Annotated in this window: 93 protein-coding genes and 2 pseudogenes (1 of these 95 running past the window's edge); 68 read left to right on the plus strand and 27 right to left on the minus strand. The window is 63.2% G+C overall.

The window, feature by feature from the left end:
• Positions 1–197, minus strand: the start of a protein-coding gene (locus tag ACZBJS_RS12380) for a PaaI family thioesterase (RefSeq protein ID WP_057016414.1). 229 nt of this gene lie to the left of the window's left edge; only the first 197 of its 426 coding nucleotides appear in the window; the start codon lies at positions 195–197; the stop codon falls past the left edge of the window.
• A gap of 92 nt (positions 198–289) precedes the next feature.
• On the opposite strand from ACZBJS_RS12380, the gene ACZBJS_RS12385 reads away from it, so the two are divergent.
• Entirely contained in the window at positions 290–919 is a 630-nt protein-coding gene (locus ACZBJS_RS12385; protein WP_076825220.1) for an NUDIX hydrolase, read from the plus strand.
• A gap of 11 nt (positions 920–930) precedes the next feature.
• Here ACZBJS_RS12385 and ACZBJS_RS12390 read toward each other — a convergent pair whose 3' ends face one another.
• Positions 931–1,146: a hypothetical protein gene (locus tag ACZBJS_RS12390; protein ID WP_253588169.1), complete on the minus strand. Its 216-nt coding sequence runs from the start codon at positions 1,144–1,146 to the stop codon at positions 931–933.
• A 149-nt stretch (positions 1,147–1,295) separates the two neighbouring features.
• On the opposite strand from ACZBJS_RS12390, the gene ACZBJS_RS12395 reads away from it, so the two are divergent.
• Positions 1,296–2,492 (plus strand): hypothetical protein, encoded by a 1,197-nt coding sequence (locus tag ACZBJS_RS12395; RefSeq protein ID WP_463438739.1) that lies wholly within the window; start codon positions 1,296–1,298, stop codon positions 2,490–2,492.
• Between the two features lie 117 nt (positions 2,493–2,609).
• Here the strand turns inward: ACZBJS_RS12395 and ACZBJS_RS12400 are convergent, their stop codons facing one another.
• Positions 2,610–2,909 carry a hypothetical protein gene (locus ACZBJS_RS12400; RefSeq protein WP_016845604.1) on the minus strand — a complete coding sequence of 100 codons (300 nt, stop codon included), beginning with the start codon at positions 2,907–2,909 and terminating at the stop codon, positions 2,610–2,612.
• A 203-nt stretch (positions 2,910–3,112) separates the two neighbouring features.
• On the opposite strand from ACZBJS_RS12400, the gene ACZBJS_RS12405 reads away from it, so the two are divergent.
• Both ACZBJS_RS12405 and ACZBJS_RS12410 read left to right on the plus strand, forming a co-directional pair.
• A complete protein-coding gene (locus tag ACZBJS_RS12405) occupies positions 3,113–3,592 on the plus strand; it encodes a hypothetical protein (protein WP_225645168.1) in 480 nt (159 codons plus the stop codon).
• A 19-nt stretch (positions 3,593–3,611) separates the two neighbouring features.
• Entirely contained in the window at positions 3,612–4,508 is an 897-nt protein-coding gene (locus ACZBJS_RS12410; protein WP_463438740.1) for an HpcH/HpaI aldolase/citrate lyase family protein, read from the plus strand.
• Between the two features lie 20 nt (positions 4,509–4,528).
• On the opposite strand, the gene ACZBJS_RS12415 is transcribed toward ACZBJS_RS12410, so the two are convergent.
• Positions 4,529–5,743 (minus strand): EAL domain-containing response regulator, encoded by a 1,215-nt coding sequence (locus ACZBJS_RS12415; RefSeq protein WP_463438741.1) that lies wholly within the window; start codon positions 5,741–5,743, stop codon positions 4,529–4,531.
• Positions 5,744–6,277: 534 nt separating this feature from the next.
• Positions 6,278–6,595 (minus strand): hypothetical protein, encoded by a 318-nt coding sequence (locus ACZBJS_RS12420; protein ID WP_456793627.1) that lies wholly within the window; start codon positions 6,593–6,595, stop codon positions 6,278–6,280.
• Here ACZBJS_RS12420 and ACZBJS_RS12425 point away from each other — a divergent pair.
• The 4 genes from ACZBJS_RS12425 (at position 6,594) to ACZBJS_RS12440 (ending at position 11,130) form a co-directional block, all read left to right on the plus strand.
• A complete protein-coding gene (locus ACZBJS_RS12425; RefSeq protein WP_018269641.1) occupies positions 6,594–7,541 on the plus strand; it encodes a TAXI family TRAP transporter solute-binding subunit in 948 nt (315 codons plus the stop codon). The two genes, ACZBJS_RS12420 and ACZBJS_RS12425, sit on opposite strands and share 2 nt — an antisense overlap.
• Before the next feature lie 187 nt (positions 7,542–7,728).
• A complete protein-coding gene (locus tag ACZBJS_RS12430; protein ID WP_463438742.1) occupies positions 7,729–9,837 on the plus strand; it encodes a TRAP transporter permease in 2,109 nt (702 codons plus the stop codon).
• On the plus strand, positions 9,798–10,211 hold the full coding sequence (locus ACZBJS_RS12435; protein WP_316395931.1) for a DUF1850 domain-containing protein: 414 nt from the start codon (positions 9,798–9,800) through the stop codon (positions 10,209–10,211). The genes ACZBJS_RS12430 and ACZBJS_RS12435 overlap by 40 nt, the downstream gene beginning before the upstream one ends.
• A 112-nt stretch (positions 10,212–10,323) precedes the next feature.
• Positions 10,324–11,130: an SDR family NAD(P)-dependent oxidoreductase gene (locus ACZBJS_RS12440; protein ID WP_316395930.1), complete on the plus strand. Its 807-nt coding sequence runs from the start codon at positions 10,324–10,326 to the stop codon at positions 11,128–11,130.
• 220 nt (positions 11,131–11,350) lie between these two features.
• Here the strand turns inward: ACZBJS_RS12440 and ACZBJS_RS12445 are convergent, their stop codons facing one another.
• Positions 11,351–12,895, minus strand: a complete 1,545-nt coding sequence (locus ACZBJS_RS12445; RefSeq protein ID WP_316395929.1) for a cation:proton antiporter — start codon at positions 12,893–12,895, stop codon at positions 11,351–11,353.
• 135 nt (positions 12,896–13,030) lie between these two features.
• On the opposite strand from ACZBJS_RS12445, the gene ACZBJS_RS12450 reads away from it, so the two are divergent.
• From ACZBJS_RS12450 to ACZBJS_RS12460, 3 genes are all read left to right on the plus strand, one after another.
• On the plus strand, positions 13,031–13,801 hold the full coding sequence (locus ACZBJS_RS12450) for a tetratricopeptide repeat protein (protein WP_463438743.1): 771 nt from the start codon (positions 13,031–13,033) through the stop codon (positions 13,799–13,801).
• A 198-nt stretch (positions 13,802–13,999) separates the two neighbouring features.
• Positions 14,000–15,907 (plus strand): propionyl-CoA synthetase, encoded by a 1,908-nt coding sequence (locus tag ACZBJS_RS12455; protein WP_316395927.1) that lies wholly within the window; start codon positions 14,000–14,002, stop codon positions 15,905–15,907.
• Positions 15,908–16,216: 309 nt separating this feature from the next.
• A complete protein-coding gene (locus tag ACZBJS_RS12460; protein WP_463438744.1) occupies positions 16,217–16,489 on the plus strand; it encodes a hypothetical protein in 273 nt (90 codons plus the stop codon).
• 109 nt (positions 16,490–16,598) lie between these two features.
• On the opposite strand, the gene ACZBJS_RS12465 is transcribed toward ACZBJS_RS12460, so the two are convergent.
• Positions 16,599–17,297, minus strand: coding sequence for a DUF1013 domain-containing protein (locus ACZBJS_RS12465; protein ID WP_057016405.1), 699 nt, complete (start codon positions 17,295–17,297; stop codon positions 16,599–16,601).
• Between the two features lie 229 nt (positions 17,298–17,526).
• Between ACZBJS_RS12465 and ispH the strand changes: the two genes are divergently transcribed.
• Genes ispH through rnhA form a run of 3 tightly spaced genes read left to right on the plus strand, consistent with a single transcriptional unit; the run spans position 17,527 to position 19,936 of the window.
• A complete protein-coding gene (gene ispH, locus ACZBJS_RS12470; protein ID WP_057016404.1) occupies positions 17,527–18,501 on the plus strand; it encodes a 4-hydroxy-3-methylbut-2-enyl diphosphate reductase in 975 nt (324 codons plus the stop codon).
• A gap of 5 nt (positions 18,502–18,506) precedes the next feature.
• On the plus strand, positions 18,507–19,487 hold the full coding sequence (locus ACZBJS_RS12475) for a homoserine kinase (RefSeq protein WP_057016403.1): 981 nt from the start codon (positions 18,507–18,509) through the stop codon (positions 19,485–19,487).
• Positions 19,484–19,936, plus strand: a complete 453-nt coding sequence (rnhA, locus tag ACZBJS_RS12480) for a ribonuclease HI (RefSeq protein WP_456853473.1) — start codon at positions 19,484–19,486, stop codon at positions 19,934–19,936. The genes ACZBJS_RS12475 and rnhA overlap by 4 nt, the downstream gene beginning before the upstream one ends.
• Positions 19,937–20,212: 276 nt before the next feature.
• Here rnhA and ACZBJS_RS12485 read toward each other — a convergent pair whose 3' ends face one another.
• From ACZBJS_RS12485 to ACZBJS_RS12510, 6 genes are all read right to left on the minus strand, one after another.
• Positions 20,213–20,698 carry a peroxiredoxin gene (locus tag ACZBJS_RS12485; protein WP_018269652.1) on the minus strand — a complete coding sequence of 162 codons (486 nt, stop codon included), beginning with the start codon at positions 20,696–20,698 and terminating at the stop codon, positions 20,213–20,215.
• 210 nt (positions 20,699–20,908) lie between these two features.
• Positions 20,909–21,466, minus strand: a complete 558-nt coding sequence (locus ACZBJS_RS12490; protein ID WP_463438745.1) for a DUF924 family protein — start codon at positions 21,464–21,466, stop codon at positions 20,909–20,911.
• A gap of 22 nt (positions 21,467–21,488) precedes the next feature.
• Positions 21,489–23,171 carry a long-chain fatty acid--CoA ligase gene (locus tag ACZBJS_RS12495; protein WP_463438746.1) on the minus strand — a complete coding sequence of 561 codons (1,683 nt, stop codon included), beginning with the start codon at positions 23,169–23,171 and terminating at the stop codon, positions 21,489–21,491.
• A 176-nt stretch (positions 23,172–23,347) separates the two neighbouring features.
• Entirely contained in the window at positions 23,348–24,799 is a 1,452-nt protein-coding gene (locus tag ACZBJS_RS12500) for a D-alanyl-D-alanine carboxypeptidase family protein (protein ID WP_420888204.1), read from the minus strand.
• 203 nt (positions 24,800–25,002) lie between these two features.
• Entirely contained in the window at positions 25,003–26,781 is a 1,779-nt protein-coding gene (locus tag ACZBJS_RS12505) for a glucan ABC transporter ATP-binding protein/ permease (RefSeq protein ID WP_463438747.1), read from the minus strand.
• Between the two features lie 204 nt (positions 26,782–26,985).
• Positions 26,986–28,041, minus strand: coding sequence for an ABC transporter substrate-binding protein (locus ACZBJS_RS12510; protein ID WP_057016434.1), 1,056 nt, complete (start codon positions 28,039–28,041; stop codon positions 26,986–26,988).
• Positions 28,042–28,306: 265 nt separating this feature from the next.
• Between ACZBJS_RS12510 and ACZBJS_RS12515 the strand changes: the two genes are divergently transcribed.
• The 6 genes from ACZBJS_RS12515 (at position 28,307) to ACZBJS_RS12540 (ending at position 34,654) form a co-directional block, all read left to right on the plus strand.
• Complete coding sequence (locus tag ACZBJS_RS12515) at positions 28,307–28,741, plus strand: hypothetical protein (RefSeq protein WP_229190265.1); 435 nt, start codon at positions 28,307–28,309, stop codon at positions 28,739–28,741.
• 118 nt (positions 28,742–28,859) lie between these two features.
• Positions 28,860–29,255 carry a phosphoribosyl-ATP diphosphatase gene (hisE, locus tag ACZBJS_RS12520; protein WP_028342591.1) on the plus strand — a complete coding sequence of 132 codons (396 nt, stop codon included), beginning with the start codon at positions 28,860–28,862 and terminating at the stop codon, positions 29,253–29,255.
• Positions 29,256–29,324: 69 nt separating this feature from the next.
• On the plus strand, positions 29,325–29,906 hold the full coding sequence (locus ACZBJS_RS12525; RefSeq protein WP_253604602.1) for a YqaA family protein: 582 nt from the start codon (positions 29,325–29,327) through the stop codon (positions 29,904–29,906).
• 377 nt (positions 29,907–30,283) lie between these two features.
• Positions 30,284–31,255 (plus strand): NAD(P)H-dependent flavin oxidoreductase, encoded by a 972-nt coding sequence (locus ACZBJS_RS12530; protein WP_057016396.1) that lies wholly within the window; start codon positions 30,284–30,286, stop codon positions 31,253–31,255.
• A gap of 124 nt (positions 31,256–31,379) precedes the next feature.
• Positions 31,380–32,153: a thioesterase family protein gene (locus tag ACZBJS_RS12535; protein ID WP_463438748.1), complete on the plus strand. Its 774-nt coding sequence runs from the start codon at positions 31,380–31,382 to the stop codon at positions 32,151–32,153.
• A 374-nt stretch (positions 32,154–32,527) separates the two neighbouring features.
• Positions 32,528–34,654 carry an ATP-binding protein gene (locus tag ACZBJS_RS12540; protein ID WP_463438749.1) on the plus strand — a complete coding sequence of 709 codons (2,127 nt, stop codon included), beginning with the start codon at positions 32,528–32,530 and terminating at the stop codon, positions 34,652–34,654.
• A gap of 290 nt (positions 34,655–34,944) precedes the next feature.
• Here ACZBJS_RS12540 and ACZBJS_RS12545 read toward each other — a convergent pair whose 3' ends face one another.
• On the minus strand, positions 34,945–36,507 hold the full coding sequence (locus tag ACZBJS_RS12545) for an AMP-binding protein (protein ID WP_057016394.1): 1,563 nt from the start codon (positions 36,505–36,507) through the stop codon (positions 34,945–34,947).
• 66 nt (positions 36,508–36,573) lie between these two features.
• On the opposite strand from ACZBJS_RS12545, the gene ACZBJS_RS12550 reads away from it, so the two are divergent.
• The 3 genes from ACZBJS_RS12550 to ACZBJS_RS12560 all read left to right on the plus strand — a co-directional run bounded on the left by ACZBJS_RS12550 (position 36,574) and on the right by ACZBJS_RS12560 (position 38,823).
• Complete coding sequence (locus ACZBJS_RS12550; RefSeq protein WP_463438750.1) at positions 36,574–37,569, plus strand: NAD(P)H-dependent flavin oxidoreductase; 996 nt, start codon at positions 36,574–36,576, stop codon at positions 37,567–37,569.
• A 177-nt stretch (positions 37,570–37,746) separates the two neighbouring features.
• Positions 37,747–37,989 carry a hypothetical protein gene (locus ACZBJS_RS12555; RefSeq protein WP_076825188.1) on the plus strand — a complete coding sequence of 81 codons (243 nt, stop codon included), beginning with the start codon at positions 37,747–37,749 and terminating at the stop codon, positions 37,987–37,989.
• A gap of 108 nt (positions 37,990–38,097) precedes the next feature.
• Positions 38,098–38,823, plus strand: a complete 726-nt coding sequence (locus ACZBJS_RS12560; RefSeq protein WP_463438751.1) for a hypothetical protein — start codon at positions 38,098–38,100, stop codon at positions 38,821–38,823.
• 40 nt (positions 38,824–38,863) lie between these two features.
• Here ACZBJS_RS12560 and ACZBJS_RS12565 read toward each other — a convergent pair whose 3' ends face one another.
• Positions 38,864–39,094 carry a hypothetical protein gene (locus tag ACZBJS_RS12565; protein WP_456783405.1) on the minus strand — a complete coding sequence of 77 codons (231 nt, stop codon included), beginning with the start codon at positions 39,092–39,094 and terminating at the stop codon, positions 38,864–38,866.
• Here ACZBJS_RS12565 and ACZBJS_RS12570 point away from each other — a divergent pair.
• A pseudogene (locus tag ACZBJS_RS12570) lies at positions 39,088–39,435 on the plus strand (TetR/AcrR family transcriptional regulator); the annotation flags it as partial. The gene ACZBJS_RS12565 and the pseudogene ACZBJS_RS12570 sit on opposite strands and share 7 nt — an antisense overlap.
• A 3-nt stretch (positions 39,436–39,438) precedes the next feature.
• On the opposite strand, the gene ACZBJS_RS12575 reads toward ACZBJS_RS12570, so the two are convergent.
• The 4 genes from ACZBJS_RS12575 to ACZBJS_RS12590 all read right to left on the minus strand — a co-directional run bounded on the left by ACZBJS_RS12575 (position 39,439) and on the right by ACZBJS_RS12590 (position 42,717).
• Entirely contained in the window at positions 39,439–39,693 is a 255-nt protein-coding gene (locus ACZBJS_RS12575; protein ID WP_141340215.1) for a hypothetical protein, read from the minus strand.
• A gap of 164 nt (positions 39,694–39,857) precedes the next feature.
• Positions 39,858–40,109, minus strand: coding sequence for a C40 family peptidase (locus tag ACZBJS_RS12580; protein ID WP_057016389.1), 252 nt, complete (start codon positions 40,107–40,109; stop codon positions 39,858–39,860).
• 642 nt (positions 40,110–40,751) lie between these two features.
• On the minus strand, positions 40,752–41,621 hold the full coding sequence (locus ACZBJS_RS12585) for a VOC family protein (RefSeq protein WP_463438752.1): 870 nt from the start codon (positions 41,619–41,621) through the stop codon (positions 40,752–40,754).
• A gap of 715 nt (positions 41,622–42,336) precedes the next feature.
• Positions 42,337–42,717: a hypothetical protein gene (locus ACZBJS_RS12590; protein WP_244558677.1), complete on the minus strand. Its 381-nt coding sequence runs from the start codon at positions 42,715–42,717 to the stop codon at positions 42,337–42,339.
• Here ACZBJS_RS12590 and ACZBJS_RS12595 point away from each other — a divergent pair.
• A complete protein-coding gene (locus ACZBJS_RS12595; RefSeq protein WP_229190277.1) occupies positions 42,631–44,826 on the plus strand; it encodes a TOMM precursor leader peptide-binding protein in 2,196 nt (731 codons plus the stop codon). The genes ACZBJS_RS12590 and ACZBJS_RS12595 overlap by 87 nt on opposite strands.
• Before the next feature lie 92 nt (positions 44,827–44,918).
• Positions 44,919–46,295 (plus strand): SagB/ThcOx family dehydrogenase, encoded by a 1,377-nt coding sequence (locus ACZBJS_RS12600; RefSeq protein ID WP_463438776.1) that lies wholly within the window; start codon positions 44,919–44,921, stop codon positions 46,293–46,295.
• Between the two features lie 259 nt (positions 46,296–46,554).
• Here the strand turns inward: ACZBJS_RS12600 and ACZBJS_RS12605 are convergent, their stop codons facing one another.
• Both ACZBJS_RS12605 and ACZBJS_RS12610 read right to left on the minus strand, forming a co-directional pair.
• Positions 46,555–46,764 (minus strand): hypothetical protein, encoded by a 210-nt coding sequence (locus ACZBJS_RS12605; RefSeq protein ID WP_463438753.1) that lies wholly within the window; start codon positions 46,762–46,764, stop codon positions 46,555–46,557.
• A gap of 171 nt (positions 46,765–46,935) precedes the next feature.
• Entirely contained in the window at positions 46,936–48,552 is a 1,617-nt protein-coding gene (locus tag ACZBJS_RS12610; protein ID WP_463438754.1) for an AMP-binding protein, read from the minus strand.
• A gap of 190 nt (positions 48,553–48,742) precedes the next feature.
• Between ACZBJS_RS12610 and ACZBJS_RS12615 the strand changes: the two genes are divergently transcribed.
• From ACZBJS_RS12615 to ACZBJS_RS12635, 5 genes are all read left to right on the plus strand, one after another.
• Complete coding sequence (locus tag ACZBJS_RS12615) at positions 48,743–49,336, plus strand: GNAT family N-acetyltransferase (protein WP_168857377.1); 594 nt, start codon at positions 48,743–48,745, stop codon at positions 49,334–49,336.
• A gap of 243 nt (positions 49,337–49,579) precedes the next feature.
• Complete coding sequence (locus ACZBJS_RS12620) at positions 49,580–50,929, plus strand: DUF3100 domain-containing protein (protein ID WP_463438755.1); 1,350 nt, start codon at positions 49,580–49,582, stop codon at positions 50,927–50,929.
• Between the two features lie 23 nt (positions 50,930–50,952).
• On the plus strand, positions 50,953–52,122 hold the full coding sequence (locus ACZBJS_RS12625; RefSeq protein ID WP_463438756.1) for a M20 aminoacylase family protein: 1,170 nt from the start codon (positions 50,953–50,955) through the stop codon (positions 52,120–52,122).
• Entirely contained in the window at positions 52,119–53,519 is a 1,401-nt protein-coding gene (locus ACZBJS_RS12630) for an L-serine ammonia-lyase (RefSeq protein ID WP_057016430.1), read from the plus strand. Before ACZBJS_RS12625 ends, ACZBJS_RS12630 begins: the two co-directional genes overlap by 4 nt.
• A 164-nt stretch (positions 53,520–53,683) precedes the next feature.
• The gene (locus tag ACZBJS_RS12635; protein WP_463438757.1) at positions 53,684–54,757 is read left to right on the plus strand and encodes an AraC family transcriptional regulator; all 1,074 of its coding nucleotides are present in this window, start codon (positions 53,684–53,686) and stop codon (positions 54,755–54,757) included.
• A gap of 337 nt (positions 54,758–55,094) precedes the next feature.
• Here ACZBJS_RS12635 and ACZBJS_RS12640 read toward each other — a convergent pair whose 3' ends face one another.
• The 3 genes from ACZBJS_RS12640 to ACZBJS_RS12650 form a co-directional block, all read right to left on the minus strand.
• A complete protein-coding gene (locus ACZBJS_RS12640) occupies positions 55,095–56,294 on the minus strand; it encodes a CaiB/BaiF CoA transferase family protein (protein ID WP_057016381.1) in 1,200 nt (399 codons plus the stop codon).
• Between the two features lie 119 nt (positions 56,295–56,413).
• The gene (locus ACZBJS_RS12645; RefSeq protein WP_253625016.1) at positions 56,414–57,388 is read right to left on the minus strand and encodes a 3-hydroxyacyl-CoA dehydrogenase NAD-binding domain-containing protein; all 975 of its coding nucleotides are present in this window, start codon (positions 57,386–57,388) and stop codon (positions 56,414–56,416) included.
• A gap of 21 nt (positions 57,389–57,409) precedes the next feature.
• Complete coding sequence (locus tag ACZBJS_RS12650; protein ID WP_050400709.1) at positions 57,410–58,168, minus strand: acetoacetate decarboxylase; 759 nt, start codon at positions 58,166–58,168, stop codon at positions 57,410–57,412.
• 306 nt (positions 58,169–58,474) lie between these two features.
• On the opposite strand from ACZBJS_RS12650, the gene ACZBJS_RS12655 reads away from it, so the two are divergent.
• The 12 genes from ACZBJS_RS12655 to ACZBJS_RS12710 all read left to right on the plus strand — a co-directional run bounded on the left by ACZBJS_RS12655 (position 58,475) and on the right by ACZBJS_RS12710 (position 70,646).
• Entirely contained in the window at positions 58,475–59,497 is a 1,023-nt protein-coding gene (locus ACZBJS_RS12655; protein WP_463438758.1) for an AraC family transcriptional regulator, read from the plus strand.
• A 307-nt stretch (positions 59,498–59,804) separates the two neighbouring features.
• Positions 59,805–60,887 (plus strand): AraC family transcriptional regulator, encoded by a 1,083-nt coding sequence (locus ACZBJS_RS12660; RefSeq protein WP_229189855.1) that lies wholly within the window; start codon positions 59,805–59,807, stop codon positions 60,885–60,887.
• Positions 60,888–61,069: 182 nt separating this feature from the next.
• On the plus strand, positions 61,070–61,879 hold the full coding sequence (locus ACZBJS_RS12665; RefSeq protein ID WP_057016379.1) for an esterase/lipase family protein: 810 nt from the start codon (positions 61,070–61,072) through the stop codon (positions 61,877–61,879).
• A 60-nt stretch (positions 61,880–61,939) separates the two neighbouring features.
• Positions 61,940–62,380 carry a phasin family protein gene (gene phaP, locus ACZBJS_RS12670; RefSeq protein WP_229189854.1) on the plus strand — a complete coding sequence of 147 codons (441 nt, stop codon included), beginning with the start codon at positions 61,940–61,942 and terminating at the stop codon, positions 62,378–62,380.
• Between the two features lie 38 nt (positions 62,381–62,418).
• On the plus strand, positions 62,419–63,186 hold the full coding sequence (locus tag ACZBJS_RS12675) for an SDR family oxidoreductase (RefSeq protein ID WP_057016377.1): 768 nt from the start codon (positions 62,419–62,421) through the stop codon (positions 63,184–63,186).
• A gap of 29 nt (positions 63,187–63,215) precedes the next feature.
• Positions 63,216–64,925, plus strand: a complete 1,710-nt coding sequence (locus tag ACZBJS_RS12680) for a long-chain-fatty-acid--CoA ligase (RefSeq protein ID WP_463438759.1) — start codon at positions 63,216–63,218, stop codon at positions 64,923–64,925.
• Between the two features lie 129 nt (positions 64,926–65,054).
• Positions 65,055–66,602 (plus strand): WS/DGAT/MGAT family O-acyltransferase, encoded by a 1,548-nt coding sequence (locus ACZBJS_RS12685; RefSeq protein ID WP_083714891.1) that lies wholly within the window; start codon positions 65,055–65,057, stop codon positions 66,600–66,602.
• Between the two features lie 98 nt (positions 66,603–66,700).
• Complete coding sequence (locus ACZBJS_RS12690) at positions 66,701–68,035, plus strand: MFS transporter (protein ID WP_057016375.1); 1,335 nt, start codon at positions 66,701–66,703, stop codon at positions 68,033–68,035.
• Positions 68,036–68,129: 94 nt separating this feature from the next.
• The gene (locus ACZBJS_RS12695; protein WP_463438760.1) at positions 68,130–68,726 is read left to right on the plus strand and encodes an adenylate kinase; all 597 of its coding nucleotides are present in this window, start codon (positions 68,130–68,132) and stop codon (positions 68,724–68,726) included.
• Positions 68,726–69,013 (plus strand): hypothetical protein, encoded by a 288-nt coding sequence (locus tag ACZBJS_RS12700; RefSeq protein ID WP_463438761.1) that lies wholly within the window; start codon positions 68,726–68,728, stop codon positions 69,011–69,013. The genes ACZBJS_RS12695 and ACZBJS_RS12700 overlap by 1 nt, the downstream gene beginning before the upstream one ends.
• A complete protein-coding gene (locus tag ACZBJS_RS12705) occupies positions 69,004–69,801 on the plus strand; it encodes an SDR family NAD(P)-dependent oxidoreductase (RefSeq protein WP_463438762.1) in 798 nt (265 codons plus the stop codon). Before ACZBJS_RS12700 ends, ACZBJS_RS12705 begins: the two co-directional genes overlap by 10 nt.
• Before the next feature lie 68 nt (positions 69,802–69,869).
• Positions 69,870–70,646, plus strand: coding sequence for an esterase/lipase family protein (locus tag ACZBJS_RS12710; RefSeq protein WP_463438763.1), 777 nt, complete (start codon positions 69,870–69,872; stop codon positions 70,644–70,646).
• Positions 70,647–70,672: 26 nt separating this feature from the next.
• Here ACZBJS_RS12710 and ACZBJS_RS12715 read toward each other — a convergent pair whose 3' ends face one another.
• On the minus strand, positions 70,673–71,593 hold the full coding sequence (locus tag ACZBJS_RS12715) for a LysR family transcriptional regulator (protein ID WP_076825241.1): 921 nt from the start codon (positions 71,591–71,593) through the stop codon (positions 70,673–70,675).
• Positions 71,594–71,597: 4 nt separating this feature from the next.
• Here ACZBJS_RS12715 and ACZBJS_RS12720 point away from each other — a divergent pair, with 4 nt between their 5' ends.
• The 13 genes and pseudogenes from ACZBJS_RS12720 to grpE all read left to right on the plus strand — a co-directional run bounded on the left by ACZBJS_RS12720 (position 71,598) and on the right by grpE (position 83,641).
• Positions 71,598–71,786, plus strand: a complete 189-nt coding sequence (locus ACZBJS_RS12720) for a hypothetical protein (protein ID WP_156436135.1) — start codon at positions 71,598–71,600, stop codon at positions 71,784–71,786.
• A 476-nt stretch (positions 71,787–72,262) separates the two neighbouring features.
• Entirely contained in the window at positions 72,263–72,724 is a 462-nt protein-coding gene (locus ACZBJS_RS12725; RefSeq protein ID WP_168857350.1) for a GNAT family N-acetyltransferase, read from the plus strand.
• Between the two features lie 341 nt (positions 72,725–73,065).
• Entirely contained in the window at positions 73,066–73,275 is a 210-nt protein-coding gene (locus ACZBJS_RS12730) for a hypothetical protein (RefSeq protein ID WP_410469738.1), read from the plus strand.
• A 276-nt stretch (positions 73,276–73,551) separates the two neighbouring features.
• A complete protein-coding gene (locus tag ACZBJS_RS12735) occupies positions 73,552–74,448 on the plus strand; it encodes a bestrophin family protein (protein ID WP_057016369.1) in 897 nt (298 codons plus the stop codon).
• Between the two features lie 746 nt (positions 74,449–75,194).
• The gene (locus ACZBJS_RS12740) at positions 75,195–75,401 is read left to right on the plus strand and encodes a CsbD family protein (RefSeq protein WP_172648750.1); all 207 of its coding nucleotides are present in this window, start codon (positions 75,195–75,197) and stop codon (positions 75,399–75,401) included.
• Positions 75,402–75,619: 218 nt separating this feature from the next.
• On the plus strand, positions 75,620–75,829 hold the full coding sequence (locus tag ACZBJS_RS12745) for a hypothetical protein (RefSeq protein WP_168857351.1): 210 nt from the start codon (positions 75,620–75,622) through the stop codon (positions 75,827–75,829).
• Between the two features lie 98 nt (positions 75,830–75,927).
• Positions 75,928–78,195: an FdhF/YdeP family oxidoreductase gene (locus tag ACZBJS_RS12750; protein ID WP_463438764.1), complete on the plus strand. Its 2,268-nt coding sequence runs from the start codon at positions 75,928–75,930 to the stop codon at positions 78,193–78,195.
• A gap of 79 nt (positions 78,196–78,274) precedes the next feature.
• Positions 78,275–79,650, plus strand: a pseudogene (locus ACZBJS_RS12755) (cytochrome ubiquinol oxidase subunit I).
• A 4-nt stretch (positions 79,651–79,654) separates the two neighbouring features.
• Positions 79,655–80,659, plus strand: coding sequence for a cytochrome d ubiquinol oxidase subunit II (gene cydB, locus ACZBJS_RS12760; protein ID WP_463438765.1), 1,005 nt, complete (start codon positions 79,655–79,657; stop codon positions 80,657–80,659).
• On the plus strand, positions 80,659–80,772 hold the full coding sequence (locus tag ACZBJS_RS12765; RefSeq protein WP_057016363.1) for a DUF2474 family protein: 114 nt from the start codon (positions 80,659–80,661) through the stop codon (positions 80,770–80,772). The genes cydB and ACZBJS_RS12765 overlap by 1 nt, the downstream gene beginning before the upstream one ends.
• A 94-nt stretch (positions 80,773–80,866) precedes the next feature.
• Positions 80,867–82,192, plus strand: a complete 1,326-nt coding sequence (locus tag ACZBJS_RS12770; RefSeq protein ID WP_463438766.1) for a mechanosensitive ion channel family protein — start codon at positions 80,867–80,869, stop codon at positions 82,190–82,192.
• Positions 82,193–82,328: 136 nt separating this feature from the next.
• Positions 82,329–82,907, plus strand: a complete 579-nt coding sequence (locus ACZBJS_RS12775) for an HdeD family acid-resistance protein (protein WP_463438767.1) — start codon at positions 82,329–82,331, stop codon at positions 82,905–82,907.
• A gap of 83 nt (positions 82,908–82,990) precedes the next feature.
• The gene (gene grpE / locus ACZBJS_RS12780) at positions 82,991–83,641 is read left to right on the plus strand and encodes a nucleotide exchange factor GrpE (RefSeq protein ID WP_463438768.1); all 651 of its coding nucleotides are present in this window, start codon (positions 82,991–82,993) and stop codon (positions 83,639–83,641) included.
• 69 nt (positions 83,642–83,710) lie between these two features.
• Here the strand turns inward: grpE and ACZBJS_RS12785 are convergent, their stop codons facing one another.
• Entirely contained in the window at positions 83,711–83,977 is a 267-nt protein-coding gene (locus ACZBJS_RS12785; protein ID WP_463438769.1) for an Hsp20/alpha crystallin family protein, read from the minus strand.
• Positions 83,978–84,589: 612 nt separating this feature from the next.
• On the opposite strand from ACZBJS_RS12785, the gene ACZBJS_RS12790 reads away from it, so the two are divergent.
• On the plus strand, positions 84,590–85,519 hold the full coding sequence (locus ACZBJS_RS12790) for a DUF5996 family protein (protein ID WP_463438770.1): 930 nt from the start codon (positions 84,590–84,592) through the stop codon (positions 85,517–85,519).
• A gap of 60 nt (positions 85,520–85,579) precedes the next feature.
• Here the strand turns inward: ACZBJS_RS12790 and fdhD are convergent, their stop codons facing one another.
• Positions 85,580–86,383: a formate dehydrogenase accessory sulfurtransferase FdhD gene (gene fdhD, locus ACZBJS_RS12795; protein ID WP_463438771.1), complete on the minus strand. Its 804-nt coding sequence runs from the start codon at positions 86,381–86,383 to the stop codon at positions 85,580–85,582.
• Between the two features lie 390 nt (positions 86,384–86,773).
• Between fdhD and dnaK the strand changes: the two genes are divergently transcribed.
• The 11 genes from dnaK (at position 86,774) to ACZBJS_RS12850 (ending at position 97,069) form a co-directional block, all read left to right on the plus strand.
• Positions 86,774–88,672 (plus strand): molecular chaperone DnaK, encoded by a 1,899-nt coding sequence (gene dnaK, locus ACZBJS_RS12800; RefSeq protein WP_463438772.1) that lies wholly within the window; start codon positions 86,774–86,776, stop codon positions 88,670–88,672.
• Between the two features lie 171 nt (positions 88,673–88,843).
• Positions 88,844–89,332 (plus strand): DUF992 domain-containing protein, encoded by a 489-nt coding sequence (locus ACZBJS_RS12805; protein ID WP_168857361.1) that lies wholly within the window; start codon positions 88,844–88,846, stop codon positions 89,330–89,332.
• Positions 89,333–89,503: 171 nt separating this feature from the next.
• Entirely contained in the window at positions 89,504–90,643 is a 1,140-nt protein-coding gene (locus tag ACZBJS_RS12810; RefSeq protein WP_463438773.1) for a YXWGXW repeat-containing protein, read from the plus strand.
• Positions 90,644–90,722: 79 nt separating this feature from the next.
• Positions 90,723–90,905 (plus strand): hypothetical protein, encoded by a 183-nt coding sequence (locus tag ACZBJS_RS12815; RefSeq protein WP_076825127.1) that lies wholly within the window; start codon positions 90,723–90,725, stop codon positions 90,903–90,905.
• 74 nt (positions 90,906–90,979) lie between these two features.
• Positions 90,980–91,885, plus strand: a complete 906-nt coding sequence (locus ACZBJS_RS12820) for a DnaJ C-terminal domain-containing protein (protein ID WP_463438774.1) — start codon at positions 90,980–90,982, stop codon at positions 91,883–91,885.
• Positions 91,885–92,172, plus strand: coding sequence for a chaperone modulator CbpM (locus tag ACZBJS_RS12825; RefSeq protein WP_076825123.1), 288 nt, complete (start codon positions 91,885–91,887; stop codon positions 92,170–92,172). The genes ACZBJS_RS12820 and ACZBJS_RS12825 overlap by 1 nt, the downstream gene beginning before the upstream one ends.
• A 136-nt stretch (positions 92,173–92,308) precedes the next feature.
• The gene (locus ACZBJS_RS12830; protein ID WP_199805208.1) at positions 92,309–92,512 is read left to right on the plus strand and encodes a hypothetical protein; all 204 of its coding nucleotides are present in this window, start codon (positions 92,309–92,311) and stop codon (positions 92,510–92,512) included.
• A gap of 308 nt (positions 92,513–92,820) precedes the next feature.
• On the plus strand, positions 92,821–94,209 hold the full coding sequence (locus tag ACZBJS_RS12835; RefSeq protein ID WP_076825120.1) for a sigma-54-dependent transcriptional regulator: 1,389 nt from the start codon (positions 92,821–92,823) through the stop codon (positions 94,207–94,209).
• Positions 94,188–96,215, plus strand: coding sequence for a sensor histidine kinase (locus ACZBJS_RS12840; protein ID WP_463438775.1), 2,028 nt, complete (start codon positions 94,188–94,190; stop codon positions 96,213–96,215). The genes ACZBJS_RS12835 and ACZBJS_RS12840 overlap by 22 nt, the downstream gene beginning before the upstream one ends.
• Positions 96,216–96,404: 189 nt before the next feature.
• Positions 96,405–96,602, plus strand: a complete 198-nt coding sequence (locus ACZBJS_RS12845) for a hypothetical protein (protein WP_057016351.1) — start codon at positions 96,405–96,407, stop codon at positions 96,600–96,602.
• A gap of 74 nt (positions 96,603–96,676) precedes the next feature.
• Positions 96,677–97,069 carry a hypothetical protein gene (locus tag ACZBJS_RS12850; protein ID WP_141340224.1) on the plus strand — a complete coding sequence of 131 codons (393 nt, stop codon included), beginning with the start codon at positions 96,677–96,679 and terminating at the stop codon, positions 97,067–97,069.
• The last annotated feature ends 107 nt before the right edge of the window (positions 97,070–97,176 follow it).

Raw genomic sequence — 97,176 nt, forward strand, 5'->3', positions numbered from 1 at the left:
CGGTCGGCGAAGGTCATGATCACGCCGCCCTGCACGAGGCCGCGGCGATTGTGGTGCTTGTCTTCGGTGATCAGCGCGAGTTCAAGCGCGCCGTCCTTCAACCGTTCCCACAACGGGCCGATCAGGGTCAGGAATCCCGTGGTTTCGGCGATCTTCCAGCCGTCGGATTTGAGTTTGTCCGCGGCCTTGGCCGTCATGAGGTGGGGTCCGTTGCTTGCTGATGATTGATCGCAGGAGGCATGTGGTAGCAGTCATTTCATCAAACGCTGTTGTGTTGTAGTCAAGGTCAATGGCCCGCACATTTGACGATGCCACCCGGCGGAATATCGCAGAGCTCTGTGCCGCATTCGCACGCCTGGCGCCGGCGGACGCCGCGCCGACGTTGAAGCGCGCGGCGGTCGCGATCGCGCTGACCGAAGGCGGCGACGGCAGCGGCACGGCCTTCCTGCTGACCCGCCGCAGCGCGCGCCTGCGCGCCCATAGCGCGCAATGGGCGCTGCCGGGCGGGCGCTGCGATGCCGGCGAGACGCAGGTCGAGGCCGCGCTGCGCGAACTGCATGAGGAGCTCGGGCTCGCACTGTCGGAGCGCGACGTGCTCGGCATGCTCGACGATTATCCGACGCGGTCCGGCTATCTGATCACGCCGGTCGTGGTCTGGGCCGGTGCGCATGCAGCGATCCTCCCGAACCCGGACGAGGTCGCCTCCGTCCATCGCATCGGCCTCGATGCGATCGAGCTGGAGGACGCGTTCAGCTTCGCCACGATCCCTGAAAGCTCGCGCCGCGTGATCCGCTTCCGCCTCGGTGGCCAGCAGATCCATGCGCCGACCGCCGCGCTGATCTATCAATTTCGCGAGGTGCTGGCCGGCCGCAACACCCGCGTCGCCGAACTGGAGCAGCCTGTGTTCGCGTGGAAGTAGCGACGATGATGCTATTTGTGACGCCGCTTGCGGGCGTTCATCTTTATTGATTTCCCCTGCGCACCAGACGAATGCGCCGCGGCCTCGGGTTCCTGAGGCGCCCGCGACACATTCTCGTAACAGGTGAAGCGTGAACGCGTATCCGGAAACGTTCCGCAGTCCGGACGCTCGGCGCGCGCCGATGCGGCGAGCGTCAACGCGCAGGCGGCGACGAGCCAGAGTGCCATTCTCATCGCAATCTCCAGGGCTTTCTCCAAGGCTTTCGTTCGGAGAACACCGCATTGTGGCGAATATTCTGCATCGATCGCGGCATCCGGCCGCTGCGATCCGGACAATTCCGGGCTGACTTCGCGGCCGTGCTTGCTACAACGAGGCCATGCGCCCGCAATTGATTCGCCTGTGCCCTGGATTTGTCGCGCTCGCGCTCGCCGCCGGCGCGCCGTCCGTTTTTGCCGGCGAGGCCGACGCGCTGCCGCCTTCCGTCGCCAATGCGATGGCGCAGGCATCGCCGCAGGCGATCATGGAGTATCGCCGCAAGCTGCAGGAATATCAGGAGGCGCGCGCCGCCTTCGAGCAGGACGCCAGCGCCTATTGGAACGCGATCGCCGAGAAGAGGCGCGGCCGCAATGCCAAGCGGCGCGACCGCGTGCAGATCTCGCTGGACGATTACGTCCTGCAGCAGCCGCCGGTCTATGAGGGTCCGAAGCGGCCGGTCAATCCGGCCCCGGAAGAGGAGGAAGGGAAGCCGCCGCGTCCGCCCAAGACGCTTCCGGTGGCCTCCGATCTGGTCAGGGCGGCGGCCGAGCAATTCCAGTTCACGCCGCAGCGGCCGGCCAGCGAGGTCGAGTTCAAGCGCGCCTATGCCCGCTACGCGCGCGCCGCGGGGCTGACGCCGGAGCAGGCGGTGCGGGTCTATTCGTTCGAGACCGGCGGCACCGGCACCTACGATGTGCAGGCGGGCATCGAGCACGGCGGCAAGCGCGCCATCTCCACCGCGATGGGCTACAACCAGCTGCTCACCACCAACACCGTCGAGCTATTGGCCGAGCAGGGCCATGAATTCGTGCGGGATCTGACCGAGCGGGTTGCGAGGACGCAGGGGCCCGCGCGCAAGGCGATGGAGCACAAGCTCGCGGTGCTGAAGAAGATGGTCGCGTTCACGCGCACCGTGCCCGACGACTGGTCGGCGCATCAACGCCTCGCCGATACGCCGCAGGGCTGGGCGTGCCATGCCATGGTGCTCGACATCGATGTCGGCCCGATGCTGCAGACCCACAAGCTGCTGACCTCGGTGATCTTCGCCCGCAACAAGGGCTACAGCCGGCCGCTGACGGCGGCCGAACTCGAGATGATGAACCTGACCGGCGACGGCACCGGGCTCGACATGGTGACCATGCCGCAGGCGATGCGCGAGCAGGTGCCGACCGCGAACTTCTTCCAGCGCTCCGGCTACGAGCGCAACCCGGTCGCCATCCGCCACAACACGGTGGCCAGGTTGCTTGCCGTCACCAATGAGCGGATGGACTTCAACAGCAACAAGCCGGGCGCGAAGGAATTGGCCGCGGCGTTCTGACGCCTGCCGAAAACCGTCAGGGCATTTTCGGTTCTGATTGAATCAGAACCGAAGCCCTGGACTCTTCTTGACGCGTTTTCTTTACGCGAACCGGCGTCCACTTCGCTCGAAAACGCTCTAATTCGAGCCGAACTTGAACTTGCCGTCGCCCTCGAGATAGGGCCCGGAGCGCATGTAGAGCTGGCCGTTCTGGCCGATGAAGAACAGCGTCCCCTTCGGCACCTTCTTGGCGCCCTTCAGCAGCGTGCCGGCGTTGTTGGTGCCCATCTTGTAGGACCAGGTCTTGCCGTCCTTGTCATAAGCGTAGCCCATGTCGGGCTTCAGCTCCCAGGGCGCAGCCTCCTGCGCGAATGCGCAAGTCGTCAGCGCGGCAAACGCCGCAGTCGCGATAAAAGTCTTGGTCAAAAAATGCGTCATGATCCACCTCCGGCCGAGAAAACGGCGTCGTCCCCACGTTTCTGAACAAATCACGAACGATATTCGTGCGTCAATACGACAATCGGCGCGACCGCTCGCGGATCGGGGACTTTGTGATTTCCCGCATCAAGCTTGGCGACTATTTTCGCGTTACCGTTTACAAACGCTTTGATTGCCGGAAACACGACCTTGGGATGATCAGGATGAACCACGTCATGAAGATCGGAATCGGTGTCGCTCTGTCGTTCATGACGCTGGCGTCAGTCGCGCAGGCGGACGAGTTCAAGCTCTCCAACAACCAGCGGATCTCCTGCAGCCGCGGCCTGTCCGCCGGCAAGCTGAACACCGCGACCTGCAAGTCCTACGCCTATCTGTTCAACGCCAAGACCTCGGAATACTTCCGCTGTCAGGTCTCGCTGGCGCTGACGCGGGACAACAAGGAGGTCATCAACGTGCAGGCCGACGGCGGCTGCACCAAGAAGCCGCGCATTTTCGAGACCGACGGCAATTACACCTTCGACGCCACCGAGACCGAGCCGCCGAACACCAACTCGTTCTTCGGTCCCGGCGGCTATGCGATCTGGGCGAACGACGTCAACACCCAGAAGATCCGCGGCTGCATCACCATCTCGTCCGGCCTCGGCTCCGACATCTCGAAATGCCTCGACATGACGTTCCAGTGACGTCGGCGCGGGCCGCGTGATGCGCAAGCTGCGCCCGGCCCCGCTGTGCCGCTCCTGGCTGTTTCTCGAAGGCGCCAACGAGGACGTGCTGCAGCACGCGGCCGCCGGCGGCGCCGACGTGCTGATCCACGAGCTCGAGGATTTTACCCCGCCGCCGCTGCGCCCGAAGGCGCGGGCCTTGGCGGCCGAGCTCTACGCCGCCTGGCGCGACCAGGGCGTGATGGTCGCGGTCCGCGTCAATCCGCTGGACCAGGACGGCATGGACGATCTCGCCGCCGTGATGCGCGGACGTCCGGATATCGTCGCGCTGCCGAAGGTCGCCGAGCCGCACCATGTCGTCAGGCTCGACGAGGCGGTGACGCGGTTCGAGCGTGACTACGGTATCGCCGAGGGATCGACGTCGCTGCTGCCGAATATCGAGTTCGCGCGCGGTCTGGTGCAGACCGGTGTGATCGCCATGGCGAGCCGGCGCGTCATCGGTTGCCTGATGGCCTCCGAAGACCTCGCCGCCGATCTTGGTGCCGAGCGCGGCAGCGACGGCCTGGAGCTGGCTTACGCGCGGCAGCGCTTCATCGTCGAATGTCGTGCCGCTGATGTCGTCGCGGTCGATTGTCCCTACACCTGGAGCGACGCTGAAGGCGTCGAACGCGACACGATCTGGGCGCGCCGGCTGGGTTACACCGCAAAGAGCCTGGTCGATCCCGCGCATGCCTCGATCGTCAACAGCGTCCTGACGCCGAGCGAGGAGGAGTTGCGCCAGGCGAGCAGGATCGCCGCGGCGTTCGAAGCGGCGCGGACAAAGGGCTTTGGGCGCGTCGAACTTGACGGCTCGCTGCTCGAGGTGCCGACCTATTCCAATGCAAAACGCCTGATCGCGCGCGGCGAAGCGCTGCGCGCGATCGATCGCGACACATGAGCCTGACCAGAGGCGATGCCTCAGGAGGCTGGCTCTTTCTCAGAGAAATGCATGCGTGAGCGGGCGAACTTCTTGACGCCCATCGGCTTGCCGAACAGGTAGCCCTGGACCTGATCGAAATCCATTTCGTGCGCGGCGAGAAAGTCCGCACGCGTCTCGACTCCCTGGGCCACGACCTGCGCGTCGTTGTCGTGGGCCAGCTCCACGACACGCCGGCACACCGTCTGCTTCAGGCGCTGATCCGCGCAGCCGGTGACGAATTGATGGTCGACCTTGAGCTGGACGAACGGAAAGTTCGGCAGTCCCAGCAAAGACGGCCAGTTCGCGCCGACATTGTCGATCGAGATGCCGATATTGTGCAGTCGAACGCGCCGGGCGACATCGATCGCCAGATCCAGATGATCGACCACGTCGGTGCTGTCGATCTCGATCAAGAGGCCCGCGAAGGCCGCATGATCCGGCATCCGGTAACAGAGCTCGCGCACGGCACGATCGTCGGCAAGGAAGGAGATCGGCAGGTTGACCGAGAGATTGACCGGCCCGGTCTGCTCGAGGAGATAGCGCCAGTCCTCGATTGCGCGCTCGATCACGAACTCGGACAGCGCATGAAAATGCGGATCGCTTTCGTCCGGGATGAAGTAGGCTGGCGGCACGACGCCCCAGGCCGGATGGCGCATCCGGATCAGCGCCTCGGCGCCGCTCGGCACCAGCGTCCGGAGATGAATTTTCTGCTGATACCACAGCTCGAGCCAGCCGGCCTTCAGCGCTTCGGGCACGTCCACCGCCGGGCTCGGCGCGGGTTCAAGCGGCATCAACGACGCAAGACTGTCGCGAAGGGTCCCGGCGCTGAACGGCGTCGACAGCGCCGGCAGCATGGCGATGCCGTACTCGTCGCCGATTTGTCGGACCGCCTTGACGATGATCGAGTCCGGCTGCCCGATGACGAGGACCTTGCCGCCATAGTTCTTTCTCACCAAAGTCTCGAGAATTTTACTGACTTCGATGCCGTCCACGGACACGCCGAGCACCAGGAGATCGGGCCGTTCCGCGTCCAGAACGGTGTCGAGTTCCAACGCCTGACTGCATTCACTGGTGATGAAGCCGAGGTCTTCCAGCGCCTCGGCGAGGAAGGTGCGAAGGTGTTTTTTGCTGTCCGCAATGCATGCGCGTGGGGTCAGCTTGCGATGTCCGAACCAGCCGGCTCGCGTGCGTTCGATGTGACTGATGTGATTCATGCCCCGCCTTGTCCGTAGTTACCCCGGCTTGACTCGTACATCCTAGAGCGGCGGCAATCATGGAAATTTCTGGATCATACATTGATTGCCCCGCTAACCTTAAAGGATTCAATTCGATTCAAATGGCGCTGGAATCGCGGCGTCTCACCGCTGTTACACCTGCAACAAATGCGTCATCTGACATTCATGAGCGCGATCGCGTCCGACTTTGCACGTCAGCAGAAACACTGTGCGCGTGTGTCATCGAGAGACGGCGTTAATGACTGTGTTGTCGCGTCGACGCAGACGCGGAATTGCGTCATTGTCGGACATCAGATCGCATCATGCAGAGTGCTCCGCGGAGCGCCGACGGCGAATCAGATCATCCGTTTTGTGATGCCAATGCAGATGTGCGTGACGTCGTCGCTGCTGTTCGCAACGTCTCCCGCATCAACGCGCGGTAGCCGATCAGCGCGGCACAAGCGATAGCTGCAAGGAACAGGAATGCAGCGCTGCAACCTGCATGGACGACAATGAATCCGGCGACAGCGGTGCTCAAGCCGACATCTGGGGCCGCAAGCCGATCTTCGCTGCTTCGTTGCGGCCGGTCCGCGCCGAGAACGCTTTGGGTCCGACAATGCCGAGTGTCACCGCGGCGATCGCCGGCGCGAATACCGAGCCGTTAGCGGCCGCCAGCGCCCGGGTCGCGGCGACCAGCTCGAAGCGGTCGCCCGGTCGCGCGGCGAGTTCCCGCGGCAGGTAAAGTGGTGTTGCTATCGGGGATTTCCGCCGCGCATGCGTCATTTGGATGGGTTGACCCGGCGGGGGTGTCCGGCCAATTTCCGGCCGGCTTAAGGGGAGAATAATACTCATGAATTCCAAGTTGATGGCTGCCGCGATCGTGGCAGCCAGCGTTTTGTCCGCGCCTGTCGCACAGGCCGAGCAGTTCATTAACGTGCTCACCGGCGGCACCTCCGGCGTCTACTATCCGCTCGGCGTCGCGATGGGGAAGATCTACGGCGACAAGATCCCCGGCGTGAAAACCCAGGTGCAGGCGACCAAGGCCTCGGTCGAGAACCTGGTGCTGCTGCAGCAGGGCCGCGGCGAGATCGCCTTCACGCTCGGCGATTCGCTCAAAGCCGCCTGGGAAGGCGACGCCGAAGCCGGCTTCAAGAACAAGCTCGACAAGCTGCGCACCATCGGCGCGATCTATCCGAACTACATCCAGATCGTCGCGACCGCCGAGAGCGGCATCAAGACACTCGCCGATCTCAAGGGCAAGAGCCTGTCGGTCGGTGCGCCGAAGTCCGGCACCGAGCTCAACTCGCGCGCGATCCTCGCGGCCGCCGGCATGAGCTACAAGGATCTCGGCAAGGTCGAGTACCTGCCGTTCGCCGAATCGGTGGATCTGATGAAGAACCGCCAGCTCAACGCCACGCTGCAGTCCGCCGGCCTCGGCGTCGCCTCGCTGAAGGACCTCTCGACCTCGAGCGAGATCACCGTGGTCGCCGTGCCGAAGGAGACCGTCGACAAGATCGGCCCGCCCTTCGTCTCCGTGATCATCCCGGCCAACACCTATACGGGCCAGGACAAGGACGTGCCGACCGCCGCGGTCGTGAACTACCTCGTGACCTCGAGCGCGGTGTCGGACGATCTCGCCTATCAGATGACCAAGCTGGTCTACGAATCGCTGCCGGAACTCGCCAACGCCCACGCCGCGGGCAAGGAGATCAAGCTCGAGGCCGCCGCGACCGGCAGCCCGGTGCCGCTGCATCCCGGCGCGATCCGGTATTACAAGGAGAAGGGCCTGATTAAGTAGGGCCGGAACGTCTGCTCCTTGCCGTCATTGCGAGGAGCGAAGCGACGAAGCAATCCATCTCTCTCCTTGTGGCGCGATGGATTGCTTCGCTTCGCTCGCAATGACGTGGCGCGTTTTTCCTGTCCCGGCTTTCGGTGGGCGGACTCAGTGGATATAAGCGCCGTTGGCACGGCGGGGGGCTGATCATATGCAGCAGCAGGTTGAGGGCGAGCAGCCCATCAAGGTTGAATTCGACAATTTCGAGCATGGCTTTCCGGAGGGCTTCGGCCCGGGCGCCTGGGGGCACTTGGCCTATGCCATCGGTCTCGCCTTTGCGGTGTTCCAGCTCTATGTCGCGGCTTTCAACTACCTGCCGAGCCAGGTGGTGCGCGGCGTCCATGTCGGCTTCCTGATCCTCCTGACCTTCGGCCTGATCGGTAATTTCACCGCCAAGACAGATTTGGGCCGCGCGGTGAGCTGGATCGTCGGCGCCGCCGGGTTCCTCTGCGGGCTCTACCAGTGGATCTTCTATGCCGACTTGATCGCCCGCGACGGCGATCCGACTAACATGGATCTCGCGGTCGGCACGCTGCTCGCGGTCCTGATCTTCGAGGGCACGCGGCGGCTGATGGGGGCGGCGCTGCCGCTGATGTGCGGCGCCTGTCTGCTCTACTGGTTCTTCGGCCAATATCTGCCGTCGCCGTTCAATCACCGCGGCTATGACTTCGACCAGATCGTCACCCATCTCTCGTTCGGCACCGAAGGCTTCTACGGCGTGCCGATCTATGTCTCGGCGACCTACATCTTCCTGTTCATCCTGTTCGGCTCATTCCTGGAACGCGCCGGCATGATCCAGCTGTTCACCGACGTCTCGCTCGGCCTGTTCGGCCGCACCCGCGGCGGCCCCGCCAAGGTCGCGGTGTTCGCTTCGGGCATGATGGGCACGATCTCGGGTTCGGGCGTCGCCAACGTCGTCACCGTCGGCCAGTTCACGATCCCCCTGATGATCAAGTTCGGCTATCGCCGCGCCTTCGCCGCCGGCGTCGAGGCCACCGCTTCGATGGGCGGCCAGATCATGCCGCCCGTCATGGGCGCGGTCGCCTTCATCATGGCCGAGACGCTCGGCTTGCCCTATTCGGAGATTGTCAAGGCCGCGGTGATCCCGGCGGTCCTCTACTTCGCCTCGGCGTTCTGGATGGTGCATCTGGAAGCCGGCAAGCACGGCCTCGTCGGCATGAAGCGCTCGGAGATCCCGAGCGCCTGGAAAGCGCTGGTGGCGCGCTGGTACCTGGTGTTGCCGCTCGCGGCGCTGGTCTACATGCTGTTCGAGGGCTTCACGCCGCTCTATGCCGGCAGCATGGGACTTGCGCTCACGGTCGCGCTGATCCTCGGCGCCAGCATCACGCTCGGCTTCTCCAACACCATCGTGCGCTACATCTTCTGGATCGGCCTCGCGCTGGTGGTTGCCGCGGTGTCGCGCCACGGCATCGAGATCGTTCCGGTCGCCAGCGTCGTCGCCGGCCTCATCGTGATCGCGGCGATCACCCGCGGCGGCCGCGCCACCCTGAAAGCCTGCCGCGACTCGCTCGCCGACAGCGCCAAATCGGCGCTGACGGTCGGCATGGCCTGCGCCATCGTCGGCACCATCATCGGCATGATGACGCAGACCGGCGTCGGCACCATCTTCGGCAGCTGGATCATCGGGCTCGGCGCCAAGAGCCTGTTCCTGGCGCTGATCATGACCATGCTGCTGTCGATCCTGCTCGGCACCGGCATCCCGACGATCCCGACCTACATCATCACCGCGGCGCTGGCCGCGCCTGCGCTCGCCAAGCTCGGCGTGCCGCTGATCGCGAGCCACATGTTTGCGTTCTACTACGGCATCATGGCCGACCTCTCGCCGCCGGTCGCGCTCGCGGCCCTGGCTGCGGCGCCGATCGCCAAGGAGAACCCGGACAAAATCGGCTGGGAGGCGATGCGGATCGCGCTGGCCGGCTACGTCATTCCGTTCATCTTCGTCTATTCGCCGGCGCTGATGCTGCAGACCGGGGATCCGATGCAGGCGCAGCTCGGCTTCTACGGCGCTGTGGCGCTGGCGACCTTCAAGGCGCTGGTGGCGATCGGATTGTTCGGCATCGTCGCGATCGGCTTCCTGTTCACGCGGCTGACTTTCATCGAGATCCTGGTCGCGTTCGGCGCCGCGCTCTGCCTGCTCGGCGATTTCCCGTTCTCGGATACAGCGGGCTTCACGCTCGCTGCTGCTGTCGTGCTATGGCAATGGCGGCAGCGTCCGCGCAATGCGGTGGCGGCGGCTTGAGCCTCTGCCTCGCTTCCGCGGGAGTCGTGAAGGCGCTGTCGATCGCGGCCTTCACGCTCGCCTGGACGCATTCGATCGAGAAGAGCGCCTGGCAGGAGGACTGGCTGGTCACGCCGGCCGGGCTCACGCTGCAACAGGCGCGCGTCAAGGGCATGGGCGCCGGCATGGAGCCGCCGCCGGAGGCGCGCCTCGTCGATGGCTGGTTTCAATGGTCGCCCCCGCCGGCGCCAAGGGCGGAGGTCGTGCTCGGCAATTCCGGCGCCGCGGGTGAATGGCACCTGTGCCAGGAGGGACACTGCCAGACGCTATCGGAGATTATCGGGCATCCGATCGGTGCTAATGTCACGACGATGAGTGTTTGCGAGAATCCGTAGTAAGTATCCGTAGCCCGCATGAGCGGAGCGATATGCGGGGGATAGCGCTCCCGGATATCGCTTCGCTCATCCGGGCTACAGTCACGACAAGAACAACAAGGGAGAAAGACCGATGGATCGGCTCAAGGGCAAGGTTGCGATGGTGGTCGGTGCGGGTTCGATCGGGCCCGGCTGGGGCAATGGCAAGGCGACCGCCGTCACCTTTGCGCGCGAGGGCGCCAGCGTCTTCTGCGTCGATCGCAACGGCGCCGCGGCGGAGGAGACCGTCGGCATCATCACCGGCGAGGGCGGCAAGGCTGTCGCATTCACCGCCGATGTCTCGCGCGCCGGCGAGGTCGAGGCGATGGTCGCGGCCTGCCTGAAGGCCTACGGCCGCATCGACGTGCTCGACAACAATGTCGGCATCGCCGAGGTCGGCAGCGTGGTGGAAGTTGCGGAAGCCGAGTGGGACCGCGTCTTCGCGGTCAACCTCAAGAGCGCCTATCTGTCGATGAAGCACGTCATTCCCGTCATGATCAAGCAGGGCGGCGGCTCGATCATCAACATCTCCTCGATCGCCTCGATCCGCCATGTCGGCATTTCCTATGTCAGCTACAACGCGAGCAAGGCCGCGATGAACCAGATGACGCGCTCGACCGCGGTCGAGTTCGCCTCGAAGCATGTGCGCGTCAACGCGATCCTGCCCGGACTGATGAAGACACCGATGGTCGCGCATTCGGCCGGGCTGGCGCAGAGCTACGCCAAGGGCGATGTCGAGGCGATGTGGCGCGCCCGCGACGCGCAGGTGCCGATGGGGCATATGGGCGACGCCTGGGACGTCGCCAATGCCGCGCTGTTCCTGGCGTCGGACGAATCGAAGTATGTCACCGGCATCGAGCTCGTGGTCGACGGCGGCATCACCTCCAAGTCGGGTGCTTGAAGTCGGGCGCCTGAGCAGCGAACTTCGCTTTACCTCGCCCCGCGTGCGGGGAGAGGTCGGAATGCATCGCTAGATGCATTCCGGGTGAGGGGGATTCTCCGCAAATGCAGCTATCGCCGGTTACGCGGAGACAGCCCCTCACCCCAACCCTCCCCGTAAAGAACGGGGAGAGGGAGCGCAGTGCTGTCGCGGCGGCTATTCATCCGAACCTCATGGCGCTTTAGGCCTCCACGCTGAGCTCGGCGCGGTCGAGCTCTTCCTCGACCAGATGGAATGCGTCGTCGCCGATCGCTTCGGTGCGGCGCAGATTGAGCAATGCCTGACGCGCCGCGGCGATGGCGCGGCGGCGCAGCGGATCCGACGGCAGCTCGCGTGAGGTCAGGCCGCCGTCGGGATCATTCTCCGCGCGCAGCAGCACGGCGCGATATTCGAGCCGCAGGATCTCGGCCTCTTCCGACGGGTCGGCGTCGATCTCGTCGAGCGCGGCGCGAAACACCACGCCGCGGGCATGGGCCGCCTCGCGTCCGACCGGATCGTCGTCCCCGAAATTCAACGCCAGGATCAACGGCCGCAGCGTCAGTCCCTGGATCACGAGCGAACCGAGCACTACGGCAAACGCCGTCAGCAGGATCAGATCGCGATACGGAAACCATTCAGGGAGCGCAAACGCCGCCGCCAGCGTGACGATGCCGCGCATTCCGCACCAGGACACGATGAAGCCGCGCTTCAAGGTCGGCACGGCGTCCACCACGTGGGCCGGCAGCAGGTTGCGCGCCTTCAGTGTGCGCAGCAGCGCGCCGTAGGGCATCACCCAGAGGATGCGAGCGAGGATCACGACGGCGAGGATCGCGGCGGCAAAGCTGCAATATTTCCACCGCACCTCGTCGTCGAGTCCGGACCAGATCGGGCGCAACTGCAGGCCGATCAGCATGAAGGCGAGCACGTTGAGCACGAACACGACGGTTTCCCACACCGCGTAGGACGACACGCGCAGCCGCGCCGATGTGCGGGCCGGCGCGGTGCGCGAGATGGTGATCGCATAGGCGATGATGGTGAGGATGCCGGACAGCCCGAGATGCTCGGCAATGATCCACACCATGAAAGTGCCGCCGAACTGCGTGATGATCGCGCTCGGTGCCTCGGTGATGCGACGCGTGATCATCATCCAGACTTGCGCGAACAGGAAGCCGGCGGCGAGGCTGCCGACCAGCGCAATCGTGATGGACGGCACGAACTCGCGGATCTTCATGTGCTCGGCGGCGACGAGGCCGACCGCGACGCGATAGATGAGCAGCGCGCTGGCATCGTTGAGCAGGCTTTCTCCTTCGAGGATCTTCTGGATCCGGTAGGGCAGGTTGACCTGGCGCAGGATCGCGGTGGCTGCGGCCGCGTCCGGCGGTGCCACGATGGCGCCGAGCGCGATTGCAACCGCCCATGGCATGTCCGGGCGCAGCCAATGTGCGACCACCGCGACCGCCGCCGTGGTGACGCCGACCGCGACCACCACCAGCGTCGAGACCGGCAGCCAGTTGTTGCGGAGATCGCGCAGCGAAGTGTCGAACGCGGCATCGAGCAGCACGGGTGCGACGAACAGCGCCAGCGCCAGTTTCGGTTCCAGCGCCCAGGTCGGGGCCCACGGCAGCAGCGTCAGCAGCACGCCGCCGAGCGCCAGGAAGGTCGGGTAGGGCACCTTGATCCGCCGCGCCAGCGCCGATAGCGCCACCGCCGCGAGCAACAGCCCGATGATCCATTCGAATGTGAGCAAGCCGAACCCCCGATGCAGCCGATCGTCGCAATTGACGTATAATCCAGCGTGTGGTTTTGCGGCAAATAGCGCGCCGCCGGGCATCGGAGGCCGGCGGTTCGGGCGCGGAAGAGGGACGATTTGTCGGCGATCAGGATGCGACGCAAACCTGCAAATCTGGCCGCGATGCTGGTCTGTGTCGGCCTGTCGGGCGCGCTGATGACGGGCGTTGCGCGCGCCACCGGCAGCGAACCGGGCGAGGATGTGCAGGCCAACGCCGGCCCCTGCATCGCGGCGGCAGCGGCCGCCGATGACGACAAGATCATCGATGTCTGCGGCGCGCTGATCGACAATGAGAAGGCGACGAGGCCCGATCGCGTTAAGGCGCTGATGGCGCGGGCGGCCGCCTATGACCGCAAGCAGATGATCGATCGCGCGATCGCAGACTATGACACCGCGCTCAAGCTCGATCCATCGCTTGCCGATGCGCATAATGCGCGCGGCGAGCTGTGGCGCCGCAAGGGCGACCGGCCGAAGGCGATCCTGGATTTTGGTGCTGCCGTCAAGCTCGACCCCAATCACGCCGCCGCCAGGGCCAACTACAAATCGCTGTCGCTGGAGCTGGAGCGGATCGGCGCCATGATGGCGGTCGCCGGCAAGCCGAGCTTCGATTGCCGCAAGGCGCGCCGGCCGGTGGAGAAGGCAATCTGCGCCAATCCCACGCTTGCCGATCTCGATCGCGAGATCGTCGCATCCACCTTCCGCACGGTGCGCGAGACGCAGAATCCGCGCCAGGCGCGCGAGCTGCAGCGCGCGCAGGATCAGTTCATCGCCCGCCGCAATGCCGACTTCGGCAAGCCGGGCTACGATCTGGAAAAGGCGATGCGCGAGCGGCTGCAGCGGATCAACGGCGTCGACGGCTACTAGTGCTCCGTTCCGATCGAAGCGGAATGAGCTCTAGATTCTTGTTTTGACGCGTTTTCTTCACGCGAACCGGGACCCACTTCGCTCGAAAACGCTTTGCTCCGACCCGGCCGAAGGTCGCGGTCATTTCGGCTTGAAACGGCGCCACTTCCCGTGACAATGGTCGGCAAATGACGCGCGACCGCGCGAGGGAGAAACGCGATGAATATCCAGCAGAGCCGGTATCATGAGGTGTATGCCCGCTCGCTCCGGGACCCCGAGGGCTTTTGGGCGGAAGCGGCGCGCGAGATCGACTGGATCGAGCCGGCCAAGAAGATCTTCGATCCCTCCATGGGCGCCTATGGGCGCTGGTTCGCGGGCGCCGTGGTCAACACCTGCTACAACGCGCTGGATCGCCATGTCGCCGGCGGCCGCGCCGGCCAGGTCGCGCTGATCCACGATTCGCCGCTCACCAACACGATCACCAAGTTCACCTATTCCGAATTGTTGGAGGAAGTGCAGACGCTGGCTGCGGTGATGCAGGATTTCGGCGTGGCGAAGGGCGATCGCGTCATCCTCTATATGCCGATGGTGCCGGAGGCCGTCGTCGCGATGCTCGCCTGCGCGCGGATCGGCGCGGTGCACAGCGTGGTGTTCGGCGGCTTCGCGGCCAAGGAACTCGCGACCCGCATCGATGACGCCAAGCCGAAGCTGATCTTCTCGGCGAGCTGCGGCATCGAGCCCGGGCGCATCGTGCAATACAAGCCGCTGCTCGACGAGGCGATCCGCCTCGCCGGCAGCAAGCCCGAGACCTGCATCATCCTGCAGCGGCCGCAGCAGGCTTGCGAGCTCACCGCGGGCCGCGATCATGATTGGGCGACGCTTCGCCAGGCCGCGTTCGATGCCGGCAAGGCCGCGCCGTGCGTGCCGGTAGCCGCCACCGATCCGCTCTACATCCTCTACACGTCAGGCACGACCGGAATCCCGAAAGGCGTGGTGCGCGACAATGGCGGGCATCTCGTCGCGCTGAAATGGTCGATGCACAATCTCTACGGCGTGAAGCCCGGCGAGATCTGGTGGTGCGGCTCCGACATCGGCTGGGTGGTCGGCCATTCCTACATCGTCTATGGCCCGCTGATCCACGGCGCGACCACCATCATGTACGAGGGCAAGCCGATTGGCACGCCGGATGCCGGCGCGTTCTGGCGCGTGATCAGCGAGCACAAGGCGGTCGCCTTCTTCACCGCGCCGACCGCGTTCCGCGCGATCAAGAAGGAAGACCCCGAAGGCAAGTTCATCCGGAATTACGATCTCTCGAGCTTCCGCACCCTGTTCCTCGCCGGCGAGCGCGCCGATCCGCCGACCGTGGAGTGGGCCGAGCAGCAGCTGAAGGTGCCGGTCATCGACCACTGGTGGCAGACCGAGACCGGCTGGTGCATCGCCGGCAATCCGGTCGGGCTCGGCCAGCTGCCGGTCAAGCACGGCTCGCCCACGGTGCCGATGCCGGGCTATCAGGTCGACATCGTCGACGAGGCGGCAAAGCCGGTGGCGGCTGGCACGATGGGCTCGATCGTCATCAAGCTGCCGATGCCGCCGGGCTGCCTGCCGACGCTGTGGCAGCAGGACGATCGCTTCAGGGACGCCTATCTCTCGGAATTCCCCGGCTACTACAAGACCTCGGATGCCGGCTACAAGGATGCGGACGGCTATGTCTGGGTGATGGGCCGCACCGACGACATCATCAATGTCGCCGGCCACCGGCTCTCCACCGGCGGCATGGAGGAGATCCTCGCCTCGCATCCCGATGTCGCCGAATGCGCCGTGCTCGGCGTCAAGGACGCGATCAAGGGCGAGGTGCCGTGCGGCTTCCTGGTACTGAAGGCCGGCGTGACCAAGCAGCCCGCCGAGGTCGAGAAGGACGTCGTGGCGCTGGTGCGCGACAAGCTCGGGCCGGTCGCCGCGTTCAAGCTCGCGATCACGGTGGCGCGGCTGCCGAAGACCCGTTCCGGCAAGATCCTGCGCGGTACCATCAAGAAGATCGCCGACGGCGAGCCCTGGACCATGCCGGCGACGATCGAGGACCCGAAGGTGCTCGACGAAATCGGCGAGGCGCTGAAGGGGAAGGCGTAGCTCTTGTTGCCTCGCCCCGCTTGCGGGGAGAGGCCGGGTCGCATGGCAATGCGATCCGGGTGAGGGGGGCTCCGCGCGCTCGCTGCATTCATTCTGCGGAGGCGGCCCCTCACCCCAACCCTCTAAGAGCGAGCAGCGCTCGTCTCGACCCCGCAAGAGCGGGGCGAGGGAGTGCTGGCACCTCCCGCGCCTGAGGTCGGCACCTGTGGAACAAGACTTCCGCATTCGGAAGCAAAACGGCCTTGATTTTGATGGATTGCCGGGTCATCCCGGCCTCCCTGTCATATGCCATGAGATACGGACCCACGGATGCGATCCATTTCCGCTCGCGCGCCTCTCGCCTTGCTGCTCGCGCTGCCGCTGCTTGCAGGCTGCCTCGAACGCAGCCGATCGCCGATCGCGGAGAGCATGGGCGACGACGATCAGTACTGCCAGGCCGGCGGCAAGGTGGCGGTCGGCTCGCCTGATTATGTCGCCTGCCGCAAGAACCGCGACGTGCAGCGCCAGAACGCCGAAGCCCGCACCGATCGGCGGCAGCGCGATCTCGGCGAATACATGATGAACAATCCCGACCGGCATTGAGCCGCGCCGACGGCCGTCGTCACGCCCATCGCATGCGCTTCCAAGCAAAAACGCGGCAGGTTGCCCTGCCGCGTTTCGTATTCTGCGCTTCGAGTTGCGCGATCCGCGCTTACTCTTCGTCGTCGGCGGGCTTCTTGCCGCCGATCGTCTTCAGCTTGGCGAACACGGCATCGACGTTGAGATCGTCGTGGCGCTCGATCGGCTGATCGTCCAGCTCGTCCTTGCGCGTGGTCTCGGAGGCCGGCAGCAGCGTGGCGCCGCCGTAGACCGTGGTGGTCGGCTTCTCCTTGGCGGCGCGCTGCACCTCGAAATCGAGCTCGATCTGCGAGCACAGGCCGAGCGTCACCGGGTCCATCGGGGTCAGGGTCGAGGCGTTCCAGTGGGTGCGGTCGCGTACGCTGGCGATCGTGGTCTTGGTGGTGCCGACCAGACGCATGATCTGGGCGTCCTTCAGCTCGGGATGGTTGCGGACCAGCCAGAGGATCGCGCTCGGACGCTCATGGCGGCGCGACACCGGGGTGTAGCGCGGGCCCTTCTTCTTGGCGGCGGAGGGCAGCACCACCTTGCTCTCCTGGAGCCTGAGGCGGTAGTTCTGGTCGCGCTCGCCGCGCTCGATCTCCTCGCGGGTCAGCTGGCCGTTGGAAATCGGGTCCATGCCCTTGATGCCCTGGGCGGCGTCGCCGTCGGCGATGGCGCGGACCTCGAGGGGGTGCATTTTGGTAAAATCGGCCACCTGATCGAAGGTCAGGGCGGTATTGTCGACCAACCACACGGCAGTCGCCTTCGGCATCAGCGGTGCGTTGCTCATGGCAAATCTCCTTTGTGCTTCGCCCACCTCTGTCGAGGCGAAGCTGGTAGTCATCGGCGATGACGGGAATTATAGGGCCTATATAAGCCCTCCGGGGGGAATGGCGCAATGGGCCAGCAAAATCGCCTTGACAGCGCCCGAAAGCAGTCCCAAGTCCTTACTCAAATTGGCCGTTCCCCGCCCGCCGGCGAGGGGTGATTCGGTCCCGAGATTGCCCCGAGACAGCCCGATGTCAGCCAAAAAACCCGACCTTAGAATCGTGCTTTGTTCCCCCCGCGGCTTTTGTGCCGGGGTGGTCCGTGCCATCGACACGGTCGAACGTGCCCTCACCATTTATGGTGCGCCGGTCTATGTCCGGCACGAAATCGTCCATAACAAGTATGTGGTCGACAGCCTGAAGACCAAAGGCGCCATTTTCGTCGAGGAATTGGCCGAAATTCCCGACGATACCAACGCGCCGGTGGTGTTTTCGGCCCACGGCGTTCCGAAATCGGTTCCCGCCGAGGCCAAATCCCGCAATTTCTTCTCGTTGGACGCGACCTGCCCGCTGGTGACCAAGGTCCACCGCGAGGCGGCGATCCATTTCAAGCGCGGCCGCGAGATCTTGCTGATCGGCCATTCCCACCACCCCGAGGTGGTCGGCACGCTGGGGCAGCTGCCGGCGGGCGCCGTGACCCTGATCGAGACCGCCGAGGACGCCAAGACCTTTGTTCCGAAGGACCCCAACAACCTCGCCTTCGTGACCCAGACCACGCTGTCGATCGACGACACCGCGGAGATCGTGACGCTGCTCAAGCAGCGCTTCCCGAACGTCAATGGTCCGCACAAGGAAGACATCTGCTACGCGACCACCAACCGTCAGCTCGCGGTCAAGAAGGTGGCGCCGGTGGTCGACGCCCTGATCGTGGTCGGCGCGCCGAACTCGTCGAACTCGCAGCGCCTGCGCGAGGTCGCCGAGCGCGAGGGCTGTCCGATCGCCGTGCTCGCCCAGCGCGCCAGCGACATCGACTGGAGCAGGTTCGAAGGCATCACGAGCCTCGGCATCACCGCGGGCGCCTCTGCGCCGGAAGTGATCGTCGAGGAGATCATGGGCGCCTTCGCCGAGCGCTATGAACTGCACGTGGAGACGGTCTCGGCCGCGGAGGAGAACGAGTTCTTCCCGCTGCCGCGTTCGCTGCGGCCTGACGCTGCCGCGGCGGAATAGACCATATGGCGGTCTACACCGACGTTGCCGCCGAAGACCTCGCGGAATTCCTCAAAAGCTACGACATCGGCGAACTGCTCTCCTACAAGGGCATCGCCGAGGGCGTCGAGAATTCGAACTTCCTGCTGCACACCAGCCAGGGCGCCTACATCCTCACGCTCTATGAGAAGCGCGTGGCGGAGGACGACCTGCCGTATTTCCTGTCGCTGATGGCCCATCTCGCCGAGCGCGGCGTGTCGTGCCCGCAGCCGGCGCGCAACCGCAAGGGCGAGGTCACTAGCCGGCTCGCCGGCCGGCCCGCCGCGATCATCAACTTCCTCGAGGGCGTGTGGCCGCGGCGGCCGAACGTGGCGCATTGCTCCGGCGTCGGCGAGGCGCTGGCCAAAATGCACGTTGCCGGCCGGGATTTTCCGCTGGTCCGCAACAATCCGCTGTCGGTCTCCGGCTGGCGGCCGCTGTTCGATCTCGCCGCCGCGCGGGCCGACAGCGTGCAGCCGGGCTTGCACGACTTCATCGCGCGCGAGCTCGATCATCTCGAAGCCGCCTGGCCGACCGATCTGCCGGTCGGCGTGATCCATGCCGACCTGTTTCCCGACAACGTGTTTTTTCTGGGCGACAGGCTCTCGGGCCTGATCGACTTCCCGTTCGCCTGCAACGACATCCTGGCCTACGACGTCGCGATCTGCCTCAACGCCTGGTGCTTCGAGCCGGATCATTCCTTCAACGTCACCAAGGCGCGCGCATTGCTCAACGCCTATGGCCGCGAGCGCCCGCTGTCGGCGGCGGAAGAGGCCGCGCTGCCGCTGCTCGCGCGCGGTGCCGCGATGCGCTTCCTGCTGACGCGCCTGGTCGATTTCCTCAACGTGCCCGAAGGCGCGCTGGTGCAGCCGAAGGACCCGCTGGAATATGTCCGCAAGCTGCGCTTCCAGCAGAGCGTCGCTGCTATCAACGACTACGGCGTCACGCCGGCCGGGTGCGCGGCGTGAGCGAAAAGCCGCATGTGACTGTTTTCACCGATGGTGCCTGCTCCGGAAATCCGGGGCCGGGCGGCTGGGGCGCGATCCTCAGATTCGGCGAGGTCGAGAAGGAATTGAAGGGCGGCGAGGCGCACACCACCAACAACCGCATGGAGCTGATGGCGGCGATCTCGGCGCTGGAAGCGCTGAAGAAGCCCTGTGTGGTCGATCTCACCACCGACAGCCAGTATGTCCGCCAGGGCATCACCGGCTGGATCCATGGCTGGAAGCGCAACGGCTGGCGCACCGCCGACAAGAAGCCGGTCAAGAATGTCGAGCTGTGGCAGCGTCTGGACGCCGCGCTGAAGCCGCATGAGGTGCGCTGGCACTGGATCAAGGGCCACGCCGGCCACGCCGAGAACGAACGCGCCGACGAGCTGGCGCGCGAAGGCGTGGCGATGGCGAAGTTGAAGAGTTAGGCCCGCAGCGTGTCGGGTGCGTAGGATGGCTAGAGCGCAGCGAAACCCATCATCTCAATGCACGGCACGAAGGCAATGGGTTTCGCTGCGCTCTCCCATCCTACGTTCCCTAAATTTCGGCGATCTTGCCCTCTCCCCTTGTGGGAGAGGGTGGACGCGATGCGCAGCATCGCAGACGGGTGAGGGGTCTGTCTCCGCGGATAGAGACCCCTCATTCGGCGCGGATTGCATCCGCGCCACCTTCTCCCACAAGGGGAGAAGGGAAGAAGTGTCGGCTTAGAGCTGACCGAGCAGCGTGTCGCCGCCGGAGACCTCGACCTTGCCCGGGGCGGGCTCGAGGTTGAGCTTCTTCACCACGCCGTCCTCGACCAGCATCGAGTAGCGCTTGGAGCGGATGCCGAGGCCGTTGCCGGAGGCGTCGAGCTCCATGCCGATCGCCTTGGCGAAGTCGGCGTTGCCGTCGGCGAGGAAGACGGCTTCGTCGCGCTGGTCGGTGTCGCGCTTCCAGGCGTTCATCACGAAGGCGTCGTTGACCGAAACGATCGCGATGGTGTCGACGCCCTTGTTCTTCATGGCATAGGCGTTGAGGAAGATGCTCGGCAGATGCATCTTGTGGCAGGTGCCGGTATAGGCGCCGGGCACCGCGAACAGGGCAACCTTCTTGCCCTTGAAAATGTCGTCGGTGGTTTTGACCTGCGGACCCTCGGCGGTCATCACGCGAAACTTGGCTTCCGGCAGCTTGTCGCCAACATTGATCGTCATCGTTGTTCTCCCTCGGTGAAGCGGAACTGTCTTAAACCGGGCTACAGCACGGCACAATACGGGCTCGCCGAAGAACGGCAATGCCGGACGTCAAAGCGTTTTCGAGCGAAGTGGATCCCGGTTCGCGTGAAGAAAACGCGTCAAAACAAGAATCTAGAGCCCCGTTCCGATGCAATCGGAACGGAAAAGGCTCTGGTCACCGTTCCGTCATCAGCCGGAAAACCCGCCGGCGTCGAGAAAGGCCTGCTCCTCGGCCGTGGTCTGCCGGCCCAGCATGCGATTGCGGTGCGGGAAGCGGCCGAACCGGCGGATGATGTCGGCGTGGTCCTCGGCGTATTTCACGTTGTCGGGATGGCAGTCATATCGCCGGAACAGCGTCACGCAGCGCTGCTGGTCGTCGAGGTCCTCCGAATGCTCGAACGGCAGATAGAGGAATTCGCGCAGCACGGGGGCGGTCCGCGCATCGACGCCGCGGTCGATGGCGCGCCTTGCCACTTCACGCGCCAGCGCATCGCTTGAAAAGGTCCTGGCGTCGCCTCGAAACAGGTTTCGCGGAAACTGGTCGAGCACGATGGTCAGCGCCAGCGCGCCCTCATCGCTCGCCTCCCATGACGACAATTCGCCGGCAGCCGCCTTCTGCCAGGTGGCAAGGAAGCGGCCGCGGATCTCGGCATCGAAGGCGTCGTCGTGCTTGTACCAGCGGTCGCGGCCGGCATTCCGCCAGAAGCCAAGCACGTCAGCCGGCGTCGCGAGGCTTGCATCAGACATCGAACGTCAGTCCACTCAGGCCTTAGGCCGCGGCCTTCTTCTCGTCGCGCAACTCGCGGCGCAGGATCTTGCCGACATTGGTCTTCGGCAGGTCGGTCCTGAACTCGATCTGCTTCGGCACCTTGTAGGCGGTGAGCTGGGTGGCGCTGAACTTGATGAGGTCCTCGGCGGTGATGTTCGGGTCCTTCTTGACCACGAAGGCCTTCACCGCTTCGCCGGACTTCGCGTCGGGCACGCCGATCACGGCGCATTCGAGCACGCCCGGGTGGCTTGCGATCACTTCCTCGATCTCGTTCGGATAGACGTTGAAGCCGGAGACCAGGATCATGTCCTTCTTGCGATCGACGATCTTGGTGTAGCCCTTCTCGTCCATCACGCCGATGTCGCCGGTGCGGAAATAACCGTCCGCCGTCATCACGCGCGCGGTCTCGTCCGGCCTGTTCCAGTAGCCCGCCATCACCTGCGGGCCCTTGGCGCAGATTTCGCCGGCCTCGCCGATCGGCAACTCATTGCCGTCATCGTCGCGGATCGAGAGCCAGGTCGAGGGGACGGGAAGGCCGATCGTCCCGGAGAACTCCTCGATCGTGGCAGGATTGCACGTCAGGGTCGGCGACGTCTCCGACAGGCCATAGCCTTCCGACAACGAGATGCCCGTGACCTTCAACCATTTCTCGGCGACCGGCCTTTGCGTCGCCATGCCGCCGCCGTTGGCGATCTTCAGCTTGGAGAAGTCGAGCTTGTCGAATCCGGGCGTGTTCAGCAGGCCATTGTAGAGGGTGTTGACCGCCGGGAAGAAGCTGACCTGGTACTTCGACAGCTCCTTGACGAAGCCCGCCATGTCGCGCGGATTCGGAATCAGCAGATTGGTGCCGCCGGCCCGCATGCCCAGCAGATAGCAGGCGGTGAGCGCGAAGACGTGATAGAGCGGCAGCGCGCAGACGATGACCATCTGTTCGACGATCGGCGGCTTCGCCAGCGCCGGCTGCAGCCAGGCGTCGTTCTGCAACACGTTGGCCAGGATGTTGCGGTGGAGCAGGGTCGCGCCCTTGGAGACGCCGGTGGTGCCGCCGGTATATTGCAGGAAGGCGACGTCATCGAGCGTCAGCGTCGGTTTGTTGAGCTTGGCGGCGCGGCCGGCTGACAGCGCCTCGTTGAAGCCGACGGCGCCGGGGATCGACCAGGCCGGCACCATCTTCTTCACCCGGCGCACCACCAGATTGACGATCACGCCCTTGAGGCCGAGCAGGTCGCCCATGCTGCCGACGATCACGTGCTTGACCGCGGTATTGGGAAGCACCTTCTGCACGGTGGTGGCAAAGTTCTCCAGCACGATGATCGCCTCGGCGCCGGAATCCTTGAGCTGGTGCTCGAGTTCGCGCGGGGTGTAGAGCGGATTGACGTTGACCACGGCAAAGCCGGCGCGGAGCACGGCGGCGGTCGCGATCGGATATTGCAGCACGTTCGGCATCATCAGCGCGACCCGCGCGCCCTTCTGCAGGCCCTTGCTCTGCAGGTAGGCGCCGAGCGCCGTCGACATCTCGTCGAGCTCGCGATAGGTGATCGCCTTGTCCATGCAGATGAACGCCTTGCGATCGGCGAATTTCTTGAAGCTTTCTTCCAGCAATTCGACCAGCGACGAATATTGCGTGACGTCGATATCCGCGGGCACGCCGGCCGGATAATGCTTGAGCCAGATGCGCTCCATGATGGTCAATCCCCTCTCTCAAATTTGGCTGATGTCCCGGATTGCTTCCGGGTTTTCCGACCTTTGGCCGCGTTATTTCAGTCAGTATTGAGCGATGCCGCGGCCAATGGCAAGCCGCTGCGCGTTATCGACGCATTGGAGAAAATGACGGTCGGAAATGACGGGCGGGTGCTGTGCTAGCCGGCCGGCTTGGCGTCGGCTTTCGGCTTGTCGGCAGCCTTGGGTTTGTCGGCCGCAGTCTTGGGCTTGGCGGCCGGCTTTGCCGCCGCCGGCTTGCCGGCCGGCTTTGCGGCGGCGGGCTTGTCCGCCGCGGCCGTCTTCGCAGCTGCGGCATCCGGCTTGGCGTTGGCGTGACGCGCGGGCTTGGCCGCCGCCGGCTTGCTGTCCGACTTGGAGGCACCCTTGGTGTCGGCCTTCGCGTCATCGGCCGCATCGGGCTTCTTGCCCGCGACGCGGCTGTGCTTGCCCTTGGCGCGTTTGACCGGCTGCATCTTCTCGGTGTCGGCCTCGACCGCGGCGATCAACGCAGCACCGGTCTTGGTCGGCCCCGTATAAACCACGACCGGCTCGGAGGCCGCGGCGGGCTGCGCCAGCATGTCAGCCGGCTTGGTCGGCATCGCAGCCTGCAGGCCCGAGGCGAAGAAGCTGACGCCGCCGTCGCCATTGGTGCTGGAGCTTCCGGCGCTGGCGACGGTGTCTTCGGCGTCCTCGTCGCTGGCGGGCCGCTTGTGCTTGGGACCGCACATCTCCTCGCGCAGGTTCGGCGGCGTGGAATCGATCGGCACCAGATTGTCGACGGTGCCGAGCGAGGGCCGCAGCCACGCCATCCCATTGTTGGCAAAGCCGCGGTCCAGGAGCTGCGCGGCGCGGATCGCGCGCATGCGGCCCGAGGAGGCGCCGAGCACCACGGCGATCAGCCGCTTGCCGTCACGCGTCGCCGACGCCACGAGATTGTAGCCGGAGGCGCAGATGAAGCCGGTCTTGAAGCCGTCGGCGCCGGGATAGCGGCCGATCAGCTTGTTGAAGTTCTGGGTGATGCGGCGGCCGAAGCGGATCGACGGGATGTGGACGAAATACTCGTATTCCGGCAGGTCGCGGATGATGGCGCGGGCGAGGATCGCCATGTCGCGCGCCGAGGTGATCTGGCCGTCGGCGGGCAGGCCGTTCGGATTGACGTAGCTCGTTTGCGTCATGCCGAGCCTTTGCGCGGTCTGGTTCATCATCCCGGCAAAGCCGTCGATCGAACCGCCGATGCCCTCGGCCAGCACCACGGCCATGTCGTTGGCCGACTTCACCAGCATCATCTTCAGCGCGTTGTCGACGGTGACCTGGGTGCCGGGCCGGAAGCCCATCTTCGAGGGCGACTGCGACGACGCGGTCGGCGACACCGTGAGCAGCGTGTCGAGCGAGACGCGGCCGTCCTTGACCGCCTTCAGCGTCACATAGGCCGTCATCATCTTGCTGAGCGAAGCCGGGTACCACGGCATCGTCGCATTGTCGGCCTGCAGCACCTTGCCGGAATCGGCCTCGACAACCAGCAGTGCCTCGGCTTGCGCCATTTGCGGCGCGGCGATGGCGAGCATCGCGACGGCCAGAATCCATTTCAATGACGGGCGAGGAAGGTGCACGAATCCGGTTCCGGTCCTTTGAGACCCGCCTTGAAAAAAGGAGGTCTTGCGATTGTGACGTACGGGTTTCAAGCGTGTCCGGCGCCGCATTGCGGCGATGCAAACCCTATACCGGCTTGCCAGCAGAGAACAGAGGCTGGGGAATTATATCGTGGACGAAATCGGCTGAATTTCGGCAGCCGCCTCAATTGGAAAGGCGGGAATTATGGTGTCTCGATGCCGGCGCGCGCCTGTTCCTGGACCATGAACTGGGCCCGCGCCAGTTCGGCAAAACGCCCACCTTTCGCCACCAGTTCATCGAAAGTTCCGCTTTCGATCACCCGTCCCTGGTCGAACAGCAGGATGCGGGTGGCGTGGCGGATGGTGGACAGGCGGTGCGCGATCACGAAGGTCGTACGGCCCTTCATCACTTCGTCGAGAGCGGCATTCACCTTGGCCTCGGTGACGGCGTCGAGGGCGCTGGTGGCCTCGTCGAGGATCAGGATCGGCGGATCCTTCAGCAGCGCACGCGCGATCGACAGCCGCTGGCGTTCGCCGCCGGACAGCATGCGGCCGCGTTCGCCGGCATGGGTATCGAACTTCTTTTCGCTGCGCTCGATGAAATCCAGCGCCTGCGCGCGCGCCGCGGCGGTGCGCATCTCCTCATCGGTGGCGTCGGGCTTGCCGACGCGCAGATTGTCGGCGAGCGAGCGGTTGAACAGCAGCGCCTCCTGGAACACCACGCCGATGTTTCGCCGCAGCGCCGTCAGCTTCAGCGCGCGTATGTCCATACCGTCGATCCTGATGATGCCCGATTGCGGATCGAACGCGCGATGCAGCAGCGCGATCGCGGTGGATTTGCCGGCGCCGGTCGAGCCGACCAGCGCGATGGTCTGGCCCGGCAAGGCGGTGAAGCTGAGATCCTCGATCGCCGGCCGCTTGCCGTCATAGGAGAATGAGACGTCGTCGAACTCGACGAGGCCGGACAGCCGTCCGGGATCGACCGCGCCGGGCCGGTCGCGCACCGCCGGCACCGCATCGAGCACGTCGAAGAACTCCTGCAGGCGCGGCGCTTCCATGAACACGTTGTTGATGAAGCTGACCACCTGCTCGAGCTTCTGGATCAGCATGGTGGCGAACGAGACGAACATCACGATCTCGCCGACCGTGGTGAGGTCCTGGTTATGCAGCGCGATGCCGACGGTGAAGATCGCGAGCACCGTGATCGTGGTCGAGGCGCGTGTGATCACGGTGACCAGCGCCCACCATGACAGCACCGGCATCTGCACCGCGAGCAGCTTGTCGGCGACGTAGCGCAGGCCCTGCACCTCGGAATCGATCCGCACGAAGCTCTGCACCAGCGCGACATTGCCGAGCGCGTCCGAGGCGCGTGCCGAGAGGTCGCTGTAATAGGCCTCGACCTCGCTCTGCATGCCGTAGGTCTTGCGCACCACCAGCGTGGTCAGCACGGTGAACACGACGCAGAGCCCGAACAGCAGGATCGCCAGCCGCCAGTTGATGTAGAGCGAAAGCGGTAGCAGCACGATCAGCGACATGATCGCGGCGAAATGCTCGCGGAAGAAGCCGAGCCAGAGCCGCCACAGCGCGTCGGTGCCGTTCAGCATCACCTTCATCAGCCGCCCGGAATGGGTGCCGGAATGGAAGGTCAGCGGCAGCTGCAGGATGTGCTCGAAATAATCGGTCAGCACCGCCTGGCGCTGGCGGTGCGCCAGCCGGTCGGCCTGCAGCGCCACGATCGCGCTGCAGCCGATCGTGAACAGGCCGAACACCGCCCAGGCGACGAGCAGCGGCCATGCCGAGGAGGTCGCGAACAGCCCGGTGACCGGCCGGCCCGACAGCACGTCGACGATCTTGCCGAACAGCACCGGCTCGGCGAATTGCGCGCCGGCGAGTAGCACGTTGGCGATGGCCAGGATCCAGCCGAGCCGCGCCTCCTTGCCGAGCAGTTCGAGGACGCGGGTATAGAGGCGAAGCATGGACATGCCGGCGGCACTCGTCAGCGGTGGGCGCCCGATCAGGCGAGAATGCAATTTAATCAGGGTTCGCGATGCAGGGCCAGCGGCCGGCGGTGCATCGCACTCCGTCATGGCCGGGCTTGACCCGGCCATCCACGCCTTTCTTGCAGGCGGTCATCGAAGACGTGGATGCCCGGGTCAAGCCCGGGCATGACGAGCAGAGCGGAGCCGTCAATTCACCAGCCGGCCGTCGATCGGCGGCAGGAAAGCCTCGTCGAAGATGTCGGCGGCGTGCGGCCGCTTCTGGAATTTGAAGTCCTCCGCGAGCTGGTCGACCGAGCGCTCGAAGCGCTCCGCTTCGATGCCGCCGATGCCGTCGCGCTTCACCTCGCTGGTCAGGATGTTGTCGCGGATGATGGCGTTCAGCCGCTCCAGCTCCAGATCGCGCGAGCCGCCATCCATGCGGCTCGCGACCTCGCCGGCGGCGCGGGCCGGATCCTTGATCGCGAGGTTGGTGCCGCGGATTGCCGCGCGCACGAATCCTTTCACCGCATCCGGCTTCGCGGCGGCAAGGCGCGGGCTGACGATCACGGCAAAGCCGTAGGCCTCGCAGCCATAGTCGGCGAAGCGCAGCACCGCGAGATCGTCGGCGGGCACGCCGCGATCGCGCAAATTGATCGCCGAGAGATAGGAGAAGCCGGTGACGGCATCGACCTGGCCGGCGGAGAGCATCGGCTCGCGCACCGCGGCGCTGATCGTGCTCTGCTTCACGCTCGACAGCTTGATGCCGTTCTGCTTCGCGACCGCGGGCCATAGCCGGATCGAGAGGTCGCCCTCGGCGACGCCGAGGCTCTTGCCCTGCATGTCGGTCAGCGTCCTGATGCCGCGGCTCTTGCGCGCGATGATCGCATAAGGCGCCTGGTTGAACAGCACGAACACCGCCTTGACGGGCGCAGCACCGGGCTCGTCGCGAAAGCGGATCAGCGAGTTGATGTCGACGAGGGCGAAATCGCTCGAGCCGTCGGCGACGCGCGCGATGGCATCCGCCGAGCTGGTCGCGACGTTGGTGCCGACGCTGAGGCCCTCGGCGCTGAACAGGCCGCCGGATAACGCCATCACAAATGGCGCTGCGGCGGCATCAAGCGGACGGTCGAGCGTGAACTGGATGGTGAGCGGCGGCGGCGGATCGCTGGCGCGCAGCGGCGTCAGCGCCGGCCACACGCCTCCTGCGAGGCCGATCATGCCGGCCAGCATCCAGCGGAGAACGGTGGTCCGACTTACCTGCATCATGACATCCGGGAGGCGAGACAAAGTGCCGCGCCGGCGCGCCTGCTTCATGACATCGAATGCGCCAGAGCAAGCGTCAATTTCAAGCGTTATTTGCAGGCATTTTGCCCCAGGCAAGGTGAACGGTCGATGACTGCCAGGCTTCGGCTTGCCATGTTTTCACCTCAGGTCGTTCAGCTTGCATTCGGTTTGGGGAACCTAATCTGGAGGCAGTGGGTTAGCTAACCAAGGCCCGTCGGGCCAGCTTCCACAAAGGATGACTGCAATGTTTGCGCGAAAAGGTGTTTTTTCGTCCATTGGCCGCGCAGCCACATTGGCAACGGTTGCTGCAGTGACGTTGACGGCCGTCGAGCCGACGATGGCGTTCGCAGGCTCCGCTTCGGCAGGCAAGGCGACCGCTGTGACGACGTCACAAGGCACGAGCGGCGCGACCGACATCAGTGCCCGCCGTCGCTACTATGGCGGCGGTGGCGCAGCGGCTGCGGCTGCGTTCGCCGGGATCGTCGGCACGGGCCTCGCGATCGCCGCAGCCCAGAGCCGCCGCGACTATTACGACTCCTACGGCTACTATGGTGGCCCGGGCTACTACGGTGGTCCCGTCTACTATGGTGGCGGCCCGGTCTATTACGGCGGCGGACCGTACTATGGTTACCGCGGCTATTACGGGCGGCGGTCGCAACTGCCGTATCAGCCGTACTGACGGCCGTCGGCGGTTCTCAGAACTGTCACAAAGCATCCAATCCACCGGCCGCGGCCCGGTGGATTTTTTCGTCGTCGCCGTTAACACGCTGGCGACGCGTTTCGACTAGGCTCGAAGCATGAGTGATTCGATCGAGCGGCTTTACCAGGCGGTGATCGCGGCCAAGGATCTTGATCCGGCTACGTCGCGCACGGCACGGCTGTTCCAGCGCGGCCCGGCCAAGATGGCCAAGAAGCTCGCCGAGGAAGCGATCGAAGTCGTGATCGACGCCGTCAGCGGCAAGTCGGATGCCGTCATTCGCGAAAGCGCCGACCTGTTCTACAACCTCGCCGTTCTCTGGGCGTCGGCTGGCGTGAAGCCGGAGGATGTCTGGCGCGAGATGGAGCGGCGCGAGCGGCTGCTCGGGATCGCCGAGAAGCTGCCGAAGTCGCCGGTCAAGCTGCCCAAACCCGCGCCGGTCCCGGTGGTTCGGCGCCGAATTGTCGCGCTGGAGAACCGGCTGCGCAAACGGTAGCCGTAAATCAACCAGATTCAGCTCAATCCCGGCATGGACAAATCCGCTCCATGATGGTTCATCGCGCCCATGTTGAAACGGATTTACGACTGGTGCGTCGACGCGGCCGACAGGCCCTATGCGCTGTGGATTCTTGCGGCCGTCGCCTTCGCTGAGAGCTCCTTCTTCCCGATCCCTCCCGACATCATGCTGCTGCCAATGTCGCTGGCGCGGCCGAAGCGGGCGTGGTGGTTCGCCGCGGTCTGCACGGTGGCGTCGGTTGCCGGCGGCGTGCTCGGCTATGCGATCGGCGCACTGCTCTACGACTCGCTCGGGCAGTGGCTGATCCATCTCTACGGCCTCTCCGACAAGGTCGACGCGTTCCGCGCCTCCTACGCCGAATGGGGCGCCGTGATCATCCTGCTGAAGGGACTGACGCCGATCCCCTACAAGCTCGTGACGATCACTTCGGGCTTTGCTGGCTACAACATCTGGCTGTTCATCCTGTGCTCGATCGTCGCGCGCGGCGGCCGCTTCTTCTTCGTCGCGGTGCTGCTCAACCGCTATGGCGATTTCATCCGCGCCGAGCTCGAGAAACGGCTCGGCCTGTGGGTCGCGATCGGCGCGATCGTGCTGGTGCTGGGCTTTGTTGTCGCATTCAAGCTGATCTAGCGACCGACCGCTTGCGGCTTTGCCTGCGCGCGGCTTCGGGTTACGCTCAGCGCGATGGCTGATGGAATCGCGGACCTGCTCGATCCTGCCGGGCTCACGCTCGTCAGGCTTACGCGTGCAAAGGCGCGCATTGTGCTGAGCGCGGCCCGAACGACTGCAGGACGGAAAATTTCGTGACACGGGCCGTCTGCCAATAGCGGCGGCAGGCTTTGCGTCTGGGATGCCAGGCGCCCGCGAAAACACGGTTTCAGGATGAGGATTTGTCATCTTTTTTGCAGCGCCAAAACGCAATACTTGACACTGGAAAGATTGCCTTGTTGGTATGACGGTCAGCATTCGAGATCAACCAACGACCAACGCTTGAGGATCCGCTTCAAATGTCCATGCCTGCTCTGTTCAAGGGCCGCCTGTCTCTTCCCGTGATCGGGGCGCCGCTGTTCATCATCTCCGTGCCCGACCTCGTTATCGCGCAGTGCAAGGCCGGTGTGGTCGGCTCGTTTCCGGCGTTGAACGCGCGGCCGCCGGAGTTGCTCGACGAATGGCTGTACCGGATCAAGGAAGAGCTCGCCGCCTATGACAAGGCGCATCCGGAACGGCCGTCGGCGCCGTTCGCGGTGAATCAGATCGTGCACAAGTCGAACAACCGGCTCGATCACGACATGGCGCTTTGCGAGAAGCACAAGGTGCCGATGATCATCTCCTCGCTCGGCGCGCGCGAGGAGCTCAACCAGGCCGTCCACGGCTGGGGCGGCATCGTCTTCCACGACGTGATCAACCAGAAGTTCGCGCACAAGGCGATCGAGAAGGGCGCCGACGGCCTGATCCTGGTTGCGGCCGGCGCCGGCGGTCATGCCGGCACGCTGTCGCCGTTCCCGTTCGTAGCGGAGACGCGGCAATGGTTCGACGGGCCGATCGCGCTGTCGGGCACCATTTCCAACGGCCGCGCCATCCGCGCCGCGCGCATCATCGGCGCCGACTTCGCCTATATCGGCTCCGCCTTCATCGCGACCAAGGAGGCAAACGCGGTCGAGGGCTATAAGGACATGATCACCAATTCGTCCGCCGAGGACATCGTCTACTCCAACCTGTTCACCGGCGTGCACGGCAATTATTTGAAGCCGTCGATCGTCGCGGCCGGCATGGATCCGGAAAACCTGCCGATCTCCGATCCCTCCAAGATGAGCTTCGGCACCGATGCATCCGGCGAGCGCGCCAAGCCGAAGGCGTGGAAAGAGATCTGGGGCTCCGGCCAGGGCGTCGGCAGCATCTCCAAGGTGGTGCCCGCGGCCGAGCTGATTGGCCGGTTCAAGAAGGAGTACGACGAAGCCGTCGATCCGGCGCTTGCCTGAAGCGCGATGAGATCATGATGAATCATCATCGCGCTTCAGCTCTTCATTTCAGCATGATCCACGCGCAAACGCTTCGCGTTTGTCGCGGGGAAAACCGAGTCCCACTTTGCCGGATCATGCTGTGATGGAACCGATCTTTCGCGTCGACGGCGATCGCGTCGTCACCAGTCCTCACGCCGCGGGTCCGTGGGATCCGCGGATGCAGCACGGCTCCGCACCGGCAGCGCTGGTGGTGTGGGCGGCCGAAGCCATTCCGACGCCGGTGCCGATGCGGATCGCGCGCGTCACCATCGACCTGATGCGCCCGGTGCCGGTGGCGCCGCTGACGGTTTCGAGCGAGATCCTGCGCGACGGCCGCAAGATCCAGCTCTGCGGCGTCAGGCTGCTTGCCGACGGCGTTCTCGTGGTTTCGGCCAGCGTGCTCAAGATCAAGCAACAGACGGCCGAATTGCCGCCTGACATCGCCCGGCTTGCCGTTGATCTGCCGGGCCCCGACGAAAGTATGATCGAGCCGGGCAATCTTGCGAACAGTCCGTTCGTGAAATGCATCTCGATGCGGGCCGCGCGCGGCCGCTTCGGCGTGACGGGACCTGGCGCGATATGGTTCCGCGTCGACCGCCCGCTGATTGCGGGCGCCGCCGTCTCGCAGGCGATGCGGGCAGTGGTTGCCTCGGACTTCTCCAACGGCACCTCGCCGGCGCTCGATTTCAGCCAATGGACCTTCATCAACGCTGATCTCTCGGTGAGCCTGGCGCGCGAGCCGGTCGGCGACTGGATCCTGCTCGACGGCCAGTCCTGGATCGGGCCCGACGGCGCCGGGCTTGCAATGTCGCGGCTCGCCGATCAGCGCGGCTATTTCGGCCAGGCGGTCCAGAGCCTGGTCATCGAGCGGCGCTAGGACGCGCTGCGCTTCTTCCATCTCCCCTCGAAAAAGGGGAGGTGGCTTTGCTCGCCAGAGCAAAGCGGGTGGGGATCAGCTGACCCCAATCCCGACCTTCCCCCGTTTCAGGGGCTGGCGAAGACCGATCACGTCTACTGTGCATGGGGTTGTTTCACCGATTCGCGGTGCGGGAGCCGCGCCAACCGGCTGCCCCTGCGGCAAAAAATAACTCGGCTTCCCGGGAACGGTTGGGCGCACGTGCGAGTTTCGCTCCCGTTAGGGGGTCCCATGATGCGTATTGATCCCGCCGCCGGCATCGTGGCCATGGCCGTCCGGCGGTTGTGTGACGTGCCGGACGGTGTCGACGCCCGGCCGCCGCGGGGACAGACGCGATGAAGCCTGGTCCGTCCTCGGAACGCGCGGTCATCCTCGCCGCGAGCGAGCGGGACGCCGTCAAGACTGCTCACGTGATCAAGGAAGCCGGCTATTACGCCAACATCTGCGGTGATCTCGCCGAGCTCGAACGCCAGATCGCAAGCGGGGCGGGCCTTGCCATCATTGCCGACGAGGTGATCAGGGCCGCCGATCTCGCCGGCCTGACGCACTGGCTGAACGAGCAGCCGTCATGGTCGGACTTTCCTATCGTGCTGATCAGCGAGAAGGGGGGACCCGAGCGCAATCCCGAAGCAGCGCGGCTCGGCCGGGCGCTCGGCAATGTCACCTTCATCGAGCGGCCGTTTCATCCGACCACGCTGGTAAGCCTGGTCGCCGCGACGGTGCGCGGCCGCCGCCGCCAATACCAGACCCGTCAGATCCTCGAGGATCTGACCGAGAGCGAAGGTCTGCTGCAGACCGCGCTCAATGCCGGTCATCTCGGCGCGCTCGAGCTTCATCTGCCGGATTTCGAGCTCGAGGCGTCGCCGACCTGCAAGACCTATTTCGGGCGCAGGCCGGGCGATCCCTTCACCTATCAGGATCTCCTGGACGCGGTGCATCCCGACGACCGCGCGCGCCGGAGCGAGATCGTCGAACAAACGTTGCGCACCGGCTCGGATTATCAGATCGAATACCGCAACATCTGGCCCGACGGCACCGAGCACTGGGTTGACGTGCGCGCGCGTGCGGTGCGTCGGCCCGACGGCGGCATCCGCTCGCTGGTCGGCGTTTGCTCCGACATCAGCGCACGCAAGACCGCGGAGATCGAGCGCGAGGCATTGCTGGCGCAGCTTGCCGCCGAGCGCACCGCACTCGCCGAACTCACCGCGACGCTCGAGCAGCGGGTCGAGCAGCGCACCGCCGACCTGATGAAGGAGGTCGCGGCGCGCGAGCGGGCGCAGGAACAGCTCCGCCATGCCCAGAAGATGGAGGCGATCGGCCAGCTCACCGGCGGCGTCGCGCACGACTTCAACAATCTGCTGATGGCGGTGATGGGCAATCTCGATCTGCTGCGCAAGCGCTTGCCGGAGGACCCACGCCTGCGTCGGCTGGTCGACGGCGCATTGCAGGGCGCCGAGCGCGGCGCGTCGTTGACGCAGCGGCTGCTGGCATTCGCGCGGCAGCAGGATCTGCGCGCGGTGCCGGTCGATCTCGGCGCGCTGGTGCGCGATATGAGCAATCTGCTCGAGCGCTCGCTCGGACCGCGCATCATGTTGCGGCTCGACATTCCCGAGGGGCTGCCGCTCGCCTGCGTCGACAGCAACCAGCTTGAGCTTGCGGTCCTCAACCTTGCGATCAATGCGCGCGACGCGATGCCGGATGGCGGCGTGATCGAGATCCGCCTCGCGACCTGGCAGGCGAAGAATGATCCGGCGCTGCAGCCTGGCGACTATTTGAAGCTCTCGGTGATCGACAGCGGCACCGGCATGTCGCCGGACGTGCTGAAGCGCGCGATCGAGCCGTTCTTCTCGTCGAAGCCGGTGGGCAAGGGCACCGGGCTCGGCCTGTCGATGGTGCATGGACTCGCCGTGCAGCTCGGCGGCGAGCTGGAGTTGTCGAGCGCGGTCGGCAAGGGCACCACGGCTGCGCTGGTGCTGCCGGTCGCAACGGCGGTGCCGGAGGTCGACAGCCCCGCGCCTGCGGCGCAGACGGTCAAGCGCTCGGCGGTGATCCTGCTGGTTGACGATGATCCGTTGATCGCGATGTCCACCATGGAAATGCTGGAAGACCTCGGTCACCGCGTGATCGGCGTCAATTCCGGACCGCAGGCGCTCGAAATCCTCAGGAGCGACCAGGAGATCGACCTGATGATGACCGATCACGTGATGCCCGGCATGACCGGCATCGAACTCGCCGCGGTTGCGCGCAAGGTGCGGCCGCAGCTTCTGGTGCTGCTCGCCACCGGCTATGCCGAACTGCCCGACGGCACCCAGGTCGACCTGCCGCGGCTGGCCAAGCCCTACCACCAGGATCAGCTGCGCGACCGGCTCGATCAGTTGCTCGGGCAGGGCACCGGTCAGCAAGCTGCTGCCGCCAGCGCCGACAGTCTCGCCACGCCTTCCACTCTGTCCCCGTCACCCTGAGGAGCCGCGAAGCGGCGTCTCGAAGGGCGCCGGCCCGGCTGCTGCCGCAAGCGGAGATAGCGCAAGCTGAAACATCGGGGCCGTGCATCCTTCGAGGCTCGCTCCGCTCGCGCCTCAGGGTGACGGTGCGCACAGCTCCATCCGCGTCATTGCGAGCGAAGCGAAGCAATCCATAGCCCGGCAGGTCGGAGAGATGGATTGCTTCGTCGCTTCGCTTCTCGCAATGACGGCGGAGCAAAAGCGTCACAACCTCTCAGGATGACGGGACCAGCAATCGTCGTGCGAGCATCCTACCCCACCATGCGGTCGCGGCCGGTCCAGAAGCGCGCCTTCAGCACCTTCTTGTCGACCTTGCCGACGCCGGTCATCGGCAGTTCCTTGACGAACTGGATCTGCTTCGGCGCGTGCGCCGAGCCCTTCTTCGCCTTCACCAGTCCGATCAGCTCGTCGGCGTCGGGCACAGCGCCCTCGCGCGCGACCACGACGGCGGTGACGGCCTCGCCCCATTTGTCGTCGGGCACGCCGACCACGGCGACCATCGCGACGTCGGCGTGTTGCGACAAGACGTCTTCGACTTCGCGCGGGAAGATGTTGAAGCCGCCGGAGACGATCATGTCCTTCTTGCGGTCGAGGATGAACATGTAGCCGCGCTCGTCCATGCGCGCGATGTCGCCGGTGTGCAGCCAGCCGCTCTTCAGCGTCTCCGCCGTGATGTCGGGCCGTTTCCAGTATTCGGCCATCACATGCGTGGCGCGCACGCAGATCTCGCCGGCCTCGCCGGTCGCGACCTCCTCGTCGTCCTGATCGAGGATCTTGACCTGGCAGGCGGCGATCGGGAAGCCGCAGGACAGGAACAGGTCCGGCGTTTTCGGGTCATGATCCGCCTTGCGCAGCACCGAGACCGGATAGCATTCGGTCTGGCCGTAAAGCTGGGAGAACACCGGTCCGATCCGCTCGATACCCTCGACCAGCCGGCTCGGCGACATCGCGGACGCACCGTAGAGCAGGAGCTCGAGCGAGGAGAGGTCGGACCTGTCGAGCGCGGGATGATCCAGCATCACATAGATCATGGTCGGCACGAACAGCGTGAAGTTGATCTTCTCGCGCGCGATGGTCGTGAACACGGCCTCCGGATCGAACCCTTTCAGCATGTGCACGGTGCCGCCGCGCATCAGTGTGGGCAGCACCTTGGTGCCGGCGACATGGCTGATCGGGGCCACCGTGAGGTAGCGCGGCGTCTCCGGGATCTCGAAGTCGGCGAGGATCGCGGCGGCGAAGCCGCCATATTCGCGGTGATAGCGCAGCGCGCCCTTAGATTTGCCGGTCGTGCCGCCGGTGTAGTTCAAGGTCGAGATGTCGTCGGCGCGGGCGAAATTCTTCGCGCTTGCGCTGCCGGCGTCCCCGGCCACCTGCAACAGGTCGGCGCCGTAATCCGCCGGGCCGAGCGTGAACACGGTCTTCAGGCCCTGCGCCTTCGCCGTGAGCTCGCCGCCGCGATCGCGAAACGTGATGCCGTCGACGATCAGCATCTGCGCTTCGGAATCCTCGATCTGGAACAGCTGGTCGTCGAGCGAGCCCAGCGGATGCAGCCAGGTGATCGCGAGCCGCGACAATTGCGCGGCGACGCCGGCGCACCAGCTGTCGGCGCGGTTGGCGGTGAGCAGCGCGACGCGGGTGCCGGGCGCAAAGCCGAGCCGCATGAACACGCTTTGCATTCGTCCGATCAGATCGGTCGCGCCCTGATAGGTGAGCGAGCCGCCCGGCCATGCGAAGGCGGTGCGCGATGGATAGCGCGCCAGTGCCCGCAAGGTCTGTTCGCACACCGCCGGAAATGCATAGAGCGGATTGCTCATCTCGTTGTCCCTCCCGCCTTTGTCTTTGGCTTTTGTCGTGCCAATGTTGGCGGCAACGCTAACACAATGATGATGGGAAGAAACAACTTGTCCGCCGATCTTCTTGCGCGTTTCCGCAATCGCCTCCGGCTGCCGCTGATTGCAGCACCGATGTTCCTGGTCTCCGGTGTCGAGCTGGTGGTAGCCGCCTGCCGCAACGGCGTGATCGGTTCGTTTCCGACGGTGAATTGCCGTGAGACGGAACAGCTCGATGCCTGGCTCGACGACATCGCGCGCCGCCTGCAGGCACATGCCGATGCAAGCGGCCAAGCAGCCGCGCCGATTTGCCCGAACCTGATCGTGCATCGCTCCAATACGCGGCTGGCCCAGGATCTCGCCGTGCTGCTGCGGCACAAGCCCGAGCTTGTGATCACCTCGGTCGGCTCGCCCGCGCCGGTGCTTGGCCCTCTGCACGATGCCGGCGCGCTGGTGTTCGCCGATGTCGCCTCGATCCGCCATGCCGAGCGCGCGGCAGCAGCCGGCGCCGACGGGCTCGTGCTGCTCACTGCGGGTGCAGGCGGCCAGACCGGCTGGCTCAATCCGTTCGTGTTCGTCCGCGCTGTGCGCGGCTTCTTCGATGGACCGATCGTGCTTGCCGGCGGCATCAGCGACGGCCACGCGCTCCGCGCCGCAGAGGCGCTCGGCTGCGACCTCGCCTATATGGGCACCAAGTTCATCGCGACGCGCGAGAGCATGGCGGACGGCAGGTACAAGCAGATGCTGGTCTCTTCCACCGCCGACGACATCCTGCTCACAACGGCGTTCACCGGCTTGCAGACCAACATGCTGCGGCCCTCGATCGAGGCCGCCGGTCTCGATCCCGACGACCTGCCGGCGCGCGGCGCGATCGACATCGGCAAGGACATCGACATCGGCGCCCGCGAAAGCCGCCCCAAACGCTGGCGCGATATCTGGAGCGGCGGTCATTCCACCTCCGGGGTGACCGGGGTGCTCGGCGTCGACGAACTCGTGGCGCAGACGATCGCGGAGTATGAGGCGGCGAGCGCGCGGGTGCGGCTCTAGAGTCGCTGCTTTGACGCGTTCCCTTCGCGCCAACCGGTGCACGAAAGCGCGCTGGTTCGCGAAATAGCAGCACTCAAATCCCGCCCATCCGCTTAACGCGACATTAACCATGCCAGTCCCAACAATAGCGTCACGGGTCGCCACGGCTGGTCGCCCGGCAGTTTGTGGGAATGCGACATGGCCTTTGAGGCGCTCTCCAAGACCCCGGCATCGCTCGACGAGCTCCGGACCCGGGTGTTTTACGCCCTGCAGCGGCATCCGCTGTGCCGTCAGGTCGAATTCGACATTGTCAGCACGCCGCGCACCCGCCGGACCAACTGGACGGTCAGCATGCACACGGTCCAGCCCGGCGCGCTCTGGACGGCGCATGAGATCGTCGCCGACATCCAGGAAGCCTATGAGCTTGACGTCGCGGCCTGATTTTCCGGCCGTTTCGGGACAATTTCACCTATTTGGCGCCGTCACGGCACGCTACCGCCGCATTTCGCGCGCAGTTTGCGGTGACACCGGCCGGCAATGGAGTAGTTTTTGACCAGAGCCATCACCCTCGCCGCGCTGACATGCTTCCTCCTCGCAGGCGCCGCGGTAACAGCCATTTTGGGCCGTGACAGCCTGCCGGCGGCGCAGGCCGACATTGGACCGGTCGCCAATCGTGCCAGCAAGCAGGACAAGCTCGCCGTCTCGACGCTTGCCGCGGCCGCGTTTGAGGCGCCCCAGCCGATTGAGCCTCCCGCCAATCCGTCTCCGCTCCTGTTACGGGCCCAAGCCGCGATTCCGGGCGCGACTGACACGGTGCGCCAGGCCTATGCCTCCGTCGAGCCGACCGATGTCGGCCTGCCGAAGATCACCGACCCCGTCGATGCGGCTCAGCCGAAGATCGCCGAACCCGTGCCGGTCGCCCCGGCGCCGCCGAAGCCCAAGGCTGCGGCCAAGCCGGCGCCGCAGAAGAGCTACGCGCTGCTGAGCGACGCCCAGATCGCCGGCATCAAGGACCGGCTGAAGCTGTCGTCGTCGCAGGAATATTACTGGCCGGCGGTCGAGACCGCATTGCGCGCCGTCGCCCGCAAGATCCACGCCAAGCGCCAGGGCGATCCCGCATCCGGCAGCATGCCGATCGATCCGGACTCCGAGGAGGTCCAGCAGCTGAAGTCGGCGGCGATGCCGCTGCTGTTCCAGCTCCGCGAGGATCAGAAGAACGAGGTCCGTTCGCTGGCGCGCCTGATTGGCCTGGAACGTGTCGCTGCGATGATCTGAGCGGCGGGTCCGGCCGAAGCGGATCTGCGCTCCTTGTGCTCTAGCGGGCCTCCGGCGGCCGCAGCTTCTCCACCTTGCCCTGGGTTTCGACGAGCAGCTGCTTCATGAAGTCCTTATTGCGCTTCAGCCAGGGCTCGAGCGTCTGCCTGACGTCGCTTGGCGACTTCTTCTCGATGGCTTGCGCCAGCCGGGTCTGAAACGTCCCCCAATCCTTGAACATCTCCTTCAGCAGCGCATCGTCGGAAATGTTGATCGCCGACTTGGCCGCCATTGGATCGGCTGCGTTCGCTGGTGCACGCCTTCATCCGCTCCGAATGCGAGGAAGCCGCGGTACGCGTCGCGCTGAGCGATGCCGCGCCGCTCTATCGCGATGCCCCCGAGGCGCGCGAGGCGCGGGCATCCGGCGAGCGCATCGTCGAAGCGTTCATGCGCGAGGCGTTGCCGAAAGCGTCCGGCGCGGTGCGCGACGGCGGGCGATCTGATCACGACGACGCTAAGTACGGTGGGCAAGGATTTTTCCGAGAGCCCGCGAACGCCCGCCGAGATCGCGACCTATGCCGACGCCATGGTCGACATGTTCTGCGCGATCTGAGGAGTCTCGGAAAGCGCTGAAGTTCACAGATAGTGCTTGGCGACCAGCAGAAACCCGAGCACGCCGCCGGTCACAGCGAAAACCGTCACGCCATTGCAGAGACTGACGTAAGCGGCCGACCAGTAAGAAACAGTCTGAGCGGCCGTCGCAACTTTTTTCGACTTCTGGGGCAAGCCAATTGGCTCCTGAAAAAGGCGCCGCCATCTGGTCAACACAGATGACGGCGCCCGTCTGAGGGCTTCAGGGCGAAACCCTGCTGCAGCGTAAGGTGCGATCATGAACGGTTCGTATACCGCCCGGCTGTCGCAAGCTCGCATGTCAGCTGAAGCGTCGAGGTTCCCTAGAGCATCATCCGGAAAAGTGCGCAGCGGTCTTCCGAAAAAGATCATGCTCAAACAAGAGGCCAAAGCGCGATGACGATTCGACCCAATCTCATCGCGCTTTAGAACGAAGCGTAGGCATTTCGAAATGCGATGGCGCCAGCCAGCGAGCGCGGCCGCGTGCGCACGGCATGCCCGTCGTTGCCGCTCTGCACGATCCACTGGCCGTTCTCCTGACCCACGATCTTGCCGACGTGGTGACGCCAAACCACGATGGTGCCGACCGAGGGGCCGCCGGCATTGGTGCCGTAGCTTGCCCAGGATCGGGCCAGATTGAATTGCGGACCGGGATCGCTGCCGACCTGGGTGCGCATGAACCAGCCGCACCACGCAGCTGGGCGACCGGAATGTGCAGAGTGCCGATGGTGATGGTGACGGCCGCGGGCTTCGGCAGTTGAAGCGAACGCCAAAAGAACCGCCACAGCGGCGAGAAGTTTACGCATTACAAAGTCCTTCTTGCTGTTGGCAGACCATCCATGTTGTGGGGGGAAGCGCAGCGATGATCTGCGATTGGCTTGCGAAGCGACCGCATCGGTCAGGCGACGCATAACGAAGGCGGGGCATGGCCCGCGCAGGCGTTTAAGAAACGGGCTATGGCCAAAATATGGCCGGTACGTCCCGTCAGGCGGCCGCGACACTGCCGAAGACGTCAGGCTTGGTCCGCGCAATGGCTGCTAATTTGATCACCGCGGTTGTGCTCTCGGACAGCGACGCGTTGTCGAGCCGGCCAGCCTAGGATCGGCTGCCGATCTTGAGTCAGTGCGGTGTGGTGATTGTAAACAGTCCGTCTTCGCTTTCGCGTTGCTCGAGCTTCGCCGGACACGCTTCGCCTTTGCCGCGCCACGCGAAGCCTGCAAAGGCGAAGCGTGGTGCACCATTCAGAATACAAATGCGCAATCTACCTAATTTAAATACCTGTATAATTCTGCTGCGGACAAGGTCGAAACGTTTCCGACCTATCGCTTGGTCTTGTGAAGGACCAATTTGCCCTGCGAAGCGACATCACCCCACCTGGCGGACCAATTGAGTTCCGAGGCGGAGGGTCGCTCAGTGCCTTTCTGATCCCAAGCTCCCTGTAGCGCAAATAGAGCCCCTTGGGGATCGGCACATCGCAATATCCAGCAACCGTCGGGCAACTCGATTGGACCTTGGAGGACCCGGCCTCCGCCAGCATCAACGCGCTTGGCAGCCGCACCGATGTCGTCGACATTGAAGTAATAGAGCCAGCAGGGTTGCGATACGCTCGGAAGTTTGGTGAGCATTCCGCCGATCGTCTGGCCGGCCGCCGAAAACAATTCGTACAGGTCGGCCGGCCCGGTTTCAGCGTGAGCCTTCTGCCAGCCAAGAAGCTCGCCGTAAAACGGGAAGATCTTGTTCCGGTCTTCAGCCAGCAACTCGTGCCAGCCCACGCGTCCAGGCTCGTCCAATCCGCCGGACTGCCGTTGGCCATATGTCGGCCCGGAAACCAATGCAAACGTCGCTCCTTGCGGATCGGCGACCACCGAAATTCGGCCAATATTGCTGGCGGTCGGCGTTATCAGAATGGCGCCCCCACGACGGCGGACCTGCACGGCTTTCGCATCCACGTCGTCGACGGCGATGTAGCCGACCCATCTCGGCCTGGCTCCCAATCGCAGCCCTTCTTCCGGGAGATGCATGAGTCCAACTGCCGGGGCGTCGCCTGCAGTAAGCAGCGTGTAGGCGAATTCCGGAGTCGACGCATCTTCCACCGCCCAGCCGATGACCTTGCCATAAAAATCAGCTGCTGCCGACATGTTCGTCGTCAGCAACTCATACCAAGCGAAGCGTCCGAGTTGATCGACCAAGCTAATTTCCCCTTCAAGCGGACCGACGATTGCGCACTGCATCAAATTGCACCCGTTGCAATCCGCTCCACGGGCGCGGATTCTCGATTTAATCGACCAAATTGCGCGATATCGTTCATGAAGATGAATGCAATCAGAACGAGCTCTATTACATTTTGTGTATATCGTAATTCTTGTCTGCCTCGTTCGCTCGGCGTAAGATGGTGCTTCGGAAGTCCTTTCTTCCAAACTGGGAGGATGCGGCCATGCAGCGGGCGAAGCAAGCTTCGAGAAAGAAGCGAACGACCAACGCCGCGGTACCGGCGCTGGGATTAGCCGGTCTGACTTTTTCGCTCGCGGGCAGTGCATATGCCTCCGCCGTGCCCTCCGGCGACGTTCAACACAAGCCGAACTTCGCGCCGGGCCATATGACGACGCTCAGTGAGGAAGAACTCGCCGACGTCAGTCTCGCCACCTTCCACCTCAATCTCATCGACGATGAAAGCGTCGGAGGCCGCGTGCTGCTCGCGCGGGGATGCGGTGGTTGCCGTGGCTGCGGAGGCGCCAGAGGTTGCGGAGGCTGCAGGGGTTGCGGAGGATGCAGGGCCTGCAGAGGCTGCCGCTGCGGTGTCGGTTGCGGTGGATGTGGCGGCTGCGGCGTTGGTTGGATCGGCGTAGGCGTGCCATTGGTCACATGCGCAGGCTGCTGTGCATCCTGGGGCCGCTGCCGCTGGTGCTAGCGCTGGGCGTCGACACGTCGCGATTTTATTGGCCGGGCGCCCGAACGACCCGGCCAAATTTTTGCTTCGTTATGCATTCGCCGCGCCTGGCTGATCAGCTTGCCGACGGTGGGCGAGTGTGATCCAAATTGCTCGCAGAACGCCGGTGGCCGAACGCGGCGCACAAGTCGCGCAATGCCAATGGTTCGCCGCGCGCCGGCGATCGGAAGTGACAGCAACAGGATCAGCGTGCCGCCCCGATGACAGTCAATGGCAAGAGCCGCACCGCGAGGCAGAGCCGCAAGGGCATTTTGCGATTCGCGCCGAACTTTACCGCTTATGTGATTCCTCCCGATGTGGTCTGCCTCTACTCCGAGAACCGCAAATTCTTCCTGCATGGTGATCTCTATTGTGCGGTGGCCGCGGCGATCGGCAAAAATGGTAAGGCTGCACCAGAGATCGTTCGGCAGCTCTCAAAGAATTTTCCCGCCGACAAGATCGAGGAAGCGATCAGGCGGCTGCTGGAGCGCCGATATGTTGTAAGCGGCGCGCCGCACGCGTTCGCAGGCGCCGTCGATGGATATTGGGCGAGTCTCGGCCTCCCCCCCGAGGTCGCAGAACAGAATCTCCGCGATTGCCCCGTGCGGGTCGAAGCGATCGATGTCAAAGGCGCCAACGAACTTGCCGCGGCCTTGAGCAAGCTCGGTGTTCGGATCACCAAGCGGTCGCCCAAGCTCACGATCACACTGGCGAACGACTATCTCGACCGGCGGCTCGTCGAATTGAACGGAAAGCGCTTTGGCGATGGGACGCCCTGGCTGCTGGCGCAGCCGTCCGGCGTGTTTCCGCTGGTGGGACCCGTGTTCAAGCCGGGCGAGAGCGCCTGCTGGACTTGCCTGTTCGATCGCATGATACGCAATCGGGAGATCAAGGGATTTCTCGATCGCAGAGCGGCGCAGGTGGTCGCCGTATCGCCCCTGGTCGGCGACGCCGTCGGACAAATCGGCATCCACTTCGCTGCTGTTGAAATCGCAAAAGCGATTGCCTCGGGATTTCGTACCGATCTGCGCGATCACATCGCAAGCTTCGACCTGACCGGTGCCGTCATTGCCAAGCATTACGTCGCGCGACGCCCGCAGTGTCCTACCTGCGGCAGCAGGAAGCTGCAGAGTCCGCGCCGGGCGGCAGCGCCGATCGAGATCGCGGAGGGCGGAAAGCTCGTCATGACCAGCGGCGGTTATCGCGCCGTGACGTCGCGAGCCACCGTAGCACGGTTCCGCAAGCACGTCAGTCCGCTGACCGGCGTCGTCTCACGGCTCGAGCGGATCGAGGCCGATCTGCCGATGAACACGAATTTTTTCGCCTACCACAATTTCTCGGCGCCGGCCTGGAACGTCGACCAGCTCAGATCCGGATTGAGCGGCGGCAGCTTCGGCAAGGGCTCCACAGCCGAGCAGGGCGAGGCAAGCGCGTTGATGGAGGCGATCGAGCGCTATTCGGGTATTTTCCAGGGGGACGAGATCAGGACGAAGCGCCGCTTTGTCGATTTCGCTCCCGGCGACGCTCTTCTTCCCAACGAAGTACAGCTTTTCAGCGACGCGCAGTTTCAAAACAGACATACCTCGCAGCCGGACGATTCACATCTGGTGCCTGAGCCGCTCGATCCCTCGACCAAGACGGAGTGGTCGCCGGTCTGGTCGTTACGCGACAAGCGTTTCAAACATCTTCCAACGGGCCTCTTGTACTTCTTCTATGGCGGCTTCCACACCGATTCCAACGGATGCGCGGCCGGCAACACCCGGGAGGAAGCCATCGTTCAAGGCTTCCTCGAACTGGTCGAACGCGATGCCTACGCGATCTGGTGGTACAACCGGCTGCAACGTGCAGAAGTCGACCTCGCGCAATTCGAAGATCCCTATGTGCGGGATCTGCAAGCCCAGCTTGCCGATGCGGGGCGCAGGCTTTGGGTGCTCGACATCACCAGCGATCTCGGCATTCCCTCTTACGTGGCGATCATTCATTGGATGCAGAACGGACACGAAAATATCGAATTCGGTTCCGGCTCGCATTTCGATCGCCGCATAGCCCTGCTGCGTTCCCTCACCGAACTGACCCAGTTCATGTCGATTGGCATGATGGGCGGCGGAAGTGGCGAGAAGCCGACGCTGGACGGTGTCACGCCGCTGCGACTGGACGATTATCCGTTCCTGATCCCCAGCGACAATCCGATCGTGCCGTCGGCGCCGAGCCTCAAGGTTCACGACAACGCGCGCGACCAGGTCAATGCCTGCATCGAGATTGCCACCGGCGCGGGATTTGATTTCCTCGTGCTCGACCAGACGCGGCCCGATGTCCAGGTGCCCGTCGTCAGAGTGCTCGTTCCGGGGTTGCGACATTTCTATCGCCGCTTCGCGCCCGGCCGACTTTACGATGTTCCGATGAAGCTCGGATTGCTGAATCGTCCGCGACTGGAAAGCGAGCTCACGCCATTCCTTCCACACACCTGAAGGCTGGCTCGTTGCGCAACTTCCGGAAAACGAAGCTCAGGAAGATCGCACCCGTCATCGTCGCCCGATTGAACGGTCGTTGCTCCCTTCACATGCAGGCGGACGGAAGCATCGCTGCAGGTTTGGGCGGCTACTCGATCAATCTGGGACAATTCAGCGCGGCAGCGGTCGACCGTGCGGGACATCTCACCAGCGGCCTGCCGCTCGCCTCCTTTGCGGGCAAAGGCGTCCTCGCGAGGCAGGTTCATGCCCTCGTGCGGCGACTGGCAGGGCATGGACTTCTCGAATACCGCTTATGCTCTCCGCGTGACGAGCAAGACCTCGTGGTCATCGAGCCGCAGGTCGCCGAATACTGGCCACAACGCGCAAAGCTGGGGAGCGGTGATACCATTGTGTTGTCGCGCTTCGCCTATCTGCGCCGGCGCGGCAGCGAGATGGTGCTGGAATCACCGCGCGCCGGCGCGCTGTTTCGGATTTTCGATCCCGCCATCGCTGCCACCCTCGCTGCCCTGTCGCGGCCTCAGAAGATCAGCGAGCTTCGCCGCCATGCGGCCTCCGCGAACCTCGATCTGCTCGGATTGCTGCTCGACAGCAAGATGCTGATTAGGCTCAATGCGAAAGACGGCGACGGCCTTCGGGTGAATGAAGGCGACGGCAATCTCGTTCTCTGGGACTTCCACGATCTCGTGTTTCATACGAGGAGCACGGAGGGCCGGCACACCAATCCAGTTGGCGGCGCGTTCACCCATGCGGGCGTCGTTCCACCGCTACCCGCGGTGCGCCCGCCTTGGCCCGGCAAGAAGATCGACCTCGGCAAATTCTCCACGTCGGGGTCGGTCTCGCACTTCGCGAAGCTGTTGCGCGAACGCCATTCAATACGAGATTTCGACGACCAGCATCCGGTCACGCTCGCCGAGCTCGCGCAGTTTCTCGACACGACAGCCCGCGTGCTGTCGGAATGGAAGATCGGCGCAGATTTTGACGGCGGTCCCGAGGTCACCTACAGCGCAAGACCCTATCCGTCGGCAGGCGGCGCGTATGAGCTGGAACTATACTTGGCGGTCTTGAACTGCGGGGAGCTTGCACGTGGACTTTACCACTATGACGCGGGCAGCCACGCGCTTGTCGCGATCGACACCTCCGCCCAACAACTCCAAGCGCTTTCTACGGCGGCCGAGTTTGCCATGGACGCATCCGGTCCACCGCAGGTCTTGATCACGATCGCCGCGCGCTTTGGGCGGATCTCCTGGAAATACAGCTCAATCGCATATTCGTTGATCCTGAAGGACGTCGGCAACCTGATCCAGACGTTCTATCTGACGGCGACCGACATGGGCCTTGGTGGCTGCGCAATCGGCACCTGCAACATCGATCTGTTTGCAAAAATGACGGGGCTTGAATTCCACGTGGAGGGCCCGGTCGGTCAATTCGCGCTCGGACGCGGCAGGAAACCGGCCCCCTCTAGCTAAAGGGGAGGTCTTTCGAATGTTTACGGCCTGGATCGCACGCGAATGGCGCCCAGCGGCGGGATTCGGCTTCGCCCTTCGGGCTACGCCGGGGCGAGCCTTCGTGCGGATGGCTTGTCGGCTACGGCTGCGCTGAATGGTGCCCCTGGCCGGCAATCGCCTAATGGCATAACGAATTGAATTTGCAATAGTTTTAGCTGCCGATTGCTGCGGATACCAACAGCAATACCAACAAGATGACAGCTTTCAGTCTTCGAAGTGCCTATCTGCCGAGGGTCTGTGTGCCGGTTCTTTGGCGGCCGGCAAGGTCGCTCGGCGCACGAAAGTCTTTCATTCTGTCCAGGAGACGCGTCAGTCCGCGACCTTTACCGATAATGCCTTGCAGCGTCAGTTCTCTGCTGAGCGCTTCGATCATCCGTTTCATACGTCGCCGGTACTTGATGCTCGAGCTTTCGTCGTCGTAACTGAACATGTCGCAGGCTGCAATTTGGTCTTTGCCGATGAATCGTCGGGTCAAAGAGGCATGCCAAACATGGGTATCGAGCCCCGAAAAGGTGCCGTCGGACCAGGTTGGGAGTGATTTTAGGACATGAGCTGATCGGGATTTCCAGCGCGCGCCATCGGCCGGTCGGGCAGCTTTGCGTCAGTTCTTGAGCAGCCGCCGCAACAGCTTGCCGGCCGGTGAGCGCGGCAACTCGGTCACGAAGCTGACATCGCGCGGCACCTTGTAAGGCGCCATGTTCTGGCGCGCCCATGCCGCGAGCTGGGCGGTGTCCAGCTCGGCGCGCGGCGCCAGGACGATGAAGGCCTTGACCACTTCGCCCTTGGTTGCGTCGGGCACGCCGATCACGGCCGACGCCGCCACGTCGGGGTGCTTGTTCAGGATCGACTCGACCTCTTCCGGGAAGACGCTGTAGCCGGAGACCTTAATCATCTGCTTGAAGCGCCCCATGAAGGTCAGATAGCCGTCGGCATCGAGGCGGCCCATGTCGCCGGTGTGTAGCCAGCCATTGCGCAGCGCTTCCGCGGTCGCGTCGGGACGATTGCGGTAACCCTTGAATACGCCCGGGCCGTGGATCACGATTTCGCCGGGGACGCCGGCCGGCATGTCCGTGCCGGAGTCGGGATCGACGATCCGGATCTCGTTGCCGGGCACCGGCCTGCCATGCGTGCCCCAGCGGATTGCGTTGCGCGGCATGAAAGTGTCGACCGTGTGGGTCTCGGTCAGCCCGTACGCCGCCTCGAAGCTCTCGCAGTTCGACGCGACGGCCTGCCATTGCCCCGCAAGCGCTTCGGTCCAGTCGATGCCGAAACTGGTCACGGGATTGACGCGGAGGCTTTTCAGCCTGAAGTCGGAAATGTTCGGGAGCTGCGTGACCGCGACGTTCATCGGCGCGACGCTGTACCACCAGCTCACCTGATAGCGGTCGATCGCCTGGGCCGTTACGAGCGGATCGAACCGGTACAGCAGCACGGACGTCGCGCCGGCATAGACCGGTGCATTGACGCCCATCACCATGCCGGCGATGTGATAAAGCGGCGCGATCGAGAGCAGCACGTCCTCGGCGCCGATCCCGTTGCACGTCACGGTCGCGGCCGTCTTGAAGATGACGTTGCGATAGGACAGCATCGCCCCCTTGGGCCGACCCGTGCTGCCCGACGTGTAGATCATCAGCGCCGTATCGTTCATGTCGATCGCGACATCGCGGGGCGACGCGCCGCTTGCGGTGACGGCGAGGAAGTCCTCGATCTCGCCGGCCGTACCGGCCGGCCCGGAGCCGGATGCGAACAGCTCGTCGGGAACGCCGATCGGCGGCCGCTCGGGCAGCAGGTCCGGGTAGCGGACCACGAAGACATGCTCGAGCCTGGTCTTGTCACGGACCTGAGCCACGATCGGCAAGAGCGGTTCGGCCGCGACGATCACGCGCGCGCCGAGATCGTCGAGCTGGTAGGCGAGCTCGTGCTCCTTGTTCAGCGCCCCGCAGGGCGAGGCAATGGCGCCGATCTTCTGGATGCCGTATTGCGCCATCAGGTATTGCGGACAGTTGTTCATGAACAGCGCGACCGGCTCGCCCTTGGCGACGCCGAGCTGCTGCAGGCGCGCCGCGAATGCATCACTCGCGCGATCGAGCTCGAGGAACGTGATGGCACGGCCATACCAGATGCAGGCCGGCTTTTCCGGCCGCTCGCGGGCATGGTTGCGGAGCATCTCGTGAAGCGGACGTTCGTCGATGTCCCTGGAAGGGTTTGTATTGGTCATTGGCAACAAGCTCTTGTGCTCATCGTCGTTCGGAAAGGTGCAAACAGGCCGTCTCAGGGGTTATATTCGGACATCGGTGCGCTCGGCTTGCTTGATCTGGCTCTCGCGTGCAGGACTGCAGGAAGAAACGCCGCAGAGCCCGCAAATTGGTTGCGGCGAAGTCTGGATTTCGATTGAGCGAGTGATCTGCATGAGGACCATCAAGATGCGATCCTATCCGCGTCGCGTCAACTTCGAGAGCGGGGACGTCGAGTTTCGGTTGATGGGGCCTGCCGACGAGGCCGCCGTCCGGAAATTTGCCAATGCGCTTGCCGTGCACGACATGCTTTTCCTGCCGCGGAATATCCGTGAGCCGAAGGTGCTGTCGGCATGGATCAAGGAGATCGAGCGCGGCTCGATCGTCAGCCTGCTGGTGGTAAAGGACGACATCGTGGTGGGGTGCGGCACAATCGTGCGGGACCCCATGTCGTGGTCGGCCCATGTCGGCGAGATCAGGACCGTGATCTCCTCGCATGTACGTGGCACCGGCATCGGACGGGCACTTTCCAATGAGGCCTTTGACCTCGCGTTGTCGATGGGCCTGGAACGCCTGACCGTGCAGATGACGTCGGACCAGACCCGCGCGATCACGATCTTCGAGGCACTCGGCTTCCGAGCCGAGGCGCTGTTGCGCGATCAGGTGAAAGACCTTCAGGGCAAGACGCACGACATCGTCGTGCTTGGCGTCAATGTGGCGGACGTGCAGAAGCTCGAACCGGGCGGTGCGCCCGGTGCGATCGAGTAGCACGAGGACTGGCCGAGGAATCGCTTCGCCGTCCTCGTACCGTTTGCATCCATGACGGCAACGGTCGCGGTCATGCCGGCTTTCGCCGGTCGGATCTGCGTTCTGCCAACGTTGCAAAAAATGCAACGGAAATAGGATGACACGATCATTGATGCAAGCTGCTTTCTCCCTGATGCTGCGCGGGCAGGTTGTTCACCGTTCACCGCATTGCCTCGCAATCCTTTTCCCAAGGTGTCCAGCATCATGACATCGACCTCTTCGCCTTCCGCAGACCTGGCCGCCCCGGCGGTCAATCCCGCAAGCACCGGCAAGCTCACGCTGTTCGTTGCCGTTCTGATCATCGTTGCCGTCGCTGAGACGGTCGGGATCGTCCAGTTCCAGATCGGACCGGGCAAGGTGCTGCTTCAACCGATGGTGTGGGCGCTGCTGATTGCGGCCGCATGGAGCCTCTCAGCGCGTTATCTACCTACCGCCGCGCGGATCGGGCCGAGCCTGCAGACCTATGCGGGACAACTGCTCAACGCGGGCCTGTTGCTGTTCGTGATCAAGATGGCATTCACGGTCGGCGGCGCGCTGCCGGAGGTGCAGAAGGCAGGCTGGGCGTTGATCTTCCAGGAGCTCGGGCACACCTTCGGCACGCTCGTCCTCGGCCTGCCGATTGCGCTCCTGCTCGGCGTCAAGCGCGAAGCGGTCGGCGCGACGTTTTCGATCGGCCGTGAAGGCAACATGGTGATCATCGGCGAGAAATACGGCATGAACTCCGCCGAGGGGCGCGGCGTGCTGGCCGAGTACATCACGGGCACCGTGCTCGGTGCGTTGTTCATCGCGCTGTTGGCCGGCTTTGTCGCCAGCCTGCACATCTTCGATCCGCGGTCGCTCGCGATGGGCGCTGGCGTCGGCTCGGGCAGCATGATGGCGGCCGCGATCGGCACCATCAACGGCCACAATCCTCCCGAGATAGCGAAAGAACTGATTGCGATCGCCTCGGCGGCGAACCTGATGACCGCCGTGCTCGGCTTCTATTTCGCCCTGTTCTTCTCGCTACCGGCGTGCTCCTGGCTGTACGACAGGCTGGAGCCCGTGCTCGGCCGGCTCTCGAACTTCACGTCGGAAGACCTCGGGCCCTCGATCGCCAGCGCCAGCGAGACAAAGCACGGCACGTTCGGCTTCTCCGACTCGCTGCTGGCCTGGATCACCGTCGCCGGCGGCGTCCTGATCGGCAATTCGCTCACCTACAAGGTTCCGCTGCTGGACACGGGGGCGGGTCTCCTGGTCGTGCTCGCGGTCGTGCTGCTGGTCGACGTCGTTGCCCGTCTGTTGCCGAAAGTGCCGCACATCCTTGTCCTGGTCGTGGTCACGACTGTGCTCGGCATTCCCGGCCTGCTGCCGTTTTCCAACGCGATGATCGGCTCGGTCGACAAGCTGAACTTCCTCGCCTTCACGACCCCTGTGCTGACGCTCGCCGGCTTCTCGGTCGCTAAGGATCTTCCGATCTTCAGGAAGCTGAGCTGGCGTATCGTGGTGGTCTCGCTGACGGCTGCGGCGGGCACGTTTTTCGGTGCGACATTGATCGCCGAATTCTTCCATCGCTAACCCACGAACAGATGGACCAACGCATGTCAGAGAAGTTTGGAATCGCCGACGATATCTGTGCCCGCATGCTGGATTGGCGCCATGACATCCATGCCAACCCGGAAACCGCGTTCCAGGAGCACCGCACCGCCCAGCTCGTGGCCGATGCGCTGATGGAGATGCAGATTCCGGTCCATCGCGGCCTCGGCGGCACCGGCGTGGTCGGAACGCTGAAGAATGGCGAAGGCCCGACGATCGCGCTGCGCGCCGACATGGACGCGCTTGATCTACAGGAACTGGGGGACCGCGCCCACAAATCAACCCGGGCCGGCAAAATGCACGGCTGTGGCCACGACGGCCACACCACAATGCTGCTTGGCGCCGCCGTACAGCTAGCCCGCCGCCGGCCGTTCCGCGGCACTGTTCACTTCGTGTTCCAGCCCGCCGAGGAGAATGAAGGCGGCGGCAAGAGGATGGTTGAGGAGGGGTTGTTCAAGATGTTTCCCGCCGACGCGGTCTACGGGATGCACAACATTCCGAATATCCCGCGAGGAAAATTCGCGATCCGGACCGGCATTGCGACGGCCTTCCTCGATACGTTCGAGATCGTCGTGACCGGGAGCGGTTGTCATGCCGCGACGCCGGAGAAGGGCATCGACCCGATCCTGGTGTCGGCCGATCTCGTCTCCGCGCTACAAGGCATCGTGAGCCGCCGCATCGGTGCCATGGACGCCGCCGTCGTGAGCGTCACACAGATCCATGGCGGCGACACCTGGAACGTGGTGCCCGAAACCGTCACATTGCGCGGTACGGTCAGAACGCTGGACGCCGAGATACAGGATCAGGTCGAGGCTGCCATGAAGCAGGTCTGCGCCGGCGTGGCGCAAACCCATGGCGGAAAGATCGATCTGAGCTACATGCGAGGTTATCCGGGAGTGATCAACACGCCCGCCGAAGCGAATGCCGCGGCGTCGGCCGCCGCAAACCTCGTCGGCGTCGAACAGGTGCAAACCGACATCAAGCCGGCGATGGGATCGGAGGACTTTGCGTTCATGCTGCAGGAGTGCCCAGGCGCTTACATCTGTATCGGCGCGGGCGAGACCGCCAATGATCCGCCGTTGCACAACCCGTACTATGATTTCAATGACGCCATCCTGCCGATGGGCGCCGCGTATTGGGTCGAGCTCGTCAAGCAACAACTGCCTGCTGCCTGATGCTTTCGGTCTTCGACATATTCAAGATCGGCATCGGCCCCTCGAGTTCGCACACGGTGGGGCCGATGCGCGCGGCCGGCCAATTCGTCCGCGCGCTCGAGCGCGATGGCCTGCTTTCCAGAACGGTACGGGTCCGCGCCGATTTCTATGGCTCGCTGGGCGCGACCGGGCGAGGGCATGCGACCGATCTCGGCGTGATCCTCGGCCTGCTCGGCGAAAAGCCCGATACGGTTGATCCGGCCGAGGTGGCTCCGCAGCTTGCGGACATCCGGCGCTCCGGCGAGCTGCGGCTGCTCAACGTTCATCCGGTCCCGTTTCGGCGCGGGCACGATATCGTGTTCAAGCCCGACAGCGCACTCCCGGAACATCCCAATGGAATCCGCCTCGTGGCGTTCGCGGCCGACGGCAGCCTGCTGGCGGAACGCTACTACTTCTCGATCGGCGGCGGATTCGTGATCGAGCGTGGCCTTGGCGACGCGGCTGGCGGCGCAGGCGCCGAGCTCCCGGTCTGGCCGTATCCGTTCGGCACTGGCGCCGAGCTGGTTGCACGTGCGCAGTCGAGCGGTCGCTCGATCGCCGACATGGTGCTCGCCAACGAGTGCGTACATCGCACCGACGCGGACGTCCGCGCCGGCCTCCTGAAGATCTGGGAGACGATGAAGCAATGCGTCGACCGCGGCTTCGGAATCGACAATGCCGGCGCGGCCGAACCGTTGCCCGGGCCGCTGGGCATTCGCCGTCGCGCACCGGCGCTCTACCGCGAACTGTCGGCCCGCAATAGCGACACCGAGAGCGTCGATCCGCTGGCGGCGATGGACTGGGTCAACGCCTTCGCGATGGCGGTGAATGAGGAGAATGCAGCACGCGGACGGATCGTGACTGCGCCGACCAACGGCGCCGCCGGCGTGATCCCGGCCGTGCTGCACTACTACGTCAAGTTCTGTCCGGGCGCGACCGACGACGGCGTCGTGACGTTCCTGCTCACCGCGGCTGCGATCGGAATGCTCTACAAGGCGAATGCCTCGATCTCCGGCGCGGAAGTTGGCTGTCAAGGCGAGGTCGGCGTCGCCTGTTCGATGGCCGCAGGCGGCCTGACGGCCGTGCTCGGCGGTGCGCCGGCCCAGGTCGAGAACGCTGCCGAGATCGGGATGGAGCACAATCTCGGACTCACTTGCGATCCCGTCGGGGGCCTGGTGCAGATCCCTTGCATCGAGCGCAACGCGATGGGCGCCGTCAAGGCCATCAACGCCGCCCGAATGGCGCTGCGTGGTGACGGCAAGCACTATGTATCGCTTGATGCCGTCATCAAGACGATGCTGCAGACCGGCGAGGATATGAAGTCCAAATACAAGGAGACATCGCTGGGCGGGCTCGCGGTGAACGTCGTGGAATGCTGAAGCACGGCGGTGCCGGCGAATTACCTCGATAGCGAACTCGGCATGATTGGATACGATCCGCGCGCCGTCCCAAGGTTGGGGATAGGGGAAGCCGGCCAGTTGCTGCCGGCATTGCGAATGATTTCGATTTGAGCAAGACTTTAGGTCCAAGGAGGTAGACGACCATGAGCGCTGGAAGGCGCCTGCGAGACGCTGTGCCGGAATGCCAATTGCCGCCGGATTTCGACCAGCATGTATATTCGGCGCAGTTGATTGCTGCCATCATCGCCGAGCTCGGCAGGCAACAGGTTCGATCGTCCGTGGCGCTGGCGGGCACCGGCTTGACCGAGGATCAGCTCGAAGCTCATACGACGCGTATCTCGTACCGGCAGATCGACATCGTGGTTCGCAATGCACTGCGGCTGTCGAACGAACCGACGGTTGCGCTCCGCGCCGGACAGCGCATGCGCGTGACCGCGCACGGAATGTACGGATATGCTTTGCTGAGCAGCGCGACCTATGACGATGCGCGCGCCTTCGCCAATCGATACCTTCGGGTCGTCGGCCCGCTGTGCGATGCGAAATACTCGTATGACGGCGCGGCGGTCGTCTGTGCGTTCGAGCCGTTGCATTGGCCGAATCCGACGCAAGACGTGCATCGCTTCGCGGCCGAGTTCGCCCTGTCGTCGCATTTGACGACGATGAAGGACCTGGCGGGCGAGTCGTTCTCCTTCTCGCGGATTTCCCTTGCCTATGGTGAACCGGCGCATGCCGACGCCTACCAGATGTTCTTCGACTGCCCGGTCCAGTTTCGCCAGCGCGGCAACGAGTACAGATATCAGCTGTCTCAGGCCGACGGTCCGGTGGCGCTGGCGGATTCCCGCACCCACGGAATGGCGCGCGAGATGTGCGAGCAGGTGCTGTCCGAGGTCAATCATGCAGGCGGCATCGCCGCCGATGTCCGGCGGGTCCTGATCGAGCAGCCCGGCAGGTATCCGAACATCGAAGCGATCGCCGAGCGGCTGTCGATGCATCCGCGTGCCCTGCGGCGGAGGCTCGAAGCGGAAGATACATCGTATCGTGAGCTGCTCGCCGAGGTGCGGACGCGGCTAGCGATGGAATATCTGCGCAAGACCGCGATGACCAACGAGGAGATCGCGAGCCGGCTGGGCTATAGCGACGCCGCCAACTTCCGGCATGCCTTCATCCGCTGGACCGGCAAGAGCCCATCCGATTTCCGGGTCTCTTCGCCGGTGTGAAGGCCGTGCGGTCGGCGCAGCGCTGTATGTGACCGCTCGTTACTCCACGCTGTCCATAAGTCACCTCCGAACCGGCCTCGTCGAACCTCCTCGTGGTCGAACTCGATGCATAGATTGGCCATCGACGGCAAATGCGATGGCTCGTCAGGGAGTTGGAAGCGTGTCGGGCGCTGATCGCTTCTGCTCGGGGGCGTCCTCCGAACCTCAGCTGCGCCACACCGCCGCTGTGGTGCCCCCCGGTTCGGGCGCCTCGAGACTGGCCGCGCCTCTCATTCGAGGCGCGGCCTTTTCTCGTGCGTGCGGTGAGGGCGGCAGGCGCCGCCTTGCGGTCAGCGCATCACGCCAGGACCTTGCTTTCGCGCATCTCGGCGATGGCCGCGTCATCGTAGCCGGCCTCGCGCAGGATCTGCGTGCTGTGCTCACCGACCGCGGGCGCCTTGCGCGGCTTCACCTTGGTTGCACCGTCGACAAAGAACGGGCTGTCGATGGTCAGCATCTCGTCGTTCTCGAACGGTACCAGCACGCCGGCCGACAGCATTTGCCGGTCGGCGGACAGGTCGCCCATCTCGGCAACGCATTCGAAGACGATGCCTGCTTCATCGAGGCGGGCCCGCCATTCGTCCCGGTCACGCGTCGCGAATGCCGCGTCGAACAGGGCGATCAATTCGGAGGAACGGGCGAAGCGATCGGCCTGCTTGGCAAAGCGCGGATCAGTGAGCAGGTCGTTGAGGCCGAGGCATTTCGCCACGGTCGGAAAGTCGCGCTGCTCGTTGACGATCGCGAGCAGCAGCCAGCGGCCGTCGCGGCAGCGGTAGTAGCAGCCGAGCGCATTGAACAGATTCTCGCGCGGCGGCCGCGGCGTGAACGTCGCCCCGCACAACGCCGCCTGCGCCATGATGCCGTTCGACCAGACGCCGTTGGCGAGCAGCGAGGAGCCGACCTGGGTGCCGCGTCCCGTGCGCTCGCGCTGATACAGCGCCACCGCGACGGCCGCGAACAGCGAAACGCCCGACGGGTGATCGCCCATGCCGGCCAGCGCCCGCGCCGGCGGCGTGCTGGCGTCGCTCCTCACCATGTCCATCAGGCCTGAGCGCGCCCAGTAGGCCGTGACATCGAAGCCGGGCTTGCCCGCCTCGTCGCCGGTCTCGCCATAGCCGGTGAAGGAGGCGTAGATCAGCCGGTCGTTCGCCGCGGCAAGCCGCTCGTAGCTGATCGCGAGCTTCCTGCGGACCGCGAGCGGATAGTTGGTGATGAAGGCGTCGGCGGTGGAGGCGAGGCGATGCAGCACCGCCTGGCCCTCGGGCTTCGACAGGTCGAGCGCAAGGCCGCGCTTGTTGCGATTGTCGAGCAGCCAGCCATAGGGCTGGTCGGATCTCGGCATGCCCGGCAGCTTCGGCACCTGACGGAACGCGTCGCCTGCACCGGGCGGTTCGATCTTGATCACGTCGGCGCCGAAGTCGCCGAGCAGCGTCGCGGCGGTTGGCGCGGCGATGAAGCTGCCGCAGTCGATGACCTTCAAACCTTCGAAGATGCTCATGTGAGTTCGTCTCCGCTTGATGCCCGGGATCAGCTGTTGTCCGTCGGCCAGGTCGGCCTATTCCGAAACGTGGCGGCCGCCTCTGTCTGCGAATGCGCGCAGGCCTGCGGGTGAGCCGGTCATGTCCCGTTCCTGCCGTTGCGTGCCGCCAGCACGTGCAGCAGCGCCACCTGCGTGTCGTCGCGTTCGCGCTCCATCCGCGGGATCGGCGTCTTGCCGAAAGATGCCGCGGCCTGGTCGATGATCTTGCGCTGCAGCGCCTCGTCGAGATCGACCTGCGGAATCACCTTGAACGACGCGGCCATGTTCTTGCCGAGGTGCTGGAAGAACGATTCCAGCCCGTTCGGTCCACCACCCATGTGGAACGAGCTGAACGGCCCGTTCACCGCCCAGCGCAACCCGATCGAGCTGGTGACGACGTCGTCCAGCTCGTCGACCGTGACGACGCCTTCCTGCACGAGATAGCAGGCCTCGCGCATGATCGCGCGCTGCAGCCGGTTGGCGACGAAGCCCTGGATTTCCTTCTTGAGCACGCGCGGCACCTTGCCGAGCGCCTCGTAGAACGCCACGGCGTCGGCGGTGGCCTCTGGATCGGTGCGCTCGCCGGGAACGATTTCGACGAGCGGGATCAGATGCGGCGGGTTGAAAGGATGGCCGACCAGCAGCCGGCTTGCATCCTTCATCTCTTTCGCCTGTTCGGTGGCCGGCCGCGCCGAGCTCGACGACAGCAGCAATGCATGTTTCGGCACCGTTGCCTCGATTCGTGCCCAGAGCTGCTGCTTCCACTCGGGCTTCTCCGGCCCGTTCTCCTGCACCAGGTCGGCGCCGGCGACGGCGCGCGCGAGGTCCGGCTCGAAGCGCAGGTTGCGCTCCAATCCCTCATGCGGCAGGCCGAGCTTCAGCAATGTCGGCCCGATCTTGATCAGGGCGTCCTTGACCGTGGCCTCGATGCCGGGCTGCGGATCGTTGATCACGACATTGAGCCCGTGTGCGAGAAACAGCGCCGCCCAGGAGGAGCCGATGACACCGGCCCCGATGACGCACACATTGCGATAGCGGTTGAGCGCCGCGGCGCGATCTGCGGATGATGGCATGGCTTCCTCCGACGTGCCCGCTTATCGCGGCTGATCGAGATAGTTGTGGCAGCGCTTGGCGCGGGACAGCGTCAAGTCGGTCATGATGTGGCTACACGCGACGATCTCGCGCACCGGAAAATCGGCCATCGGGGCCAATGCGTGGGCGAACAGCTCCAGCCGGGCCGGGCCGGTCCAGGCGCCCTTGACGGTGATGTCGGTGATCTCGGAGCGCAGCAGTTCGCAGATGCGCGGCTCGCCCGCCGGCTTCGGACTGTCATAGGTCCACAGGATCTTCAGCATGAAGGTCGGTACGCAGATCTCGGCCTTTGCCTTTTCGAGGTCCAGCGCGCGGTGCTTGTAACCCATCGTCGCGGTGGCCACGCGCAAGCTGCCGTAGTCCATGGTGCCGACCAGGGTGTCGGAATCGACATAGAGCTTCGGCTTGCCGATTACCTTGGGATAACCGCTGATCTCGCGCCCCGATGCCAGCGCCGGCAGGTTGTCGAGGTACATCGCGTGAAGGTACTCGCCCTTCTCGTCGCCATAGCGCACCTGGACGGCCTGGCCGCATTCGGTGTAGTCGCCGAGACCGGAGGTGTCGGGCATCCGCATGATCTCCCAGCGAACCAGTGGATCGTCAATCTCCAGCGGCTCGGGAACGACTGCGCGCAACGCCTCGATGTCGGTGCGATACAGGATGTTGAGGTATTCGCGGTTGTTGAAGCGGAACGGTCCGCGGGGAAATGCCGGGGCACCGATCGGTGTCGTCAGCTGCTTGAGAACGTCTTCCCGTCGCATCCGCTCCTCCCTTGTTGGCGCTTGCCGTGGTCCGTACCGCCTCCGGCTGCGTGCCGGTTGTCGAGCAAGGCGTCGCGAGCCTAGCGATCTCGGCAAACGGAGAAAGGTGCGATTGGACCGCCGACCGGGTGACTTCCGGACGCGGGTTGCGGCGCGCGCGCGTGGATACGCGATTATTGCGTCGCGTACGGGATCGGGCTTACGTTCGACCGATCGTCAATCGTGGAGCAGGAATGCGCGGAATGCCAGGGACATGCGGTTGCAATGACTAGGCAAGAGTCGCACCTACGCCAATCGCCGGGTCGAATGCTCCCCGGCTTCGCGCAGCGAATATTCCCGCCGCATTCGATCGCAGCCATCGCGGCCGAGCTTCGTGAGCAGGGCATTGATCCATCTGAGGTTCTGGAGGGCACCGGGCTCGCGATCGGCCAGCTCGAATCCCATACGACGCGCATATCGTATCGGCAGCTCGACACGGTGATCCGCAACGCGCTGCGGCTGGCAGGCGACCCGGCTATCGCGCTGCGCTCGGGAGCGCGAATGCATGTCACCGCCTATGGCATGTACGGGTACGCGCTGCTGAGCAGTGCAACGCACGCGGAGGCGCGCGACTTCGCTGCGCGATACATCCGTGTGGTGGGGCCGTTCTGCGATTTCGACCTCTCATACGATCGAGAGACGGTGGTGGCGACGTTCCAGCCCATGCACTGGCCGAATCCGACCGAGAGTGTGCATCGCTTCGCGGTCGAGTTCGAACTGGCCGCGCATCTGACGACGATTCGCGACCGCTCGGGCCAGGGCTTCGGCTTCTCGCGCGTGCTGCTCGACTATACGCCGCCGCCGTCCGCCGCGGCGTATCGTGATCTCTTCGGGTGCCCGGTTTTGTTCAATCAGCATCATTGTGGATACGAATACATACGCAATGACGGCCCACGGGCGCTGGCGAATCCGCGAACCCACGCCATGGCGCGGGAGATGTGCGAGGAGATCCTCGGCGAGGTGAATCGCGCCGGTGGCGTTGCTGCCGATATCCGCCGGATACTGATCGAGCAGCCGGGTCGTTACCCAAGCATCGAGGCGATCGCCGAACAGCTCGATATCTATCCCCGCGCGCTGCGGCGCAGGCTCGAGGCGGAGGGAACCTCATATCGCAGCCTGCTTTCCGAGGTGCGCATGCGGCTCGCGATCGAGTATCTGCGCAAGACGCGCATGACCAATGAGGAGATCGCAAGCCGCCTCGGCTACAGCGACGCGGCTAACTTCCGCCACGCCTTCTCGCGCTGGACCGGCAGGAATCCATCCGAATTCCGCGGCGAGGAGGGTCTTTGACCCCGAGATATCTGGGCGGCTTCGCCAGCTGTGTCCGGAGTTCACCGCCAAATTGGTTCAATCGAACCTTTTGTGCGACCGAAGCGCGCGTAAGCTCGGCACCGTGGTTGCGCTCGCGATCGCGTTCTCCCAACCTGGACCGCCCTCCCTCGGCGGTCTTTCTTTTGGCCGGTCTTGTCCGGAACTCACCTGCAAACGCGACCAATCGAACCTTCTGCTGCCCGGTCCGGCTGACTAGCCTCACCTCAGCTTGCGGGCACCGGATTGCGGGACCCGAAGCAGGCGCGGAAGGCGGACGAGGACGCTCGTGTATCACCCGTCACCAAATCTCCTGCAGTGTCTCTATTCGCCGCAACGGATCGCGGCGGTGGTGCACGTCCTGGCCGAGGAGGGGATCTCAGCGTCGCGCGCGCTCGGCGCGACCAATTTGAGGCGTGCTGACCTCAGGGATTCGTCGGTACGTGTCTCCTACCGGCAGGTCGAGACGGTATTTCGCAATGCGATGCGGCTGTCACGGAATCCGGCGATCGCGTTTCGCGCCGGAGAACGAATGCATGTCATGGCTTACGGCATGTACGGCTATGCCATGCTGAGCAGCCCGACGCGGGCCGGAGTCATTGACTTTGCGGCCAAGTATGGTCGGATCCTCGGAACGGTCGCCGACATCGACTTCACCCGCAAGGGCGATACGGTGAGCTGTCTGCTCGAGCCGTTGCTTTCGCGCGATCCGGCCGATGACGTCTATCGGTTCGCGCTCGAGTTCGCCTTTGCGACCTATCAGACGCTGAGCCGCGACGTCTATGGCAACTCGTTCCGCTTCTCGAAGCTGAGCGCCGCCTATGCGTCGCCGCCGCACGCCGGGACCTACGACCGCATCTTCCAGTGTCCGGTCGAGTTCGGCCAGCGCAGGAACGCGCTGGAATTCGACACTGCCTGGATCGACCGTCCGGCGGTCTGCCCCGACGAGATGACCAGGGCGATGGCCGGCCGAATCTATGATCAGCTTCTCGATCCTGTCGCGCGGGACGACGGTCTTGCTGCCGACATCCGGCGACGGCTCGTCGAGCATCCCGGCCGCTTCCCAAGTATCGAGGCGATGGCGGCGGAGCTTGCAATCCATCCACGGACGTTCCGCCGCAGGCTGCAGCTGCAGCGGAAAACCTACCGGCAGATCGTCTCCGAGGTCCGCATGCAGCTCGCGGTCGGTTATCTGCGCAACACGCAAATGACCAATGACGAGATCGCCGCGCGGCTTGACTACAGCGACGCGGCGAACTTTCGCCACGCCTTTGTCCGCTGGACCGGCAAAAGCCCGTCGGACTTCCGCGACGGCCGGGCGCCAGGCATCGCAGCAGGCGCGCAAGATTCATTGGCGGATGTCCCAAACTAACCGGTCAAGCGGGCCAATTGCACCTTTTACGGGTCTGACCTGCTCGATAGCGTTTTGAGACCAAGAAGATGCGCGGTTGCGCGATCGGGGTCTGCATGGCGCCGCTCGCGGCGCCGGGCAGTAATCATAAAATGTCGGGTCGTGCGGGACACACCGCGTGATCCGGGAGGGGACATTCTGACATGAATATGGTCGTCGACCGCTCTGCGCCGCCGTCGCAATTGCTGCTCGCGCTCGAGGTGCGCGGGATCTGGGAGCTGCAGGCGTTCTTCGCAAGCTATCCGCTGCTTCGCCGCGCGCCGCGCGGGGACGGACATCCGGTCCTCGTCTTGCCGGGGCTCTCCGCCAGCGATATCTCGACGCGACCGTTGCGCGCCTACCTGAAGGCGCAAGGCTATGCGGTCCACGGCTGGAAGCTCGGACCCAATCGCGGACCGCGTCCCGGCGTCGAGGCTGCCATGGACGCAAGGCTGGCCGAGCTCGCCGAGCGATACGGTCGCAAGGTCAGCCTGATCGGCTGGAGCCTCGGCGGTGTGTTTGCGCGCGAGATTGCACGGCGCGCGCCCGATCTGGTCCGCCAGGTGATCACGCTCGGCAGCCCGTTCGCCAATGAGCCGAAGGCAAGCAATGCCTGGCGTCTCTACGAGATACTGAGCGAGCGCCAGGTCGACGACTGGCCCGACAGGGACATCATGAAGTTGCCGCCGCCGGTACCGAGCACGGCGATCTACTCACGCACCGACGGCATCGTCTCGTGGTGGGGGTGCCGCGAGCAGCATGCCGAGCGGACACAGAACATCGAGGTCGAAGGCAGTCATTGCGGGCTCGGGCACAATCCGGCCGTGCTCTATGCGATCGCGGACCGCCTCGCGCTCGGGGAGGATGAATGGTCGCCATTCGACCGCAGCGGTCTTCGCGGCATGGTGTACCCGGATCCGGATCGAGCCGATGACAGCGCCGCCCTGTTCCGGCCGCGCTGGGCGGCCGCCTGACGCGCAGTCCACGGGACGGCGTTTCGCCGCCGCCAGCCAAGTACCGCAAGGAGGACGTCGATGGGGACCGATGACAGGCAATCCGACACAGCCGGCACGGGAGCGATGCCGTGGCTCGGGGACCTGAAGAAAATGGCCGAAAAGTTCACGCTGCCCGGGTTCGATATTGCTGCCCTGGTCGAGTGGCAGCGCAAGGACATGGAGGCGTTGGTTGAGGCCAACAGACAGGCCTACGAAGGCGTCCAGGCGCTGGTCAGCCGGCGCAACGAGATCCTGCAAGAGACGCTCGCGCAGTGGCAGGCGGCGATGCAGGGCTTCGCAAGCGGTGAAGCTATGACGAAGCAGACGGAGACTGCCAAGCAGCAGGTCGAGAAGGCGGTCGCGGATTTCCGCGAGCTGTCGCAGCTGGAAGCGCAGGCGCGCAACAACGCCTGGAAGGTCATGCAGGACCGCATGCAGGAGAACTTCGCGAACCTTCAGAAGCTGTTGCAGCCGAAATAGCGCTGCGCGTGTGAGGCGTAAACCATCGGGGGAAAGCCATGAGTCTGGCCAAGTTGCAGGACTTGACGGGGCGCGTTGCGCTCGTCACGGGCGGATCGCGGGGTCTCGGTCTTCAGATCGCCGAAGTGCTGGGCGAACTCGGCGCCAAGGTCGCGATCACCGCGCGAAAGCGGGATGAGCTTGATGCCGCGGCTGCTCACCTCAAGGGGCTTGGCATCGAGGCGCTTCCGGTGGTGTGCGATATGGGCAGGCTGGAGACAATCCCGCCGATGATCGAGCAGGTCGTGGCCGCGCTGGGCCCGATCGACATCCTCGTCAACAATGCCGGTACGTCCTGGGGCGCCGCCACGATCGAGCATACGCTCGACGGCTGGAACAAGGTGATCAACCTGAATGTGACCGCGATCTTCGTCGCCACCCAGGAGGTCGGCCGGCGCTGCATGGTACCGCGGCGGAGCGGAAAAGTGATCAACATCGCCTCGATCCAGGGCCTCACCGGCTGCTATCCGGAAGGCACCCCGACGCTGGCCTACAACGCGAGCAAGGGCGCGGTCGTCAACCTGACCCGCACGCTTGCCAATGAATGGGCGCCGCTCGGCATCAACGTCAACGCGATCGCGCCAGGTTATTTCCCGACCAAGATGACCGCACAGCTCGACCAGAGCGCGACCGCGCATATGGCGCCGATGAATCGCGAGGGTGGCCCGGAGGACCTCAAGGGCGTCGCCGCGCTGCTCGCCTCCGATGCCTGTGCATTCATCACCGGCCAGACCATTGCGGTCGATGGCGGCGTGACCGCCGTCTGATCCGCAAGACCATAGAAGGGAGAGATCTCATGAACGATATGCCCTGGATCCGATCCTATCCCGACGGCGTGCGTTGGGACGTCGAGATAGCTCCCGGACCAGTGCAGAAGATATTGGGCGACGCCGTTGCCAAATGGCCGGATCGTCCCGCGATCGATTTCATGGGCAAGCGGATCACCTATGCCGAGCTCGGGCGGCTCACCGATCGTGTGGCCAAGGGCCTGCAGCTCCTCGGCGTCAAGCCGGGCGTCCATGTTGGCCTCTATCTGCCCAACACGCCGCACTACATCATCTCGTTTTTCGGCATCCTCAAGGCAGGCGGCACGGCGGTGAACTATTCGCCGCTGGACGCTGCCAAGGTGCTCGAACACAAGATCGAGGACAGCAAGACCGATATCCTGATCACGCTCGACATGGTTTCGCTCTATCCGCAGATGGCGGCGATGCTGGGCAAGACAAGATTGAAGAAGCTGGTGGTCGGGTCGCTCGGCGAGATCACGGCTGACCCCGACACCGTCGTCAACCAGATGAAGGCGGCCAAGCAGCTGAGCGACGTCGCCTGGGACGATCATCACATCAGCTTCGGCCAGCTGACGCACAATGATGGTGTCTACCAGGCCTATCCGATCGATAATCCGCGCGAGACCATCGCCGTGCTGCAATACACCGGCGGGACGACGGGGCTGCCGAAGGGGGCGATGCTCACCCACGCCAATCTGACCAGCGCGTGCCAGCAGTACCGGGCGACGACGGCCGGCTCGCCGCCGGTGCTGGTCGACGGGCAGGAGCGCTTCCTCGCAGTGTTGCCGCCGTTCCACATCTATGCGCTTTCTGTGAATGTGCTGTTCGGCGTCCTGATGGGCGCGGAAATCATCCAGCATGTCCGCTTCGATCCGAAGGCCGCGCTGGAGGAAATCTCGACCAAGTCGGTCAGTGTCTTCTGCGGGGTGCCAACCATGTTCACCGCGCTGATCAACCATCCGGAGACGCCGAAGCATAGCTTGCGCGCGCTGAAATATTGCGGATCCGGCGGCGCGCCGTTGCCGCTCGAGGTGGCGCAGCAATTCGCCTCGATCACCGGCTGCAATTTGAGCGAAGGCTGGGGCATGACCGAGACCTCGCCGAGCGGCACCTACACGCCGGCGCAGCATGGCGCCATGCGCAAGGCCGGCTCCTGCGGCATGCCGATGCCCGGAATCGTCATCAAGTTCCTCAATGTCGACGACAGCAGCAGCTATGTGCCGCTCGGCGAACGCGGCGAGATCTGCATCAAGGGCCCGAATGTGATGAAGGGCTACTGGAACAAGCCGGACGCGACGGCCGAGGTGACTACCGCGGACGGGTACATGCGCACGGGCGACGTCGGCTACATGGATGAGGATGGCTTCATCTTCATCGTGGACCGCACCAAGGACATGCTGCTGTGCAGCGGCTACAACGTGTATCCGCGCGTGCTCGAAGAGGCGATCTACAAATATCCGGCGGTCGAGGAGGTCGCCGTGATCGGCATCCGCGACGAGTATCGCGGCCAGTCGCCGAAGGCCTTCATCAAGCTGAAGGCGGATGCCAAGCCGTTCAAGCTGGAAGAGCTGCAGGCGTTCCTGAAGGACAAGCTCGGCAAGCACGAGATGGTGCAGGCGCTCGAAATCCGCGCCGAACTGCCGAAGACCGCGGTCGGAAAGCTATCGAAGAAGGAGCTGTACGACGAGGAGGAGCGCGTCGCCCGGGCGCAGGCCTGAGATCGCCTGCGCGAACCGGATCGGCCGCGGCGGACAGGTGTCGCGCCTGGGCAATGACCGCGACGCGCCAGATATCGGCACGCCGTCATCAAGACGGCGATCGCCGTCACAACGTCAAGGGAGGGAAGAATGGATCAACTCAGCAGCATGGATGCATCGTTCCTGCATCTCGAAACGCCGGAGACGCCGATGCATGTCGGCAGCCTGATGATCTTCGATCTCCCCGAGGGTTATCAGGGCGACTACTACGAGGATGTCAAGGAGATGCTCGGCAAGCGTCTCCATCTCTCGGCATTGCTGAACCGCAAACTGGCGCAGATGCCGTTCCAGCTCGCCGAGCCGGTCTGGACCGAGGACGATGATATCGAGCTCGATTATCACGTGCGGACCGTCACCTTGCGGCGTCCAGGCACCATGGCGCAGCTCGAGCAACTGGTCGCGCGGCTGCATGCCTCGCTGCTCGATCGCAGCCGTCCGCTGTGGGAGATGTATGTCATCGATGGCCTCGAGAACGGCCAGGTCGCGTTCTATACCAAGGCGCATCACAGCGGCGTCGACGGCAAGGCCGGTGTGGAGCTCGCCAAGGTGCTCTATGATGTCTCGCCCAAGATGCGCGAGGTGCCGCCGCCACGGCGCAAGCGCGCCTCCGGGCAATACCAGCTCGGCGTGACCGAGCTACTGCAGGCGGCGGCCAACAATGCGGCCCAGCAATACCGCAAGCTCGCGGAGCTGCTGCCGACGGCGGCCAAGGCGCTCGGCACCGCCGCCACCGTGATGGCCAGCCAGCGCTCACAGAAGGGGGAGCGCTCGCTCAGCCTTGGACTGGCTCCGAAGACGGTGTTCAACGATTCCATCACCAACCAGCGCTCCTACAGCACGATGTCGCTGCCGCTTGCCGACATCAAGGTCCTGGGCAAACGTGTCGGCGGCACCGTCAACACCATCGTCATGGCGATGTGCAGCATCGCGCTGCAACGCTTTCTCGCCGAGCGCGGCCTGCTGCCCAAGGAAGCCCTGATCGCGATGGTGCCAGTCAGCCTGCGTGCCGAAGGCGACAAGGCGATGAACAACCAGGTCTCGGCGGTACGCGTCGACCTGGCGACCGATATCGATGACCTGCCGACCCGGTTCAAGGCAATCCACGCGTCATCCGAGGCGGCCAAGGCAGTCGTGCGCGAGCTCAAGCCGGTGCTCGGCGTCGATGTGCCGATCACGGGGTCGCCGTGGCTGATGACGGGGCTCGCCTCGCTGCTTGGCCGCTCCAACCTCGCCAGCCGCATGCCGGCAGCGGGCAACGTGCTGATCTCCAACGTGCCGGGACCGGGGCAGCACCTCTACATGGCCGGCGCACGGATGGTGCATTATTTCCCGGTTTCGATCCCCTATCACGGCAGCGCGCTGAACATCACGGTGCACAGCTATGCGGGACTGCTTGAGTTCGGTTTGACCGCATGCCGGCGCGTGCTCTCGCAGGACGAGTCCTACGAGATGATTGAGCACCTGCGCGCCGCCCTGCGCGAGATCGAGGCTCTGCCGTCGGTCGAGGCCGAGATCGTCGAGCTGCAACCTGCGGCTCAAGCGAAGGCGCCATCCGCGACCGCGGCGTCGGTGACGGTCATCCAGACCGACGAGGTGCCACCGGCCGCCGCAAACGACAAGGCGAGCCGGGCCAGCTAGGCGCGGAGGCCTTCAACGCTTCACATCGCCGGAGTCGGGACGCCACCGCGGTCTCCCGCCCGGCGCCGGAATCAAAAGAACATTTGGAGGAAACCAGGATGCACCCACCCGCCGCAAAGGGATCGCTGTCGGTACTGGAAAGTCCGGCGCATAAATCCCTGTTCTCGAAGATCGATTGGCGCCTGATCCCGCTTCTGCTGATCGCCTACATGATCGCCTATCTCGATCGCATCAATATCGGCTACGCGCAGCTGCAGATGAAGCAGACATTACCGTTCGACGATGCGGTCTACGGTCTCGGCGCGGGCATCTTCTTCGTCGGATATTTTCTGTTCGAGGTGCCGAGCAACCTGCTGCTGGAGAGGATCGGCGCGCGCAAGACCCTGCTGCGCATCATGGTGCTGTGGGGACTCGCGGCATCCGCCATGATGTTCGTGTCGACGCCGTTCCAGTTCTATGTCGTCCGGTTCCTGCTCGGCGTGTTCGAGGCCGGCTTCTTTCCCGGCGTAATCCTGTACTTCACCTATTGGTATCCGTCGGCGCGGCGCGGGCAGGTGATCGCCACCTTCATGTCGGCGACAACGATCGTGTCCGTGATCGCCGGTCCCTTGTGCGGCTCGATCCTGAAGTATTTCGACGGTGCCGGCGGCCTTCATGGCTGGCAGTGGCTGTTCCTCGTCCAGGGTCTGCCGGCGCTGATACTCGGCATCCTGGTCTACGTCCTGCTCGAGGACAAGCCCGCGCAGGCCGCGTGGCTCTCGAAGGACGAGAAAGCCCTGCTCGAGGACACCTTCCAGCACGATGAGAAGGACATCGAGAGCGAACCCTCGGGAACGTTCGGGCAGATGCTCAAGGACCCCAAGGTCTATGTGTTGTCGTTCGTCTATCTGCTGCTGCTCGGCGCGACCTACACGATGGTGTTCTGGATGCCGACCCTGATCCAGAGCTGGGGCGTCAAGGATTTGTTCCTTGTCGGTGTTTATGCCGCGATCCCGAATGCCGCCGGCGTCATCGGCATGATCCTGATCGGCCGTCACTCCGACAAGTGGCACGAGCGCCGCTGGCACTATGCCGCCTGCGTCGCGATCGCCGCGTTCGGCCTTTTCATCACGACGATGCTGCAGGGCAACCTCGTCGGATCGATCCTTGCGCTGTCCTTTGCGGTGATCGGCATTGCGTCGGCGACGCCGCTGTTCTTCGCGCTGACCAGCGAATACCTCTCCACCGGTGCCGCCGCCGGCGGGCTTGCACTGATCAGCAGCCTTGGAAACCTAGGCCCGGCCATCAGCCCCTCGATCAACGGCCTGATCGTGCGGAGTACCGGCGACAACATCTACAGCATGTACTTCGTCATGGCGCTCTACGTGCTGTCGGGATTGCTGTTGCTGCTGTCGATGCGGCCTGCGCCCAGTGCGCGCCTGGCGATGGCGTGAGGACGAAACGATCGGCCCGGCCCGCACGGAGCCGGGTCGCTCGACGCTCCGCGGGAATGCTGCCGGTGATCGAGCGAATATTGGGACACATGCGATGAGGATCGTTCTGCTGGGGCCGCCTGGCGCGGGCAAGGGAACGCAGGCGAAGCGCCTGGTCGAGGAGTACGACATACCGCACCTTTCGACCGGCGACATGCTGCGTGCTGCGGTTGACGCGGACACCAGTATCGGACGGAAAGTCAAGGATACCATGGTGAGGGGAGGGCTCGTTCCCGATCAGCTCGTGATCGCCGCGTTGATCGAACGCATCTCGCAAGCCGATGCCAAGCATGGCTTTGTGCTCGACGGCTTCCCGCGAACGATGGCCCAGGCGGTCGGCCTCGACGATCTGCTCGATACCGAGGGTCTTGCGATCGACCATGTCGTCGAGCTCAAGGCCGACGAGACGGTGTTGCTGGACCGGATCGAGACGCGGGCCCGCGAGGCGAGAGCGCAAGGTGGCGCGGTGCGCGCCGACGACAATCACGAGACGCTCAAGCTGCGTATCGACGCCTATAACGAGCAGACCGCGTCGCTGGTCGACTACTACCGATCGCGAAACATCCTTCGAACCGTCGACGGACTGCAGCCGGTCGATGCGGTCGCCTTCGCCGTCGTCAAGGCGATCGGCCAGGATCGGTCGGTGATGTGATGCCGGCGACGCAAAGTCGCGACCCCCGGCTGTCCGGCTATCCCGACCGGATCGAGGTGCTGGAGCCATTGCGCAAGTCGCTTGGCGAGGTGAAGGAGTCGGCCGACCAGTTCGAGCAGGCCCAGCTGTTGTTGCGGGCGATCGAACGGTTCTCGCGCAGATATGCTGCCGACCGGAACTGCGGCGGTGCACCCGCCGAGCTGGCGCGGCGGCGGCTTGTCGCACGCGCCGTTCGTGGATTGCGCAGAACCGTTCTGGCAACGAAGGGAGGCGCCTCATGTCGGTGAGCGGAAATGAAGGTCAATGCGCGCTGGTGACCGGAGCATCGGGCGGCATTGGGCTCGAGCTCGCGCGCGAGCTCGCGGCCAATGGCCTCAGCCTCGTGCTGCTGGCGCGCAGCCGCGACAAGCTGCAGAAGCTCGCGCGCGAGCTCAAGGCAAGTCATGGCACCAAGGTGACCATCGTGGCCGCCGATCTGAACGAGCCAGCGGCGCCGCAGGCGGTGTTCGATTCACTGATGGAAGCCGGCGTGCGGGTCGACCTGCTGGTCAATAATGCCGGCCTTTTGCTCGAAGGACGCGTCGGCGCAATCGGCCTCGACGATGAGTTGCGGCTGCTGCAGGTCAATGTCGTCGCCATGACGGCATTGACCCGTCTCTTCCTCGCGCCGATGCTCGAGTGCAACAGTGGACGGATCCTGAACGTTGCGTCGGCCGCGGCCTTCATGCCGGTGCCGAATCTTGCGGTCTATGCCGCGTCAAAGGCCTATGTGCTGTCGTTCGGCGAGGCGTTGTCGCAGGAATTAAGTGGCAGCAAGATCACGCTGACGACGTTGTGTCCCGGCGTGACGAACACCGGAATGGTCCAGGGCACCAATCTCGGCAACATGCCGAGCATGATGATCATGGATGCGAAGACCGTCGCACAGGAGGGCTACCGCGCCTGCATGGCAGGCAAGCCGGTGCATGCCGCAGGGCTTGCCAATGAACTGGCGGCCCAATGGATCAAGTATCAGCCGAGTTGGCTGTTGCGGGCCATCGGCGGTGTGTTCGGAAAGGCCGCACCGCCGAACTGACGTCTCGTGCTCGCCGGCAATGCACGGCTGCACGGGCCATTCTTGACCATCAACAACGGACGCTACCCATGGGACGTGACGAGCAGACCGTCGAACCACCCTCGCTCGCGCTGCTTGCCGCGGAAGGGCGCGGCTTTCTCGACCTCCCGGCGCTGCTTGCCGTGGCGGCGCCGCTTCTGGCGACCGCGCCGCGGGGGCAACGCCATCCGGTGATGGTTCTGCCCGGGTTGGGCGCCGATGACCGGTCGACCTTGGCCATCCGCTCGTTCCTCGAGTTCCTCGGCTATCAGGTTCATGGATGGGGCCGCGGCCGCAATGTGCGCGCGCCGGATGCTGACCTCGCCGCCGTGGTGGCGCGAGTCCTCGAACTCGAAAAGCAGGGCGGCTCGAAGGTCAGCCTGGTCGGCTGGAGCCGTGGCGGCATCATTGCGCGCGAGGTTGCCCGGCAAATCCCCGCGGCGGTGCGGATGGTCATCACGCTCGGCAGTCCTTTCGCGGCGCCGGGGGCGAGCAATGTTCGCGCGATCTGGCGGCTTCTGACCGGCCAGAAATACCAGCCGCCGACGGCCGAACGGATCAGCCGCCTCGCGCAACCGATTCCTGTGCCGTCAACATCGATCTATACCCGCACCGATGGCGTGGTGGCGTGGCGCGCCTGCCTGGAGCAGGAGGGCGGAGAGCGCGAGAACGTCGAAGTGAACACGACGCATTTGGGGCTTGGCTTTCACGCGCCGGCGCTGTGGGTGATTGCCGATCGCCTCGCCCAGCCGGCGGGCAGCTGGAAGCCGTTTCGTGCGCCTCCGCAGGTCGGAGTCTGGTTTCCGACAGCGACGCGCCGCGATTGAGATCGAAAGGGCGCAGCTGCCTGAGGCTACCGCGCAGCGCTTCCCGGTGACCGCATCTCGGCGACCATCATCCGCAGCAGCTGCATTGCGGCGGGCGGCAGCGTGCGTCCCTGACGGGAGACCACGTGGGTGCGGCCACGATGCAGCAGCGCGTTCTTCATCGGGAGCGCCACCACCTTGGCGGCATCAGCCTCCGTCATCGCAAGGCGCGACGCCAGCGCATAACCAAGTCCGGCGGTCACGTAATGGGCGAGCGCATCGAACGAGGCGGTCGTGAACGCGAAATTGAGGCGAACGCCTTCGCTGATCTCGGCGGCCTGGACATGCTGGCGCAGGCCGAAATTCGGATGCATCGCGGCGCCTGGGTAGGGCGCGAGGTCGGCGAGCCTGAGCGGCCGGCCCAGCTGGGTCAGCGGGTGCCCGCGCGGTACGATAGCCTTGATCGGGTGCGGCTGCGAATGATGCGAGCGCAGCCGATCGTCGCGAGGCGGATTGAACAGGACGCCGATATGCGCGCGTTCTCCCACGACTTGCTGGACGATCTCGTCGGTACTGCCGATGTCGAGGCTGATCGTGATCTTCGGGTGGCTTTGCATGAAGCGGCACAGGCTGCTCTTGGCCAGCCAGTCGACATAACCTTCGCCCGTCACGAGATCGATATGACCCGACTCAACTTTGCGAATGCTGTCTATCTGCGCCAGCAGCGCCTGTCGTTCGCCCTGCTGGCGCTGCAGGTAGGCGGCCAGCAGTTGGCCGGCGTCGGTCGGCGCGACGCCGCGGCCCCGTCGTTCGAGCAGGCGCGCGCCACATTCCTTCTCGAGCAGGCCTAGCGCCCGGCTGACCGCAGAGGCGTCCATGCCGAGCGCGCCGGCGGCGCCGCGCACGGAGCCGCTATTGAGCACTTCCATGAAATAGTGCAGTCGGCGCGGCTCCAGCTTCGCATTCATCGGCATGGTCCTGATCGTTGCAAGTCGCGCAACGAATATTCAATGGCATGGCCATTTATGCAAGTGCGTGAATGTGGGCGCGCGACAACGGATCAGCGTCGGAAATCGTATTCGCGATCCGGGATTGGCCGGCTCGCTCGCGCCCGCAGGTTTCGGCGAACTTCAAGGCGATCCTGCCGTGGCGGACCGTTGAGCCTTGGCGGTTTGGCATGGCGTCGAGACAGGATCGTCTGGATTTTTTCCCAGACGCTTCCAGCCTTCGGAACAGCGAAAACTCGAAGATTCGAACGTGTCGCCTGAAGTCCTGCCAAGATTTCCGACGTGACCGGTGGCGGCCCCTCCCTCGTCGAACCAGGATAGTCTCTTCAAGTCCGTTGCATAAGCAATGTGTCGCTTGGCGCAGTATCTGTCCGGACTTCGTCCGCAGATCAGCCGCTTGCTCCAATCTGGCGGAACATCTCATGTCGCGCAATCGTGCCTTGACTCACTGAGTGCGGCGAGCAGGGCGCCCCACGCAAAGGTGATAGAAAAGTTGTCCATAACAACACAGACAGATTGTCCGTTGTCGTTCGATGCTCCTTCTGGATCGCCGGCATTGTTGCACACCGGAAATGGTCCATCTATTGCTCGGAACGCTTTCGATCGCGTCACGAAGTTGATTGTTTTGCGATGACAGATATTCGAATACTCACCGCAGAGCCAGGAGCGATCGAAGTGGCTATCTGCGCGCGTTGGCGCGTCAATTCATTTTCAATGCTTCGTACTTCCTTCGAGGAAGAGCTAAGATCATTGCAACAATTTGCTGCCGATCGGAGCCTTGGCGTGCTGCTCGTCGCGAAAGCAGATGGTGCGCCGATAGGCGCCTGCCTTTTGGTTGAGTCCGAGTTCGAGCCGAATCACGATGTCGCACCATGGCTCACAGGTCTGTTCGTTGTCCCCGAACATCGCAATGAAGGAGTGGGCACCATCTTGGTGCGGGCGATTGAGGATCAAGCGCGGCAGCGCGGATTTTCGCGGCTAAACCTCTATACGTCAGAGGCAACCGGCTTCTATGCGCGGCTCGGATGGTCGACCGCCGATCGCACCAATTGGAGGGGCGTCGATGCAACTCTCATGGTTCGAGATCTATGAAGCGACCTCACGGGCTTTGGGTTCGGCAGTCGCGCCACCCTCCTCGAGGCATCGACAATCCGCCGACGGTAGGTGCCTCGGAGAGGCCCCTGGTCCCAACTTGTCCGCCGCAAGGGACAAAATGTCTGCCTTAAAGGCGGCCATCGCGCTCTAATTCATTGAATTTGCGTCGTCTTGGGGTTTGGCGTGCTCTTTGCTCTGGGAGTGATCGGGTCAATGATCGTATGGCCGCTCGGTCCGGGTTGATCCGGGCGCGACCATCGTTTGAGGACTGTCAAATGGCGCTCGCGCGAGATCCCGATGGTCAGTATGAGGTTCACCGTCATGGAATCTTTTTCGTGATGTACAAGGATAATTCCGAGGTCACGTGCATGATCGCGCGCAGAGCTCTCAACGTGATGCGCGTTCGGTTTCATCCCATTCCAAGCGCGGAGGAATTCTTCCTTATGCGTCGAGCGCGAATCGAACGCGCCGCCAGCGACAAGTTTGAAAACCGTCAGTCCAGCGCCACCCGCGTGGTTTCGCTCGATCGGTTCGACGTGGATTTCTGAGCCAAACTCAGCTTTATAAATGATGCTACAACTCGACAAAGCGGCCGCGTTCCCTGCTCCGTCACAGGGAAGTCCTCCCGGATACAAAGCATCGATGTCCACAGCGATCAGGTCCGGTTGTTGGACACTCGGCGTGCTCTCGGGCATTTCCCGAGCCAATCCAATTGTTCGATGGTCAAAGTATCTGCTCCGGCCTGCCCGAGGCAGCGAAACTCGGACTAGCGCAGCTTTGCAGTCCGGGCATGAGAAGCAGCCCCGGATGTCGGGGAGGCTGCAATGATCGTGCGCTCCAAGCCCGGCTTCTGGGACGTTGCGTTTGCCGTCAATGGATCGATCTTGCCGCGGATCGCGCCGCATCTGGTCGCGATTGCTCTGATCAGTGTGTTGGCGATTTTTGCTGCCATGGAGCATCCGGGCATCTTCGCGCGCATCAGTGCGGTTCCGTTCACGCTGATCGGCATAGCGCTGTCGGTCTTCATGAGCTTCCGAAACAGCACATGTTACGCCCGCTGGTGGGAGGGACGCGAACTCTGGGGCAAGCTGATCATCGCCAGCCGCTCGTTCGCGCGTCAGATCTCCACCCTCGAAGACGACGACCGGCGCGTCCTGCTCCGCGGCCTGTGCGGCTTTTGCTGCGGGCTAACGGCACGCCTTCGGGGTGAAGACGAAGTGGCGGCAATCAAACCGTGGAGTGAGATCGACGCTGCTTCAGGCGGTCCCAACCCCACCAATGCCGTGCTCAACCAGATCGGGCTGCATTGTTTGATGCTGATGAAGCGGGATCGGATCGAGCCGATCCACTACGCCGTTCTGGAAGGGCAACTCACCGCGCTTTCCGACGTCCAGGGCGGTTGCGAGCGCATCGCGTCCACCCCGGTGCCATTCGCCTATTCGCTGCTGCTGCATCGGACCGCGCTGATCTTCTGCGTGACGTTGCCGTTCGCGCTTGCCGGATCGCTCGATTGGTGGACGCTGCTGCCCGTCCTGCTCGTCGCCTACACCTTCTTCGGTCTCGACGCGCTTGGCCATCAGCTTGAGGCACCCTTCGGGTTGGAGCCGAATGCGCTCCCGCTTGACGCAATGAGACGAGCCCTCGAGCGCGAGCTGCTCGCTCTGCTCGGTGAGCGCGATCTGCCCGCTCCCATGGAGCCTGTTCAGAATGTGCTGATGTAATGCTAAACAAGTGGCATAGCGCATGCTGACGGCGCGGTGGCGTCAGGGCTTGTCGCGCAGACGGACGCGACATGCCTCGCGTGGAGGGCGCGACCCCGGCCTGGGGTAGTCTAAGGGTGGCCGGGGCCGCGCTTACTCCGCGCTGGCGTACCGAATGTCATTCAATGCTCAACGGCACGGAAGGTGCCGAAAGTAACGGCTCCCGCCGGAAAGGGCGAAGTGCGCTCTAATCACTCCAACGATTCAGTGTGGGGTGGCGGCGGGTCGCCAGGAAAGATCATTGGACCAGACGTAGATGGCTATGGCTGCCAGACATAAGGCGATACCGATCCAGAAAATGGGAGAATGATGGATTGGTCGCCGATCTCTCAAGGCGCGCTTCATCTCGATTTCCTCATTGGCGCGAACAATCAACGAGTTTCAACTCACGTGAGGTTAAATGAAAGCGGCGTTGAAGTCATTTGTCATCACGTGGCTCACGTCGTTCATTGCGTCAGGCAAATGTCTGTCGGCGCTGAACCCATCCCACGCCCAATAGTAACGCGTTCAGGCTGGGTGGCATCGGCGTCGCGCCGGCGCGGCAGTTCTCGGCGGACAACTTGGCCAAATCTGTCGTGACAAATTGTCCATTGCCGGTAGCCAAGACCGCCTAACTCATTGATATGACGATGAGCTCAGACTGGCACGCCTGTTGCTAACCTTTCCTCGATGCACGTTTCACGGTTGGGCAAAAGAAGGAGATGAAAGTGAACTGGGATCGCATCGAAGGAAACTGGAAGGCTGCAAAGGGTGCGCTCAAGGCAACATGGGGGAAGCTGACCGACAACGACATTGATGTCATCAACGGTGACAGAGAGCGGTTGGAGGGCAAGCTGCAAGATCTCTACGGCATTGACAAAAACCAGGTCCGCAAAGAGGTCGACAAGTGGGCCAAGGAAGCAAATTGGGATTGATCCCGATTGATTGACCCCGGCGGATCCATGGCTGCTGCGAAGCAGTATCGATGCCCGATTGTTCGTAGAGCTCGCGCGCAATTGGACGCCGAACGCCATCACAACAGGTCGCTGCGCAGCGCTGATCGGCGGAGTGCGGCTTCAAGACTCTCTTGGACTGCGGAGATCTGCGCCTCGACGAGTGTGCCAAGCTACGACAGGATACATGAGGAGATACAATGTCGAAGGACCACGACAAGGCGTCGCACGGATCGCAGGACGCGCGACGTCACAAGATCGATCATCAAACGCGAAACGAGTGGCTTCACAGAGACGCGGGCCTTCAGGATGCGTGGCGTGCTTCCGGCATGACGCGCGACGACTTCATCCGGCACAACGAAGGTCTGATCGACAAGGTGATCGTCGCCAACCTCGATCAGGATCGATAAAGCGAGCCGGAAACGCGGCCCAGCGTGCTGCGGGTGATCTTATTCAGGTCACTCAGCTGAAGACCCTACTGAAGATCTGGAAATTGCGGAGTTGATTTATGTTGGACGGTAAGCCGCGCTTCAAGACGTATCATCATCCCGCCGGCGGTTGGGGTGCCGCCGCAGCGACTGCAAAGATTCTTCTCGAGCAGAGTGTGGTGACGAAGGGATCGCGCGCGCTTCTGTCGATGAACCAGCCCGGCGGATTCAAGTGCTCGAGTTGCGCGTTTCCCGACGCGGAATGCAAGAAAACGCTCGATTTCTGCGAGAACGGCGCCAAGGCGTTGGCGTTTGAGGCAACGAAGTTTCGGGTCACACGAGAGTTCTTTGAACGGCACACCGTGTCCGAACTCATGGAGCGGCCGGATTACTGGCTCGAGATGCAAGGACGTTTGACGGAGCCGATGCGCTATGATTCATCGTCGGATCGCTACGTGCCTTGCAGCTGGGACGACGCGTTCGCCCTGATCGGCAAGCATTTGCGGGCTCTTGAAAGTCCGCACCAGGCCGAATTCTATACATCCGGCCGCACACCCAACGAAGCGGCTTTTCTCTACTCGATATTTGTCCGGGAGTTCGGAACCAACAATTTCCCCGACTGCTCGAACATGTGCCACGAGCCGACCAGCCGGGGCTTGCCGCCCTCGATCGGTGTCGGGAAGGGCACCGTTATCCTCGATGATTTCGGGCACGCTGAAGCGATTTTCGTCATCGGGCAGAACACCGGAACGAATTCGCCGCGGATGATGAGCAATCTGGTCGAAGCGAGCAAGCGCGGGGTACCGATCGTGGCCGTCAATCCGATGCCCGAACGTGCGTTGGTGCGCTTCGCCGATCCGCAGGATGTCATTCAGATGGCAACGCTCGGTTCGACCAAGATTGCCAGCGAGTTCGTTCATGTCCGCATCGGCGGTGACCTCGCCTTCCTCAAGGGGGTCATGAAGGTCATTTTCGAACGCGAGGAATCCGGCGAGAAGATCGTCGACTGGAAGTTTATCCGCGAGCATACCGTCGGCCTCGATGCGGTCCGGGACGACGCGATGGCGCAGACATGGCCGGAATTGGAGAGGGCCTCCGGGCTTGAGGAATCGCAGATCCGGCGATGCGCCGAAATCTACATTCGCTCGCGCGCGACGATCATTTGCTACGGGATGGGGATCACGCAGCACCAGGAGGGGTCGCGGCTGGTGCAGCAGTTGGTCAATCTGCTCCTGCTCAAGGGCAATTTCGGCAAGCCGGGCGCCGGAATATCGCCCATTCGCGGTCATTCCAATGTGCAGGGAGACCGTACCGTCGGGATCGACGAACAGCCGAGCCCGGACTATCTCGATCGCGTTCGCGACGTCTTTGGGTTCGAGCCCCCGCGCGAACATGGTCATCATACCATTGAGTCCGTCGCCGCGATGCAGGCGGGGACGGCGAAGGTCTTCATCGGCCTCGGCGGCAATTTCGTTCGTGCCGTGCCCGATACCGAACGGTCGTACGGGGCGATGCGAAAGCTCGCACTGACGGTCGCCATTACCACCAAGCTGAATCGCGGACATTTGGTTCATGGTCGTGACGCCTTGATGCTGCCCGTCATCGCGCGTTCGGAGATCATCCGGACGGTAGCCGGTGAGCAGTTCGTGACGATCGAAGACTCGATGTCAAACGTCACCGCGTCTCGCGGCGTGTTGCAACCGGCGAGCCCGCATCTCCTGCCCGAGGTGGAAATCGTCTGCCGGATCGCGCAAGCGACGTTGCCGAACAGCAAGGTCGACTGGAGAAGCTACAGCGAGGATTACTGCTTGATCCGCGACAAGATCGCGGAGGTCTATCCGGAGATCTACAGCGACTTCTCCGAGCGGATCGAAAGCCCGAGAGGCTTTCACCTCGACGTGCCGCCGCGCGAACTGGTCTGGCCGACGCCGAACGGCAAGGCGAACTTTCTGCTTCTGCCGGGTCTGGAAGTGAACGCATCCGTTTCAGATCCCGACATGCTGCGACTGGCAACCATTCGCTCGCACGATCAATTCAACACGACGATCTACAGCAACAACGACCGCTATCGCGGTGTCTACAATGACCGAATGGTTCTGTTCATGAACGCCGAGGACCGCGCGGCGCGAGGGCTCGAGGACGGCTCGGGCATTGCGCTCGAGACGATCAGCGATGATGGCATACAGCGGCGCGTGAGCGGACTGAGGGTGTTGGACTATCCGATGCCGCGCGGATCGGTTGCGGGATATTACCCCGAGCTCAATCCGCTGCTGCCTCTCGACTACTACGACAAGATCAGCGGGACGCCGGCAGCCAAGTCCATTCCGGTGCGAGTTGTTGCCGCTTGATCGGCCGGCTGCCGGAGACGAAGTGCCGGGACGCATATCCTGAGGCAAGGAGGGGACATTGCTGGACAATCTCGATGCGGTGATTCTGGCACGTGCCCAGTTTGCGTTCACCGTCTCGTTCCATTTCATATTTCCATCTTTCTCGATCGGGCTTGCGAGTTATCTGATGGTGCTCGAGGCGTTGTGGCTCAAGACGGGGCAAGGCGTTTATGCCAACCTGTTCCGCTACTGGCTGAAGATCTTCGCCGTTGTGTTCGGCATGGGCGTCGTCTCGGGGGTGGTGCTCTCATATCAATTCGGTACGAATTGGTCGGTATTCTCCACGCGAGCCGGGCCGATCATCGGGCCGCTGATGGCGTATGAGGTGATGACGGCCTTCTTTCTGGAGGCCGGCTTCCTCGGCGTCATGCTGTTCGGCATGAGCAAGGTCGGGAAAGGCCTTCATTTCTTCGCAACGTGCATGGTCGCGCTTGGCACACTGATCTCGGCAACCTGGATCATTGCCGTGAACAGCTGGATGCAGACGCCGGCGGGTTTCGCGATCAATGCGAAGGACCAGTTTGTGCCCGCCGGATCCTGGATCCCGATCATCTTCACCGCCAGTTTTCCGTATCGTCTCGTTCACACCGTGATCGCGGCCTATCTGACGACGGCGTTCGTGGTTGGCGGTGTGGGCGCCTGGCATCTGCTGCGAGACCGCAGCAATGCCGGCGCACGCAAGATGTTTTCGCCGCGATCGTGACTCCGATCCAAATTCTCGCGGGTGATGCCCATGGCCTCAACACGCTGGAACACCAGCCCGCCAAGGTTCTCGCCATGGAAGGGCACTACGAACCCAGCCCCGATGGCGCGTCGCTTATCCTCTTCGGCTTCCCCAGCAACGAGACAGCGCAGGTCCATCATAAGCTCGAAGTGCCTCGCCTGGGGTCACTGATCCTCAAACACGATCCGGATGCACCTTTACCGGGACTCAGCGACTTTCCGCGTGATCAATGGCCGCCGGTACCGATTGTGTTCTGGTCGTTCCGGATCATGGTCGGCCTTGGATTTGCGATGCTCGCTGTCGGTATCTGGAGCCTGCTCGCGCGCTTCCGGGGAATGCTCTACGACTGGGCCTGGTTGCATCGCGCGTGCGTCGTTCTCGGACCGGCCGGCTTTGTCGCTGTGATCGCTGGATGGGTGACGACGGAGGTCGGTCGGCAACCTTTCACGGTCTATGGACTGTTACGAACGGCGGAATCACATTCGCCGCTGGCTGCGCCAGCTGTGGCGGCCTCGCTTGTCGCTTTCGTGCTGGTGTACTTCGCCGCGTTCGGCGCCGGCACCTATTATCTCCTGCGCCTGATGGCGAAGCCGCCCGCGCCGGGCGAGAAGGAGCCGCCCAAGGTGCCGCAGCGCGCCGCAGGCATTACGCCGGCGGGCAGTGTCGGCGTGCCTCTGACTGCGGCGGAGTGAGGCCATGTTCAGCATCGACCTTACGACCTTCTGGGCTGCGATTATCGGATTTGCGGTGATGGCCTACGTCGTCATGGACGGGTTCGACCTTGGCATCGGAATTCTGTTCCCGAGCTTTGCGGTCGGCGACGAGCGCGACCAGGCCATGAATTCGATCGCGCCGGTCTGGGATGGCAACGAGACGTGGCTGGTGATGGGCGGCGGCGGTCTGCTGGCGGCGTTTCCGCCCGCCTATGCGATCATCCTTCCGGCCACCTATCCGTTGATGATCGCCATGCTGCTTGGGCTCGTCTTCCGCGGCGTCGCCTTTGAGTTCCGCTGGCGCGATCCAGGGCATCGGCCATTATGGGACATTGCGTTCTGGTTGGGCTCCCTGGTGGCCGCCTTTGCGCAAGGTGTTACTCTCGGGGCAATTCTGCAGGGTATCCACGTTGTCAATGATGCCTATGCCGGCGGCTGGCTCGACTGGCTAAGCCAATTCAGCATCCTGACCGGCGTCGCGGTTGTGATCGGCTATGCGCTGCTCGGCGCAACGTGGCTGATCTGGAAGACGGAGGGGACGAGCCAACGTCACGCGCGCCGTGCCGCCTTCTGGCTCGGCGCCGGTACGCTTCTGGCGCTGGGGGCCGTCAGCGCGGTGACGCCGTTTCTCGATTATGACTACTGGCGGCGGTGGTTCGCAATGCCCGGCGTCTTGTTGACGGCCCAGGTGCCGCTGTTGGTGCTGATCTGCGCGGCAACCTTCTTCTGGAGTCTGAAGCGAGAGTTCGAGCGGTTGCCGTTCCTCATGGCGCTAGCACTCTTCCTGCTGAGCTTCATCGGGCTCGGAATCAGCATCTATCCTTACGCTGTTCCACGCGCGATTACGATCTGGGATGCCGCGGCACCGGTCGAAAGCCAGTTGTTCATGCTGGTGGGCGCCTGCGTGATTATTCCGCTCATCCTCGCATACACAGGCTGGGCGTACTGGGTGTTTCGCGGCAAGGCCGGCACCGCAGGGTATCACTGATGCAGGCGCGGATTCCGCTATGGCAACGGCTCGTGTGGATGGCCGCGATCTGGATCGCAAGCGTTGTGGCGGTCGGCTTGGTCTCGGGCGTGATCAGAATGTGGTTACGTTAATTCAGTTCCGGTCAGCCCGGTCATTTGACCACCTCGTTTGTCGCGGAGCCGCAGGTTCCGGCGGAAAGCACCGCAGTCTCTGGCACGTTCCTGCATGACACATGCTCCGAATAGCGAACTGACCGCGCTCTGGACAATCGTGCTTTCGTTCTGGCAGCGAAGCGTCTTGGACCTAACCTTTGGACACTTCATCGTTTCGATCGTCATTCTCGCGATCGCAGTGCTGATCCGGCGGCTTTTCAGCCGCTTTATCGTCTCCCGTATCCACTCCTGGTCGTCGAGCAAGGTCGGCCTCAACCGCACGATCGTCGAGGCACTTGCTCCGCCGATTCAGTTTGTTCCGATCGTCCTGGCCGTATTTATTATCGGCGAATGCGTGCTGACCAATCAGAGGCTCAAGGATGGGCTCCTCCAGATTGATCGTTCGTTGACCGCATTCACAATCTTCTGGGCGCTGTTCGAGGTGATCGGGCCCCTATGCGCGGTTCTGGATGGCCGGACGCCGATCTTCAGTCAGGCCATGATCGGCTGGACGGTCAGGGTCGGGCGCGCCATCATCGTTGCGCTCGGTGCGACCGCCGTCCTGGAGGTCTGGGGCATTCACGTCGGGCCTGTACTGGCGAGCTTCGGCATCGTCGGCGTCGCGGTGGCGCTAGGCGCCCAGAATCTGTTCAAGAATCTGATCTCCGGGATCTTCATCATTGGCGAGCAGCGCTTTCGAAACGGCGATTGGATACTTGCCGAGGGGATTGTTGAGGGCACTGTCGAGACCATCGGTCTGCGGACAACGAAAGTCCGCCGGTTCGATCAAGCACCCGTATTCGTTCCGAATTCGTATTTGGCGGACAATGCCGTCACCAACTTCTCGCAGATGAGGTTTCGCCGCATTTCCTGGATCATCGGCCTCGATTACAGCACGACGATCGGCCAGCTCCGCGATGTCCGTGATGCAATCGAGGCGTACATCCTCGGCAGTCAAGATTTCGTTCATCCTCCTGAAGCCGTCGCGTTCGTACGTGTCGACAAGTTCAATGAATCGTCGATCGATGTCATGGTCTATTGCTTCACCCGCACCACGGTTTGGGGTGACTGGCTGAAGATCAAGGAGGAGCTGGCGTATGCCATCAAGGCGATCGTGAAAAGGCGGGATCTGATTTCGCCTTTCCAAGTCAGTCGCTCTACGTGGAGGCCGTCCCGACAGGGATCGAGCTTTTTCCTCACAATACGGCGCCGAGCAGTGATCCGACGAACGGGACGGGGGTGGTGGGCAAGGCCGTTCCGAAAGGCGGCGTGGCATGAATCCCAGCAACATTCTTGCTTCGTGGAAGCTCGTGCCGGCGAGCTAGCCTTTCGGCGCTTCGGTCATTTTGTCCCAACGATTCCGGACAAAATGACCTTTCAGCGACATCGATTGCCATAACTAATTGAAATCACGTCGATTGCGGTCTGGCACGTCGATTGCGTTGTCGTCAGTTGCAAGAATGTCGTCGTCTGCATCGCGGGGCACGGCCCATGTGCAGCGAGTCACCAACAACTCAATCTCTGGGCAATTCATCATGGCGCAAACAATTGGAATGCCGGAACCGAGGCGGGCGTTCACGGGATTGATGACCGAAGCGCGAGGGAAGTGGGGTTGGTTCGTCGCCCTGGGCATTCTCTTTATTGTGCTGGGCTTCGGAGCTCTCAGCAATCTGCTGTTGGCGACCATCGCAACGATCTTCTACATCGGCGTCTTGATGATCATCGCGGGCGCCTTTCAGATCGTCCATGCGTTTAGGGTCAAAAACTGGCGCGGGTTCTTTCTTTGGGGCCTGGGAGGCTTTTTCTATGCTGCGGCCGGTACGACAATCGTTCTGGATCCAGCAATCGCTTCACTTGTTTTGACTCTCATATTGGCCGTTTGCACGATCGCGTCCGGCGTCATGCGCCTGTTGCTCAGCTTTAGAGCAAAGGGAGATCGCGGCTGGGGCTGGCTATTTGCCTCTGGACTGCTCACCGCGATCGCAGGATTGGCGTTTCTGTTAGGTTGGCCACTCAACAGTCTCTGGCTGCTTGGCCTGTTGTTGTCGATCGACCTGGTTTTCCAGGGCTGCACGCTGCTTGGTCTGGGCCTGCAGCTCCGCGGTACGCGGTAGACGGCCGGCTCGGGCGAGCGAAGAACGCCGCTTGTCCGGCCGACCTTCAAACGTCATATCAACGGCGAGATAAGAGAGCTGCCATGACTAATAACGGCCCGCCCAACGATCCTCATCACAGCAGACAGATTCACTCACACCGCCCTCAAGGAGGGACTCATCAGGCGGAGCAAGGTGTAGAGAAGGTGATGCCTGAGGACTCTGCAAGGGAAACAACCTCCGGATCGCCAGATGCTGCGGACACGCCGCCAAGCGCCGCAGAAGACGTGCATGAGGCCATTGCGCGGCTCGTGGCGGAGAATGTCGATCTCAAAGACCGGCTGCTTCGGGCGCTCGCGGATGCCGAAAATGTACGCCGGCGCTCCGAGCGTGAGTTGAACGACATGCGGCAATACGCCGTAACCAAGTTCGCGGGCGATATGGTCAATGTCGCGGACAATCTGGAACGTGCGATGTCCAGTCTTCCTGCGGAGCTGCGCGACAGTGCCGGCCCCTTCAAGACGTTTGTCGAGGGTGTGGAGCTTACCGAAAAGGAGCTGTTGCGATCGCTGGAAGCGCACGGCGTCAAGAGGCTCGATCCGGCCGGAAGCCGGTTTGATCCTCACTTTCACGAGGCCATGTTCCAGGTCAAAGATCCGTCAGTGCCAAGCGGCACCGTCACGACGGTCGTGCAGCCCGGTTACGCGATCGGATCGCGTTCGTTGAGGTCCGCGAAAGTCGGCGTCGCGAGCTGAAATGCCCGCTCGCCTCCGGGCGTGCCGCGCGATGGCCTCGATGGCTTTAGCAGTGTCGGCTCGGATCGACTACCTGTGCTTGGGAAACGTCACGGTCATCACGCCGTCGTCGAAATACGCGTTTATCTTATGAGCATCGACCGAACTGGGTAATAGCATCGAGCTCAAGACTCTGATTGTCCGTTCGGCACCACGGCCGTCGTTCACCTGCCGCTCAGCGATGATGGTGAGTACACCACGCTCAACGGACACGTCTATGTCGTTTGCCGTTAGACCATGCAGCTCTGCAACGATTTGTAGTTCGTGATCTGTCTCGTTCACGTCAACATTCAGCATCGTGAACCATCCTGGTCGTACATGCGACGGCGTAGCCCATCGACCGGATCAACCGGCAGCAATACGCGTGCCATCCGCGCGGCAAGTCATATCAACGGCTTAAGGTGTTGATCAGTGAGCCCGCAGACACTTTGTCAAAGTCGATCGGACAAGTTGTCTGATGCAAGTCTGGCGCGATCGCCACTTGTACGCTCTGGACGTCTCCAAAAATGGCGCTAGCATTGATCATGCAGGCTGGGGAGGTGTCGAGTGTCGAGCAACATCGATCAGGCCGCGTCTGAGATCGCTGACGTCCGACTTCTTGTGGAGCGATTGCGTCGCGTTGAGGCGTGGCGACGGAAGCGCTTCGAGCGTGCAATTCAGGATCTAGACCAAGAAATGGTATTTGATCGATCGAACGTGATCAGGATTCCGCAGCTATACACAGCGGTTTCAGTTCGTCGAAGAGCTCTCGAAGCGGGGGTCGTCAAGCCTTGGCGTGGCTTGCAATAGGCGAATGATGGCTTTCGGCTTTCCATGCGTTGAACGGTTGATCGAGCCCGCCATGATCAGATCTTGTCTTGAAGCCAAGGCGCAAATTCTCCCCCGCCAACAACTGTGCGAGGACATGCCATGAATACCGGCAAGTCATCTTCCAATGCTCCTTCTGGCGATCTTTGGCCGGCTCTGTCCTGCCAGGCCTTCGAGCAGACGCGACATCTTCTCCACATGGTGTTGCAGGCGGTTGGCAAGCTCAAGCTGGCCGGACCTTTCCAGGCGCAATGGGCTGGGGTTCCACTGTGGCTCGGCGCGAGAGGCCCGACCACAGGTCCGATCCCTTGCGCTGGCGGCGTCTACGAGGTGCGCGCCGACTTCGTCTCGCACGAGTTGCAGTGGTTCACGAGTTCGGGCGGATCGGGACAACTGCCGCTGGGCCCGACGTCGGTCGCAGTGCTGGTCGACACATTCCTCGACCGGCTACGTCATGCGGGAATAGATGCTGCCATCACGCTCATGCCGCAGGAAGTGTCCAACGCGATCCCGTTCGACGAGGATAGGCAACAACGCTCATACGAACGCGACATGGTCAACGCCTGGTGGCGCATTCTTCTCAATACGCAACGCGTCATGCAGGTCTTTCAGGGAAGGTTCACGGGCAAGACGCAACCCATCGGTCTGATGTGGGGGACGTTCGACATTCGTCTGCCATTCTATAACGGCAAACCTGCTTCACCGGCGCCGAACGCCGGTTTTGTCCGGCGCAATGCAATGAATGCGGAGTTGATGGAGATGGGGTGGTGGCCGGGTGATCCCTCGTGTCCCAGACCCGCATTCTACTCCTTCACCTATCCGCAGCCACAAGGTATCGAGAGTGCGAAGATCGGGCCAAGCGCTGCGCGATTGGATGCCGGCCTGGGCGAGTTTCTCCTCGATTACGACGACCTGCGCCTGTCCGGCGATCCTGACGGCGATCTGCTTGCCTTCCTGGAATCGACCTACAACGCCGGTGCGACCGCGGCGGGCTGGGATTCCGCCCTGCTGGGCAGCGATCGTCCGGAGTAGATCTCCGATGGATGCATGCACGACGGCAGATGCATTGTCCATGGATGTGCACAGGCTTCCTTACGAGATGTTTCGGTGCACGTCGCAAACGATCAGGGCGGAGTCCGGGCGAGCCAGTACGACGAGCGTGAGTCCCGCTTGCTCTGCGCGTTCGACCGCAAGGCTCGTAGGCGCTGAAATGGTGACGAGCATCGGACAGCCCGCGCGAACGGCCTTCTCAACAAGTTCATAGCTGCATCTGGCAGAGAGCAGCAGAAAACCACCGGACGCCGGGATGTCGGACAGCGCCAGCGCGCCGATCAGTTTGTCGAGCGCATTATGTCGACCGACGTCCTCCCGAACACACAGGATTGATCCGTCGGGGCGGCAGAATGCCGCCGCATGTGTTCCGCCGGTGGATCGGCCGAGCGTCTGATGGTGTTGCAGGGCGTTTAGCGCGTCAGCGATGGCTTCCCGGCTCGTGGTGATGAGCCCACGTATCGGCGGCAACGGGCGCAGCACCTGCTGGATATTTTCCAATCCGCACAGCCCGCAGCTGCTCTCCGAAACGCGCCTGCGAGCGCGCTCCAGTGCGATTGCCGTGCCTTCTGCAGGCAAGGTGAGCCGGATGATCCAGCCGCCTTCCGTCTCGTGGACGATGATGTCGCTGAGGTCCCGGACATGCTTGACAAGGCCCTCGGCCAACGCGAATCCCGCCGCGTAGTCGCGAAGGTCGGACGGCGTTGCCATCATCACGGCATAGCCTATCCCACAGACCTCGATTGCGACGGGCGTTTCAACGGGAACAGCACGAACGAGATCGCCGTCATTGCGATCGTTGAACGCAAGGCGTCGTGCCGAAATGCTCAGGGTTTGGTTGGTCATGTCATTGCTCGCGCTAGCCGACGATCTGGACCGTTCGGGTGAACGTTATCGGACGTCCCGTCGCAACATCCGTGCCACCCGGCTGACTGAACGACGTCAGCAGCTTACGACGCGGCTTCGGTGGATCGACGAACAACCCGTCCAGCGATAATCGACAATCTTTCCATAGCGTCGGTTGCAGCAGGACAGACCGAGGCCCGTCACGCGTGCCTAAGCCAATAGACACTTTGTCCGAGTCGCTCCGGACAAAATGTCCGACGTGTCGTGATCTCGCGGCGTAAGTCGTTGAAATCACGCGAGCTGTGATGTGGCACATCTGTTGCTCAACGGTATTGGCGCAGGGACGCAATCCGCACATTGTCGATCAATTAAAAAGTAGAGGAGCGCGACGTGGCAAAGGTGATCGGAATCGACCTCGGAACGACCAATTCTTGCGTCGCGGTCATGGACGGCAAGAACACGCGCATCATCGAGAACGCGGAGGGGGCGCGCACCACACCTTCCGTCGTGGCGTTCACGTCCGATGGCGAACGTCTGGTCGGGCAGCCGGCCCGGCGGCAGGCGGTGACCAACCCGACCAACACCATTTTTGCCGTGAAGCGCCTGATCGGCCGCCGCTACGATGATCCGACGGTCGAGAAAGACAAGACGCTCGTACCCTACAAGATCATCAAAGCGTCCAATGGCGACGCCTGGGTCGAGGCTGAGGGCAAGCCGTATTCGCCCTCCCAGATATCGGCTTTTATCCTGCAGAAGATGAAGGAAACAGCCGAGGCCAATCTCGGTGAGAAGATCACGCAGGCCGTCATCACTGTTCCCGCCTATTTCAACGATGCGCAGCGCCAGGCTACCAAGGACGCCGGCAAGATCGCTGGTCTCGAGGTTCTGCGCATTATCAACGAACCCACCGCGGCGGCACTTGCCTACGGTCTCGACAAGAAGAAGCAGGCCAAGATCGCCGTCTACGATCTCGGCGGCGGCACCTTCGATATCTCCGTTCTCGATATCGGCGATGGAGTGTTTGAGGTGAAGGCGACCAACGGCGACACTTTCCTGGGTGGCGAAGACTTCGACATGCGGCTGGTCAACTACCTCGCCGACGAGTTCCAGAAGCAACAAGGCATTGATCTGCGCAACGACAAGCTCGCCCTTCAGCGCCTCAAGGAAGCGGCCGAAAAGGCGAAGATCGAGCTTTCCACCGTCACCCAGACGGAGGTCAACCTGCCGTTCATCACGGCGAACGCCTCCGGCCCAAAGCATCTTCAGGTCAAGATCACGCGCGCCAAATTCGAGTCCCTGGTCGAGGACCTCGTTCAGCGGACGATCGAGCCGTGCCTCAACGCCCTGAAGGACGCCGGGCTCACGGCCACGGACATTGACGAAGTCGTGCTCGTCGGCGGCCAGACCCGTATGCCGAAGATCCAGGAGGTCGTGCAGAAGATCTTCGGCAAGGAGCCGCACAAGGGCGTCAATCCCGACGAGGTCGTCGCCGTCGGCGCGGCAATCCAGGCCGGCGTCCTGCAGGGCGACGTCAAGGACGTGCTGCTGCTCGACGTGACGCCGCTTTCACTCGGCCTCGAGACGCTGGGGGGCGTGTTCACCCGGCTGATCGAGCGGAATACGACGGTTCCGGCGAAGAAGAGCCAGGTCTTCTCCACCGCCGAGGACAAGCAGAGCGCGGTGACGATCCGCGTCTTCCAGGGCGAGCGCGAGATGGCCTCCGACAACAAGTTTCTCGGCCAGTTCGATCTCGTCGGCATTGCTCCGGCGCCGCGCGGCGTGCCGCAGATCGAGGTGACGTTCGACATCGATGCCAACGGCATCGTCAACGTTTCGGCCAAGGACAAGGGCACCGGCAAGGAACAGAACATTCAGATTCAGGCATCCGGCGGCCTGTCCGAGAGCGACATCGAAAAGATGGTCAAGGATGCCGAGGCCCATGCCGCGGAGGACAAGAAGAGAAAGGAAGCAGTCGAGGCGAAGAACGCCGCCGAGGCGCTGCTGCATGCAACGGAGAAAACGGTTGCCGAGCATGGCTCAAAACTCGCGGCATCAGATCGCAGCGCAGTCGAGAGTGCCATGTCCGATTTGCGCGAAGCGTTGAAGGGCGACGATGCCACGAAGATCAACACGAAAGTGAATGCCTTGCAGCAGCACTCGATGAAGCTTGCGGAAGCCATGCAGAGTTCCTCGCACGCGGCTCCTGGTTCTGCACCGAGTTCAGGCGGCGACAATGTCGTCGACGCCGAATTTACGGAAATCGACGACGACAAGAAGAATTCGAAATAGCACGCCCCCTGCAAGCGCGGGCGCGAGCTCGCGGCTACTAGTCGTGCTTTGCGCCGCCGTCGGGACGAAACTCCGGTTCTCAAGTGCTGGAATGCAATCCCGATTGCTTCCTTACTCCAACATCACCAGAAGTTTGAAGGCATCCCGCCTTCATTTTGTAGGAGCTTTCTTATGCGACGACGTTCGACGGTCCTCACTGCCTTTGCCGGAGCAATGCTGACCGCCCTGGTATCACCCGTGCAAGCCCAGCAGCCCGCCCAAAAGGTGCAGGTCGGCGTACTTGAATGCAAGGGTGGGCCGAGCATCGGCTTTATCGTCGGCGCGGTAACCAATCTGGCGTGCGTCTTGCGGATCAACGGGCTCCCCGAGGACTACTATATCGCCACGATTCAGAAGGTTGGTCTCGATATCGGCATTACCGAGAGCACGGCGCTTGCCTGGTCGGTGTTCGCGCCCGTTGCCCAGCCTGGCCGCGGCGATATCGCCGGGACTTATGTCGGCGTCGACGCGATGGCTGCGGCAATCGTCGGTGTGGGCGGCAATGTGCTGCTGGGCGGTTCGAACAACAGCATCGCGCTGCAACCCCTGAGCGTGCAGGCGGAAACCGGCCTGATCGTCGCAGCAGGATTGGAGAGCATGACGCTGCAGCCGGGTCGCTAGGGGTACCGAAATTGACACCGTTCGCCGCTGCGAACGGTGTCGTGCATCACGCGAATAGCAACGCTTTCTCGCGAAGGTTCTCATATGTTGAAGCGACTGTTGACGACGACATCTCCCGTAGTTCTCGCCGTATTGCTACTTGGAAGCGCATGCGTAATGCCGGCGGCCGCGTTGTCCCAGGAAGCAGCTTGCTCTCAAGTCACGGCGGTGGAAACGCCGCCGCCGCCGTTGCCTCGATACGAACAGCCCCCTGTGCCTGCGCCGGGCTATCTCTGGTCTCCGGGATATTGGTCGTGGGATGAGGATGCCGGTGACTACTATTGGGTGCCGGGAACCTGGGTGCAACCACCGCGACCGGGCCTGTTATGGACCCCGGGCTACTGGGGGTGGCTTGCGGGAGCCTACATTTTCCACCCGGGCTATTGGGGTGAGCGCGTCGGCTTTTATGGCGGCGTCAACTATGGCTTCGGCTATTCGGGCATTGGCTACGAAGGTGGCCGCTGGGATCGTGGCCAATTCTTCTACAACAGCACGGTCAACAACGTGCGGAGTGTGACGATTAGAAACGTCTATCAGAAAACCGTCGTCGTCAATGAGACGGTGAACAACGTCAGCTACAATGGCGGACGAGGCGGCGTCGAGGCTCGTCCGACCGCTGCGGACAGAGCCGTCGCCAAGGAACAACATTTCGCACCCACGCCGTTGCAACGCAAACACGTCGAGGTCGCGAGCCACGACACCCGTCTGTTTAACAGAGCAAACGCTGGCGCACCGCCCGTGATGGCTACGCCACGCCCATCGATCCTGAACGGGCGAGACATTGTTCGACCACACGCGCCCGCCGAGGTCATGCCGTCGAATACGGAAAAACATCGACCCGAAGAGCTGAAGGGCGCGCGTCCCCGGGACCCCTCGCGGCAACGGCTCGAAGACGCTCGACGTCCAGCGGAGGGGCCCGCGCCGGCACGCAAGTCGCCAGCGGATGAAGCCGGAAAAGCCGCACCTCACGAACTTGAGCGTGAACGAACGCCGCGGCCCGAGGCGGCCCCAGGACCTCTTCCTCCGGAAGAACGAAAGCGTGAGGACATCCGCGTGCCGGAAGCACGGCCAGAGTCCACACCGAGGCCGGAGCCTCGCCCCGAACCCATGGCTCGTCCGGCGGCGCGGCCGGAAATCGAAGCCAGACCTGCCGCACCCGCTGCGAGAACAGAACCGCAGAGGGAGGAAATGGGAGCTCCTCTGCGCCGCGGGTCCCCGGAGCAGCAGCGTTCCGGTGAAAGACCCGAGGAGCGGCGGCCCGAGCAACGCTAGGCGTGACGCGGACGATTCTTGTCAGGCAAGCGCGGTGCCTAGAACATCGTTAAGAAAGGCGTGCAGAGGTTGGAAGGCGATGACAACGAGTCTCGGAGGCAATGGACAACTCGACGACGGCAAGCCGCGTCTAACGGAAGACGACATCGTGCGGGCGCAGCTGGGTCCGCGCGGTGTTCCTGGAGCACCGGATCCCGCACGAATGACGCCTCAGCAACTGAAGAATTACCCCAAATACGTGGATCCCGGTCATGTTGAATAATCGGGACCCGGCTCGCGGCCGTTCCCCGCTACGGGAAAGGCCGATCTCTGCCATCTTCAAGTCGGGAGCGGCAATTGGCTAAGAACCCGTACGATGTGTTGGGAGTGTCCTCCTCAGCTTCGGCTGCCGAGATACAAAAGGCCTATCGCAAGCTTGCGAAGAAGCTGCATCCTGACCTCAACCCCGGCGACAAGGCTGCGGAGGAAAAGTTCAAAGAGGCGGCCGGCGCCTATGACCTGCTTAGCGATGCCGACAAGCGCAAGCGCTTCGATAATGGTGAGATCGACGCGACGGGATCTGAGCGGCCGCAGCATCACTTCTATCGCGACTACGCCGATGCTGGAGACCCGCATGCTTACACGAGCGGGGCCGGCTTTGCCGACTTCATGAATTCGGACGATGCGCTTGCCGAGCTGCTAAGGCGCGGGCAGCGCGCACGCGCAAACCGGCGCGGTGAAGATCTCCATTATCGCCTGCCTATCGAGTTCGTCGAATCGATCAGCGGTGCAACCAAGCGAATCACACTGCCGGATGGCGGGACGCTGGAAGTGAAAATTCCCCCGGGCCTGGTAGATGGGCAGGTTTTGCGCCTGAAGGGCAAGGGAGCTCCCGGTGCCGGCAAAGGCGGACCAGGCGATGCCCTCATCGAAGTCGAGGTCATGCCGGATCGGCGCTTTATGCGGGACGGCGACAACATTCTGCTCGAAGTGCCGATTTCGTTGACCGAGGCGGTTCTGGGCGGTCAAATCCGGGTGCCGACACCGACCGGTGATGTTACGATGGCGGTGCCGAAGGGATCGAACACAGGCACGACACTGCGCCTCAGAGGAAAGGGCGCCCCGCGCCGAGGGGGAAGTGCCGGAGACGAATTGGTGAAGCTGACGATCGTCCTGCCGAAATCGCCGGATCCGGAATTGGAAGCGTTCGTCGAGAACTGGGCCAAGGGGAGAGAGTTCGATCCGCGCGAAGGCACCTTGTGATGACCCTCAACAAACAGGAATTTCTGATCTCGTCGGGACTGCGGGTGCAGACACTCGAGTTCTGGCTGGAGCAACGATGGCTGATTCCAACCGAGGCGGCTTCAGGCGCGCAATTCTCTGACGCGGACGTCGCCCGCGCGCACCTGATCCGCGATCTCAAGAGCGATCTAGGTGTCAACGATGAGGGGATCCACGTCATCCTCCATCTCATCGATCAGCTGCATGGTGTTCGACAGGCTTTCGCGCTGATGCGTACCGCACTTGACGACGATTCACGAACGGTTTGACAGAACGGGTGACCACGGTCGATCGGGGGACAGGCATTAGGGAGCAGCCATTCGATGGAACGCACGCTCGGCAACGGACCGATTGTTGGCTTGGTGCTTGAGGCCCTGGTCCGGCACGCTCCTCGTGAAGAACGTCTTGTCGTCCGATGACGTGTGGGCCTTGCTCCTTGAGGCGGCGACGCGCCTTGACGTTGACGGGGACCCGCAAACGCCGCAGGCAGCGAAGATCCTGGTCGATGAGGATCTGGCGCCCGTCTTCCTTGGTGACGACAAGAAAGCGTCGATCGATCCGCACTTCGGGAAGTCCTCGTTCATCTCGACACCGACCGAAGAAAAGTAACCCGCGCGCGAGCGTTAACGCGAGCGCGCCGTCGCCTTGGAGAACAACCACAGAGATGGGTGGGGAACACTATGCCAACGTCAGGGCGTTTTCTCTATCGGCGAATTGACGGTCGCGGACAACGGCTTCAGCGCTGGCTTGGGCATCCTGCGATGTTCGCGATCCAGCCGAGGAGCGGAATGGCTTATGGCCTGGCGTGGCCTGTGGTAGGCATACTGCTTTGCCTTCGCTTTTTTCATGGCGCTGGAGAAGGCCATCGCCCTGCGTTGAGATGGTGGTCGTCAAGAGCGGTGTCGGGAGAGATATGAATGTCTGAGGAAACCCCGCGTGACGTTGCCGAACCGGTGGTCGACCCGGAATTTGGACCTTGGCTTGCGCAAGCCTCGATTCTTGTCGTTGACGACGAACCCGGCATACGCAATTTCCTCGTCAAGCTCCTGCGACCTCGCTGCAGGCTGATCGAGGAGTCCGCGGACGCCAGGGATGCGTCGCGGAAACTCGATGGGCAGCATTTCGACGTCGTCATCCTTGACAATGTCATGCCTGGAAAGAGTGGCCTAGACTGGCTTGCCGAGCAGCGAGCGATCGGGTTCTTCACCGATGTCATCCTTATGACCGCCTATGCTGATCTTGATACAGCAATTGGCGCACTGCGCATCGGCGTCATCGATTTTGTGATAAAGCCATTTCGATCCAATCAATTGCTGAATGCGGTTGCGCGTTGCCTTGACCGGGCGAGACTGCAGCGGGAGAATTTCGTACTGCGCCATGAGCTGAAGTCGTCCTCGCAGCAGCTGTATCTGCGAAACAAGCTCCTCGGAGCATCCGCAGCAATTCAAAAGGCACGGGAGACTATCGCCCGGGTGGCGCCGTTGCCGACGCCGGTTCTGTTTACTGGCGAGTCCGGAACAGGCAAGGAGGTTGCCGCTCGATCGCTCCATTCGCTGTCCAACCGAGCGGACAAGCTGTTCGTGCCGGTCAACTGCGGCGCAATCCCTTCAGAAATGATCGAAAGCGAACTCTTCGGCCATGTGAGGGGGGCATTCACCGGCGCAGGGAAGACCCGAGAGGGTCTTTTTATGTTCGCGCAAGGCGGCACTCTTTTCCTGGACGAGATTGGCGAGCTCCCCTACCATCTGCAAAGCAAGCTGTTGCGTGTGCTTGAGGATCGTCGGGTGCGTCCCGTCGGCTCGGAGCGAGAGGTGCCGATCGACGCCCGGTATGTCTTCGCGACCAACGCCGATCTGCAGAAGCGGGTTGCAGCCGGCACCTTTCGCGCGGATCTCTATTTTCGCATCAACGTCATGCAGATCGATCTTCCGTCCCTTCGGGAGCGCGATCAGGATGTGCTCGAGCTCGCCGATATCTTCATGCGTGAGATTTCCGATCAGCTTGGTATGCCGCGCGTTCCAATCGACGTCGGAATGCGTACCTTCCTTTTGCAGTACGATTGGCCAGGCAACATACGGGAGCTGCGCAATCTGATTGAGCGGACGGTGATCCTCGGTGAATTCCGGGAGGACTATCTCAAGTCACGAGCCGAAAGATCGACCAGTGATGTCACACTCGCCGATGTGGAGCGGCGACACATCCTTTTTGTGCTTCGCGAGTCGAGAGGCGACCGTGAGGAAGCGGCACGCCGTCTCGGCATCTCGCGCAAAACGATTGATCGCAAATGCGCAAGTTGGCAACTCTGATAACGAGTTTTTCTCCCAGGGCCTCCGTGCGGTATCGCCTGCTGGCGATGGCGCTCTTGCCGATGCTCGTCATTCTTCCGTTGCTTCTTGCGATCAGCATTTATCGCTGGAACGTGAGGTTCGACGCGGTATTGACGTCCAAGGTCCATGACGACCTGACGATCGCCAGGCAATTTCTCGGACGAATTTTCGAGAACACGGAGGACTATCTGGTATCGTCGGTGAATTCCGCGCTCTTTCAGTCGATTGTGCAAACCCCGGGCTATGAGCGTGGAGCCCTGAGCGATTATCTCAAGGACATCGCGCAGGCTCGCGGCTTCGATTTTCTCTACATTATCGCTGACGATGGCGCGGTGATCGCGAGTGAATATCAGATGGCGGCCGCGCCACGATGGAATTGGCCCGTCATCAGCTCGGCGCTTGAGGGACGGGCACGAACCGCGATTGATGTGTTTCAATCCATGGAGCTCGCGGCGATCTCCGCCGATCTTGCGAAGCGCGCTCAGATCGACATCGTCGCGACACCCGGAAGCGCGCCGACCACGCGGACGCAGGAGAGCCGGGGGCTGGTACTGCAATCGGCGACGCCGGTTTCGCTGCCGAACGGACGAAAGGCCGCGTTGGTCGGTGGAATGCTGCTCAATCAGAACCTCGCCTTTGTCGACACGATCAATGATCTGATCTACTTCGGGGCGGGTTTGCCGGAAGGCAGTCGCGGGACCGTGACGCTGTTCCTCGATGATGTGCGTGTCAGTACCAATGTGAGGATGTTCGAGGGGCAGCGTGCAATTGGCACGCGCGTCTCTGCGGAAGTTCGAGATGCGGTTCTCGATCGTGGCCAGACTTGGCTTGATGGCGCATTCGTCGTCAACGACTGGTACATCTCTGCCTATGAGCCGATCCGTGACAGCTATAATCGTCGCGTCGGAATGCTCTACGCCGGCTATCTTCGGCAACCGTTCACCGCAGCGAAGCGCGGTACGGTTCTGGAAATCGCGCTGGCATTTGTCGTCGCGGTTGCACTGACTGTTCCGCTGTTCTTGACGTGGGCGGCAAGTATCTTCCGGCCTCTTGAGCGGATGACGACAACGATTTCGAAAGTGGAAAGCGGCGAACTAGGCGCACGAACGGGACCCGTCGATGGGCGCGACGAGATCGAGCAGGTTGCGGTTCATCTGGATCGACTGCTCGATCAGATCCACGAGCGCGACGCCCAGCTGCGGCAATGGAACCAGGAGCTCAACCAGCGCGTCGAGGAGCGCACAAACAAGCTCCTGCACGCGAACCAGCAGCTCGAAGCAACAACCAGGCAGTTGATCATGTCCGAAAAGCTCGCTGCAATTGGCGAAATCACCGCTGGTGTAGCCCATGAGATCAACAATCCCATCGCGGTGATGCAGGGCAACCTGGAGATCATCAGGGATATGATGGGCGCCAGGGCCGACGAAGCAAAAACGGAGTTTCGGCTCATCGACGAGCAGATGCATCGCGTCAGTGAAATTGTGACGAGGCTTCTGCAATTCGCCAAGCCACAGGAGTATGCCGGCTTTACCGATCAATATGATCCAGCCGTCGTCGTCACCGACACGTTGCCACTCGTTCAGCATCTGCTGAACAAGACAACGATCAGCGTCGAAACGGAATATCACGCCTCACGCCTGGTCTCAATGAATCGCACTGAATTGCAGCAGGTGCTGGTCAATCTCCTCGTCAACGCAATTCACGCGACGTCCGGAGGCGGGCGTTTGACGATTCGAACCTTTGATCGGGATGAGGGCAGGCGCCGTGGCGTCATGATCGATGTGACGGACACCGGCGGCGGTATGACGCCGGACGTGATGCAGCGGATCTTCGATCCATTCTTCACCACCAAGAGGCGGGAGGGAACCGGCTTGGGGCTGTCCATCAGCCAGATGCTTGTAACCCGCCAGGGTGGTAAGATTTCCGTTGAGAGCGAACCCGGCAAGGGTACGACATTTACGGTCTGGCTGCCTGCGGAGGACTGATGGCGACCGAAGAGCCGGTGACATTTCGTCCCGCTGCAAAGACAAATTGTCCATCGGCCCCTGGCCGCGGTCATCAAGCGATTGATATCGCGTGAAGCCTCGCTTGGCATGGCTGTTGCTGGAATCGCCAAGGGCGGCAGGAGCTTCAACCGCGTGCAACAATGAGTCTGAGGTCAAGGAGACGCAGCAATGCCACGTCATCATGGGAAGATGCCCCCTGTTCCGCCGGCCAACCGTAGCCCGAAGGGCACCGGCGGTGACCCCGAAGTCAAGAAAGATACGTCGTCGAAGAAGCGCGAAGACAACTACGCGGAACAGGGTGATACAGCAAACATCCGCGAGAACACCACCAACGAGGGCTACTTCCAGGGACGCCGCATCAAATGATGCCAGGCAGGCCGATGTTTTCCGGCCGTTGGTGACACCTCCCAGCCTGGTGTGAAGAGCGAGGAGCTCCAGAAATGACCGTTGTGTCCAACCAGCAGCTATCGAAAGATATGCAGGCCAAGGCGCATCTGCTCATCAATCAGGTCGGTCTCATGCCGCAGGCACAGGATCGGCCGTTGGAAGCGGACGACCTGCTCTTTTATATCAGTGAGACGACGATGCCGATGGCGGCCTTTTTGCAAAACCACGGGCTGTTCATGGACGATCAGGGGCTGCATTTCGACTTTTCGCAATTCGATGCCATCCGCGAGGTCGCCGTCAAAGTCGTTGCTGAGCATGACGCTGGAAAGCTGGACGGCGTGTGGAAGCAATTCGATCTCTCTACCGACGATGACGCCGACTACAATGGCGAGTACATCCTGCTTGCCCTTGCCGCCCTCGCGATTATGTATGGTCAGGGGAACTAGTGGCTCGTCACAGTGATTTTGACGGTTTGATACCGAGCCAGCTTAGGATCGGCAAGTTCTCTGGCGGCACGAGGATTTCGATGCTTCTGGGGATATCGGCTCGACGG

Source organism: Bradyrhizobium sp. KZN70725, from assembly GCF_055264925.1.

Excerpts from the sequence above, each read along its gene's own strand:
- fdhD (WP_463438771.1), bottom strand. The coding sequence starts at position 86,383 with ATGACCAACCAAACCCTGAGCATTTCGGCACGACGCCTTGCGTTCAAC.
- cydB (WP_463438765.1), top strand. The coding sequence starts at position 79,655 with ATGTTCAGCATCGACCTTACGACCTTCTGGGCTGCGATTATCGGATTT.
- ACZBJS_RS12465 (WP_057016405.1), bottom strand. The coding sequence starts at position 17,297 with ATGAGCAACGCACCGCTGATGCCGAAGGCGACTGCCGTGTGGTTGGTC.
- ACZBJS_RS12805 (WP_168857361.1), top strand. The coding sequence starts at position 88,844 with ATGCGACGACGTTCGACGGTCCTCACTGCCTTTGCCGGAGCAATGCTG.
- ACZBJS_RS12410 (WP_463438740.1), top strand. The coding sequence starts at position 3,612 with ATGCGCAAGCTGCGCCCGGCCCCGCTGTGCCGCTCCTGGCTGTTTCTC.
- ACZBJS_RS12440 (WP_316395930.1), top strand. The coding sequence starts at position 10,324 with ATGGATCGGCTCAAGGGCAAGGTTGCGATGGTGGTCGGTGCGGGTTCG.
- ACZBJS_RS12765 (WP_057016363.1), top strand. The coding sequence starts at position 80,659 with ATGCAGGCGCGGATTCCGCTATGGCAACGGCTCGTGTGGATGGCCGCG.
- ACZBJS_RS12420 (WP_456793627.1), bottom strand. The coding sequence starts at position 6,595 with ATGAGTATTATTCTCCCCTTAAGCCGGCCGGAAATTGGCCGGACACCC.
- ACZBJS_RS12455 (WP_316395927.1), top strand. The coding sequence starts at position 14,000 with ATGAATATCCAGCAGAGCCGGTATCATGAGGTGTATGCCCGCTCGCTC.
- ACZBJS_RS12705 (WP_463438762.1), top strand. The coding sequence starts at position 69,004 with ATGTCGGTGAGCGGAAATGAAGGTCAATGCGCGCTGGTGACCGGAGCA.
- ACZBJS_RS12535 (WP_463438748.1), top strand. The coding sequence starts at position 31,380 with ATGGAACCGATCTTTCGCGTCGACGGCGATCGCGTCGTCACCAGTCCT.
- ACZBJS_RS12555 (WP_076825188.1), top strand. The coding sequence starts at position 37,747 with ATGGCCTTTGAGGCGCTCTCCAAGACCCCGGCATCGCTCGACGAGCTC.
- ACZBJS_RS12610 (WP_463438754.1), bottom strand. The coding sequence starts at position 48,552 with ATGACCAATACAAACCCTTCCAGGGACATCGACGAACGTCCGCTTCAC.
- ACZBJS_RS12425 (WP_018269641.1), top strand. The coding sequence starts at position 6,594 with ATGAATTCCAAGTTGATGGCTGCCGCGATCGTGGCAGCCAGCGTTTTG.
- ACZBJS_RS12745 (WP_168857351.1), top strand. The coding sequence starts at position 75,620 with ATGTCGAAGGACCACGACAAGGCGTCGCACGGATCGCAGGACGCGCGA.
- ACZBJS_RS12615 (WP_168857377.1), top strand. The coding sequence starts at position 48,743 with ATGAGGACCATCAAGATGCGATCCTATCCGCGTCGCGTCAACTTCGAG.
- ACZBJS_RS12590 (WP_244558677.1), bottom strand. The coding sequence starts at position 42,717 with ATGCAGGAAGAATTTGCGGTTCTCGGAGTAGAGGCAGACCACATCGGG.
- ACZBJS_RS12645 (WP_253625016.1), bottom strand. The coding sequence starts at position 57,388 with ATGCCATCATCCGCAGATCGCGCCGCGGCGCTCAACCGCTATCGCAAT.
- ACZBJS_RS12845 (WP_057016351.1), top strand. The coding sequence starts at position 96,405 with ATGCCACGTCATCATGGGAAGATGCCCCCTGTTCCGCCGGCCAACCGT.
- ACZBJS_RS12695 (WP_463438760.1), top strand. The coding sequence starts at position 68,130 with ATGAGGATCGTTCTGCTGGGGCCGCCTGGCGCGGGCAAGGGAACGCAG.
- ACZBJS_RS12525 (WP_253604602.1), top strand. The coding sequence starts at position 29,325 with ATGTTGAAACGGATTTACGACTGGTGCGTCGACGCGGCCGACAGGCCC.
- ACZBJS_RS12505 (WP_463438747.1), bottom strand. The coding sequence starts at position 26,781 with ATGTCCATGCTTCGCCTCTATACCCGCGTCCTCGAACTGCTCGGCAAG.
- ispH (WP_057016404.1), top strand. The coding sequence starts at position 17,527 with ATGTCAGCCAAAAAACCCGACCTTAGAATCGTGCTTTGTTCCCCCCGC.
- ACZBJS_RS12450 (WP_463438743.1), top strand. The coding sequence starts at position 13,031 with ATGCGACGCAAACCTGCAAATCTGGCCGCGATGCTGGTCTGTGTCGGC.
- ACZBJS_RS12605 (WP_463438753.1), bottom strand. The coding sequence starts at position 46,764 with ATGTTCAGTTACGACGACGAAAGCTCGAGCATCAAGTACCGGCGACGT.
- ACZBJS_RS12475 (WP_057016403.1), top strand. The coding sequence starts at position 18,507 with ATGGCGGTCTACACCGACGTTGCCGCCGAAGACCTCGCGGAATTCCTC.
- grpE (WP_463438768.1), top strand. The coding sequence starts at position 82,991 with ATGACTAATAACGGCCCGCCCAACGATCCTCATCACAGCAGACAGATT.
- ACZBJS_RS12785 (WP_463438769.1), bottom strand. The coding sequence starts at position 83,977 with ATGCTGAATGTTGACGTGAACGAGACAGATCACGAACTACAAATCGTT.
- ACZBJS_RS12625 (WP_463438756.1), top strand. The coding sequence starts at position 50,953 with ATGTCAGAGAAGTTTGGAATCGCCGACGATATCTGTGCCCGCATGCTG.
- ACZBJS_RS12565 (WP_456783405.1), bottom strand. The coding sequence starts at position 39,094 with ATGGCGGCCAAGTCGGCGATCAACATTTCCGACGATGCGCTGCTGAAG.
- ACZBJS_RS12495 (WP_463438746.1), bottom strand. The coding sequence starts at position 23,171 with ATGGAGCGCATCTGGCTCAAGCATTATCCGGCCGGCGTGCCCGCGGAT.
- ACZBJS_RS12835 (WP_076825120.1), top strand. The coding sequence starts at position 92,821 with ATGTCTGAGGAAACCCCGCGTGACGTTGCCGAACCGGTGGTCGACCCG.
- hisE (WP_028342591.1), top strand. The coding sequence starts at position 28,860 with ATGAGTGATTCGATCGAGCGGCTTTACCAGGCGGTGATCGCGGCCAAG.
- ACZBJS_RS12710 (WP_463438763.1), top strand. The coding sequence starts at position 69,870 with ATGGGACGTGACGAGCAGACCGTCGAACCACCCTCGCTCGCGCTGCTT.
- ACZBJS_RS12395 (WP_463438739.1), top strand. The coding sequence starts at position 1,296 with ATGCGCCCGCAATTGATTCGCCTGTGCCCTGGATTTGTCGCGCTCGCG.
- ACZBJS_RS12400 (WP_016845604.1), bottom strand. The coding sequence starts at position 2,909 with ATGACGCATTTTTTGACCAAGACTTTTATCGCGACTGCGGCGTTTGCC.
- ACZBJS_RS12665 (WP_057016379.1), top strand. The coding sequence starts at position 61,070 with ATGAATATGGTCGTCGACCGCTCTGCGCCGCCGTCGCAATTGCTGCTC.
- ACZBJS_RS12680 (WP_463438759.1), top strand. The coding sequence starts at position 63,216 with ATGAACGATATGCCCTGGATCCGATCCTATCCCGACGGCGTGCGTTGG.
- ACZBJS_RS12815 (WP_076825127.1), top strand. The coding sequence starts at position 90,723 with ATGACAACGAGTCTCGGAGGCAATGGACAACTCGACGACGGCAAGCCG.
- ACZBJS_RS12735 (WP_057016369.1), top strand. The coding sequence starts at position 73,552 with ATGATCGTGCGCTCCAAGCCCGGCTTCTGGGACGTTGCGTTTGCCGTC.
- ACZBJS_RS12530 (WP_057016396.1), top strand. The coding sequence starts at position 30,284 with ATGTCCATGCCTGCTCTGTTCAAGGGCCGCCTGTCTCTTCCCGTGATC.
- ACZBJS_RS12415 (WP_463438741.1), bottom strand. The coding sequence starts at position 5,743 with ATGAATCACATCAGTCACATCGAACGCACGCGAGCCGGCTGGTTCGGA.
- ACZBJS_RS12575 (WP_141340215.1), bottom strand. The coding sequence starts at position 39,693 with ATGATCGCACCTTACGCTGCAGCAGGGTTTCGCCCTGAAGCCCTCAGA.
- ACZBJS_RS12515 (WP_229190265.1), top strand. The coding sequence starts at position 28,307 with ATGTTTGCGCGAAAAGGTGTTTTTTCGTCCATTGGCCGCGCAGCCACA.
- ACZBJS_RS12390 (WP_253588169.1), bottom strand. The coding sequence starts at position 1,146 with ATGGCACTCTGGCTCGTCGCCGCCTGCGCGTTGACGCTCGCCGCATCG.
- ACZBJS_RS12775 (WP_463438767.1), top strand. The coding sequence starts at position 82,329 with ATGGCGCAAACAATTGGAATGCCGGAACCGAGGCGGGCGTTCACGGGA.
- phaP (WP_229189854.1), top strand. The coding sequence starts at position 61,940 with ATGGGGACCGATGACAGGCAATCCGACACAGCCGGCACGGGAGCGATG.
- ACZBJS_RS12435 (WP_316395931.1), top strand. The coding sequence starts at position 9,798 with ATGGCGGCAGCGTCCGCGCAATGCGGTGGCGGCGGCTTGAGCCTCTGC.
- ACZBJS_RS12430 (WP_463438742.1), top strand. The coding sequence starts at position 7,729 with ATGCAGCAGCAGGTTGAGGGCGAGCAGCCCATCAAGGTTGAATTCGAC.
- ACZBJS_RS12840 (WP_463438775.1), top strand. The coding sequence starts at position 94,188 with ATGCGCAAGTTGGCAACTCTGATAACGAGTTTTTCTCCCAGGGCCTCC.
- ACZBJS_RS12750 (WP_463438764.1), top strand. The coding sequence starts at position 75,928 with ATGTTGGACGGTAAGCCGCGCTTCAAGACGTATCATCATCCCGCCGGC.
- ACZBJS_RS12825 (WP_076825123.1), top strand. The coding sequence starts at position 91,885 with ATGACCCTCAACAAACAGGAATTTCTGATCTCGTCGGGACTGCGGGTG.
- ACZBJS_RS12730 (WP_410469738.1), top strand. The coding sequence starts at position 73,066 with ATGTACAAGGATAATTCCGAGGTCACGTGCATGATCGCGCGCAGAGCT.
- ACZBJS_RS12650 (WP_050400709.1), bottom strand. The coding sequence starts at position 58,168 with ATGCGACGGGAAGACGTTCTCAAGCAGCTGACGACACCGATCGGTGCC.
- ACZBJS_RS12720 (WP_156436135.1), top strand. The coding sequence starts at position 71,598 with ATGGTCCTGATCGTTGCAAGTCGCGCAACGAATATTCAATGGCATGGC.
- ACZBJS_RS12545 (WP_057016394.1), bottom strand. The coding sequence starts at position 36,507 with ATGAGCAATCCGCTCTATGCATTTCCGGCGGTGTGCGAACAGACCTTG.
- ACZBJS_RS12655 (WP_463438758.1), top strand. The coding sequence starts at position 58,475 with ATGCTCCCCGGCTTCGCGCAGCGAATATTCCCGCCGCATTCGATCGCA.
- ACZBJS_RS12485 (WP_018269652.1), bottom strand. The coding sequence starts at position 20,698 with ATGACGATCAATGTTGGCGACAAGCTGCCGGAAGCCAAGTTTCGCGTG.
- ACZBJS_RS12405 (WP_225645168.1), top strand. The coding sequence starts at position 3,113 with ATGAACCACGTCATGAAGATCGGAATCGGTGTCGCTCTGTCGTTCATG.
- ACZBJS_RS12700 (WP_463438761.1), top strand. The coding sequence starts at position 68,726 with ATGCCGGCGACGCAAAGTCGCGACCCCCGGCTGTCCGGCTATCCCGAC.
- ACZBJS_RS12385 (WP_076825220.1), top strand. The coding sequence starts at position 290 with ATGGCCCGCACATTTGACGATGCCACCCGGCGGAATATCGCAGAGCTC.
- ACZBJS_RS12540 (WP_463438749.1), top strand. The coding sequence starts at position 32,528 with ATGAAGCCTGGTCCGTCCTCGGAACGCGCGGTCATCCTCGCCGCGAGC.
- ACZBJS_RS12790 (WP_463438770.1), top strand. The coding sequence starts at position 84,590 with ATGAATACCGGCAAGTCATCTTCCAATGCTCCTTCTGGCGATCTTTGG.
- ACZBJS_RS12640 (WP_057016381.1), bottom strand. The coding sequence starts at position 56,294 with ATGAGCATCTTCGAAGGTTTGAAGGTCATCGACTGCGGCAGCTTCATC.
- ACZBJS_RS12490 (WP_463438745.1), bottom strand. The coding sequence starts at position 21,466 with ATGTCTGATGCAAGCCTCGCGACGCCGGCTGACGTGCTTGGCTTCTGG.
- ACZBJS_RS12675 (WP_057016377.1), top strand. The coding sequence starts at position 62,419 with ATGAGTCTGGCCAAGTTGCAGGACTTGACGGGGCGCGTTGCGCTCGTC.
- ACZBJS_RS12580 (WP_057016389.1), bottom strand. The coding sequence starts at position 40,109 with ATGCGCACCCAGGTCGGCAGCGATCCCGGTCCGCAATTCAATCTGGCC.
- ACZBJS_RS12550 (WP_463438750.1), top strand. The coding sequence starts at position 36,574 with ATGATGATGGGAAGAAACAACTTGTCCGCCGATCTTCTTGCGCGTTTC.
- ACZBJS_RS12510 (WP_057016434.1), bottom strand. The coding sequence starts at position 28,041 with ATGCAGGTAAGTCGGACCACCGTTCTCCGCTGGATGCTGGCCGGCATG.
- ACZBJS_RS12460 (WP_463438744.1), top strand. The coding sequence starts at position 16,217 with ATGCGATCCATTTCCGCTCGCGCGCCTCTCGCCTTGCTGCTCGCGCTG.
- ACZBJS_RS12685 (WP_083714891.1), top strand. The coding sequence starts at position 65,055 with ATGGATCAACTCAGCAGCATGGATGCATCGTTCCTGCATCTCGAAACG.
- ACZBJS_RS12770 (WP_463438766.1), top strand. The coding sequence starts at position 80,867 with ATGACACATGCTCCGAATAGCGAACTGACCGCGCTCTGGACAATCGTG.
- ACZBJS_RS12600 (WP_463438776.1), top strand. The coding sequence starts at position 44,919 with ATGCAGGCGGACGGAAGCATCGCTGCAGGTTTGGGCGGCTACTCGATC.
- ACZBJS_RS12635 (WP_463438757.1), top strand. The coding sequence starts at position 53,684 with ATGAGCGCTGGAAGGCGCCTGCGAGACGCTGTGCCGGAATGCCAATTG.
- ACZBJS_RS12725 (WP_168857350.1), top strand. The coding sequence starts at position 72,263 with ATGACAGATATTCGAATACTCACCGCAGAGCCAGGAGCGATCGAAGTG.
- ACZBJS_RS12620 (WP_463438755.1), top strand. The coding sequence starts at position 49,580 with ATGACATCGACCTCTTCGCCTTCCGCAGACCTGGCCGCCCCGGCGGTC.
- ACZBJS_RS12690 (WP_057016375.1), top strand. The coding sequence starts at position 66,701 with ATGCACCCACCCGCCGCAAAGGGATCGCTGTCGGTACTGGAAAGTCCG.
- ACZBJS_RS12715 (WP_076825241.1), bottom strand. The coding sequence starts at position 71,593 with ATGAATGCGAAGCTGGAGCCGCGCCGACTGCACTATTTCATGGAAGTG.
- ACZBJS_RS12850 (WP_141340224.1), top strand. The coding sequence starts at position 96,677 with ATGACCGTTGTGTCCAACCAGCAGCTATCGAAAGATATGCAGGCCAAG.